This window comes from Wukongibacter baidiensis (assembly GCF_050888315.1).
Lineage (GTDB): Bacteria > Bacillota > Clostridia > Peptostreptococcales > Caminicellaceae > Wukongibacter > Wukongibacter baidiensis.
In genome coordinates, this window is record NZ_CP138202.1 from 2,768,224 (window position 1) to 2,883,566 (window position 115,343).

Here is a 115,343-nt window from a genome sequence, read left to right on the forward strand (position 1 = left end):
TCTCCCTTTTCTATTCCCATAGTAAAGTCCTTTATAGTTTCTTCTTTAGCATTTTTATATTTAAATTTCAATCCATCTATCTTAACATGCATTTACTTCCCCTCCTTATCTCCTATTTTTTGAAATAGGTACATTGAAATAACACTTATAATTATGATTATCAATGACGATATAGCAGCTTCGTGTATCATTTCATCATTAGCATACTCAAAGGATTTAGTTGCCAAGGTATTAAAGTTAAATGGTCTCAGAATCAGTGTAAGTGGTAATTCCTTTAGAATATCTACAAATACTAGAAGAAACGCCCCTAAAACCGCAGGTTTTATCATTTTAAAGTCCACTTTAAAGAATGTTTCCGTTACATTCATACCAAGGGTTCTTGAAGCTTCGAAAAACTTCTTTCCAACCTTCTCAAATCCTGATTCAATAGAGTTATATCCTATAGCTAGAAATCTTATTATATATGCAAATATAAGCATCACAACACTGGTGCTAAGAACCAGCTTACCGGAATCTGGATTGATCATTTTATAAAGCCAGTATAAGCTCTTGTCTATATTAATAAAAAATACTATAACCCCTATTGCTATAACTGCACCGGGAATCGAATATCCAACTACTGTGATTTTTGAATAAATCTTTGAAATTAAACTGTCATTTATTCTAGAGTTATTAGCAATTACTATTGCTATAACTACTATTAAGGCAGATGTCAGTAGTGCCGTAAAAAGCGAGTTAAAAATAAGTTCTAAGAATTTCATATCCAAAATTTTCTTATATGTCAGCAACGTCCAATGGCTCAATTGCAGTGTAGGAATTATGAAACCAAGGCAAAGAATTAGAAAACAGTAGCTTGATGCCAATACACCTTTAAATCCGTCTAATTTTATATGGGTAATTGGTCTTACCTTGGCATTTGTATAGCTGTATTTTTTTCTTCCCCTTAAAAGCTTCTCTAAAAATAATATTCCAAAGACCATAAACATTAAGATCGAAGAAAGCTTAACTGCTGAATCAATATCTCCCATAGAGAACCATGTTTTAAAGATAGCGGTACTAAAGGTTGGAATACCGAAATATTTAACTACACCATAGTCATTTAGTACCTCTAATATAACTAAGCTAACTCCACCAATAATTGCCGCCCTTGATATGGGTAGTACAACATGGAAAAATATTTCCATAGAGTTTCTTCCTAAAACCCTAGCGTTCTCTATCAGAGATGCAGATTGTTTTTCTAAGAATGATTTTGTTATGATATATACGTATGGAAATAGAAACATGGTAAATATGAATACTGAGCCCTTCATTGACATAACGTTAAAATACTTTTGATTCACACTTATATTTAAGGAGTTTCTCAAGAAAGTTTGTATAACTCCTGTATAATTCAATAGTCCATTATATGTATAGGCTGCTATATAAGGAGGTATAGCCAAAGGCAAAACTAAGCTCCATTTAAAAAATCTTCTAAATGGAAAATCATATACTGAGATAATCCAAGATAGGCTTGTTCCAATGAGAACCGTGAACACTCCTGTAAAACTTATCAAGGTTAGGGAATTAACAACATAATCCTTTAAAAGGTATTCCTTTATATGATTCCAGTTTTCATTGGGCTTATTGAAAACATTCACTAGAATATTTAAGTTTGGTAAGATAACCAAGCATATAAAGATAAAGCTTAAGACAGCCCATATATTAAAATTTCTTTTTAGATCTCTTCCCATAATCAATTTCGTACACTTCCTTTACATCCTTGTTAAATAGACCTTTATAGTCAAGTTCATATAAACAGCTATAGCAGCCCATAAAAATACGGGCTGCTTTAACTATGTGCTTTTTATATTACTTATTTCCAACCGATTTCGTTGAATATTTCTACTGCTTTAGTATTTAATTCACCTAGTTTAGAAAGGTTGATATTTTGAGGTTTGAATTCTCCCCAAGACTTTAATAACTCAGATGGCTCTACTGAAGGATTTACTGGATATTCGTAGTTAGCCTGTGCAAATTCATTTTGTGCTTTTTCGCTTGATAAGAATTCTATAAACTTAACTGCATTTTCTTTGTTCTTAGAATGCTTTGCTAGTCCAACTCCACTAACATTTACATGTGTTCCTGTGCTATCTTGATTTGGGAAGAAAACTCCAACGTTCTCTGCTACCTTTACTTCTTCAGGGTTAGAAGAGTTTAACATTTTTCCTACATAGTATGTATTCATTATTGCTAAATCTCCTTCGCCTGCAACAACAGCAGTAGCTTGAGCTCTATCATTTCCTTTTGGCTCTCTAGCCATGTTTGCTAGTACACCCTTTGCCCATTCCTTAGCTTTTTCTTCACCATCAATAGCTACTAATGATGCTAGTAATGATTGGTTGTATATGTTAGATGAAGATCTTACTAGAATCTTACCCTTCCACTTGTCACTTGTTAAATCTTCGTAAGTTGATAAGTCAGAAGGTTTTACTCTATCCTTAGAGTAAACTATAACTCTACCTCTTACTGTTAATCCAACCCACTGATTATCAATATCTCTTAGATTTTCTGGAACATTACTTAACACTGTTTCACTTTCTATTCCTTGTAATAACTCTTGTGACTTTGCTCTATGTAATCTTCCTGCATCGGCAGCAATTAATAAATCTGCTTCCGTATCTTGACCTTCTCTTGAAAGTCTTTCAATTAACTCATCAGCTTTTCCTTTAACAACATTTACTTCAATACCTGTTTCTTCAGTAAATAATTTGTATAGTTCTTCATCAGTATCGTAGTGTCTATCTGTATAAAGATTTACTACGCCTTTTTCTTTCTTTTCTTCAACTTTAGCCTCTTCCTTTGGAGCTGCTGCTTCTTCTTTCACCTCTGAAGCTTTTTCCTCAGCTACTGGAGCTTCCTTCTCTGTACCCGCACAACCTGCAAGGGCTAATAAGGAAATAATCAGCATAATGCTTAGTGAAATTAATGTAGATCTCTTTTTCATTCTTATATGTCCTCCTCTAATGATCTTCTTTCTCATTTTGTAAAAATGATAAATTGATAACAATAATCATTTTCTTTGTTTAGTATAATTGATAACTATTATCATGTCAATCCTAAAACTATAATAAATTTTTTTACAAAAAAAAATTAAAAACCCCCGCCGCATTATGCCTCCCCGGGGGGGTTTTTTGTATTATTTTTGGATTTCACTAATATTTTAATTTGTAACGTCAATAGAAAACCATTTCTCTGATAGTTTCTTTAGTGTTCCATCACTACGCATATCTTCAATAATCTTATTCACTTCTCTGAGAATGTCTTCATTTTCAACATTTTGTACAAATGGAAAGCTGTTCTCTATAACTTCTACAGGTTCTCCAGCTAACTTCAATTCAAGATTTAAGCTCTTTATAGCTTTCATAACCGCTAATCTATCATCAAATACAGCGTCAAGCTTTCCTAAGGCAAGATCTTTAAGTGCCTCAGTGTAATCATCATAGATTTTTATTTCTATTTCATTATTAAAGTCATAACTTCTCAAGGTATCTTCAAAGCTTGAACTCTGAAGTATCCCTACTTTTTTATCCTTCAAATCATTCAATTCTTTGATTGATGTATTATCATTTCTTACTGCCAACTGCGCTCCTTCGTAAACATAGGTATCAGCAAAGTAGTACTTCCCTATTCTCTTATCATTTAATGTTATTTGATTTGCAATTGTATCAATTTCGCCCTTATCTAACATAGAGAATAAATTTTTAAAATCTGCCTTAACGAATTCAATTTCTTTATCCAATCTTTTTGATATTTCTTTCCATACTTCTATATCAAAGCCAGTAAGTTCTCCATCTTCATCAATATAAGTATAGGGTGCATATTCTCCACTTGTTCCAACTACGATTTTATCATAGGATTTTTCTACTTTTTCTAACTTCATTCCCGCAAATGCTTCTAAAGTGAATAATGATATAAGCATAACCACAATAAAAATAACTGTTCTTTTCATAGTAACCCTCCTAATTTTTTAATTTTGTTTAGCAAAATAAACACTCTCAATATCGTTAATAAATTAACATTATTTTCATTTTAAAAAGTAGCTTTCTCAAAGTAATTTATCTTGTTATATTTTTGCAAGCTATAGAATATTTTTGCGAAAACGTTTATTTCACTGTATTCATCCCATAAAATTCGAATTCTGAATTTTCCATATTGTTGTAATTTTTTCGAAATAGGTTCGTTAATTTATTTACAAATAGATTATATATCTTTCTAAAATTTTTTCAATACCTTTTTAAAAAATTTTTCAAAAAAAAAACTAAAAACCGTCATAATAAAAATAACGGTTTTTAGTAATATATCCTATCGAATATCTATTTTTGTTGTAAGACTGCTTTAATCTCTATTTTCTCATTTCCATTTCTGATGATTCTCATTGTAATGGTATCTCCTACAGTTTTGTCCTTAATCATCTGGCTTACCTGCTCCATATTTAACATCTTTTTACCTTCAAATTCAATTATAACATCACCTTTTCTAATTCCTGCTTTATCAGCAGCACTATTTTCTACTACATCAGCAATGTATATTCCTATAGGTAATTCATATAATTCAGATGCATTCTCATCTATATCCTTGCCTAATATCCCTAGATATGGCCTTGATACAGATCCACTATCTACTAATTCATTAATTATTGGCTTAGCTGAATTAATTGGAATGGCAAACCCTATACCCTCAACCTTTGTGTCAGCAATCTTAACTGTATTTATTCCAATAACTTCACCCTTACTATTAACCAGGGCTCCTCCACTGTTTCCAGGATTTATAGCCGCATCCGTTTGAACAAGCTCAAGTTTCTTGTCTGGAAGTCTAAGTTCTCTATTTAATGCACTAATAACTCCTACGGTTACGGTATTATTATATCCCATCGGATTTCCAATAGCTATGGCTGTTTCTCCAACCCTTAAATCCTCAGAGTCCCCTAATCTCGCTGCTACAATTTCATTTGATATTTCTTCTGGTATATCTTTTTTGTCAATTTTTAATACTGCTAGATCAGTCTCTGGATCAATTCCAACTATAGAGGCAGGTACTTGTCTGTTATTATGCAGTGTCACTATAACCTCCTGCGCACCATTTATAACGTGTTCATTAGTTACAATCATAACCTCTTCATCATTCACTTCGAATATTACACCAGACCCTTCACCTTCCTGAAGATATTGATTATTATACCAATCTCTTACCTTAACCTTACTAGTTATAGCTACTATAGAAGGGCCTACTTCCTCGACTATATTAGTTATGGGTGAATCCGTGTTGCTATAGCTTACTTTCTCAGCTAAAGAAGTGTCTATTATTTCTGTCTGTCTTCCATTACTTGCAATTTGGTTATTGTCCGCATAGCCAGTTAAATATTTTTCACTAAAATTGTATCCAGCCCCTATGGCAAAGCCTCCCACCATAGAAAATATAATCCCATATATAAGAAGATTTACAAAGGATTTTTTCTTTTTCACAGGCTTACTCTTTACATCTATTATCTCAGGGCTATCTTTTAAGAACTCATTTTTATTATCAAACATTATCCAATACCTCCTTAAATGTTGAATTTCTATTATAGTTCAATAATAAACTATAAAATTTAAGAAAGTATGAATGGTTTGTAAACAAAATTCATCTTGGTGAGAAGTTTATTGTTTTGAAAGGGTAAAGGTAAATACCGTCCCTTCTTCCTCAATGCTTCTAACTTCAATATTTTCTCCGTGATTACTTATAATGGTCTTTACAATAGATAGTCCAAGACCCGAACCCCTTTTATCTTCCCCCCTCGATTTATCTACCTTTCGGAACCTATTCCAGATATGTCTCAGCTCTTCCTTTGGAATTATGGTTCCTGTATTCTTTACGGAAACATATACCTTGTTCTTCTTTGATCTCGTTTTTATCTCGATTTTTCCTTGATCTTCTACAAACTTTACAGCATTATCAATCAAATTGTATATTACTCTTGTTATCTGTCCCTTATCGGCATGCACTACGTCGTTACCTTCAAATAGCTTTAATTCTACATCGACATTCTTATCTATTAATCTAGTTTCAAATTTATCTATTTCATTAATGAGTAAATTGTTTATATTGAACTCTGTTTTAGTTAAGTTAATTTCTCCGCTTTCCATTTTTGACAGATCTAAGATATCATTTGTCATCTTCGTTAGACGTTCGCTTTCATTTAAAGCAATTCTTATATATTTATCCTGTTTTTCCTTTGGGATAGTGCCGTCTAAAATAGCTTGTAGAAATCCCTTTATTGACGTAAGAGGCGAACGAATATCATGGGATAGATTTGATATAAAGGTTCTTCGTAGTTCTTCTAGATTACTGAGATCCTCTGCCATATGGTTAAAGTTCTCAGCTAATTCTCCTAGTTCATCGGTTCTAGTAACATTCAGTTTTTTGTCAAAATTCCCCTTTGAAACAAATTTTACTGCATCATTTAGATTCTTTATATCCTTATTTAGATTTCTCGATAGGAAGAATACCCCTATAAACGCTACTAATATTGAAAATATAAGGGCAGCCATGGTTATTCTATAAACATCTGATATAGTTCTTTTTATTTCTGGAATAGGAACATGCATAAATAAAGCAATCTCTACTTTATTATCCACTATAATAGGGTATCCTATGGTAAGTACCGATTCTTCAAAGTGGTTTTTGAATCGGCCCTTTCTTTTTATTACATATCCATTAAATACATCTTCTATTTCTTCATAGTTTAATTTTTCACCTAACCAGGATGCATCATCTATTTCTGAGTCTATATAGATTTCTCCAAGTCTATTTACCCACCATATCCTTGCATTTAGATATCTGTCTAAGGCTTCCATTTCAAGTTTTAACCGCTCCTTATCAATGAATAAGGATCCTCTCTCATAAACCTTGACATATTGCTTCTGTATCTTTTCACATTGCTCAATAAGCACTTTTTCTTTTTGAGTCATAAAGTAGTCTTCAAAGGTGCTAGATAATATAGTAATTAGTGCAATAAAGCTTACCACAATAACTGCTATATAAATCGCAAGCATCTTGCCAAATAGTGATCTCAAATTAACGTCACCCCATTAATCTAATGTAAATTTATATCCTACACTCCACACCGTTTTTATTTCCCAAGGATCCTCTCCATCTAATTTTGCCCTAAGTCTTTTTATATGAACATCAACGGTTCTTGTTTCACCGACATAATCGTATCCCCAAACATTATCAAGTATCTGATCTCTAGTAAATACTTGATTTGGACTAGAAGCTAAAAAGTATAAGAGTTCTAACTCCTTTGGAGGTATTTCCAATCTTTTCCCATGATATGTTATTGAATAGTCATTTAAATCTACGGTTAGGTTAGGAATGACTAGTTGTTTACTTCCTGTGTTTTTAGATTTATATCTTCTAAGTACAGCCTTTACTCTAGCTAGTAATTCTTTAGAATCAAAGGGTTTAACAACATAGTCATCGGCACCCAGCTCTAAGCCTAAGACCTTATCAAAGGTTTCTCCCTTTGCTGTGAGCATTATAATTGGAGCTGAACTTTTCTTCCTAATCTCTGTACAAACTTCATATCCATCCATTTCCGGAAGCATAATATCAAGGATAACTAAATCCGGTGTAAAGGATGTAAATTCCTTTAATGCCTCTATACCACTATAGTATTCCTTTGTTTCATAACCTTCTCTATTGAGGTAAAGCGAGATTAACTCAGCAATATTTTCATCATCATCAACAACCATTATTCTTGTGTTTTTATTCACAGCAACTTCCTCCTTCTAAACCCAATATAAAGAGTTCTAAGTAAATCTTAATTTATTACATATCAAAATATCCGATATTTCTGGGGATTTTTGATGTGTATAAATTAAACTTTTGACTGGAATCTTTATAGTGTATCGGTAATATTTCTAGCTCCAAATTTTCTTTATCATTATAATATATTTAATTTGTCCAAATATCTATATTTATTTAATATATTTTCTTTGATTGCTACATTTTATATAAATTTTTTTAAATTTTTCAATAACCCTTGAAAATATCATGAAATGTGTTATAATTTTAAAAAGATGTATATTTATACATTTATATGCATATTAATTAATTTTATTAAATTTGTTCAGCGAGACAAGAATAAGAGGAGGTAAAAAGATGAATGGATATTTATTATTAGACGATGGTAGTTTATTTCATGGTAAGGTTATTAGTGAGACAAAAAATATTCTGGGTAATGTGATGTTAGATGATCAGGGTTCTATTTATCTAACATGCCATTCAAGTGGAAACCAAGGCTTGGTTATTAATGACTCCGATCAAGCTCAAGGTGATGTTGTCCTTTCCGATGTAGATTTCCAAAGCTTAAAATCTAGAATTGAAAACAATAATAAAATTCAAGGTAAGATTGTAACGGATTCTTTACCTATTGAATACCATGTATATGATTTAAAAACCTTTATTCCTTTAGGCCTGTAGAAATTAATTCAGATGGAGATCCTACTCCATCTGAATTAAAAAGTTCCCTTTATATTCTAAAATTCTTTCCATGTCAATTTTAATTTTTTATCTGGACATAGGCTAACACAAAGGCCACATCCTGTACATCTATACTCATCTACAATAACTTTAGTATCATTTTTTTCAATAGCTCCATATATACAACCTCTAATACATTTATTGCAATTAAAATCCAAACAGTCCTTATTTGCTTTAGCTATGTATGGCTCTAGCTTTATTTCCTCAAAGGATTTTAACGATGATAAAGCTGTTCCCCTTAATTCTTCTAGGCTATAATGTCCTCTTCTAGACATCCACTCCTCTAAATCCTTTAAAACATTATTTATATGCTCAAATCCATTTAAAATTATAGAAGTACACATCTGAATAGTAGTTGCACCTAACATAATATACTCAAGTATATGTCTATAATCTGATATTCCCCCTATCCCAGATACATGGATACCTATAGCCTGTGAAATAGTTGCTACTGCTCCTAATCCAATTGGTCTGATTGCTTCACCGGAGTAGCCTCCATAGGTTGGAAGTAAGGATTCTTTTTTCTCTATATCCACTCCAATTATTGATCTTACGGTATCAATACCACTAACTGCAGAAGCTCCAGCCATTTCAGCTGCATTAGCTAATTTAGCTAAGTTGGTTACATTTGACGATAGTTTAACCATTACTGGAATCTTGACATTATCAACAACGCTTTTTGTAAACCTATATAATGCTTTTGAGTCAGCACCTAAAACCTCGATGCCTTCGCCATGGGGTGAAGAGATCCCAAGTTCAATTGCATCGGCACCAAATTTTTCTACTCTTCTTGCTATATATGCCATTTCTGAAGGAGAATGGGCTAAGATATTGGCAATAACAATAGCTCCATGCTCTTTAGCATAGGCAATTTCATTTTCCCATTCCTCTAAGCTATATTCGCTATACAGTTCAATATTTTGCATACCAAGTGGACTTTTTACTAATCTAGGGCGAACATTGGATCTAACTTCATTTGCAATGGTTTTCGTAACTACTGCTCCTGCGCCTGCTTCTACAGCTTTTCTCATCATTTCTCCACTTGAGGTCAAGGGCCCAGCAGCAACTATAATTGGACTTTTTAATTTCAATCCCATAAATTCTACTGATAAATCCATATCCATCCCCCCTTAGTTAAAAATCTCTCTTATTCTATCCTCGTGTCCACAGGATTTTCTAACCTTAAGTTTAGGCTGCAAAAATATTCTTTGTTTAAACTCTTCCTCATCACCATTTTCTATGTTATCCACCAAAAGTCGTGCAGCAATCAGACCCATCTTATATACGGGTTGAGATATTGTTGTCAACTTAGGCTCTACTAAGGCAGACATTCTAATGTTATCGAATCCGACTATAGCTATATCATCGGGAATTTTAAGACCGGAGTCCTTAATGGCATCTATTGCACCTATTGCCATTAAATCGTTAGCAGCAAAAATTGCCTTGGGAGGTTTCTCTAATTGTAACAATTGTTTTGCAGCTAAATATCCTCCCTCAATTTCGTTGTCTCCTTCAACTATATAGTCTTCAGAAGTATTAATTTCTATTTCCTTCAATGCCCTTTCATATCCCATTAATTTTTCTCTGCTTTCCATACCCTTTAAAGGTCCTGAAATATGGGCAATCCTCTTATATCCTAAATCTATGAGATGCTGAGTTGCTTGATAAGCACCCTTTAAATAATCAGTATATACTATGTCTACATCTATGTTTTCCTTGCAGCTGCCTATCATTACAATGGAAGTATTTCGGTTTTTAATTTTATCAATGTCCTGTCTTTCTAAAAAGCTTGAAATAAGAATAAATCCATCTACCCTTTTTTCTAGAAGCATTTCAATATACTCTTTTTCCTTTTCCTCATCCTCTTCCGTATTACACAAAAGAAGGTTATAACCTTTTTGATGGGCTACATCTTCTATTCCTTTAGCTACCTGAGGGTAAAGAGGATTTAATATATTGGGAATCAATAAGGCTATTGTACTCGTTCTATTCAGAGCTAAGCTTCGTGCAATACCATTGGGTGTATAATTCATTTCTTCCATGACAGCTAGTACTTTTTCTTTAGTTTTAATAGATACTGCCTCTGGATGATTTAGTACTCTAGAAACAGTAGCAACAGATACTCCAGCTTGTTTTGCCACTTGTCGAATATTTGCCATGTCTACACCTCTCCCAAAGTAACCCTTTACATTTTTTTCTTATATTATATCATTAAAAAAGGGACATTCCGTCCCTCTCTTTGAATTTCTTTTTTCCTAAATCTAAACAAGAAAGTCAATGTACTCCGTAATTCCATCAAAGATTACTTCACTTTTAGCCGGTTTAGTAGTTGCAACTACATTCCCTTTTCTAATTACATATAGGCATTCTGATAATAATCGTATAGCATCCATCTCATCATCAGCATTCAATATTATCATATCAGCTGTTTTTCCTACCTCAATTCCGTAATCATCTTGAATGTTTAACGCCTTCGCTGAGTAGTTCGTTATCATATCATATAATTCATATATTTCATCATAGCCACTTAAGTGAGAATAGTGTAAGAGTAAATTTGCTGCTTGAAGCATACTTCCTTTGCCAAGTGGGTACCAAGGGTCCATTATTGAATCATGACCTATACATACATTTACACCACGCCTCAACATCTCATCTACCCTAGTGTGACCTCTCTTCCGTGGATAGCCATCAGTTCTATTTTGAAGTACAGAATTATCAAAGGGATTCGTTATCATATTGATATCCGCTCTCTTTAAAATTCCTATAAGCTTGAAAGCATAATCATTATTATAATTATGCATTGCTGTTGTGTGGCTGGCAGTAACCCTTCCATACATATCGTTATCAATAGTCAGCTTAGCCATGACCTCTACAAATCTAGATTGATCATCTCCAGTTTCATCACAATGAACATCTATTAAGCAGTTATACTTTTTCGCTAGTTCAAATACATATTCTATATCTCTTACGCCGTCCTCCCTAGTTAATTCATTATGTGGAATTCCACCAACTACATCTACGCCCATTTTTAATGCTTCTTCAATAAGCTTCTCACCATCCTTGAAGGCAAAAATGCCATCCTGAGGAAAAGCCACTATTTGTAAATCAACTAAATCCTTCATTTCTTCCCTTACTTCTAAAAGGGCTTCTACCCCTAATAGCCTCGGATCACATACATCTGCATGGGTTCTAATCTTAAGTGTTCCATTTGCAACTTCCCATTTTATAGCCTTTATAGCATTCCTTTTTATTATCTCTTTAGTGAGATTGGGCTTTCTTTCTCCCCATATTTGAATTCCTTCTAATAATGTCCCTGACATATTATATCTCGGATCACCTACACTCAATACCGCATCTAAATGGAGATGTGGGTCACAAAATGGAGGTGTAACTAGATTTCCCTTAGCATCTATTTCCTTCTCAACTTTAGCTTCTATACTTTTTTCAATGACAGCTATTTTTCCGTTCCTTATCCCTATATCCATCAATTCCGTTTGCTTTCTAAGCTTTGCTCTTCTAATAATCAAGTCCATCATAATTTTCCCCCTTATAAAATATATGTTTATCTATGGAATTTTTTATACAGCTATTTATTGATCATCCTATCGGCAAGAACATGGATTAATGCAGCTGTAATAATTGCATTTAAAGGCGCTATACTTAATATACCGGTTTCTGGGGAAAGCTTCGATACAGCTATTGCAACGATCCATGCTATGATGGCAGCCCAGTTTATTTCTTTAAAATCGTGTTCTTTAGGTGAAGCATACTGCCCTTTATTTTTAATAAAGAAATCACCTATTATTATCCCTCCGATTGGTGGTAGTGAAACACTTAAAAAGGTTAACCAACCAACGAAATTGTTATAAAGATATACTGCAAAAATTGTTCCTATAGCTCCTGCAAATATAGTCAGATGTTTTCTTTGAAGTCCTGTAATATTTGCTAATCCTAATCCCGCTGCATAAAGTGCATTATCATTTGTTGTCCAGATATTTAGAGCTAATAATGCAATCCCTGCGCCTAATAACCCTTGAACAGCTAAAACTTCTGCAATATCTGAAAGTCCTGTTGCAATGGCACCTATTGCTCCAAATATAAACATCAAACTGTTTCCAAAGGTAAAACCTATTATAGTTGCAGTAACACCTGTCTTTTTAGTCTTTGCAAATCTCACGAAATCAGGTGTCAAAGTACCTCCACTAATAAATGATCCTACCGCCAGGGCTACTCCTACTGCAACGGTTAGCCTTTCTGTTGGTTCTACAGCTAATAAAGGTTGCAATCCTCCATTATCAATGATTGCTTTTCCAACAGACATACATCCTAATAAAATAATGGCAGGAACTGCTATCATACTGATCTTTTCAATAGCTTTGATACCTATTACCACCGTCGCCGTCATTAAAGCTCCGCCGATTATAATTAAAATCGGCATTGGCATTCCAGTAAATTTATTAATGGGGTAGGCAAACATTGCCACACCAACACCAAACCAACCAATCTGTGTAAAGGCCAACATAAAGGATGGCAGCTTTGATCCTACTCTACCAAAGGCATATCTCGCTAATATATGGGTAGATAGATTTGTAGTGGAAGCTGCATAACCTAAGAAAGCACCGTATACACCTAAGATTAAGTTTCCGAACAAAACAACTATAATCAGGTCAGGCCATAATTTAAACCCCTGACCTAATGTTCCCCCAGTCCACATACTTGCAGCAAAGAAGGTAAACCCTAACATCACCATGGACATTGAAAAAAGTCCACGTCTTTCACTCTCCGGTACTGGTTCTAAGGCGTAATCATCGTGATTAGTCAAGCTTTGCTCTTTTGACATTTTCATTCTCCTTTCACATTTAATTATGTAACCATTTACATCCAAACGAAAAAAAATGTGGTTTATAATAACCAAGTTATAATCATATTATGCTACTTAACTACATTCTAGAACTTTTCGCTAAATGTAACCAGTTACATTTTCTTGTTACATTAATTCTACCCTTTTTCGTAAAAACCTTCTTTCCAAAGAAAAGTTTTTTAAATTTTTTGAATCTTTTATAAATAAATCTTAAATACCTTATTTTCACTATATTTCTTACACAAAAAAAGAAAGCCTCTATAAAAAAGACTTTCTCCAAACTTTTATTTAAGAATCCAATCTAATCTTTGTCCATTTTTTACTTCTAAATCTCATGAAAATTATAACACAGAAAACCATAAAAGAAATTATTTCTCCATACCATAATCCAATTACTCCCTGCTTTAGGGTTATGATGAACAGATATGATAGAGGAACAAATAATACCCATAACCTAAGTGCTGTTATAACCATAACACTTCTTGTATCTCCTGCTCCCCTAAGTGCACCGGACATTACAATCATAAAGTTTAAAAATGGCTGGTTAATACCCATAAAATACATTGTTGTCAATGAAAGTAGAATGATATCCATTTCCGTTGTAAACATACCTAACAGTCCCTTTGGGAAGATGAAGAAAATCAATCCCATAATTACTCCCCATAGGACGCCTAGTATGGCAGCAGTATATCCTGTATGTTCAGCTTTTTCAATGTCCTTTTCCCCTAGAGCTTTTCCTACCAAGGTAGCAGCCGCAATTGACAATCCAACGGCGGGCATAAAGGATATTGATTCAATATTAAGCAGTATACGGAATGCCGCTTCAGAATTTGTTTCCAATTGTGATATTATAACACCTACAACAACAAAGGAAGTTTGCATTAAGGCCTGCTCAACTCCACCTGGTAAGCTTATTTTTAGTAGTGGTCTCAATATGCTTTCAGTAATTCTCATATTCTTTATTTTTATTCGGACACGTGCTTTTCTAATAAATAATATATATGTATATAGAGCCATACCTATCATTCTAGAAATTGTCGTCGACCACGCTGCACCTGCAATTCCCATTTCCGGAAAAGGCCCCCATCCAGTAATCAATACATAGTTTCCAAATATATTTAGAATGTTGGCTATACCAGTGATTACCATAGGTGTAACTGTATCTCCAGATCCCCTTAGAATTGCTGCATAAGAGAAGGATAAAAACATAAAGATCATTCCAATTACAATGATATAAAAATACGTTAAAGCTAGATTAAACACTTCATCTGTCATATCATAGATTTGGAAAATCTGCTTTGCAAATATTGCTGCTAAAATGGTTATTATGATTCCTATAATTAAATTGATTGATACGGCTTGTCCTGCAATTATATTTAGCTTATCGTAGTCCTTTTCTCCATAGGACCTTGATATCATTGCAGTAGCACCAGTATTAAATGATGAAAATATGAAAATCAATGTAAAAATTATCTGATTTGCAAAACCTACAGCAGCTAAAGCCTCTGATCCTACAAAGCGGCTTATCATCACTGTGTCGGCTACGCCAAGTAATGTATTCAAACTCATTTCACCAATAGCTGGCAAGGCTATTGCAATAATAGAAAACAAAAGGACTCGATATTTACTAAAAAATTTCCTTAGCTTATTCATTTTTTATCACGTTCTTTCTCTAGTATATTTTTTATAACATCTAAATGATATTTCTAGGATTATTTGCTCTCCTTGTTAGTCAGTTTTCTCGTATCTTGCACCATTTTAGCAATAAGTTCATCGGATAGCTTATCAAGCTGTTCCTTTCTATAACAACAGGTATACCACATAAGGTATTCTACTGCTCTTTTACGTTCTGTGTTAGTAAAACCTCTTTTCTTATCTACTATTTCCTGTATATCTATATAAATCTCCCCCTTATCTATGGCCAAAGATTCATAGTCTGAGGTTATATTTCTATAGTATCTCCTGCGTTGCATAGAATACATATATCTTTTAAAATCTTTTTCATCTCTATCATTGATTCAGTTCCAGTACAATGCATGGGAAAGACCTTATCGATTCCCATGTCTTTTAAAGACTCAATGGTTTTATGTAGTTGGCTGGTAGAGGCTTCTTTCAAATGCATCCCACCAATTACTGCCCTTACTCTACTTTCATCGGTTAACTGCATAGCATGCTTTATACAATTTATAACTCCTGGATGGCTACATCCTAAAAGTATAACTATACCCTTTTCAGTTTTTACAACTAGCATCTGTTCATCTAAAAAAGTATCATCTTTTAATTCATCCTTCTCCTTAATCTTGAAGTGTTTAGGTATTTCTTCAAAATCAGTTATCCTAGGTATTTCACTTATAGCCATGATATTTTCTGTTAAATGTTTTAACTTAGGGTTAAAAACGATTCTTTCTTCTTTTATGTTTATATCATCTAATCCCCATGGTATACCTATATACTTTTCCTCATCGTTTATAACCTTATACTTCTCCTTCAACGCTCCTGGATGAATACATAAATTGGCACTAGAGTCATCAAAGTTAAAGCACTTCAAGCCTGTAGTGTGATCATAATGTCCATGACTTAAAACAATATAATCTACAGAATTTATATCATGCCCCATTTTCTTAGAATTATGAAGAAAAATGTCACTTTCACCTGTATCGAAAAGAATCTTTTTCTCATCTGTCTCAACTAATACAGATAATCCATGCTCTGTCAAAAGCTCTTCCTTTGAGGCATGATTGTTTGATAAGATATGGAAACGTAACATAAAATAATCCCCTCCCGATTCAAAAATTATATCATAAAAAATCGAATAACTGGACATATATATATTTAAACCCGAACAAAGTCTTAATATTTATTGCAGTCACAAAATACTCAATAACAAATTTATTATTTAAGGAGATGACCAACTATGAATAAAGATGATTTCCTATTCACAATAGTAGATACTGCCGATGGTTCTGCCGTATTTATTACTTCAAGATATACCTTTGAGAATGATGGTATAGTGAGTGAGAACTTTAATAAGGAAGAATTAGAGGTTTTGGAACCAGTATTGGAGAAGGCTGGTCTAAATGAACTTATGGAATCTTGCTACGAAATGTCAAGGTCTTCAGAGGAAACCATGGAAATATTATTAGAGCAAGGCTTAACTAAGGATAAAAATTTTGATAACCTTATAGAAACATTATATTCTTAGTTTCTATAAAGAAACTAGACGGCCATATGCAATTGCTTTAAGAATTATTTTAACTAACATACAAAATTAATAAAAACTCAAGGACATATTTAAAATACATCCTTGAGTTTTATCTATTTGAGGAAATTGCATAATTCTAATTTGGCACAATTGCATAATAAATATGGTATAGCTGTAGGGCTTTTAAGACTATATATAGTAGTAAGTTTTTTAAGACGGTAATTATGCAATTTGCTCATTTAACTAAATGTTTTTTACGTTCAGTACTCTCATCGAATTCAATACGGCTATTAATGCTACCCCAACATCGGCAAATACTGCTGCCCACATCGTTGCTATACCTATAGCACCGAGAATCATTACAATTCCCTTTACCCCTAATGCAAATACGATATTTTGCCATACTATTACCTTTGTTCTCTTTGCTATCTTTATTGCACTAACTAATTTAGCTGGTTCGTCAGTCATAAGCACAACATCTGCCGCTTCAATTGCTGCATCTGAACCAAGGGCACCCATGGCAACTCCTATATCCGCCCTCGCAAGAACCGGTGCATCATTAATACCGTCTCCAACAAATACAAGCTTTCCTTTTGATTTCTTTTCTTTATCTATCATTTCTACCTTTTCTACTTTATGGTGTGGTAAAAGCTCTGAGTATACTTTATCTAGACCAAGCTTTTCAGCCACCTTTTCTGCAACATGTTTATTATCACCAGTAAGCATTACAGTTTTATTAACTCCGATTGCCTTAAGCTCTCTTATAGCCTTTTCTGAGTCTTCCTTGATTTCATCGGAAATAACAATATACCCTGCATATTCTTTTCCTACTACTATATGAATTATTGTTCCAGTTGCCTCAACATTATCAAATTCTATATTTTCTTGTTTCATTAACTTATCGTTTCCTGCTAAAACTTCTTTTCCCTTTACTGTCGCCTTTATCCCATGGCCCGATACTTCATCATAAGACTTTATGTCATCCTTATTGATCTCTTTTCCATATTCCTTTAAGATTGAGGTAGCAATCGGATGGTTAGAATAGCTTTCAGCGTGGGCTGCAAACTCTAGTAGCTCTTCCTTTGATATATTTCCCTTTGTCTCAATCTTAGTTACTTTAAATACTCCCTTTGTCAATGTTCCAGTTTTGTCAAATACCACTGTATCTACATTATCAAGAGCCTCTAAGTAGTTACCACCCTTTACAAGTATTCCATTCTTTGATGCTCCACCAATACCTCCGAAGAATCCAAGTGGAATGGATATTACTAGTGCACATGGGCAAGATACTACCAAGAATATAAGAGCTCTATAGAACCACTCAGAGAATGTAGCACCATCTATAACTAATGGAGGAATAACAGCTAAAGCCAAAGCACTAAAAACTACAACAGGTGTATAATATCTTGCAAACTTTGTTATAAAGTTTTCAATTTTAGCCTTTTTACTGCTGGCATTTTGAACTAAGTCCAATATTTTAGACACAGTGGACTCACTAAAGTCCTTAGTAACTTTGATAGTTAGAAGTCCGTTCTTATTTATAAAACCACCTAGTACTTCACTTCCCACCATGACATCTCTTGGAAGAGACTCGCCTGTAAGTGCCGATGTATCTAGGGTAGATGATCCTTCGATAACTATTCCATCTAGAGGAACTTTTTCCCCAGGTTTTACTACTATTATATCTTCAATCTCTACTTCTTCTGGTGATACTTTCTTTAGATCATTTCCTACTTTTAAGTTTGCATAGTCTGGTCTTATATCCATAAGTTCTGCAATTGACGCTCTTGAACGATTAACTGCTAGACCTTGCACAAATTCTCCTACTTGATAAAATATCATAACCCCTGCGCCCTCAGGAAATTCTCCAATTGCAAAGGCACCAACGGTTGCTATAGCCATTAAGAAGTTTTCGTCAAATATCTGTCCCCTTAATATATTTCTTCCAGCTCTTAAGAGCACTTCTCCACCTACTAGAATATAACTGACAAAGAACAGAATGAACTCAACCATATCGGAGAACTTAAAGATTATACCAGTCGCAAATAATGCTGCTCCTATTCCTAATTTTATCAGTTCTTGCTTACTAGCACTGTGATCATGGCTGTGGTCATGACCATGTCCGTGGTCGTGACTATGGTCATGGTCATGTCCGTGATCATGGCTATGTCCACAACCCTGTCCATGATTATGTTGTCCACAGCACTGTCCACGGCTATGTTTTTTATCACTCACTTTGTTCTCTTCTATTACCTCTACACCTGGTTCAATTTTCTTTACAATTTTGATTGCTTCTTCCGTTATCTCTGCTAAATTTCTCTTATTCCCCTCTATAATCAACTTTCCTGATATAAGATCGATGGAAGCTTTCTTAACACCTTCTAGTTTCATAATTTTGCCTTCAATCTTTGGAGAACAGCCTGCACACACATGACCCTTTAAAATTAATACCTTTTTAGATACTTTATTATTTGATTTCTCCGTAACAACTACACCGGGTTCGTATTTATTTACTGCATCCTTCACATGCTTTATAAAAACGTCCTTCTTACTCATATCATCTATCTCAAATGATAGTGTTTTAGTAACGAAGTTTACAGCGACTGCTTTAATTCCGTCTAATTCTTTGGCCTTTCTTTCTATTTTATTAGTACAGTTTGCACAATTTAATCCTTCTAATAACAATTCGATCTTTGCACTACTTGACATATTCTATGCCCCCCTTAAAAAAGCTAAAATTAGCATCTGAGCAAAATAAGATTATCAGATGCTCTAAGATTTTCTACTTATGACTTATATGACTAAATCCTTGGTCAAAAATATTTTTAACATGTTCATCATCAAGTGAATAGTAAACCACTTTACCTTCTCTTCTGTGTTTTACAAGGGCTGCTGCTTTAAGCACCCTTAACTGATGTGATATTGCAGAATGTGACATTCCTAAGGTTGCAGCTATATCACACACGCACATTTCTTCTTGAAATAAAGAGTATATTATCTTTATCCTCGTTGTATCTCCAAATACTTTAAATAAATCAGCTAGATCATATAGCTTTTCTTCCATAGGCATGTTTGCTTTTACTCTATTGACAACATCTTCATGGATGATGTTACAATTACAAGCTTCTTTATTTGAACTATTGTTAGACATTTAATCACCTCTTTAAATTATTATACATGTTCATGTGAATTATTGTTCATATGTTCATCTATATAATAATATATACCTATCTTTAATGAAAATCAACATCTTTTTTGATAATTATATGAAAAATTTGGTTTAGTTTTAGCTTAACCTTAGGTTTAACTTTAAGCTTTAAGAAGTTCATGTTAATCTTCATCATTAAGTCCTCTTTAGGGTCACTTTAAAGTACTATAACATTGAATGTTGTAATTAAATTTTAAAACTGTTATAATTTTCTATAGCATGGAATTCAGGAGGTCTTTATGATAATAATTGGTTTGGGACGTAGAACTGTAAAAAATTATGGTCCGCAAAAGGAAAACTACTGTGATCACTGCCATAACATTTCAAATTGGGAATTACGTAAATACACTAGATGGTTCACCCTATTTTTTATTCCCGTCATTCCATATGGTTCAAAGAAAGTGCTTGTTTGCCCCATATGTGGTTCAGCCATAGAATTGGATAACAAAGCCTTTGAAGAAATGAAATCCCAAGGGGGACAAATGGATTCCCAAAGTAATACTACACCAAATTATGTTGGTAAAACTGAAACTCAAATAAACTTTTTAAAGCAAATGCAAGAGTTTAAAGATGAACAACAAAAGGCTGATAATTTGTAATAATACATAATAAAAACTCAGGGGCATCGAACCCCTTCGTTTTGGTCAGATTTTTCTTCGAAAAATGACTTCAATAAAAAAGACGACTCTATTTCTACACACTCAAGAGTCGCCTTTTCTTATTATAGAGAGTTCCAAGTAAATCTTAATTTATGCATATCAAAATATCCGATGTTTCTAAGGATTTTTGATATGTATAAATTAAAGTTTTGACTGGAATCTCTATATATAGAGATTTATTTCATCCAAATCTTAAATAATCCTTCATTTATTCCTAGATCAAACATATAATACAGTCCAAAAGCTGTGCTTATAAGACCTGCAACCCGAGTAAAGATCAAGTTAAATCTTTCGTTATTAGAACTTGCAGCAAAGGGAATTCCTATTAAGAAAGTACATATCATCATACCCATTACTGTTCCAATACCGAAAATAGTAATATATATACCTGCTTGTAAATAGTTCTTTACGGTACTCATGGTAAGTAAGATCATAGCAGCACTTCCCGATAAACCATGAACTAGCCCAATAAACATTGATTTTATATGGGTCATTTTATTATGTGAGTGTTTATGCTCTAGTTCTTTATCATGGGAATGATAATGGTTGTGAACATCTCCATTATGCTCGTGCTCATGACTATGAACATTCTTTCTCTCTGGAAACAGAAAACTTGTTATGCCAAGATAAACAAGTAGTATTCCAACTGCAAATTCTAGGGTCAAGGCTAGCTCGACAGGAATCTCCTTTTTCATAAAAATGAATATCATTCCAACGACAAATAATGTCAGAGTATGTCCTATGCCCCAAAATATTCCCACTACGCATGATGACCATAATTTCTTTGTCTTACTAACAATTGTAGATACTGCTATAACATGATCGGGCTCTAAAGAGTGCTTAATGCCCAAAGTAAAACCTATAATTAATGTCATCAACAAATTAATCTCCACTCAAAACACCTCTCTTTAAATCAAAGTTTGTTAAGGCTTACTCCTAACAAATTCGAGGAAGCAGTTCACCGGCAGGCATGTTTAATACCCTAGTACCTCCGATATCTGTTTTTAGGTAAACCCTTTCTCTACCATCATCTACTACTTCTCCAATGATTCTAGCATCCTTACCCATGGGGTCTTTCCTCATGCTTTCTAATACTCTATCGGCATCCTCTGATGCTACTATTAATACAACTTTACCTTCATTAGCTACATATAGAGGGTCTAGTCCCAATATCTCACACATACTCATAACTTCATCCTTAACCGGTATAGCCTCTTCATAGAGCATGATACTCTTTTTTCCTTGCTTAGAAAGTTCATTTAATGTAGTCGCCAAACCACCCCTTGTAGGGTCCCTTAATACTCTTACATTATTACTTATTTCCAATGCATTTTCAATAAGCTTGTTTAAAAGCCCACAGTCACTTTCAACTGAAACATCAAACTCTAGGTTCTTTCGTCCAGACATTATGCACACACCATGGTCTCCAAGGGTTCCACTTACTATTACCTTATCTCCATCCTTAAGATTTTCTCCACTCAAATATTTCTCGTCTTCAATTATACCTATACCCGTTGTATTAATGTAAATCTTGTCTGCACTTCCCTTTTCCACAACCTTTGTATCACCGGCTACTATCTTTACACCGGCTTCCTTAGCAGTTTCTGCAATTGACTTCACTATTTTCTCAAGATTTTCAATTTCAAAGCCTTCTTCTATTATAAAACCTACGGTTATATATAGGGGTTTTGCACCACTCATAGCTAAATCATTAACGGTTCCACAAACCGATAACTTTCCTATATCCCCACCTTCAAAGAAGATTGGTGTTATTACAAAGGAATCTGTGGTTACAGCAATTCTTCCCTTTGGCTCTGGTAAAACAGAAGAATCGTTTCCTTGAAGCAAAATGTCATTATTAAAATATTTGTAGAATATGTCATCTATCAATTTATGGGTAAGCTTACCACCACTTCCATGGGATAAGGTAATAATATCCATAGTTACACTCCTTCTTTGCTTTTTTATCTTTAAAAGTAACTTCGCCTATTGTTCTACTTCCTATCGCCGGGAGCTTTGATATTTCCTTTTCGTTCATGCAATCAGCCTGTTTTTCTTTATATTCTTGAAGGATAAAACAGGCTAATAAAAATCACTCAAATGAAATATCAAAACTCCCTAAGTTCTATAAAAATCGAAAATATGATTTACCAATGCTATATTTTATATTTATAATATGCCGCACAGGTTCCTTCTTCTGATACCATGCATGCTCCTATTGGGTTTAAAGGTGTACAAGTTTTGGAAAACAACTTACAATCAAGGGGATTCTTTTTCCCCTTAAGTATTTCTCCACACATACAACCCTTTTTAGGTTTATCCTCAAGCATTTTTATACTTAGTTTCTTCTCTACATCATAAAAATTAAACTCTTCCCTTAATCTTAAGCCAGTTCCATCTATTTTTCCTAAACCACGCCAATCACTACTAGTAACCTCAAATATTTCATCCATACTTGATAGGGCCTTTGTATTCCCTTCATATCTTACAAGTCTTTCATATACATTTTTAACTTCGTAGACGTTCTTCTCTATCATCTCTAAAAGATTATATAAAGCCAATACAATGTCTCCAGACTCAAAGCCAGCTACCACTGCTGGTATTTTGAACTCCTCGGCTAAAAATTCATAGGGTTTAGATCCGATAACTGTACTTACATGCCCCGGACAGATAAATCCATCAATTTGGATTTCATCATCTAAAACCAGCTGCCTCATTGTTGTGGGCATAGTTTTTATCGATTGAAGCACAGAATAATTCTCTATTCCCTCTTGGTGTGCAATCTTGACACTCAAAGCTATAGTTGGAGCAGTAGTCTCAAAACCTACACCAAGAAAAACTACTTGCTTATCAATATTTTCCTTCGCAATCTTCACCGCATCCAGTGGTGAGTACACCATTCTTATATCCCTTCCTAGGGCCTTTTCCTTCTGCAATGAACTCTTATTTCCTGGAACCTTCAGCATATCTCCAAAGGTTGTTATAATTACATCTTCTCTTTTAGATAATTCTATTACCGTATCTATATAGCTCTGTGATGTAACACATACGGGACATCCAGGACCTGAAATAAGCTTAATATTTGAAGGTAATAGGTCCCTTATCCCGCTTCTAAAGATAGACATGGTATGGGTTCCGCACACCTCCATAATCGTAACTTCTTTATCAGTAAGCCCATCTATTTTATTAAGCATCTCTTTAACTAATCCAGAATTTCTAAATTCCTTTACATATTTCATGTCGCTATCGCTCCTAATTATATTAAATTAACTATTTGCTAACTCTCTAAAAATCTCTAGGGTCTTTTCTGCTTCTTCCTTATCTAGCTTTTGCATTGCACAGCCTGCATGAAGAAGCACGTAGTCTCCGACCTTTAAGTCATGTATCAAATCTATATTCACCATCTTTTTAACTCCACCAAAATTCACTAAGGCTTCAGAATCTATAATCTCTATCACTTCAACTGGAACTGCTACACACATTAGTTGCTCCTCCTTTTAAATTGATTATTGGCAATCACTAATTGTCCTATTGCTATTCCTCCATCGTTACAAGGAATCTGACCGTGGGTATACACTGAGAACCCTTCACCTACAAGGCCTTCGTATATCCCCTTCAATATAATTTCATTTTGGAATACTCCACCGCTTAAAGCCACTGAATTTATATTGGTTTTACTGCGTATCAATTTACACATATCTATAGAAAAGGCAATAACGGTATTGTGGAAACGCCTTGATATAATACCCTTGCCAAGATTATTTTCAATGTCTTTTAAAAGGCTCTTAATGATTTCACCTGTATTTACTACATATTTTTCATCTAGATTTTCAATATGATAATTATATTTTCCTACCTCTTTCTTATCTGCAACAGCTTCTAAATAGATAGCTGCCTCACCTTCAAAGGTTATTCTTGTCTTTAGACCCAACAGCCCTGATACGGCATCAAAGAATCTTCCCATACTTGATGTTTCAGGACAATTAATGTTATGTTTTATCATGGACATTACATTTTTTATCTTTTTATTTTCTATATGATTGAGGATATCTTTATCTATACCTTCTTCATATACTTTATACAAAAAGCTTACAGCCATTCTCCATGGTTCCTTCACGGCTGCATCACCACCGGGCATTTTTACATAATCTAAATGCCCTACCCTTTCAAACTCTGTAAGATCACAAACTAGAAATTCGCCTCCCCAAATTTTACCGTCAGTCCCCAGTCCTGTACCGTCAAAGGCTAGTCCTATTACTTTTTCACTGAGCTCATTGTCTACCATACAACTTGCTATATGGGCGTGATGATGCTGTATAGGAAATTTTTCAGCGGTTTTTTGCTCGGCAAACTCCGTCGATAGAAAATCTGGATGCATATCATGGGCTATAAGTTTTGGCTCAACCTGATAAATAGTTTTAAAATGTTTAATATTTTCCTCGAAGTTTTCATAGGTTTCTATATTGTCTATGTCTCCCATATGCTGACTTAGAAATGCTGATTCTCTTTTTGATATGCAAAATGTATTTTTCAGACTTGATCCACAAGCTAAGGTATCTTCTATACCTGCTATCTTTACCGGAACAGGGGCATATCCCCTTGATCTTCTAATTAAACATTCCTTATCTAATACTACCTTTGCTACGGAATCATCAACTGGGATGTGGATTTCTCTATCATGAAGCAGGAAATTATCCACAATTCCCTTTAACTTTTCCACGGCCTCATCATTCTTATACACTATTGGTAGCCCACTTACATTTGCACTGGTCATAACTAATACATCTAGCTCATTATCAAATAATAGATAATGTAAGGGGGTATAGGGGAGCATAACTCCTAACTTATTATTGTTTGGAGCTATATTATCTGGTAAAGAAGAAACCTTTTTATCTAAAAGTAGTATTGGCTTTCTAATTCCCGTAAGAATGTCTTCTTCCATACCGCTTAAATAGCAAATTTTCTTTACAGTTTCTATATCCCTTATCATAAGAGCCAGGGGCTTTGCCGGCCTAGCCTTTCTGTTTCTCAGTGTCTCTATAGCCTTATGATTCATTCCATCACATACAAGATGAAATCCACCTAATCCTTTGATTCCTATAATCCTACCTTCTTTTATTAGCTTGATAGCTTCTACTATAGGCTCCTCCATATCAATTTCATTTCCACAGCTGTCGGTTAGCCATACCCTAGGCCCGCAATCACCACAGGCATTCGGCTGAGCGTGGAACCTTCTATTCATTGGATTTTCATATTCTTCGTTACATTCCCTACACATCTCAAAGTCCTTCATCGTTGTCATTGGCCTATCATAGGGCAGCTTCTTTATAATAGAAAACCTAGGTCCACAGTTTGTGCAATTTGTGAAGGGATATTTGTGTCTACGGTTATTCTTATCTTTAATATCTTCTTCACAGTCCCTACAGGTTGCCACATCGGGAGATATTAAGGTTATGGCATTTTGATTATCCTTACTCTTCTCTATGACAAAATCATCATAATGCTTTAGGTCCCTATCCTCCACGGTTATTCTTTCTATTTGAGAAAGGGGTGGTGCTTTATCTTCTAGCTCTTCTAAGAAGCTGCTTATAGATCTTTCTTCTCCTTCAATATCTATAAAAACACCTTCCGAAGTATTTTTAACCCACCCCTTTAGGTCATTTCTAATTGCAATGTTATATACAAAGGGTCTAAATCCTACTCCTTGAACTATTCCTTCTACTACTACATATTTTCTAGACAGCTTCCTCATCTTCATCTCCTCTACGTCTAATAAATCTATGATATACAAACATTAGTCCCAAACTTATTTCGAATAATAAAACTAGTGGTATTGAAACTGCTAAAAGTGTAAATGCATCGGGAGTTGGAGTTAAAATTGCTGTTACCACAACTATCATAAACAAGACATACTTTCTCTTTTTAGCCAATACTTTATAGTTGATTATTCCAAACTTAGAAAGTAATAGCATCACCATCGGCAGTTCAAAGATGGCGCCAATGGTAATAGTGAGCATGATAACAAAGGAAAAATATTTTCCTACGGAAAGCATAGGCTGCATGTGTTCGTTACCAAAGCTCATAAGATACTTTAATGTAGTTGGTAAAATGAACCTAAAGCAAAAATATATTCCGCCAAAGAACAAAGCTACGATAAAGGGCAGGCTTAAGAATAAAAGAACTTTCTCTCTCTTATATAAGCCAGGTGAGATAAATCGCAGGGTCTGAAAAAACATTACTGGAGAGGCTAACACCATTCCTCCAAAGGCAGCTACCTTTAGCTTAGTTAGAAAACCCTCTACAGGATTAATAAAAACTAGGTCTATATCTCCTCCCAGTGGCGATTTCAATAAAGCTGTAATTTCAGTTGATTTTATATATGCTAGCATTGAAAAGATTACTGTAAATATAATACATACTATTATTCTCTTTCTAAATTCATCTAAGTGTTCTAGTATATCCATTTCATGTAGTTCATTAGGCATTTATCTCACCCCTGTATTCCTTACTCTTCATCCTTCATCATTTCTTTTGTAGCCTTCTTGAACTCTTTAATAGAAGTTCCTATAGCTCTTCCCATTTCTGGAAGCTTCTTTGGTCCAAAGATTATAAGTGCTATAAAAAGAATAATTATTAATTCAGGTAATCCTAAACTTGGCATTATGAATTCCTCCTCTTTTCATCAATTTTTTCCTTTAAAAATTCTGCAAGTTCCCCTATACCTTTTCCAGTGGTACAGGATACTTCAAATATTTTTATATCCTCATTTAAGGATTTTACATCTTCATACAGTTCATCCATTGAAAAGTTTGTATAATCTATTAAATCCATCTTATTAACTATAAGTACTTCTGATCTTTGGAACATAGATGGATATTTTAAGGGTTTATCATTTCCCTCAGTTATACTTAAAACAGTTACTTTAATATCTTCACTCAAATCATAGGATGCAGGGCAAACTAGATTTCCTACATTCTCAATAACCAGAAAGTCTATATCCTCGATATCTATATGATCCATGGCTTCCTTTATCATTGGAGCATCAAGATGGCAGGCACCACCTGTATTTACCTGAAGAACATCTATACCGTGGCTTTCTATTCTGTCGGCATCCTTAGTAGTATAGAGATCGCCTTCTATTACTGCTAATTTAACTTTGTCCTTTAGGCTTTTAATGATCTGCTCCAGTACTGACGTCTTTCCAGCTCCTGGGGACCCTAACATATTAATTGTAAAAATCCCCTTTTCTTTAAAAGTCTCTCTATTCTGCTTAGCTATTTCATCGTTGGTTTTTAATATGTTCTTTTTGACTAATATTTGCTTCACTTTATTCACCCTCTATTTCATGTAGTAGTAGCTCATATCCCGTAACTATAGCATTGCTAAAGGTGCTACACTTGGGACATATCTTGTTTGTAAAAGTCACCTTAAAGGTGTTTTCACAATTATTACATTTAGCACTAGCTTCTACTCTATCTATAATAAGCTCTGCTTCTTCTGCCTCAGTGTCCTTTGTAAAGGCCTCAAATGCAAACCTTAAGGCCCCCTCCTCTACACAGGTAAACTCTCCAATTTTTAAGACTACCTTTTCTACTTTTTTTAGATTGTAGGTTATAATATTCTCCTTAACGATTTCAAAGATCTCACCCACTATAGAAACTTCATGCACTTAGCTCACCTATTTCTTTGTCGATTTCTTCTTCTACAACCTTGATTATCCTAGGTATTTGATCTTTCAGTGTACTAGATAAATCCATGTCATAATATATTTCTTCTGGTTCAATTCCTATAATAATCACGTTGGGATAGTATCCCATTAGGTTTGCAGATCTGATAATATCTAATACCTGAACATCATGTAATGAAGAATTGGCCTTGATATAGCTTCCTAATTCTTTGGGAGGGACTTTATAAATAGTCCCTGGTAGATGCCCTCCCTTTAAACTGTCAATTATTATTACTTTATCATTCTTTACGAACACATCTAATAAATCAAATATGGAGGTTCCTCCATCTATTAGTTCGATTTCATCCTCTATATTTTTCCTTAGTAGTTCATTAATCACATGGACTCCTATTCCGTCATCTCTCAAGAGCAGGTTTCCAATTCCTACTACAGCTATTTTTTTCATTAGAATGCGCCCTTCGGATTAGGTGTAGATACTACAAACTTTGCTTTTATGTTTTTCTCAGGATCTATTACATGTATAGAACAGCCTGTACAAGGGTCAAATGAATGAACTATTCTAAGTAGCTCAATTGGCTGGTTTACATCCTGTATTGTTACACCTATTAGTGCCTGCTCTAGGGCTCCCATTTGATTAAAGTCATCCCTTGGTGAAACATTCCAGCAAGTAGGTGTAAGTACTTGATAATTATTTAAATCCTTTTCACTGAAATTTAACCAATGGCCCAAGGCTCCTCTAGGAGCTTCTGTCAGCCCTACGCCTGTTCCTGATGACGGAAGGGCTAACTGTGTATAAGCACTTGTTGTTGACACTGAATTAATCCAATTGAACATTTCTGATGCTAACTTTTTAGTTTCAAGTCCCCTTGCCATATGTCTGTCCATAACGGAAATACCATTTGTGTATTCTTTATTCATGAACATTCTTGCTAGTGGTCCTACTTCGTATACATCTCCATCGTACCTTGGAGCCTTTAACCATGAGTAGGCACCACTTTTACCATAGTTAGGATTAGTTTTACCACTGCTTGGATGTCTATTTCCAGAATCATTGGTATACCATGAGTATTTTGCATACTCCTTTATCTTTGACATATTAATTGAGCCGTATGATCCACCCTTGTATATACCAGATTTAAATAAGGTATTTCCCTTCGTATCAATATCGAATACTCCATATGTAAGCAGATTGCCACAGCCCTGCCCAATATTATAGTAATCACTATATTTGTCAGCTATAAAGTTCAGGTCGTCCATGTATTCATTGTCTATAAATGACTTTACTTCACTTAAATAACTTTTAAAATTAGATATATCAGAACTTGTAGGTTTATTAGTAACTCCACCAGGAGCTATTGACATAACGTGAGGAATTTTCCCTGAAAAGATAGCCGTCATTTCATGGGCTTTTCTCCTTATTTCTAGTGCCTTTATGTAGTTATTTATTAGTCCACTATTTTCAGAACTACTTAATCTATAGTCAACATCATAGCCTGGTGTCCAAGGGCTTTGCTGAGGACCCTTAGCATAATCTAATAATGCTAGATGATAAAAGTGTAAAATGTGATCTGATAAATAATTTCCACCAAGAATAAGATTTCTTAGAAGCATAGCATTAAATGAAGGGGTATAGCCGAAAGAGTCTTCTATAGCCTTTACCGAAGCTACGCTATGACTCACAGGGCAAAGACCGCATATTCTCTGGGTTATATGTATTGCATCCCTAGGATCTCTCCCTACCAATATCTTCTCAAAACCCCTAAATAGGTTTCCTGTGCTATGGGCATCAATAACTTTATTACTACTATCTACTTCAACTTCGATTTTTAAGTGTCCTTCAAGTCTAGTAACTGGATCTATTTTAATTTTAGTTGCCATGTTTTACAACGCTCCTTCTTAATTTACTAAGTTTTATTCTTATCTGAGCAAATTGCATAATTACCGTCCTAAAAGACTTCCTACCATATATAGTCTTCGAAGCACCAGAGCTATACCATATTTATTATGCAACCCAGCCAAGTTAGAATTATACAATTTCCCCTCATCTATCGAATCATATTTACTTTACTTCTGTAAATTTATAAAAACGCTCTTTACCAAAGTCTTGATCTGCACATCCTATACACAAGTGCCCTGCTTCAATACACCAATTCACCTTATTATTCCACTTTCTAGTAGGGCAATTATTATTAGTCTCTGGGCCTTTACAACCTAGCTCTTTATAACAGCCTTTTATTTCAAGTTTTTTAACTTCGTCATCTCCCCTAAAGGGACATATCTTGTGTATTTCTTGATCATAAAATTCTTCTGGTCTTCCATAACTGTCGATCCTTGGCATTCCATAAAGTAGTAGATCAATAATAGTCTTTGTTATAGTATAAGGATGGACCGGACAACCCGGAAGATTGATTATCTCATTTTTTGTTTTGTCTCTTAATATATCTTTATCCAATCTCTTTACACCAGTAGGATTTGGTCCTACCTTTGGAATTCCGCCAAATGAAGCGCAAGTTCCTGCTGCTATAACATATTTAGCCTTTGGCCCTATCTCTTTTACTGCATCAAGCATTGTCCATGGCTTTCCATCTTTTTCGCCTAAAACACAATATATCCCACCGTTACCGGTAGGGACAGCTCCTTCAACTACTAAAATAAACTGTCCATTATACTGTGAAACCGTCTCATCCATAGCCGATATAGCCAAGTCACCGGCCGCTGTCATTAGATTATGATGGTATTTCATACTTATTTTGTTAATTAATAAATTATCAATCGTTGTCTCACGTACTGTGTTCATTAGCGATATAGAACAGCCTGAGCATCCAGACCCCTGAAGCCATATAACAGGTGGAGTTGATTCTGCTGCCATAACCACACTCTCTAATTTGTCTAATTCAAATTTACTTACTCCTAGTGCAGCAGCCGATGCTGTACACCATTTTAGGAAATCTCTTCTTGATATTTTCATTTTCCCTAACCCTCCCATGGTATATTTTTGTTTTTTTTTACACATCATATTACATTAAAGATGCAAGTATAATTATTTTTGTTGTATTTTACTTACTTTTAGGAGGTAATGACTATTCAAATCATTTACTTCAATGTTAGTCTTATTAATACTAATTGTGCTGAGTCTTGTAAAATCACTTTCTTCTGCATTCTTGATTTACACTATTGTATATAAACATTCTTTAGGACTTGCGGCTTAATCAAACTTATAGAATGATTCATTGCCAAATTCTCTAGTAGCGCATCCAATACACATATGTCCAGCTTCAATGCACCAATTAACTTCATTATTCCATTTTCGGTTTGGACAATCATTAGAAGTATTAGGACCAAAGCATCCCAAGCCATTATAACAACCTTCGACACCAAGTTCTTTTGCTTTAGATGTACCTCTTCGTGGACAGTTTGCATGTACCTTTTCCTTGTAAAATGCTACTGGTTTTCCTTCTTTGTCAGTCCTTGGCATACCGTATAGCAATAAATCTATTATAGTTTTTGTTAATGTATATGGATGAATTGGACACCCAGGAAGATTCACTACTTTACTTTGAAGTTTACGTCCCAGAAGGTCATAGAGTCTAACCACACCTGTTGGATTGCTCCCAGCCTTTGGAATACCGCCGTAGGAGGCACAGGTTCCTGCAGCTATAATATGTTTTGCTTTAGCTGCTAATTCCTGTACAGCATCAAGCATTGTCCATGGCTGCCCATTCTTTTCACCTATAATGCAATATGTACCATTGTTATCAGTAGGAATGCCGCCTTCAACTACTAATATAAATTGCCCATTATACTGGGAAGAAGTCTCATCTATAGCCGATATGGCTAAGTCCCCGGCTGCTGCCATTAGGTTAGAATGATATTTCATACTTACTTTATTAATTAATAAATCATCAATCGTTGTTTCACGTATGGAGTTCATTAGTGAAATAGAGCAACCTGAGCATCCAGATCCCTGAAGCCATATAACCGGTGGAGTTGATTCCGCTGCCATAACTACACTCTCTAATTTATCTAACTCAAATTTACTTACTCCTAGTGCAACAGCCGATGCTGTACACCATTTTAGGAAATCTCTTCTTGAAATCTTCATGCAGTCTTCACCTCAATAACGATTTTCATTCTCAGTTAATTATTTTATCCAAAATAGGATTAAATTTCAACTTGATAAATTTGACAATTATCTTGCTTATCTTTATAAAAAGTACTATAAACATCTTTAATCTTAACCATATATAGCCTCTTTTAGTTTAGCTTTTTTTAAATAACAAAATGATTTACTTTTGAAATGCCTAATTGCAAATTTTATTACAATATCAATCCTCCTTTATCCTGATACTATAATTTCTACAGTTATAGTATTCGTTACAAATATTGTATTTGGGGACCTAATAAAAATAATTATGATAAGCTCTATGATTTCTATTTCAAGTCTTACATTTATTCTCTATTCAAAAAAAACTTCTATGAGATATTATCTCTTAGAAGTCTTAAGGTTCATAACCTAACTCTTAATTATTGGGATTCATGATTTCATTTATTCTTCAGTATAAGGTATTTTTAGAATATCACTCATTCTATTTTACTCCTTAACTTATCGTATTTTTTATAATGTAAAATCAACTGCACTAACTGAATGTATAGTCATCGTGTCAAAAACAGGAACGTCTACGTCTTCTTGTTTTATAAGTAAAGGAATTTCTGTACATCCTAAAACAATTCCCTCAGCTCCACTCGATACCAACTTATTTATTATTTCTTTAAATTTCTCTCTTGAAGACTGTTTCAATACTCCAAGGCATAGTTCATTATAAATAACATTATTAATTATCTCTCTATCCTCTTCACTAGGAATAATCACTTCAAGATTATGTTTTTCTTGTAATCTTTTTTTGTAAAAATCGCCTTCCATTGAAAATTTAGTTCCCATTAATCCCACTTTTTCAATCCTTTTTTTGATAATTTTTTCAGCTGCGGCATCAGCTATATGGAGTACAGGTATCCCCACCACATTTTGAACTTCATCGGCTGTTTTATGCATTGTATTTGAGCAAATTACTATATAATCAGCTCCTGCCTTTTTTAATCTCTGAGCAGCCTCTATCATTTCCTGAGTTAGCTCTTCCCATTTATCTTCATATTGCAATCCTGCTATTTTATTAAAGTTCAAGGAATACATAATACATTTTGCTGAATGTAAACCACCTAATCTTTCCTTTACTGTTTCATTAATCACTCTATAGTATTCTAGTGAGGATTCCCAGCTCATTCCTCCAATAAGGCCTATTGTTTTCATTTTTTATCTCCCCCACGAAAAAATTTTATAAGTGTATACATATGACATTATTTTTTAATTTTGGCTTGATATGTGCGCTTGCAATGTTATACCTACTCAAGTAAACTCTAAGGATCCTTTTGGCTCATGCTATCAACCTATTTTTCTATTATAATGTGATAGAGAAAAAGGTTGATAAAAATCGCTCAAAAGGAAACCTCAGAGCCAACTTTCGTTCCGTAAGTTTTATGAGCGCACCCCAATGGTTTGGCTATATATTAGATTTTCAAATTTCCATCTAAGATAGTAATTGCAGCCCCTCCAACTCTCACTTTAGTGATGTCGTTCCCACTTTTTTCAAGGCTCACATAAGCATACCCAGGTCTATGTACTTCAATACCTGCTTCACCTATAAGGTCTATACTCTGATCAAAACTAATTAGATTATTAAAGACCATATAGGAAGCTATACAGCCATTCCCTGTGCCACATACTGGATCTTCATTTACTCCTACAAGTGGGGCAAAACATCTACTATGATAATCGTATTTTGAATCTAATGTCTCTATACAAAATGGCATTATACCTACTATGTTATTTTCCCTACTGAAATCTTCTATAAGCTTTAGATTAGGTTTTACCTTGCTAAGCTTTTCTATCTTTTTTATTCCAAATACAAGCCACCATATACCTGTTGAAACCTTCATTACAGGCAAATCTAATAAGTCTTCTTTATTTAATCCTATCAGTCTTGCTATTTCCGCTTTGTCGTTTTTCATCTCTTCAAGCTTTGGCAAGGCTTGTGTCATCATAAATACTTTCTCTTGATTAGTATCTATAAGTTCTACCGGTAGTACTCCTGCCTTTGTCTCTTGATAGAAAAGGTTTTTATTTGAATCTAGTTTTCCCTCTTCATACAGGGCTGAAAATGTTGCTATAGTAGCATGACCACATAGATCTACTTCAGAGTTTGGGGTAAAAAATTGAACTTTAAAATCTGCATCCTTTGAATTTGATACAAAGGCGGTTTCAGAAAGATTCATTTCGCGGGCAATTTTCTGCTTAAGTTCATCACTTAAATTGTTAGCATCGGTAACAACTCCAGCAGGATTTCCTCCAAAGGGTGCTTTCGTGAAGGCATCCACTTGCTTGATATTTATTTTCATTATTTTAGAACCTCCCTTAATACCTTTGCAATTCTAATAATTCCTTCTTCAATTCTTTCTTCCGTCATATTTGAATAATTAAGTCTTAATGTATTCTCATTTCCACCATTTGGGAAGAATGAACCACCCGGAACAAAGGCCACGTCATTATCTAGACATCGGTCTAATACTTCTCTCGAGTTAATCTGTGAAGGAAGCTCCACCCATATAAATAATCCGCCTTCTGGATGTGTATATTTTATGCCGTCTGGGAATTCATTTTTGATTGCTTCAATCATTAGGTTACATCGATTTTTATAAACTGCTTTAATTTTGTTTATGTGTGATTCCAAATCATACATTTCAATATATTTAGATACTTGCATTTGTGAAAAAGTATTTGTGTGTAAGTCAGTACCTTGCTTCAATAATGTGTACTTTTGAATTATCTTTTGTGGCGCACATACCCAACCAACCCTTAGACCAGGACTTAGAATCTTTGATACGGTGCTCATGTAAATTACTCTACCCTCTGTATCAAAGCTTTTTAATGAAGGAAGCTTTTCACCTATAAATCTCAACTCTCCATAGGGATTATCTTCAATTACAATTACATCATATTCATTGGCAAGCTCTATTAACCTCGTCCTTCTCTCTAGGCTCATGGTTCTTCCTGTTGGGTTTTGAAAGTCGGGAATAGTATATATAAGCTTAACGTTCTTATTAGTTTTAAGGGACTTCTCAAGCTCTTCCATATCCATTCCATCGTCATCCATTTTTATCTCTAGAAATTTCGGTGAATAGGTTTTAAATGCATTTATTGCTGCTAGATATGTTGGACTTTCACATATTATGGTATCTCCTTCGTCTATAAACACTTTTCCTGTAAGGTCAAGCCCTTGCTGTGAGCCTGAAGTGATGATTATGTCTTCCATTGTAGTGTCTATACCGATCTTAGCCATTTTCTGGGAAATCTGCATTCTTAATGGCTTATATCCCTCTGTTGTACTATACTGTAACGCCAACTTTCCATCTTCACCAAGGATAGATTGACATATCTCCTTCATCTCTTCTATAGGAAAAAGCTCGGGTGCTGGAAGCCCTCCAGCAAAGGAAATAACCTCAGGTCTCTCAGTAACTTTTAAAATCTCACGTATTTCCGAAGCCTTAATCTTATCTGCCCGTTTTGCAAATTTATACACCATATATATCTCCCCCCACTTAAAATTAACTTAACCTATATAGTTTAAAACTTAAGTTGCTCTAAAAAAGCCTTCTCCATATAGGCATTTAAATCAGCCTATACAATGGGCTTTTTATAATATTCAATATCTTTAATTAAATCCTTGGTTTCTTCAAGGGTTTCCTTTACTGCTTCCATAAGATATTTTATGCCTTCTTCAATCTGGTCCACACTTGGATAGGTATAGTTTAGTCTAATGTAGCTTTCTCCCTGGGTTCCATATGGATAAAATGCTTCGCCAGGTACATAAACAACACCCTTATTTGATGCTTTAGCAATCAGTTTTGTTTGTGTAATGTTTTTAGGTAATCTACACCAAATATAATAACCACCTTCCGGTTCGTTCCAGACAATATCTTGTACTTTATATCTTTCAAGCGCTTCTATCATTACGTTTCTTTTAAAGGCATATTCCTTTCCGATCAATTTAATATGTTTCTCATAAAGACCTTTCCTTATAAACCTATCAAGAATCCACTGGCTTGGTGTGTTGACATGAAGATCTGTTATCTGTTTTAGATATGCAAACTTACTGAGTACCTGCTGTGGGGCGACTATCCATCCCACACGCAGTCCTAAGCATAAAACCTTTGAAAAGGTGCTAAGGTACATTACATATCCATGTCGGTCCAATGCCTTTAGCGGTGGTATAGATATACCATCATATCTAATTTCTCCGTAGGGGTCATCTTCAAGTATAGGTATTTGATACTGATAGGCTAAATTCAATAATTCATATCGTCGTTCTAAGCTCATTGTAACCCCTGAAGGATTTTGAAAGGTCGGTAATGTATATATAAACTTTGGTTTGTGTCTTACTAGTAAAGGCTCCAATATATCTGTGCGTATTCCGTTTTCGTCAATTGGTACACCTATAACCCTAGCCCCTGCCGCTCGAAATAATTGAATAGCTCCAAAGAAAGTAGGTTCTTCTACAATGACGGTATCACCGGGACGAATAAATATCCTTGCAGCAAAGTCAAGACCTTGTTGAGATCCTGAAAGCACCATAACTTCCCTAGGAGATACTTCTATTTGCCTATTTCTAAGCAAACTACTTATACTCTCTCTTAATGGATAATATCCTTCAACAGGGCTTTGAAGTAGTAAATCCTTTCCATGGTTTTTGAATAGCTTAGATTGGATTCCTTCAATTTCTTTGATAGGATACAAGTCCGGAGCAGGAATACCACCTGCAAGTGAAATGATATCCTTATAGCTGGCCACTTCCATTATGTCACTAATTATATGTCCATTATTAATCGTAGTTGTTTCATTAAAAAGTTGATACCAGGGCATTGGATTTGCTTGTTTTTCATCAAAGGAGGATTTACTAAATATTTGAGGAAGAACCACAGTCCCTTTGCCTACATGGGAGCCAATTAGCCCATCGGCCTTAAGTTCTTGATATGCCTTAATAACTGTACTGCGATTTACACCAAGTACTTCTGCAAGCTTTCGTTCTGGAGGAAGGGAAAATCCCTCCACAATTGCATTTGAAAATATCATATCCCTTATTTGATTTTTTATCTGCAAATAAATAGGTGTCTTAACCTTTCGATTTATAGAGATGCGCATCTAATCACTCTTTCTAAGCTTTATTGATTATGAATCTATAGATTGGTACCATCCAACTTAATTATATCAAGATAATTTCCTGTATTAAACTACCAATTGGAACATTCTACAACCATCCAATTTTAGAAATACGCACGAAGACTTTTTCAAAAACTAGAAAAACCATAGGATAATATACGAAAATACATACCTATGGTAATCAATAATCTCTTTTATATTTCTCTAACATGAATTAGAAATTTCTTAATAAATCATATAGCTTTTTTAAATCATCATGGGGTAGATTAATAGATATTTTTAATAGTATATCAATAGCAGATTTAAGAATCTCTCTCCCTTCACTAGTTATGCTTATATACACGACACGCTGATCTGTAAGGCTTCTTTCCTTTGTGACATATCCTTTTTCCACCAGTTTGTTTAAAGCTCTTGAAATATTTGGACTCTCATCTATCATTAACCTTTTTATCTGACTAACTGTTAACTGACCCTTTTCTCCATGTGCTAGCGTGCCAAGAATATTCACTTGTGTATATGATAACTTCAGATGTCTGAGACTTCGAGCTACCTTCATACTCTGCTCTTGTCCGATACAAATGAGAAGCCCAATTATTTTGTGTTCTAGTTTCATATCCGAGTTGATAATTAAATTCTTATTTGCCATACTCGACCACACTTTCATCATTCAGTGTTATTAAAGGTTCTTAAACTATTTACTAAAGGTTTAATAATCTAATTTTAATAGCCTCTGTTAAAAAAATACTTCTGGCTCTTTTCTTTCTGCACGAGTAACTTCTAGTTTTTTCATCATATTTTTCAATGTTTTATTTGTATAACTAATAGCTTTCTTTGGACAGGTATTGATACAACCAGCACAGCCTATACACTTTTTGCTATCAAAGGATTTAGTATCAATATCTATGGCACCTACGGGGCAATGTCTTTCACATTTTTTACATCCAATACAATCATCATTTATCTTCAATACACTCATGGAATAAGGCATCTTAAGACTATATCCCGGTAGTGCTGATATAATTGCACACTTTGCCACAGTAACTGCATCGTCTTTGGACCAATTCATTTTCAATTTGGACTTAAAACTAAAATCCCTATTTATAACTACTTTTTCATAAATATCTTCACCAAACTTTAACTGAATTTCCTTATCCTTTGCATCGGGTCTTCCTGCTGCAATCTTAGGTTCAAGGCTACTCTGACCTATAAAAGCACCGCCTGCTACCATTTTGAACCCTCTAGATTCTACTTCTCTCTTCATAAATATAAGGCTCTTTCCATAATATCCATTTCCATACATGACTACTCCAACTAGAGGAGTATTATTTCCTTTAATAGCATTGAAAACTTCCTGTGGAACACCAAATAACTTTGTTCCAGTCATCATTCCAAGTATAACTAAATCATCGCTTTTGAAATTGTATTTCTTTCTTCTATTTTCTTGGACCAGCATATCATGTTCGATGATTTCTACATCTCCCATTCCTTCGGCAATATTACGTACCGTTCTTTTAGTAGTCCCTCCTGGACTAAAATAAATTAGATGTACTTTCATTGTAAATCCTCTCCCTCCTAAACTGATAGATATATGAGTTAATAACTTTGTCAATAAACTTTATATTATTTCAAAATCATATATATTCCTTGTAAATATATTCCCAGGAATATATTTGTGTAAAAAAATAGTTTTTCCCGTAACTCTTTACATAAAAATTATACATTCCGCGGATTATAATGTCAAGATGTTTTTTTGACATATCATAATTATAAAGTCATCCACAGTTTTATAAGGTTTATAATTTCCTATGTCCTATAAGAAAAAGCTTAAGGGAAAGTTAGTATATATCATTTCGCCTTAAACTTTTTATAGTTTAGCCCGGATTCTTCTACTTTTGTAGTACTAGGTCTAGTTTTTGTATGAATTTTTCAGTCTGCTCAATGGTTCCTGTACTAACTCTAAGCCAGTTATCCCAGCTCCACAGATATCCTGGTCTTACTATTACTCCTTGTTCTAATAATTTTTGGAATACTACTTTTGAATCCATATTTACATCAACGAAAATAAAGTTAGAGTTAGATTTTATGTATTCTAGATTGTTATCTTCAAAGTATTTCTCCATCATTTCCATGGACTCATAATTTAATTCCACAGTTCCTTCAATATGCTCTTCATCGTCTAGAGCTGCTATAGCTGCTACCTGTGCCAATCTATTTGCATTGAAAACTCCCTTAACCTTGGTCATTTCATTTGTAATTTTCTTTGATGTTAATGCATATCCGGTTCTAACACCTGCTAGACCAGCTACCTTTGAAAAAGTTCTAAGTATAATGGTATTTGGTCTTTCTTTTAGTATCTTCAAGCTCTCAGGATACTGTGGATTTTTTATTGCATATTCATAATATGCTTCATCAAGTACTACTACTATTTCCTCTGAGATATTTTCAAATAAATAGTTTACTTCTTCCGCTGTCATTATGTTTCCAGTTGGATTATTCGGGTTACAAACAAATATTAATTTTGTTTTATCATTTATTTTCTCAATAAATGTTTCAAAATCATGTTTATAGTTTTTAAGTGGAACTAGTATAGGGACACCGCCCATATGAGAAACACTTGTTGCATATAGTCCAAATGATGGAACTGCCATTATAGCTTCATCACCTTCGTTTATAAAGGTCTGAGCTATGAATTTAAGAATTTCTTCTCCACCATTTCCTACTACTATTTGATCTGGATCTAAATCGTATTTTTTTGCTAGCTTTTCTCTTAAAGAAACTGCTCCAGAATCCGGATAAATGTGTATATTTCCTGCTTCATTTTTTATAGCCTCTACTGCTTTTTTTGACGGCCCCAATGGGTTCTCATTGGATGCAAGCTTTACTATGTCTTCTAAACCTAATTCTTTCTTTACTTCTTCAATAGGCTTCCCTGGTACATAACGTTTTAAAGTGAGTACTTCATTCCTAAATAAGTTGTTATCCATGATGTTTTCCCCCTCCGCTATTATTTTTTCTAATTTGTAAGATCCCTTTCTCCACAGGAATAGTTCTTAACTATTCATTACATATCCAATTATACCAGATAATAGGTTAATAGTTTTTAAATATTCACAATTATTTAATTTTTATACTTTCTTAAGGTCTTCTATAACCATTTGCGGCTTAACATTCCCGTTCCATTCATTTATATCTAGGGAAAAGGCAACACTTACTGTTTCTGGTTCTCCTATCTTTCTATATCTTTCAGTTAGTGAGAAGCCAATTCCATCCATGTTAATATCGTCTCTTTTTCCGACAAATTTCAAGTGTTTACCATCGGTTCCACATCCCTTTGTCTTACTTGAATCAACATTTATATCATTTATTATGAATAATGGTCTCGGATTTCCCATTCCATAGGGCTCCAGCTTTGATATCTCATTGATAAGTTCGATGGTAAAATCATTTGGTGAAAGCTCTGACATTATATTTAGTTTCGGTATAAATATATCTGGATTTGTCTTTTTAATTCTTTTAGCTCTAAAGTTTAATCTATCCCTCAGTTCATCCAATTTGTCTTCTTCTATAGAGAAACCACATGCCATTTCATGTCCCCCAAATCCTATAAAAAGGTCTGTGCAAGTTTTCATTTCTTCATAGATGTTTATTCCAGAAATACTTCTTCCACTACCCTTTAGGTGTCCCTCTTCACTTCTTGTAACCACTAGGGCAGGCTTATAAAACATGTCTTTCATCTTGCCAGCCACTATACCTATAACACCTTCTGACATGTTGTCAGCTCTAAGAACTAAAAAGTCATCTTCTCTATATTTTCGTTCAACAAGTTCTTTACAAAACTTTTCTCCATTTTCTTGTACCATTCGTCTTTCTTTATTTAAGTTATATAGATACTGGGCCATTTTATTAGCCTTGTTCCTATCTTTACTTAGGAGAAGTTCTACACCATGTCTTGCCTCTTCAAGTCTTCCAGCGGCATTAAAACATGGTCCTATAACAAACCCAATCCTTCCTGCTGTTATCTCTTTATCCATAAGTCCAACAGCTTGTCTTAGACTTAATATTCCAAGACGTCTATTTGCATTAATACTTTTTAACCCATATTTTATGAGAGTTCTATTTTCATCTACTAAGGGCACAATATCGCAAATAGTCCCTAAAGTAACTAGATCAAGGAGTCTGGATAATGTTGATTTAGGAAGTCCTAGTGTTTTTTGGACAGCCTGTGCTAGCTTAAAAGCTACTCCACACCCACATAGTTCTTTAAAAGGATAATTATCTCCCTCCTGCTTTACATCTATAATAATACAGTTTGGTAATGCTTCTGGTGGATTATGATGGTCTGTAACTATAACTTCAAGTCCTAATTCATTGGCATATTCTATTTCCTTTACGGCACTAATCCCATTATCCACTGTGATAATGAGATCAGCCTTCATCTCTTCTTTCATATGTTTTATAGCATCTATATTAAGTCCATAGCCTTCAGTAAAACGGTTAGGTATGTAGTAATCTATGTTTTTTGTTATTCCTCCGAAAAACTCTAATAGTAAAGATGTAGATGTAACACCGTCTACATCATAGTCTCCAGCGATCACAATCTTGTTCTTTTTTGTTAGGTGATATATAATTCTACCCACTGCCTCGGTCATATTCTTGATAAGAAATGGGTCATAGGTCCTCTGAGGCTTATCGCTTAAAAATTCTTCTATATCTTCTTTATCAGTAATCCCCTTTGAAGAAAGTATAGTTTCAACAATGGATAGGCCTTCTTTTTTTTCACAAATCGTCTTCCAAACCTTTTCCATGAAAGTCCTCCAATCAAAATAGTATACAAACATTGTATCATATCATCTATTTTCAATGAACAATCTTAATTAAATAAACCTAAGGAGATATAAAATTTCCTTGGGCTTAGGCTGTTAACCTTGTTAACAAGATGACCCAAGGAAATATAAAATTTCCTTGGGTCTATTTTTTAATTTCTATTGGAATTGCTTACTTAAAAAGCTCTTTAAAAGATTTGGTATTTGATTTTGTATTTGTTGACCTACTTGTTGTTTTATCTGATTTCCAATCTGTGCTTGTATTTTTCCAGCTATTTGTCCATATATCTGCTGCTGAACTTGTTTAGTGATATGTTCTTGAATTTGTTTTTGTACTTGTTCTTGTGCCCTTCTTTGGGCAAAGTGCTGAAAATGTTGGGCACGACCCGGATATCTCATTGATCCCATAGGACGTTGTACTTGCCTTAATTGTCTTTGCATTTGTAATGGTCCCTGTAGTTCTCTTACTAAACGCATTGGCTCTTGCATTTGTTGTATAAATTTAAGTGGTCCCTGCATTTGTTGTATAAACCGTATAGGTCCTTCCATTTGTTTCATAAAACGCATTGCTTTTTTCAGATTCTCTAGCATCTCAGGGTTTTGCTCTCCAAGTAATTCCATAAGAATTTTTTGTAATGGGTCCTCTATATCTTCATCTTCATATTCCTCTTCTTCTGTTTGTGAATAGTTAGGTAAAACAGTTATCTCAGCAGTTTTAAAGTTCTCTTCATTATTTATTTCATCTAAATAATTATCATAGCTTTCATCTACCTCTTCTATCTCGTTCACTTCATCTATGTCAATTACTTCTGGTTCAGTTTCATCATTTTTTTTCACTAATTTTATAACTTTAGCTCTATCCATAATATATAGTTTCCTATTTCACCCCTTTATCAATCAATATACTACATACAATATACTACTCATTTCATCTTTAACGTCTATAAGCTTTAATAGTACTGTTTTGTATATTATCCCAATAAACAATCTGAGATCAATTACATTTTTTGTTGTTTTTTCACTATTATAGTATGATAAGAAGCGATAAACCGTGTGGAAACTAGTCTTATTTTTTCAAAATAATTTTAAAAGGACCTATATTATTTTTTTAATAATACAGGTCCTTATATATATACATATTAACATTCTAAAAATACAAATCAGTATTGTTTATCTACAGATTATCATCATTTTTTCGTTCCTTGATAATTCCTTTTTCCAAAAGAACTTTTTCAAAAGCATCTACAACCTTTTCATCGTAATGAATTCCACCAAGAATCTTTAACTCATTTAGTGCATCCGATGGAGATACGGCTTTTCTATAGGGTCTATCGGTAATCATGGCATCAAAGGTATCTGCAACGGCAATGATTTTTGCTTCTATAGATATTTCATATCCCATAAGACCGTAAGGATATCCTGAGCCATCTAACCTTTCATGGTGTTCTATTATAATCTTAGTTATTTTTTCATAATATGTATCTTTAACCATTTCGGCACCATCTATGGGATGCTTCTTTATTAATTCCATTTCTGCACTAGTTAATCTACCTGGTTTTTGCAATATTTCATCAGGAACATTAATTTTCCCAATATCATGAAAAAGCGATGCAAATGCAATGTTCTCAACACTTTCTTTAGATAATCCTAGTTTATTTCCTATTGCTACCGAATAATCCTTTACTCTATCTCCGTGATTGTGGGTATACAAATCCTTTTTTTGACTTTTTAAAGCAATTTCCTTTAGGTCCTCAATCCTTTTACTTAAACAATGGAATAGGGGCTGAGTAGTAACGTATAATAACTTTACATCACTATTCACCTTGAAGTATACTGTTTCTTTTAAATGGTGCACGTAGAAATAGTCTCCTTTTTTTAAAACTATATCAGCGCCATCCTTTTCATATAGTATTTCCCCGTCCAATATATAAACAAATTCCATTAATTCACTTATATCCCCTGGGGTCATGAACATGTTTTCCCCTGACTTTATTTCTTGAATCATAACCTCAGTTCCATCGCCTCTTGCAATCAAGCTAAGATCTGTTACACTCTTACTAGATCTCTCTATACATTCATTACCCCGTCCTATATATAGTCCTTGCTGCATCTTAATCCTCCTTGAAGTCACATAGGGAGATTCTTTCTCTAGATTTACAATATTATGATCAAGTTTACCATCCTGAAACATTTAAAGGATCTACTAATACTGTTCTATTACCTATTTGAACTTCTACATATTCACAAACAACAGTAGCCCCATATTTCTTTTTTGCTTCTTTTATAGTCTTTTTAGATATCTTGTCGGTTTCTTTAATTAATTTATTTATTATTTTATCAAGCTTAACATCATATTTAGAACTCTCTGGATCTAATTCATCTGCTTTTTCTACTGCTTCCTCAATCTTCTCCTCAATCTTCTGATTAGCTTCCTCTACAAGAGAGTAAACATCCTCAGCTGCAAATACTGTGGCACTAAACACCATCACCAATAACATTGATAAAACTACTACAGACAAAAACCTTTTCATACAATCTCCTCCTTGTTATATAAGATGTTTTAGTCAGCTGCATATCTATGCAACTGCTAAAAAACTATATTTCAAAGGACTCCTTTACCAAGTATATCCCCACATAAATATCTGGCAAATAAGTATCCTATGAAAGTCATTTCAAAACAAGTTCTCAATACGATTCTCGGTAAATCTGTAATAAAAAAGTCTTTAATAAAGATTCTCAAGGTAGACTTTGCTGAAATCCATAATGGAAATCGTACTTATACAAAACTTCAAGATGTTCATAATTTCCTATGTATTATAAAAAATTAATAAATAATTCTACAATAAATTCCAATTTCCTGCTTAAAATAATATTTTATTAAATTTTTTTGGATTTTTGATTCATATAGCCCAGATTCTTCGTTATAAATTAGGAAGTATGCAAATAGCTTTGGACTCTATTAATAATATAATATATAACATTTCTTTAAGTTTCGAAAAACAACGACAATAAACCACTATTTTTGTCATAGTATTTTAATTTTTTTAATTCAATTGGAAAGTTCACTTCTTAAAATGTTCTATGGATTTTTTTTAATCTTTTCTTATAAGTATACATTCTTTCATCGGCGGCCCTTACTAATTGATTATACTCGTTACTATCATCCGGAAATTTAGCAATTCCATAGCTAAATTCACAACTAATCCTATTACCTTCAAATGTAATTGGTCTACTTTTTAAGTACTGAGATAACTCTGTAAATTTATTCTTCAACCAACATATATCCCTATCTGAAAAAACAGCCACAAATTCATCTCCACCAAACCTAGCCAGTATAGTTTGAGATTCAATAAATTTACGTAAACTGCTAGAAAATGTTTTTATTAGCCTATCTCCTGCTAAGTGTCCGTAGGTATCATTTACAAATTTTAACCCGTTTAGATCAAATAACACTAAATAAAATTCCTTATTATCTTTACTCGCTTCTTTTATATATGCTTCAAATAATTCTTCGAAATAACTTCTATTATATATATTGGTTAATCTATCATATCTTGACAAATATATAGTTTCTTCATAGAGTCTATGTTTATTTATAACTATTGCAATCTGATTTCTTAAATATTCCATTACTTCTAAGTCCATTTCATCATATATACGATTACGACTACTGTCAACATTAACTAAACCGTAAAGTTTACCATCTATAATAATAGGTGAACTTATAGAAGATTGAACTTCAACCCTTTTGTCATTTTCCAAAATATCTGGAAATTTTTTATTTATCAGTTCTTGAATGTCATTAATAACAACTGCCCTATGAAAATTTCCTTTTGTCATGAACCAGAAAAAAGTTTCTCTTAGTTTGAGTCTAAATTCCTTAGCCTTTTCTTCATCAAAGCCTTTACATGCGGCAATCCGTAAATTCTCATCCTTATCTAAGAGCATTACACAGGAAAGTTCAACTTCTTCTATTACCTCTGATACCTTTTCCAATATTAGATTAAATAATTCATTTGTATTGTTAATACCTATAATAGCATGATTTATTTCTATGGAAGCTTCTTTGAGCTTTAATAGCCTCTGGATTCTTTTTTCAGCTATTTTCCTATCGGTGATATCAGTTGCAATACCTACTAAACCCATCGGTTCGTTTTGCAAATCCGTTATAACTGCCTTATTAAAAATAACATCATGCAACGTTTTATCCTTATGTCTAATCTTTGACTCATAGGTTTGTTTTCCTCTATTTACAATTAACTCGCTATCAAATTTATGATAAATATCAGCAAGTTCCTTTGGACATAAATCATAGACACTTCTTCCAATAACTTCTTGGTACTCTAGTCCTAAATATTCACAAAATGCAACATTGCAATGTCTGTATACACCATTTAAATCCTTACAAAATATTGGATTTGGAAGTGTATCTATAACACGTTGAAGGGCTTCAAGATTCTCTCTAATAGATGTCTCTGTTTCCTTCCATTCATTTATATCTTGAATAGTTCCGATTACTTTATTTGGTTCACCGCTCTCATCGTAAAGCACTTCACAGTTTGTTCGAACCCATTTTTCTTCTTTATTTGAATTCAATATTTTATATTCTATTTTTTCTATTCCTCCATATTTTAACGCTTCTTTTAAAGCATCTCTTACGACATTTTTATACTCATTACAAATAAAGTTATCTATGAAATGCTGTAAGTCAATATCCGTTACATCCTTACTGATTCCACATATTTGGCAAGTTTCATCGGCAAAATAGAAGTCATCCTTCGTACAATCCCATTCCCAAATGCCTGTATTAGCAATCCTTTGGGTAAGCTTTAGGCTAACTTCTTTTTCTCTTAAAAACTTCTTAGATTTACCTTGGGGCAAAACTTTATCAAACATGGTCATATTTTTTCTCCCCTAAAAATTTAATAATCTACAACAGTCCATTATATGGAATCAGACAAATTTCTTAGTGCTATTATATCATATTTATTTGTTCCAAAACGATCTCAGCTTTGTTTCTACCTGCTTAGAGTTGTAAACTTGAACAGAATGACTCCACTCTCTTGGAAAAATTCTTCTATAGGAATAGTAGGTAAAACGATCATCTATGAGCAAAATAGTACCTTTATCATTTTTTGTTCTTATCACTCGTCCTGCAGCCTGAAGAACTTTATTCATCCCAGGATAGGTATATGCATATTCATATCCATAGCTATTTTTATTATCGAAATAACCTTTTATTATATTATTTTCAAGGGAAATTTGAGGCAATCCTACTCCTATAATGATAGCTCCAGACAAACGATCCTCCGTAAAATCTATACCTTCAGAAAAAAGTCCTCCTAGCACAGCAAATCCCAACAGGCTTTTTGAAGGATTGGGTTTAAACTCATCAAGAAAGGCCTCTCGCTCCTGTTCAGTCATCAATGGGTTTTGCACTAAGGTCAAGATTTCTGGATTGTTTTCTTGAAATTCTTCATGAACTCTTTGTAAATATGCGTATGATGGAAAGAACACAAGATAGTTTCCAGGTTTCTCTTTAATTGCAGCTTCTACATACTTAACGATTTGGCTATAACTATTTTCCCTATCCCTTAAACGCGTAGAAATATTCTTGGTTATCAAAAGAGAAAATTGCTCTTTTGAAAATGGTGATGGCAATACCAGCATATGATCTTCATCCTCTCCACCTAAAATTTCTTTAAAATATTTAAGCGGAGCTAGTGTAGCTGAAAAAAATATGCCACTTTTCCCTCTCTTTATTGCTTTCTTTATCAATTCAGAAGGATCTAAGCAAAAGATCTTAATCTTTGTATCTTTATTTTCCTTTTCAATATATGTTATGTATCTTTCATCGTATAGCTCACCTATTTTTAGAAATGACAATGCATCGAAATACAGTTCAGATAATTTTTCATCTATTTCTTCTGTCCTGTTGGAGGCAAAGTAGAATTCGCATTGATTTATAAGATTTTCTAATAATTCATCTAGTATAATTGGATATTCCTTCTGAATATGACTTTTACCTTCATTACATAGCTTTTTCATGTCAATCATAAATGAGTTTAATTTATTAAGTGATTTTGCTATACCAGGACTCTTCTCCTTCATTGTTCTTTTTAATTCTAAAAATTGTCTTTTATAGAGCTGAGCTGAAAACATTGTTCTGGCTCTATCAACTAAATTGTGTGCCTCATCAACTAAAAAAACATAATCACCCTTCTGAGAAAAAAAACGCTTAAGATACACTCTAGGGTCAAAAACATAGTTATAATCACATATTATACAGTCCGACCACAATGATAAGTCTAAAGCAAACTCAAATGGACATACCTTATGCTTTTCTGAGTATTTTTCAATAGTTTGCCTTGTGAAATTTTCTTCATGGCAGATTATATCCATAAGTGCTTCATTGACTCTATCAAAATGGCCTGCAGCATAGGGGCATTCTTCTGGATCACACTTTCTCTCCTCTTGAAAACATATTTTATCCTTAGCCGTCAAAGTGATTGTTTTCATCTTTAGTCCCTTTTCCCTCATCTTTACAAAGGCCTCTTCAGCTACTGTCCGCGTAATAGTCTTTGCCGTTAGATAGAATATCTTAGATGTAAGTCCTTCTCCCATTGCCTTAATAGTCGGAAATAATGTTGATATGGTTTTTCCAATTCCCGTTGGCGCTTGTACATATAATTTTTTATCATCTTTTATAGTTTTATAGGTGGCAACGGCCAAATTCCTTTGACCTTTTCGATAGGAACTAAAGGGAAAATCTAGTTTTACTATGGATTTATTTCTCTCTATATCCCATTCCTTAGTTATGGCTATCCACTTAAAATATTCTTCTACTAACTTACTAAAAAATTGTTCTAATACATCTATTGAAAAGGTTCTTCTAAGCTTCTTCATCTCTTCAGTCTCTATATTATAATAGGTTAATTGTATGTCTATTTCTTCTAAGTCCTTTTCATGTCCATAAATATATCCGTAGCATTTAGCCTGTGCCCAATGTAATTCATTAAATTCCTCATCGATTTTTTCTAAGTCTATTACGACGGTCTTTATCTCATCGATGATCACTTTTTCGTTTTCAAAAAGGATTCCATCGGCTCTACCTTGTACAGTTAAAGTGTCTCCTTCATAGTCAACCGTATATTTTAATGTAACCTCTGATTCATATCCATCATCATAGGATTTTTGGATTTTTCTATGGGCCTTTGCTCCTTCTAAAGCTCTATCATAGCTTGTAAATCCTCCACTACTGATGTCTCCCTCACGTAAAATAAACTCAACTAGGTTACGAATAGATATCTTTTTTTCCCTTGCATTATTCATAGGTTTGCCTCTCGTATTGTATTTTGTTATCCATATTATAACAACAAGTCTCTAATGGTGTCCAATATAATAAGAACATAAAATCTAACATCAACTCAACACAGTCTATCTTTGGTAAAATTATAAAACACCTAAATGTTTAAAATTATCATCTAGGCGTCTCACAAACATATTTTCTATTTTTCAATAATATCTATTCGTCCCTCTGCTATATATCTTTTTAAAGTCCTCATCGATATATTTGTATCAAAGTATACCTCCATCATAGTAGCCCTACTATTTTTAAACAAATATTCTTTGACTACTCCATAATCTTCTATATCCTTTTCATAGCATATAAGACATAGTTCTTGATACTTTTCAATCTTAATAAAAAATCTTTGACATGCTTTGCATATCCCTCGTTCCATTTAAACCACCTGCCCCAAAATTGTCTTACTATAAAGAATACGAATCTAAGAGAAATTTTGGGGACTACAAAGAACAAAGTCTTTTATAAATATTCTGAAAGTTAGCTTTCACTATATGTCATAAAAACTCTAGGTCATCAAACCGTTTTATTTTCCTAGCGGCTATTTATCCTCAATCTCACTAATATTTTTTAACATGATTGAAATCGTTCCATCCATATTTGACATAAATTCTACCTTATCCTTCCTAGATAGAAATGATGCTGGTAGCTTAATTTCGATTCCATCACTGGTTACTAAACGCTGTTTTCTCATAACTTTTTTCTCTACATTTTCAGTTACAGAGAGGTTTTTTTCCTTTAATCCTCTTTTTTCTATCTCTTCGTTATATATCTGCTGCATTTCTGTATTTCCCTTAAAGACTTTATCCCCTACTTCTTCAATATTAATCGTCATAGAGTCTTCAAAGCTTTCAGCAATTGCATTCTTTATCTCAGCCATCTTTGTTACATCATCATTACAATATTTTTTTACTACTTTTTTAGATGCTTTATTTATAATATCTATCTTCTCTTTATCGGATAATGCTTCCGTTGATTCAAGTATATCCTTTGATAGATAGAACTGTTTTTCACCATCTATTTCATATTTCTTCTCCTTCAATAGTATTGAAAGATCATCCATATCTACAAGTATACACTCATCAATTTTTTGCGTAGCTAATGGAAGTGCTGTTTTTTGCTTAACTATCCTAACTTCCCTCCCATCTTCACTCTCATCTATGTAGTGTATATATGACTCTTTGTAGTTTAGTTTTAGGATACCAAGATATTTTGAGTTGTCTTTTTTAAATAGGGTACATATCAAATCTGCTGAAGGAATCTCAGGGTTTTTATTCATAAATTCGTAAATTGTAGAAGCAATATTTTTAGTTACTGGAATAAAATCCTCTTGACCATGCTTAAGCTTTAAACAATCTTTGTTAAACAGGTTTTCATCATCTGTGAAATATACCTTTTTTAGATCTATATCTTTAAATATTCTAAAAATATGCTTTTCTATATATTCATACATATCAGAATCCATTTCATAATTAAAATCTGATAAAACCGGTGATCCAACTGCTCCATCTAATATATGAACAATTAGCTTTTCTACTAGTATATTACTATCCATATTTTTTCCTCCTTAAAGAACAAGTGTCTTACATTCATAAATGCATTCTATATAAAAGCTTACTAGAATATATAGTATTTTTCAACTTGAATTTTTTGATAAATATAGGCTTCTCTGGTCGGTCTGGATTGAAATTTCTTAATAATCTATACACTTTCACAGGTTTAGGTTATAATGATATATGTATAGAACAAAGGTTTTTAGAGTTAATAACCTTAATGGAGGGTGATACTAATTAGCGATCAATTATCTATCTTTTCTATCATGGAAAAACCCAAGGAAGTTAAGGATAAGGAAATACCTGAAGGCTTTGATTTAAAACCTGGAGAGCTTTATTGTCCTTATTGTAGGCAAAAAGCTGTATTTATAAGGGATAAAAAAAATGGCGTACATAGATGCAGTTTTTGCGGTATTAGTAAAAATGATTATTGGGTTAAAAAAGTAAATAACATAAAAAAATAGTAAAACTTAAAAATTCCCATGTACAAAATAAAATATGTACATGGGAATTTAATTAAGCCCGGATTATTCATTAAAAGTTTGAAAGGGTGCAAGTAGTTTTGAATTCTAAGACTTTCATCAAGTTTGAAGGCATACCCAAACGGTACGTCGAGAATTTGATGGAGGGCTTAGAATCAAAAGGACGTAGCAGAATTTTGAATTTTTCATGGATAATCCGGGTTAAGTTATATTTTTATACAATATATAAGTTGATATAGATGGAACACTCACTTCGTTTCTAAAGACCTTGATTCCATGTGTTACTCCTTTATGGTTTGCTTCAAATTCATTAGCAATTACCTTCCACTCTCCCTTTAAAGGTAGACCTACTTTAACATCGTTTCTATTAGCATTATGAATAATTAATATATGATCATGGTCTTCTTCATATGGAGAATTTAAAAGATATGCAACACTATTTTCAGGAGAACCTAGAAATTGTATACTATTCCTTACATCCTCAGCTTTATCTAGAGTCATAACCCTCTGGCCTTTTCTAATAGCAATTAATCCCTTTATATATTCAAAGGTCTTATTATATTTATGCTTTCTACTCCAACATATCTTATTTATTTCGTCACCTGCATTATAACTATTATGGTTACCTTTTTTCGTCCTTAAAAATTCTGTTCCTCCTTGAATAAATGGTATACCCTGAGAAGTAAGTATAATAGACAGTGCTAATCTATTCATTCTTTCTCGTTCTTTATCTGTGGCTTCTGAGTTGCTTTTTTCAATTTTGTCAAATAGGGTTAAGTTGTCGTGTGAGCTTACATAATTTATAGTCTCTATAGGATGTTCGGCAAATCCGTACAATCCCATACCATATTGTATACTTCCAACAATACCTTTTTTAATCTCCCACTCTAGTCCCCATCTTCCATTCACAAATCCTGTATAGGTTCCATCATTGTCTCCCTTTAAAGAATTTCTGAAGTCGTCATTGAATACAGATATGTCCATTCCTCTTTGTTTTCCCTTTCTAAACTGCATATCGTAGGGAAGTGGTGTATCTCCTCCAGTCCATGGTTCTCCATAGACTAAAATTCTCGGATTAATTTTCTTGAGTTCCCTCAATACTTCCTTTATTGTCTCTATATCATGAAGAGCTATTAGATCGAATCGAAATCCATCTATTTTGTATTCTGTGGCCCAAAACTTTACTGAGTCAACTATAAATTTCCTCATCATAGATCTTTCAGATGCAGTTTCGTTTCCACACCCGGAACCATTTGTATATCTTCCATTTGTATCTGTTCGATAATAGTATTTAGGTTCCAATATTTCAAAGGGATTCTTCCTCATACTAAAGGTGTGATTATATACAACATCCATAATTACACTCAAACCATTTTCGTGTAATGCTTTTATCATCTCTTTAAATTCTTTAATTCTAATTGACCCATCATATGGATTTGTAGAATATGATCCTTCTGGTACATTATATAAGTATGGATCATATCCCCAATTGTACTGAACTTCATCTGTTTCATCTACACTGGCAAAATCGAAAACCGGTAATAGATGAATATGGGTAATCCCTAGATTCTTTAGGTGATCTAGTCCAGTTGATATTCCACATTTTGACTTAGACCCCTTCTCTGTAAATGCTAAGTATTTCCCTTTATTTTTCATGCCGGAATCCTCATCAATTGAAAAATCCTTTACATGCATTTCATAAATGACGGCCTCGCTCGCCTTAATGATTATAGGCTTTTGATGACTTTCCCATCCTTTAGGATTAGTTGTGCTCAAATCTACAACCATTCCCTTTACTCCATTTGCAGTCGCAGCCTTTGTATAGGGGTCCGGTGTTTCGACTTCCATTCCATCTACTATTACGATGTAGTTGTAATATTTATTTTTGTAATCCCCTTCTAGTTTTAGCTCCCATACGCCTTTATCGCCCTTAATCATAGGAAATATTTTCCCACAACTGTCTTTATAATCATCATAAATTACAACCTTTATATCTTCTCTAGTAGGTGCCCATACTTTAAATACTGTATATTCCTTGTTGTAATTTGCTCCTAAATCTTGGCCATTATAGAAAAGTTCCTTCCATTCATTCAAATCATTACCCAATTCTTACTGCACTCCTTAAAAGCTTAACAAAATTATTTTTTCCTTAGATCAGGAAATAAACTCATATCCCATATTTCTGAAGTATATTCATGTATTGTTCTATCACTGGAAAATATTCCTGAGCAGCCAATATTAACAATAGACATCTCAGCCCATTTCGATTTGTTCCTATATAGTCTATCTATTTTTTCGTGTGCCTTCACATAGGAATCAAAGTCCTTTAGGACAAAGTATTCATCATTATGTTTAAGAAGTGAATCATATATGATTAAAAATTCTTCATACCTTACGGGAAAAAATTCATTTAACAACTGATCAAGTACTGTCTTAAGCCTTATATCTTTATTATATAAATCTATGGAATTATATGTTCCACTACTATATAATTCAAATATTTCTCTTTCTTTTAGGCCAAAGATTACTATATTTTCATCACCAACAGCATTTTTTATTTCAACATTGGCACCGTCAAGGGTTGCTACAGTAACTGCTCCATTCATCATAAATTTCATATTACCAGTCCCTGACGCCTCTTTTGTTGTAGTTGATAATTGCTCACTTACGTTTGCTGCTGGTATTATATATTCCGCCAAAGCTACTCCATAGTTTTCCATGAATACAACCTTCAATTTATCTTTGATTCTCTTATCATTATTTACTTTGTCAGCTAAACTATTAATTAGTTTTATTGTCTGTTTGGCTATATAGTATCCAGGTGCAGCCTTTCCTGCAAATATAAATGTCCTTGGAACTATATCGAGATCTGGATTTTCAATAAGTTTATTATATAAATACATAATATGTAAAACATTTAATTTTTGTCTTTTATATTCATGGATTCGTTTTGCTTGAATACTAAATATTGAATTAGGGTCTACATTTATCATACTTTTTTCCCTAATCATATTTGTAAGCTTATACTTATTATTTTGTTTTATTTTATATATGTCCTCTCTAAATGAAACATCCTCTCTAAGCTTCAGTAATCGTCTTAATCTTGTTGGGTTTTTTATCCATGTTTCTCCAATAGATTCGCTAATTAGATTCGCCAATTCAGGATTACATTTTAGAAGCCATCTTCTATGGGTAATTCCATTGGTCTTATTATTAAACTTCTTTGGATATATACTATAAAAGTCTCTAAACTCTTGTTTTTTTAATATCTCAGTGTGTAGTTTCGCTACCCCATTTACACTATGGCTTCCTACTATTGCTAAGTGAGCCATCTTTATTTGTCCATTTGCAATGATTGCCATCCGCTCTATACTTTTAAGCTCCCCAGTATATTTTGTATCCCATAATCCTTTACAAAATCTTTCATTTATTTCATTTATTATCATAAATATACGTGGAAGTAGGGCTTTAAACATATCTATATTCCATTTTTCTGATGCTTCTGCCATAATAGTGTGGTTTGTATAGGATATTGTACCAGTAGTTATCCTCCATGCCTTATCCCATCCAAGGCATTCTTCATCCATCAATATTCTCATCAGTTCCGGTATTGCAAGTGCAGGATGGGTATCATTAATATGAATTGCAACATATTCATCCAAGTCTTCTATTGATTTCCCAAGCTTTTTAAATGTTCTAATTATACTTTGTATTCCGGCAGAAACTAGAAAATACTCTTGCTTAAGTCTTAATATCCTACCTTCATCAAAGGAATCATTGGGATATAAAACTTGAGAAATAGATTCAATGGAGTGTTTTTTTTCAAATGCCTTTAAGTACTCTCCTCTGCTAAATGTGCTGTAATCAAATTCTTGCTTTTGAAGCTCTGCACTCCATAATCTTAAGGTATTTACAGTATTATTTTTATATCCAACTATAGGTGTATCATATGGAACTGCAAGTATCGACTCATAGTTTTCATGGATAAATTTTAGGCTGTCATTTTCCTTTAATACCCTTATTTCTCCACCAAATTTTACTTCTACAGCTTTACTACTTCTCCTAATTTCCCACAAAATCTCATTTTGGAGCCACTTATCTGGAAATTCTACCTGATATCCATCGATTATTTTCTGTTCAAAAAGACCGTATTTATACCTTATTCCACATCCATGCCCGGGTATATCGATAGAAGCCATTGAATCTAGAAAGCAAGCTGCTAGTCTTCCCAGTCCTCCATTTCCCAGACCTGGATCCTTTTCGACTTCTTCAATTTTACCTAGGTCTATGCCTAGCTCTCTCAGTCCCTCTTCACAAATTTCCTTTATTCCTAGGTTTATGAGATTGCTTATGAGCAGTTTACCTATTAGGAATTCCATAGAAAAATAGTAAACTTGTTTTTCCTTGTCCTTTACATATTTTTTATTTGTTTCCACCCAGTTTTCGTATATATAGTCTCTTATTAAACTAGCTAAGGCATAATACTTATCCCAGTCAGAAGCTTCTTCAATCCTATTTGCCCTTTCAGATTCTAACTTCTTTATAAAATCCGTTTTAAACTTCTCCTTGGTTAGCTTCATAAAATCAACCCCCTTCTTAGTAAAGCATCATGAGTCTAATTTCTCATATAACACTTTATAAATCTCAGCTGATTTTCTCCAACTGTAATCACCCTTCATAGCATTAGATACTATTCCATTCCATCGCTCTTTATCTTTATAAAAACTAAGTGCCCTTTTGATTGTATATAGCATTTCATGGGCATTATAATTAGCGAAGCTAAATCCATTGCCCTCACCTGTATATTTATTATAGGATGTAACGGTATCCTTTAAGCCTCCAGTTTCCCTTACAATGGGAATGGCTCCATATCTAAGGGCAATTAGTTGACTTAGTCCACAAGGTTCAAATTTAGAAGGCATAACAAACATGTCAGATGCTGCGTAAATTTTATGGGCTAGGGATTCGTCAAATAGAATTTGAGTTGAAACTTTTCCTGGATATCTATCTTGATATTCCTTTAGTTTAGATTCAAAATAGGGTTCTCCAGTCCCTAGAACGACCATTTGTATATCTTCCTCAAGCAATTCATCTAGTATATGTAATACTAAGTCTAGTCCCTTCATGTGGGCCAACCTAGTAACCATTCCTATTAAGGGGACATCTTTTCGCTCAGGAAGATTTAAAATCCTTTGAAGCCCAACTTTATTTTCTAATTTTTTTTGCAAAGAATCGCTATTGTACTCTAGAAAAATGTGTTTATCCTTGTCAGGATTATATAAATCATAATCTATCCCATTTACAATTCCATACAAATCACTTTTTCTGGTTCTTATGAGTCCATCGAGATTTTCCCCAAAATATTTATATTGTATTTCATCTGCGTAGGTCTGGCTAACGGTAGTAACTATATCGGAGTATTTTATTCCACCTTTTAGAAAGCTAATCCCACCAAAGAATTCAAGAGCATCTGAATGAAAATATTCCATATCAAGGTCTAATAACTCTCCTAATATTTCTCTTGGGAATACTCCTTGATATTTTAAATTATGTATAGTAAAGATAGTTTTTATCTTAGAATACTGAGACTTATTTCTATATTGTCCCTTCAACAACGGACTTATCATTCCCGTATGCCAATCATTACAATGTATAATATCTGGTTTAAAGTCTAGATTGGCTATCATCTCTAGGACAGCTCGACAAAAGAAAGAATATCTTTCTCCATCATCATAATGTGCATTATATCCACAATCTCTTTTGAAATAATACTCGTTATCTATGAAATAAAATGGTATCCCATCATATTCTAGATATTCTATACCGCAGTACTGATTTCTCCAGCCAATCTTAACTTCAAAGCTTTTTAAAAAGGTCATTTTTTTCCTAAATCTCTCCGGAATTTGTGAATATTTAGGAAGCACTACCCTAACATCTGTTCCTAAGTGCCTTAGTTCCTTTGGTAAAGAAAATGCTACATCCGCAAGTCCCCCACTCTTTATAAATGGAACTGTTTCAAAGGTAGCATATAGTATTTTTCGCATTTTTATCCCTCCAAGGTTCTATAATTTCATATTTTTCTTTACTACAAAGGGGCTCTTTTTATCTCCACTAAGAACCTTACCCTTGGTTATGTGAACATATTTATCGAGTATTACATCCTTTAGATAGGCGCCTGATTCAATAGTACTTTTACGCATAATTATACTGTCTTTAATAACAGCACCCTTCTCAACTTTTACGCCCCTCCCAATAACACTATTTTCAACGATACCTTCGATAATGCATCCATTTGCTACAAGGGAGTTTGTAACCCTTGCTCCATGTGCATACTTTGTTGGAGGTTCATTTTTAACCTTTGTATAAATTAAACCATTCTCATGAAATAGTTCTCTTGAAACCTCTATATCTAGCAATTCCATATTGGTTTTGTAGTAGTTCTGTATAGAATTAACACAGGACAAATATCCATCGAAGGGATAGGCATTTACATTTAATTTACTGATACTTTGAAGTATTGCTTGCTTTAAATATTGACTACTCCCAGTGGCTATGCTATCGTTAATTATCTCTAATAGCAATTCCTTCTTCATGATATATGTTTCCATAGACATATTGTAGAATCTTGTGCTTCCAGTATTCCTTCCTAGGTTTAAAACCCTATCATTTTCATCTAAGTTTAGGGTATCGCAATTTAAAAACTTTTGATAATTATTTTCCATCTTCTTATACATAATCGTAATGTCTGCTCCAGTTTCCTTGTGATACTTAAAAACATCAGCATAATTGACATTGCATACCATATAACTCCTTGCTAAGAGAACATAATCCTGTTTACTATGCTCTATGTAGTCCATATGATTCTTAAAGTTTTCTATATCACCATTACGAAAGCTTAAATTGTGCAAATTTATTACTGGATTGAGTACAAATAATCCATCTATTTTTCTATCTAAATCCCAGTCCTTACCTGTTTCTATATGATCCATCAAAGAACGGCTTTTCCCCTGTGTAAATATTGCTACATTGTGTATACCTGCATTAACCATATTAGACAAGGTAAAGTCTATGACTCTATTTCTTCCCGCAATAGGTATTGTAGCAATCGGTCTATTGTAGGTAAGTTCCTTTATTGCCTCTTCACTCTCACTAAGATTAATTATTCCCATAAGATCCTTCATATTTTATCCCCCTTTGTGATTTTAACGGTTTCTTTCTTCATTCATTTATCACAACTATTTCTTCTTCATTCCCACTTAATATTTCACTTTCCTGTTCTACTACTACCTCACTCATAACTATGGCCTTATTTACTAATACATTGTCTTCGATCCTCGCATTAGGCATGACTATAGAGTCAATTACCTTCGAATTCTTCCCCACATAAACTCCGGGAAATAATACAGAATTTTCAACTTCACCGTGTACAATACATCCCTCATTTAGTAGGGAGGATTTAACACTACCAGTATTACTGATATAATGTGGTGGACTATTTGGATCATTTGAATATATCTTCCAATTACGGTCATATAGGTTTAGCTCATTACTTTCCTTTAATAGGTCCATATTAGCTTCCCACAGACTTTCAACGGTTCCTACATCCTTCCAATAGCCGTCAAATACATATGCATATATATTTAATCCGTTATCCACCATCTTTGGAATGATATTTTTTCCAAAGTCATTGCTAGAATTCTCATCCTCTTCATCCTCAATTAGATATTGTTTAAGCGCCTTCCAATTAAATATGTAGACCCCCATTGAAGCCAGATTACTCTTTGGATTTTCAGGCTTTTCATCAAATTCATATATTCTTTCATCTTCATCTATATTCATTATTCCAAACCTATGGGCCTCATCAAAGGGAACTTCTATGACTGCAATTGTAGCATCGGCTGATTTTTCTTTATGGCGTTCAAGTAATAAGGAGTAATCCATTTTATAAATGTGGTCACCGGACAAGATCAAAACATACTCGGCATCATACTTATCTATAAAATCCATATTTTCATATATTGCATTTGCAGTACCCTTATACCATCTACCACCCTTTGGTCCAACGTAGGGTTGTAAAATTGTAACTCCTCCATCCTTTCTATCCAAATCCCATGCACTCCCGATTCCTATATGAGAGTTTAATACTTGCGGTTGATACTGAGTTAAAACTCCCACAGTATCAATATCTGAATTTGAGCAATTACTTAAGGTAAAATCTATTATTCTGTATTTTCCTCCAAAAGGTACAGCGGGTTTTGCTAATTTTCTAGTTAATTTTTTTAACCTTGATCCTTGCCCTCCTGCTAATAGCATAGCAACGATCTCTTTTTTGTGATTTCTCATAGGTTGATCCCCCTTTAGATGTTTGTTTATAGTTTTTTGAATAAAATAATCTAACCCCATAAGGATTAGATATTACTTTTCCTCTTTTTGATAAATAATACTCCTAGTGGCGGAATTTGAATGTCAATAGAATAAGGCCTACCATGCCAATTAACTTTATCTGATTTTATAGATTCCCTATTTTTGATTCCAGCTCCGCCAAATTCTTCTAAATCACTATTGAAAACCTCTTCATATTCACCTGGATAGGGAACTCCTATTTTGTAATTATCTCGAGGCACAGGTGTAAAATTACATATACTTATTATAAAATCTTCTTTCTCTTTTCCCATTCTCATAAATGCAATTACACTTTCTTCATGATTGTTATGATCTATCCACGAAAAACCACTATGGTCATTGTCAAGTTGATATAGTGATTTTTCTTCCCTATAAAATCTATTCAATTCTTTAATGAAATTTTGCATCTTCTTATGCATATCAAAGTCTAACATCATCCATTCCAAACTTTTTTTGTAATCCCATTCTATGAACTGCCCAAATTCACCGCCCATGAATAAAAGCTTTTTACCAGGATGTGCAATCATATATGAATAGAAAGTTCTCAAATTAGCAAATTTCTCCCAATAATTTCCTGGCATTTTATCTATTAGGGATTTTTTCCCATGGACTACCTCATCGTGAGATAGTGGTAATATATAGTTTTCTGAAAATGCATATGTAAATGAAAATGTTATTAAATCATGGTGCCACTTCCTGTAAATATGGTCCATTTCCATATACCTTAACATGTCATTCATCCATCCCATATTCCACTTAAAATTGAACCCTAGGCCATCTAGATAAGTAGGAGTGGTTACAAGAGGCCATGCAGTTGCTTCTTCTGCTATCATAAGTACATTAGGGAAATTACTAAATACTACTTCATTCAATTTTTTTAAAAATTCTATTGCTTCAATATTCTCTCTTCCTCCAAACTTGTTTGGCTGCCAATAGTTATCCTTTCTTCCATAGTCTAAATAGAGCATATAGGATACTGCGTCTACTCTTAATCCATCTATATGACAGATATCAAGCCAAAATATAGCATTAGATATTAAAAAGCTCACTACCTCATTCTTTCCATAATCAAATACTGCCGTCCCCCATTCATGATTTTCTGCCATTTCTGGAGAATCGTATTCATAAAGGGGAGCTCCATCAAATTTATATAGTCCATGGCTATCCTTACAAAAGTGACCTGGCACCCAATCTAAAATTACACCTATTTGATTTTGATGGCATCTATCTACAAAATGCATAAAATCATGTGGAGTACCATATCTACTTGTAACAGAGTAGTATCCCGTTGTTTGATAGCCCCATGATCCATCAAAGGGATGTTCGGTAATGGGTAATATCTCTATATGGGTATATCCCATTTCAACAATATATCCGATAACTTCATCTGCAATTTCCCTATAATTGTAGAAGTCTCCATTCTCTTTCCTTTTCCAGGACCCCAAATGTAATTCATATATATTAATTGGTCCTTCGTATATAGATTTCTTTTCTTGCATCCATTCATCATCGTTCCACTTATATTCATCTAGTGAAAACACTCTAGAAGCAGTATTCGGTCTAACTTCTGAATAATATGCGTATGGGTCCGCTTTTAAAAGGATATCGCCATCTTCAGTATGAATCTCATATTTATATAGCTCCTCCTTTGCTAAATCAGAAATGAATATATTCCATATTCCCGAATCACTTACTTTTTTCATAGGATAGTCTATACCAATCCAACTATTAAAATCACCGACAATATTTACTTGCTTTGCATTAGGTGCCCATAAGGTAAAGCTCACACCCTTTAAACCCTTATGCTCTATTAAGTGTGCACCTAAAAAATTATAGCTTTTACAGTGGTTTCCTTGATGAAATATATGTATATCAAAAGAGCTCACTGACAAATAGTCAATGATTTTTTCCTTCATGATTTAAGCGCCTCCTTTTATCTTAATGTTTTAGAATCTTAATTCATTTCTCTGTTCTCATATTTTTAAAGAATTTGCCATATATTAAGTTTCATCCTATTTCTAAAATTTTTCACTTCTCTATATATATGCAAAAAAACGAAAATATTCCAACTTTTTTTGTTGATTTTTATACAAAATTTATTTTCCTAATAAAGTCTTCCTTATCAGCCTAGAAATTTGCTCAAATATATAGAATAAGACAATTCTTACGTTATTTAAATAACATAAAAATTGTCTTTTAAGTTTTCGTTTATATTTTTTTCAAAAAATAAAAAAATCAGAAGAATTTTTTCTTCTGATTTTAATTACAAACTGGCAACGACTTACTCTCCCAGGCGGCTGCCCGCCAAGTACCATCAGCGCTGAAGAGCTTAACTTCTGTGTTCGATATGGGAACAGGTGTATCCTCTTCGCTATTGTCACCAGATTTTTCGCTTTTAAGCGAATAAATATCATTAATTTAATTTTAAGTTAGAGATAATAAAAGATTTTATTCTCTCAAAACTGAACAATGGAAAGTATGGTCAAGTCCTCGACCTATTAGTACCTATCAGCTAAAGACATTACTGCCCTTACACCTTAGGCCTATCAACCAGATAGTCTTTCTGGGGTCTTAATCCATAAATGGATGGGAAATCTTATCTTAAGGTGGGCTTCGCGCTTAGATGCCTTCAGCGCTTATCCCTTCCGTACATAGCTACTCAGCGGTGCTCCTGGCGGAACAACTGATGCACCAGAGGTACGTCCATCCCGGTCCTCTCGTACTAAGGACAGCTCCTCTCAAATTTCCTGCGCCCACAGCGGATAGGGACCGAACTGTCTCACGACGTTCTGAACCCAGCTCGCGTGCCTCTTTAATGGGCGAACAGCCCAACCCTTGGGACCTACTACAGCCCCAGGATGAGACGAGCCGACATCGAGGTGCCAAACCTCCCCGTCGATGTGGACTCTTGGGGGAGATAAGCCTGTTATCCCCGGGGTAGCTTTTATCCGTTGAGCGATGGCCCTTCCACTCGGAACCACCGGATCACTAAGCCCGACTTTCGTCCTTGCTCGACCTGTATGTCTCGCAATCAAGCTCCCTTCTGCCTTTGCACTCTTCGCGCGATTTCCAACCGCGCTGAGGGAACCTTTGGGCGCCTCCGTTACTTTTTGGGAGGCGACCGCCCCAGTCAAACTGCCCACCTGACAGTGTCCCAAGACCGGATCACGGTCTCTGGTTAGAACTTCAGTATTACAAGAGTGGTATCCCAACAACGACTCCGCACAAACTGGCGTCCATGCTTCTAAGTCTCCCACCTATCCTGTACATGCAATACCAAAATCCAGTGCCAAGCTACAGTAAAGCTCCACGGGGTCTTTCCGTCCTGCTGCGGGTAACCGGCATCTTTACCGGTACTACAATTTCACCGAGCCTACTGTTGAGACAGTGCCCAAATCGTTACGCCTTTCGTGCGGGTCGGAACTTACCCGACAAGGAATTTCGCTACCTTAGGACCGTTATAGTTACGGCCGCCGTTTACTGGGGCTTCGGTTCACAGCTTCGCATACGCTAACCACTTCCCTTAACCTTCCAGCACCGGGCAGGCGTCAGCCCCTATACATCATCTTTCGATTTAGCAGAGACCTGTGTTTTTGCTAAACAGTCGCTTGGGCCTATTCTCTGCGGCCACCTCGGGCTATTCACCCTAACGTGGCACCCCTTCTCCCTAAGTTACGGGGTCATTTTGCCGAGTTCCTTAACAGTAGTTATCTCGCTCGCCTTAGGATTCTCTCCTCACCTACCTGTGTCGGTTTACGGTACGGGCACCTTTTATCTCGGTAGAAGCTTTTCTTGTCAGTGTGGAATCAGCAAGTTCGCTACTTATTTTTCGCTCCTCATCACCTTTCAGGATTGCAAAGACGGATTTGCCTATCTCTGCTCCCTACGGGCTTGAACCCACTCAACCAACCGTGGGCTTTGCCTATCCTCCTGCGTCCCTCCATTCCTCAAACGATAAAGTGGTGGTACAGGAATCTTCACCTGTTGTCCATCGCCTACGACTTTCGTCCTCGGCTTAGGTCCCGACTTACCCTGAGCGGACGAGCCTTCCTCAGGAAACCTTAGGTTTTCGGCGGGTAGGATTCTCACCTACCTCTCGCTACTTATGCCAACATTCTCTCTTGTATAAAGTCCACTGCTCCTTACGGTACAGCTTCAGCCGATATACAATGCTCCCCTACCCCTGCCATACGGCAAGCCATAGCTTCGGTAACAGATTTGAGCCCCGGTAATTTTCGGCGCAGAGCCACTCGACTAGTGAGCTATTACGCACTCTTTAAATGAGTGGCTGCTTCTAAGCCAACATCCTAGTTGTCTAAGCAGCTCCACATCCTTTCCCACTTAATCTGTATTTAGGGACCTTAGCTGATGGTCTGGGCTGTTTCCCTCTCGACTACGAATCTTATCACCCGCAGTCTGACTCCCAGATAAAAGAATACGGCATTCGGAGTTTGATAGGCTTCGGTAGGCGGTGAAGCCCCCTAGGCCATTCAGTGCTCTACCTCCGTTTCTCTAAATCTGAGGCTAGCCCTAAAGCTATTTCGGGGAGAACCAGCTATCTCCGAGTTCGATTGGAATTTCTCCGCTATCCACAGGTCATCCGATAGCTTTTCAACGCTAAACGGTTCGGACCTCCACGAAATTTTACTTTCGCTTCATCCTGCCCATGGATAGGTCACCCGGTTTCGGGTCTACGGCATGCAACTAAATTCGCCCAGTTAAGACTCGCTTTCGCTGCGGCTCCAGACCAAAGGTCCTTAACCTTGCTGCATACCGTAACTCGTTGGCCCGTTCTACAAAAAGTACATGGTCGTTCATATAAAGAACTTCCACTGCTTGTAGACATAGGGTTTCAGGTTCTATTTCACTCCCCTCCCGGGGTTCTTTTCACCTTTCCCTCACGGTACTATCCTCTATCGGTCACCAGGTAGTATTTAGCCTTGGGAGGTGGTCCTCCCAGCTTCCCACAAGGTTTCACGTGCCTCGTGGTACTCTGGAGTAGTGCCAAGGATCTTCTTCTTTCACCTACAGGACTTTCACCTTCTGCGGTGGGCCTTTCCAGACCTCTTCGGTTAGAATACCTTCCTCTTTATGGCTCTATCCACAACCCCTAAAGCCGTAGCTCTAGGTTTGGGCTCTTCCCCTTTCGCTCGCCGCTACTGAGGGAATCGATTTTTCTTTCTCTTCCTCAGGGTACTTAGATGTTTCAGTTCCCCTGGTTGCCTCCAACTGCCTATGTATTCAGCAGAAGGTATCTAAGGTTTACTTAGATGGGTTTCCCCATTCGGAAATTCCCGGATCAAAGCTTGCTTGCAGCTACCCGAGACTTATCGCAGCTTACCACGTCCTTCGTCGGCTCCTGGTGCCAAGGCATTCACCCTATGCCCTTAATAACTTGACCATTATATTAGTCAATAAAACCTTTTTACAAAAGTTAAATTAACTCAGTGAAATTGCTTTTATAGCAATTCTGTTTCTCTCCATTGTTCAGTTTTCAAAGAACAAAATTATGTTTGAGTGCTTTAACTTAATAGCATTCAAACATTCATGGTGGAGACGAGGAGATTTGAACTCCTGACCCCCTGCTTGCAAGGCAGGTGCTCTCCCAACTGAGCTACGCCCCCATAATTTTGTTGTATATTTAAATTGAATGTCCTTAGACATTCAAAACTAAACAGTGTAAGGTTTTCTCCTTAGAAAGGAGGTGATCCAGCCGCACCTTCCGATACGGCTACCTTGTTACGACTTCACCCCAGTCATTGATTTCACCTTCGGCAGCTTCCTCTTAAAAAGTTAGATAGCTGACTTCGGGTGCCCCCAACTCCCATGGTGTGACGGGCGGTGTGTACAAGACCCGGGAACGCATTCACCGCGACATTCTGATCCGCGATTACTAGTAACTCCAACTTCATGTGGGCGAGTTGCAGCCCACAATCCGAACTGGGACTGGCTTTTTGGGATTCGCTCCAGATTACTCATTCGCTTCCCGTTGTACCAGCCATTGTAGCACGTGTGTAGCCCAGAACATAAGGGGCATGATGATTTGACGTCATCCCCACCTTCCTCCGGTTTGTCACCGGCAGTCTCTCTAGAGTGCCCAGCTTAACCTGCTGGCAACTAAAGACAAGGGTTGCGCTCGTTGCGGGACTTAACCCAACATCTCACGACACGAGCTGACGACAACCATGCACCACCTGTCTCCTCTGTCCCCGAAGGGAAAGGTACGATTAAGTACCGGTCACAGGGATGTCAAGTCCTGGTAAGGTTCTTCGCGTTGCTTCGAATTAAACCACATGCTCCGCTACTTGTGCGGGTCCCCGTCAATTCCTTTGAGTTTCAGTCTTGCGACCGTACTCCCCAGGCGGAGTGCTTAATGCGTTAACTCCGGCACCGAGGGTGTGAACCCCCGACACCTAGCACTCATCGTTTACGGCGTGGACTACCAGGGTATCTAATCCTGTTCGCTCCCCACGCTTTCGTGCCTCAGCGTCAGTTGCAGTCCAGAGAGTCGCCTTCGCCACTGGTGTTCCTCCTAATATCTACGCATTTCACCGCTACACTAGGAATTCCACTCTCCTCTCCTGCACTCAAGCCATACAGTTCCAAAGGCTTACTACGGTTGAGCCGTAGCCTTTCACCTCTGGCTTATTTGGCCGCCTACGCACCCTTTACGCCCAGTGATTCCGGATAACGCTTGCCCCCTACGTATTACCGCGGCTGCTGGCACGTAGTTAGCCGGGGCTTCCTCCTAAGGTACCGTCATTATTCTTCCCTTAGGACAGAGTTTTACGACCCGAAAGCCTTCTTCACTCACGCGGCGTTGCTGCATCAGGCTTTCGCCCATTGTGCAATATTCCCCACTGCTGCCTCCCGTAGGAGTCTGGACCGTGTCTCAGTTCCAGTGTGGCCGATCACCCTCTCAGGTCGGCTACTGATCGTCGCCTTGGTAGGCCTTTACCCCACCAACTAGCTAATCAGACGCGGGTCCATCTTGTACCACCTGAGTTTTGACTAATGCGCCATGCGACGCTATAGTTTTATGAGGTATTAATCACCGTTTCCAGTGGCTATCCCTCTGTACAAGGCAGGTTACCCACGCGTTACTCACCCGTCCGCCGCTTTCCAGTTAATCCTTCATCCGAAGAATCAGTCATAACCTTCTCGCTCGACTTGCATGTGTTAAGCACGCCGCCAGCGTTCATCCTGAGCCAGGATCAAACTCTTAAAAAAAATCTGGCGTTTATTACTTCTTTAGCTTGAATTATATCAAACTAAGGTTTAATTCCTTACACTGTTTAGTTTTCAATGTCCAAAGTTTTTTCTGTCGTTTTAGCGACAAGAACCATTATAGCAAATCTTTTTTATCTTGTCAACACTTTTTTCGACATTTTTTTCGCCGCTGTTTCCAGCGACTCCATTACCATCTTATAAATGAAACTTAAATAGTAATTTCATGGTGCCCAGAGGCGGAATCGAACCACCGACACGGGGATTTTCAGTCCCCTGCTCTACCGACTGAGCTATCTGGGCATGTTAGTTTTTTTTAAGATATTACCTTGGTGGGCTTAAGTGGACTTGAACCACCGACCTCACGCTTATCAGGCGTGCGCTCTAACCAGCTGAGCTATAAGCCCATAATAATGGTCGGGGTGGCAGGATTTGAACCCGCGACCCTCTGGTCCCAAACCAGATGCGCTACCAAACTGCGCTACACCCCGAATTAAGATATAGATTGTATTGTATGGTGGGCCTTCAGGGATTCGAACCCCGGACCTGCCGGTTATGAGCCGGACGCTCTGACCAACTGAGCTAAAGGCCCTTATTTTGGCGGAGAAGGTGGGATTCGAACCCACGGCCCCTTGCGGAGTCACTGGTTTTCAAGACCAGCTCCTTAAACCACTCGGACACCTCTCCGTAATCAATCATCAAAATAGTACTTACCTTTTATTTATCTTAACAGATAATTAAAACTGGTGACCCATCCGCGACTCGAACGCGGGACACCCTGATTAAAAGTCAGGTGCTCTACCGACTGAGCTAATGGGTCATATATGGCGTGCCCACAGGGATTCGAACCCCGGACACACGGCTTAGAAGGCCGTTGCTCTATCCAGCTGAGCTATGGGCACACATACATTGGAGCGGGTGAAGGGGATCGAACCCTCGCAACCGGCTTGGAAGGCCGGGGCTCTACCACTGAGCTACACCCGCATAGATATTAAATTGGAGCGGTAGAAGGGATTTGAACCCTCGACCCTCGCCTTGGCAAGGCGATGCTCTACCACTGAGCCACTACCGCATATTGGTGCGGGTAGAGGGACTTGAACCCCCACGTACAAGACACTAGATCCTAAGTCTAGCGCGTCTGCCAATTCCGCCATACCCGCATATTAAAGTTTTTTTCAAAATGGTGGAGGGAACTGGATTCGAACCAGTGTAGACTCAGTCAACGGATTTACAGTCCGCCCCCTTTAGCCACTCGGGCATCCCTCCATATTTGTGATGGAGCTGGTGATGGGACTCGAACCCGCAACCTGCTGATTACAAGTCAGCTGCTCTGCCAATTGAGCTACACCAGCATAAATGGCGATCCAGAAGGGACTCGAACCCTCGACCTCTAGCGTGACAGGCTAGCGTTCTAGCCAACTGAACTACTGGACCATAAAGTTGTGTTTCAAAACGCCGTAAGCGTGTTTTGCAAATTATTAATGGTGGGCGCAACAGGACTTGAACCTGTGACCCCCTGCTTGTAAGGCAGGTGCTCTCCCAGCTGAGCTATGCGCCCAAATCAGCTTCTAATAACTAGAAGCTAAAATTGGTGACCCCTAGGGGACTCGAACCCCTGTTACCGCCGTGAAAGGGCGGTGTCTTAACCGCTTGACCAAGGGGCCAAAATGGTTGCGGGGACAGGACTTGAACCTGCGACCTCCGGGTTATGAGCCCGACGAGCTACCAACTGCTCCACCCCGCGTCGATAATTATATATATTTTTTTATGGTGCCGGGGACCGGAATCGAACCGGTACGGTCTTTAAGGACCGCAGGATTTTAAGTCCTGTGCGTCTGCCAGTTCCGCCACCCCGGCACTTATTGGCTCCAGAGGTGAGATTCGAACTCACAGCCTACCGGTTAACAGCCGGTTGCTCCACCATTGAGCTACTCTGGAATGTTTCGCTGTTTTTTTCAGCGACAAGATATATATTATCATATTTGCTTCATCATGTCAACTGTTTTTTTGAAATAAATTCTTTTTCCTATTTATTTCAAACCCGTAACGGCTGACTACTTGTATTATTTTACTACCTGTTTTTCTATTTGTCAAGACGGAAAAATAATGTAATTAAAAAAAATTTAGTCTAAAAGTATAGATATAGATATATAGTTGAAGAATTTAATCTCCTAGGGTATTTAAATATAAAAAGAGGATGACTTCTCATCCTCTTTTTAATAACTATCTGAATTAGTCTTATGTCATATATGTATATAGTCTATATATTAAATCCACCGTTCTATAACCATCAATATTATTAAGCAAACTATACATATCCCGATCCATAGTATTGAATTTTTCAACCTAAGCCCTCCTCATATATATTTATATGCGGGGTTAATATGGTGATATGCATAGAACAAAGATAATAATTGGAGTGTATGTAGTAATTTATATAATTTTGAATCTATCTGTTTGTTCCTTTAACAAGGTTGCCATATTGTTTAATTCTTCTATACTTGCTCCAACTTCTTCTAGGGAACCTACTTGCTCCTGAAGAACAGCATTAATTTGCTGTGCTCCACTAACATTGCTAGATGTATTTTTAGAAATATCATTCATTGTACTTTTCATAACTGAAGTTATTCCTCTTTGCTTTTTAGATAGGTTTAAGATTCTTTCTATCTCTTCAGTCATATTTTCTATTGATGTAAATATATTTTTAAACTGCTTATTTACTTCCATACCTTTTTGTACTGTGGTGTCAACAAGTGACTGTCCTTCCTTCATAGTAGAGTCTGCTTTTCCTACCTTATCTTGAATTTCATCAATCAGCAATCTAATCTTATTCGTCGATTCCTTACTGCTCTCTGCCAGTTTTCTAACTTCCTCTGCAACTACTGCAAATCCCTTTCCATGTTCTCCAGCCCTAGCTGCTTCTATGGCTGCATTCAAAGCAAGAAGATTAGTCTGTTCTGCTATAGCTGTAATAAAGTGTACTATTTCTCCGATTTCTTCCGATGAAATTTTCAGCTCTCCTATAATTCTATTAGTGTTCTCAGAAGAAGTTTTCACCTTATTTATATATGTCACTGCTTCATTTATATTCTCTCCACCAAGTCTAGCAGACTCTAATACATTTTTACTATTATTGAAGGCATTTTCTGATTCATTGGATATGATTTGTGCACTATCATTCATCTCATCAATACCATTTACAGACTCATCTACAGAACTGGCATTGCTCTGGAGCCCACAGGATATTTCATTTATCTCTTTTGCTATATTCTCTATCCCTTGGTTAGTTTGCTCCATTATAAGTGCAATTTCATTAGATGATCGTGATAAAATACTTGAATTTTTTGAGACCTCTGATACTAAATCTTTTATCTTCATAACGAACCAGTTTACATCATTCCCTAGATCGCCTATTTCATCCTTTGTTTTAGTATCAATATTTTGAGTTAAATCTATTTTATTATCTTCGTTAGATAAAATTTTATTCAACGTCTTAGTTATATATGTCATTGGTCTTGTTATACCCTTTGTCATAAGATATGCAATTATAAAGGCCAAAATAAAAGCTCCTGCTAATATAATGATGATATTAGTAATATAGCGCTTGCTATCTTCCATAGCCCTATTGTAAAAATTATCCGCTAACTCGTTTGCATCTTCAACCAGTATATTCATACAACTATTTATAAGTCCAACCTGATATGTTCCAGTACCCTTTTCTACAAGTACTGCTTCGATTTGATTACCTTCCTTAGCGAGCTTAACAATTTCATCCCTAATTGGCTTCCATTCCTTATATGCATTATATGCCTTTTCTACAACTTCAGGGTCCCCAGTAAAGTTGTTTTGAATTATTTCAAATTTCTTATGTACTATTTCATCATATTTCTCAATTTTTTTCACATGATGATGAATCTGCAGTTTCTCTACAGTGCTAACACTTTTCATCTCATTCATAATCTTTAATATATTTATATCTGCTTCATTCACAGCCTTTGTGACTGTAAAAGGCTGTTCATACATATCAATGGTCAAGTTTTGTAGCTGATTCATACCATTAATTGCATATAAACTAACTAAGCATGTAATGAGTATTATGGTTGCAAAGCTTACAGTCATCTTTTTCGATATTTTCAAGTTCTTCAGCATATATGCCCTTCCTTTCATCTATGGTCTAGTCACTAAAAAATCTCCTGGGGTGTCTCAAAGATGGTTTTGTGAGACAGCCCCATCAACATTATATTATTCTTCAAAAGTTTCTATAATCCTTCATATATAAGTATATAAATATATATATATTTATATATATTTATATATCCAAGGTTAGCCCTTATTGCTCTATTACTACATCATACTCTCTCATCCAGATATCTAATTGAATCAGATAAGCTATCAACTGTGGTCCTGTCATTAATTGCCCAAACCAAGGTTTTTTAAAGGCTTTTCCCCCTGTATTTACAATATTCATCACTTCTTTTATGTCAATCAATTGTAAAATCGGAGACGTTTTATCTTCTAGAATTTGTCTCATTCTCATTTGAACTTCTTTAGTATATTGTGGATGATGGGTTTTAGGGTAAGGGCTCTTTTTCCTATAAATAACATCATCAGGTAAGATTCCTTTTAATGCTCTTCTTAATAATCCTTTCTCTCTCCCATCACATAATTTAAAGTTCCTAGGTATGTTATAGGCATATTCAACAATCCTATAATCAGCATAGGGTACTCTTACCTCAAGGCTATTTGACATACTCATACGATCTTTTCTATTTAACAATGTTACCATGAACCACTTGATATTTAAATAGAACAATTCTCTCATTCTTTCATCGGCCATTGATTCACCCTTAAGCTTTGGAACTCTGCTAAGTGTATCATGATATTTTGACTCCACGTATTCTTCTAGGGGTAGATTCTTTAAGTCCTTTGTTAATATGCTCTTCCTCTCATTTATATACCTTGACCAAGGAAATGTATTTGTTTCTATATCCTCTTCCCTTGTGTACCATGGATATCCTCCAAATATTTCATCGGCGCATTCACCAGAAAGAGCCACTGTAGCTTTTTTTCTTACTTCTTTACAAAATAGATAAAGTGAAGAGTCGATATCTGCCATTCCCGGTAAATCCCTAGCTTGAACTGCTCTTTTCAGAGAATCTGCAAGATCAATATTATTTATAGTAATATTCTGGTGGTTACTTCCTATATAATCGACTACTCTTTCAACCCAGTATTCATCAGAATCTGGCTGAAATTCATTAGCTATAAAATACTTGTCATTATCTTCATAGTTAATTGAAAAAGTATTTAGGTTTTCTTTCCCCTGCCTCTTAAAGGCTTCTGCCGCTACTACCGATATTGCGCTTGAATCCAATCCACCCGATAGAAAAGTACAAACAGGAACATCTGATACTAGCTGCCTTTCGATTGCATCAACTACAAGCTCCCTCACATGCTCTGTCGTAGTATCTAAATCCTCTAGATGTGGTTTGGCTTCTAGCTCCCAATACTTCCTCTTTTCTAGTCCCCTGTAATCATATACTATCCTATGGGCTGGAGGTATTTCTTTAATTTCTTTAAATACACCGCTTCCTAATGATCTCGCTGGCCCTAGTCCAAATATTTCTAGAAGTCCTATTTGGTCAACTATTGGTTTTACCTGGGGATGTTTTAATATTGTCTTTATTTCTGAGGCAAATATTAATGAGTCCTCCTTCTGAACATAAAATAAAGGCTTCACCCCAAGGGGATCTCGAGCTAAAAAGGCTTTTCTATTTCTTTCATCCCATATACAGAAAGCAAATATTCCGTTTATTTTATTTAAGCATTTTTCCCCCCAGGCTATATAAGACATTAAAAGAACTTCGGTATCTGAATATGATCTAAATTTATATCCTTTTTCCTGTAGTTCATTTCTAACTTCATCTGTATTGTACAATTCTCCATTATAAACTATAGTATATTCCCTATCTTCTATCTTTCTTGTCATTGGTTGCATACCACCCTCAGGATCAACTATAGTAAGTCTTCTATGACCCAATAAGGCATTTTTTGCTTTATATATACCCGAGCTATCGGGTCCCCTATTACTTAGGCTATTTGTCATATTCTCAATAATATTTATCCTATCACTTATATCCCTTTTATTATTTATCCATCCAGTTATACCACACATAAGTTCAACCCCTCTTTTTTTGATATTGATTATCATTAACAATTTTGTTTCTAATATATTCCTAAAACTTGTCCAATGTTACATCAAGTTAGGGGTTATCAACCTGAGGTATATCATAGTTTCTCTACATATCTTTCTGACGGTCTTCTTAAATATGTTAATCTTTGTAAAGAATTGTATATATTGTGGTAAATATAGTAGTTAATTCTACTCACCAAACTATATATTGTAGTTTTTGTATATGTAGTTCTTTAGAACTACTGTTTTATCTTCTTTTTTTCTGTATAATATTAGTAAGATAAAAACTATGTATCTAGAGTTCATATAAAGATAAACAAGTTTCAAGTTTAATAAATTTCAAATAAAAAAATGCGGGTGATACTTATGAAGGAATGTTTGAGGTGTAATAAAATGATCCCTGATAATACTATAAGGGATTATTGTGAGGTCTGTTATGAAGTTTATGAGAAAATTTTTGATAAGATCAGGGAGTATCTAAGAGAAAATCCTTTAGCTACTGCCTTTGAAGTCGCAGAATATACTGGAGTTGATCATCAAATAATAAAAAAATTTGTTAAAGAAGGTCGGCTTATTGAAATTGAAGCTGAGTCTGTAAATATTGAGTGCAAGCGATGTGGTGCATTGATTTTATCTAAATACCATGAATATTGTCCAAAATGTGAAAAAACTTTATTTAAAGAGTTCAACGGTCTTAAGGGACACTTTGTCCAGTTAGAAAATGCAAAAATGCATCATAAAAAACTTTCTAGAAAATAATTTCAATTACCTTACCGCAATTTCCACAGGCTCTATCTTTTAAGTTTTCTATATTTACTTCAAAGTCTCTTGATACTATTAATGCATTACAACTTGGGCAATATGTATTATTATCAATTCCATTTATGTTACCTATATATACATAATTCAAATATTTTTTCGCTATCTGATGAAGGTTAATAATAGTCTCAACTCCAGTTGGGGCTATTTTCATTTTATATCTCGGATAATATCTTGATAAATGCAGGGGTATGTTTTTGTCTATAGAAGCAATCCACTTACATAGTTCTGTTATTTCCTCTCTATCTGTGTTTAGTCCTTCGATTAATAGAGTTGTTATCTCCACATGGCAATACTCCTTAGCCGCCTGGATAGTTTCTAAAACTGGACTTTGCACCCCCTTACATATATCATTGTAAAATCCATTTGAAAATGCTTTTAAATCGATATTCATCGCATCTATAAATTGAGTTAATTTCAATAGAGGCTCTCTGTTTATATATCCATTTGATACAATTACATTCTTTTTTCCTTGTTCCCTTACACGTTTACTAGTCTCTAATATGAACTCGTACCATATGGATGGTTCATTATAGGTATAGGCCACTCCAATATTTTCTTTTTGTTCCTCTGAAATTTCTGCTATCCTCTCATGTGTAGTTTGAATATATTCAGGCATTTCATGAGCGATACTATAATTCTGGCAAAAACTGCACTTCAAATTGCATCCAAAGCTTCCTATGGAAAGTATCTTTTTTCCTGGATGAAAATGATACAATGGCTTTTTTTCTATTGGATCTAAACCACTAGCTGTTATTTTGCCATAATTTAATGTCACTAGCTTTCCACCTAAATTTTTTCTAACTCTACATTTCCCCACCTTACCTTCGTATATCTCACATCCATGGGGACAGAGGAAACACTTCACTCTTCCATTACTATGCTTTTCATAAAACTGAGCTTCTTTAATAAATTTATCCACCATAAATTTTTCCTCCAACAGGTTCTCATTCCTATGCTAATAACATACAACTTTCAACAATGTCTTTGTATACTACATTAACTAGATTTCCACAATTTTATCTGAATTACTTTGTTAGTATTTATACTTATATATAGTATGTCTTTATATTGGGATATACTATATTTATTATATTTTGCTTTTTTCTATTTAAATTATCTTGCTTGTCCACATATTCAGCTAAAAAAATAAACTAGCCTCTGGATAACTTTGTGGATAAATAATAACCTCTATAACCTCGTTGTATACTTCATTTCACTAAAACCGTTCATTTTTTGTCCACAAGTTATCCACAGTTCCATTAGTAATTCACAGCCCTACACCATAGTCACTATTTATGTCTTATTACCTCAAATCGTTGAATATTATAACCTTCATTAGCTGCTATTCCTGCTTTTCCAAGGGCTATTCTTACTTGTTCTTCTACCGTATCTACTCCTTCTAGATTTGGTAACAGTAGTCCTCTACGTTCATTTAGACTAACAATGATTCCATATTTATTTACATCCAAATCGTCAAATGATTTAATTGGTTCTGGACTCATTAATACATCTACTGAATAAGTTAAATACTCAAGCTCTTCCTCTTCAACGGGAAAGAATCTAGGATCTTCGGTTCCAGCCTTTATTGCGTTTTCAATTATTTCTCTAGCTATATTCTCCGTTGTAGCTTTTATCGTGCCAATACAACCCCTGAGTGTACCATCTTTCTTTAGTGAAACAAAGACGCCTTTTTTATCATTAATTAGCTCCTCAGATATTTCTTTTGGGGTATTAATCACATTGCCACTCTTTATATAGTGCTCTAGGCTTTCTCTTGCCAGTTTAACGTATTCATCTTCTCCTCTTCTTATTTCTGCTATTTTATCTTTTCGCGTCTTATACAGTTTATCTAATAGTTGTCTATCCCTATCTCTATTCTGCATTTCAAGCTTCGCAACTCCATATCCAACACCAAATGGCCCTTCATATGAAATAACCTCTGAGGATATTTTATACCCATCACAAGATCCTAGCATTATGTCTATGGACCTCATCCCACATTCTCCTGCTTCTTCACATAGGCTTCTATCTATATCTATTATCTTTTCTACCTCTAAGTTTTCTATTAAGTTTATGATTAGATTATCATACTCCGGTCCTGCAGAATTATATCCATAGGGTCCATCCTCTTTAAGCTTATGGGATAGGTCTCCACTTGCTATTACAACTACATTTTCTTCTCCTTCTTCAACTGCTTCTTGAATAGATTTCCCAAAACTATATAAATCTTCATTTGGAAGTAATCCATATGTAATGTGGATAAGTCTATAGTGTATATACTCTTTATCCACAAAGTATAGTGGCACCATGGTTCCATGATCGAGCTCAGTTGATATATTATATTCTTTTGCAAATTCATCGTCTACCATTGCACATGGTATATCCATCTTATTTGCATACTTAATTATTCTATTAGCTAACTCTAGATCATTGTCCTTTACTATTTTGACCTGCTCGGCTCCAAAGCCAGCCATGTTTCCTTCAAGCTGGCTTTTAATAGATATAGCTATAGCATCACTAAAAACGGGTCCATGGGGTGTGATAAGTATTATAGTCTTTGGCATTTTTTCTTTAATGTTCCTTGCTACTTCCTCCATCCCATCAATAGTACTTTGAATCTCCTTTTCCTTACCTTTCCCTATCTCCCTCAGAATAATTGGAGGGTGTGGCATCAAATATCCAGCTAAAATTTTTCCCATAAGAAACCTCCTTGATCTTTTATCTTTAGTTGGTTACTATCTAAACATTTAGTTTATGAAAATATTTTAATATTCCTACATAGATGCTCCAAGCAATTTTTTCTTGATAGTTTGGATCTTGAAGCAACCTTTCTTCCTTGGCATTTGATAAAAATCCACACTCTATAATTACAGTAGGTACCTTTACATTTTTTAGTATGTAAACATCCTTTTTTGCTTTTGCCTTTCTAGTATTTCCATTATCTAATACCCTTATGAGTTCTTCTTGAGCAAGCTCGGCTATCAGCTTACTTCTTTCACACCTGGGATTATAGAAGGATTGGGCCCCATAATATTTAGTTTCTTGAAAGCTATTAGAATGTATACTTATAACCATGTCTGCATTACTCTCATCAAAAAGCCTTTTTCTATTTCTGAGGTCTTCATTCTTTTTCTTTCTAACAGTCCCACCATCAGTATACAGTCCTACATCTTCATCCCTTGTCATTAATACTAGGCTTCCACTTTCTTCTAGATATTTTCTTAGCCTAAGAGCAATTTCCAGATTTACTTTGCTCTCATGTACTCCTGTGGATTTGCCAACCATGCCTCCATCTATTCCACCATGGCCAGGGTCAATGATTATTACCTTTCTTAGGGTAGGAAGGGATGCTGCCTTAGATGCTTTATTGTATTTGTCTATACAGAATAGTCCAGTTATAAATGCTGATATTAATATTATAATCCATATTATTCTTTTTTTCTTTACTACAATAATACTCATATACTGTCCCCTTTCCTTCTGTAGAGAGTTCTTAGTGAAACTTAGTTTATACATATCAAAATATCCAATGCTTCTGAGGATTTTTGATGTGTATAAATTAAAGTTTTCATTGGAACCTCTATGTAGTCATGCTAGCTTAAATGTAAAATAAATTTTGCTAAAATAATGAACGCTTCTGCATTCTTTTAGCGAAATTTATTAATCCTTAAAATAGCATTACTCTATCTGTTAGGCTTCTATATATATATGTAAGAAGGCAAGGTTTAATACTTTTTTCAAAAACATAAAAAACACCGTATGTACAATGTAATGTACATACGATGTTTTGTAAGCGTAAAAAGAAATACTATCTCTTTGAGAATTGAGGCGCTCTTCTTGCAGCCTTTAAACCGTACTTCTTTCTTTCCTTCATTCTTGGGTCTCTTGTTAAGAATCCTGCTTTTTTAAGTACTGGTCTATGCTCAGCATCAGCCTTAAGTAATGCTCTAGATATACCATGTCTTAAAGCTCCTGCCTGTCCAGTGAATCCACCACCGTGAACTCTAGCAAGTACATCAAACTTACCTTCTGTCTCTGTCATAGCAAGAGGTCTTGTTACTTCTCGCTTTAGAGTTTCATAATCAAAATAATTATCTAAATCTCTTCCGTTTATAATTACTTTACCACTACCAGGTACTAATCTTACTCTAGCTATGGATTTTTTTCTTCTACCTGTACCGTAATATTGTACTTTAGCCATTAATCTTCCCTCCTCTTGCAATCACTATATATCAAGAACTTCTGGTTGTTGAGCTTGATGCTTATGCTCTGAACCTCTGTATACCTTAAGCTTTGTTAACATCTTTCTTCCTAGTGAGTTCTTAGGAAGCATTCCCTTTACAGCGTGGAAAACAACCTTTTCTGGCTTAGTGTTGATCATATCTCTGTATGTTCTTTCTTTAAGTCCACCAGGATATCCAGTGTGCCATCTATACATTTTTTGATCTAACTTCTTACCAGTTAATACTACCTTTTCTGCATTTACGATTACTACGAAATCACCTGTATCAACATGTGGTGTATAAGTAGGCTTATGCTTTCCTCTTAATATAGTTGCAACTTGTGTTGAAAGTCTACCTAAAGTCTTTCCTTCAGCATCGATTACATACCATTTTCTTTCCACTTCATGTGGCTTAGCTACGTATGACTTCATCGATTTCCCTCCTATCTTACAAATCCGAATATTGAGTATATCTACTTTTATCTTAAAAATCCGGGGCTAGTGGATTTTTTAAAGACTATTTTAAACCATCTTATATTTTAATACATGGAGCCGTGTGTGTCAAGGAATATTTAGTCCAAATTATTTAAGTCTAATAATAAACTTCAGCTAAATATAATCCTTGTGCTGGTGCCTTATGTCTAGCATTTTTTCTATCCTTTGATTTTATTATATAATCAAGGTTTTCCATCTTTACTTTCCCTGATGATACATCTAATAATGACCCTGTAATTATTCTAACCATATTGTATAGAAAACCATTCCCTTTGTATTCAAGAATAACAAATTCATTCTTCTGGTACACATCTATATTATAAATTGTTCTAATTGTATTCTTCACATTGCTGCCAGATGACATAAAACCTTTGAAGTCATGTTCTCCAATAAAATACTTACTTGCTTCTATTATCCTATTTATATTTACATCCTTACTAACAAAGTATGAGTAATTTGCATATAGAGGATTTCTTATTACTTCATTATATATTTTATATATATATTTTTTCCCCTTTGCTGAATATCTTGCATGAAAATCCATGTCCATTTCTTCTACTTCTTTTATTACAATATCTGAAGGTAGTGCATTGTTTAGGACAAAGGCAAACTTATTAATAGGTATTGATAGGTCTGCTGTAAAGCTTGCAATTTGACCCAACGCATGGACTCCTGCATCAGTTCTACCTGAACCGTGAATCTGTATTTCCTGCTTTGTGATTGCTCTCAATTTTTTCTCAATCTCACCTTGTACAGTTCTAGCATTACTTTGCCTTTGCCAGCCACTGTAGTTTGTTCCATCATAGGCTATTGTTAGTTTGATATTTTTCATATAGATTCTTTTGACCTTTCTTATAGGGTTTACATAGTAGAACTTAACGCCCTATATGCTTAGTTAAATCTAATTATCACTATACACGCAACAAATACTATCATCGCTGCTGTAGCAATATAATCTCGCCTATAGAACTTCAACTGCTTCATCCTTGTCCTGTTTTCTCCACCTCTATAGCATCTAGCCTCCATGGCCATGGCTAGGTCATCTGCCCTCCTAAAGGCACCAATAAACAAGGGAACTAATAGTGGGATCAAGCTCTTTGCTCTTTTCACAAGGTTTCCACTTTCAAAGTCTGCTCCACGTGCCATTTGAGCCTTCATGATTTTGTCGGTTTCCTCCAATAAGGTAGGAATAAACCTTAATGCTATGGTCATCATCATGGCTAACTCATGGGCAGGTACACCAATCCTCTTAAAGGGGTTCAGAACTCGTTCTATACCATCTGTAAGCTCTATCGGTGATGTGCTAAGGGTAAGAAGCGATGTTCCTATAATTAGGAATACAAGTCTAAGGGCCATGAATACAGCCATTTCAATTCCTTCTCTAGTTATTGTTAGGGGTCCTAAATTATATAGTGGCTCTCCTTGAGTCATGAAAATATTGATTCCAAATGTAAGAAATATAATTATAAGTATGGGTCTTAGTCCTCTAAGAATATATTTTAAGGGAACCTTAGATAAAAGAATTATTAAGGTTAGAAATCCAGTGACTACTATATAGGTCTGAATATTTTTTACTATAAAAAGAGCAATAATATACGCAAAGGATGCTAGAATTTTGAATCTAGGATCCAGTTTATGAATAGTTGAGTCTATTGGGTAGTATTGTCCTAATGTTATATCTCTAAGCATTTTTCTTGCTCCTTACCAGTTTAAGTATTTCATTCTTGGCCTCTTCAACGGTTAGTATATCTTCTCTGATACTAATACCTTGCTCTTTTAGCTTTCTAACCAAATAAGTTATTTGAGGAATACCTAGTCCCATTTTCTCAAGACTATCTGCCTCATTAAATACTTCTCGTGGTGTCCCTATTAAGGCTATTTTTCCCTTATCCATAACTATTATTTTATCTACTAATCTAGCAATGTCTTCCATACTATGTGAAACTAATATGACAGTTATTTTATATTTTGTATGCAGTGCCTTAATTTGAGCTAAAATTTCATCCCTTCCTCTTGGATCTAATCCAGCAGTCGGCTCATCCAATATAAGCACCTCTGGCTTCATAGCTAATACTCCTGCTATGGCTATTCTTCTTCGCTGCCCTCCACTCAGTTCGAAAGGTGATCTATCCTTAACCTTATCATATTCTAATCCTACGATACCTAAGGCTTCCTTTACCCTGTTTTTTATCTCAGACTCAGACAGCCCAAGATTAGTTGGTCCAAAGGCAACTTCCTTATATATGGTTTCTTCAAATAGCTGATATTCTGGGTACTGAAAAACTAATCCTACTTTCTTTCGTATCTCACTAAGTTTTACATTTTTACTCGTAATATCTAAGTCGTTAATAAATATTTTTCCATTAGTTGGCTTTAATAGTCCATTTAAGTGCTGTATTAGTGTAGACTTTCCTGAACCTGTATGGCCAATTAAACCTACGAATTCTCCTTCTTTAATAGAAAAGCTTATTTCAGAAAGAGCCTTTGATTCAAATGGACTACCTGCGCTATAAATATGTACGAGATTCTCTACAGTAATTGACATAATTCCATCACCATCTCATCTACAGTTAAAATATCTTCTGAAAGCTTAATTCCTTCTTTATTAAGTGCATGGGATAAAAGAGTAACTTGTGGTACGTCTAATCCCAATTCCTTTAATTCTTCTACCTTTGAAAACACTTGTTTTGGATTCCCACTAAGTGCTACTTTACCATCTTCCATTACAATTACTCTATCAGCGTTTACTGCTTCATCCATAAAATGAGTAATATGTATTATAGTTATACCTTCCTTGTTTAATTTCATTATTGCATCCATTACTTCTTTTCTCCCCGATGGATCCAGCATTGCTGTGGGTTCATCAAATATGATACATCTTGGCTTCATTGCTAATACCCCTGCAATTGCAACTCTTTGCTTCTGACCTCCAGACAATAGATGAGGAGGCTTTCTTCTCAACGCATAAATACCTACGGCCTTTAGAGATTCATCTACTCTATCTCTTATCTCACTTGACACAATGCCTAGGTTTTCAGGACCAAATGCCACATCTTCCTCTACTATTGTTGCCACTATCTGATTGTCTGGGTTTTGAAATACCATACCAGCACATTGTCTAATATCCCATAACTGTTCTACATCTGATGTATCCATATTATTTACGTATACCTTTCCCCCACTGGGTAAAAGTATTGCATTAATCAGCTTAGCAAGAGTAGATTTTCCGGATCCATTGTGCCCTAATACCGCAACAAATTCTCCATCTTTTATATCTAGAGATAGGTTATTTACTGCTGTCACCTTCTCATCCTCATTGCTTGTATATTCAAATATTAATTCCTTAGTTTCAACCATATTTGACATTCTATTACCTCTCATGTGTTGTTTTTACCTTTCTATTATAAACTTCCTTAGCACTAAAATCAAAATTTTTTATGAACAAATATTGGCTAATGATTGGTGACGTATAACTGCTGTAGTACTTCTATAAAATCTAAGTCTAACTTTGCTGAAATTTTAGGCTACAGTATTCATAGTTGTAGTATGCCCATAAGATACACATTAAATATGAGTGTTTTACGGGTAACTATAGATAACATGTATATAAACAATACCTTATGCTCTAAGATACAGTCAAAATTGTAATACTTCTTCTAAAAACCTCCGTCTCAAATATGCAAAAAACTGCCATAATATATTGTATATATCATAGCAGTTAATTACTCATGGTAATTACATCTTAAAGCTTATATATTTCCCCTTTTATAACTCATAATACATCTCAAACTCAATGGGATGCGGCATTTTATTTACCGAATAATACTCTCTTTTTATTCTTTCTATATGATTCTTAATGATGTTTTCAGTAAAAACTCCTCCAACAAGTAAAAATTCATAGTCATTTTCAAGGGCAATCGCTGCATCTATAAGACTAGTCGGGAGACTCTCAATTTTTTTCTGTTCTTCCTCTGTTAATTTATATAAATTAATATCATATGGACCATAGTTATTAGGGTCTATCCTATTAATAATTCCATCGAATGCGGCCATCATAATTGTGGAATACGCAAGATAAGGATTGCATGTACCGTCGGGACTACGGAGCTCAAATCTTTTTTCGTCAGCAGAAATAGTATATCCCGGTATTCTTATTACTGCACTTCTATTAGCTGTAGCATAACAAACACTAACTGGAGCTTCATAGCCAGGAACTAGCCTCTTATATGAGTTGGTCGAAGGATTTGTGATAGCAGTTATAGCCTTAGAATGAGTCAATATACCACCAATTGCATACTTGGCAATATTAGAAAGTCCTGAATAACCATCTTTATCGTACATAATATATTCATCTTCATTCTTCAATTGGATGTGAACATGAAGTCCATTCCCACATTCATCTACAAAGGGCTTAGGCATAAATGTCACTGATTTATTTGACTTTTTGGCACAATTATTAAGAAGATTCTTCATCTTCATTGTTCGATCGCCCATCTCTTTTATTCCTGCAAAATTAACTTCTATCTCAACTTGCCCAGGGCCTCCATTTTCTGAATGATGATATTTAATTGGAATACCTATTTTTTCTGCCTCAAGGCATACTTCTGTTCTAAATTCATAGCTACTATCAAAGGGAGAGTCAAGGTGATATCCACCATGATGAGAAACTTTCATCCCTATGTTTTGTTTTGAAGCATCTCCCATATTCCAGTTAGCTTGATTCGAGTCAAGTTTTACCTCCATATGAGAATTAGTATTTTTATAAGATACGTGATCAAGGACATAGAACTCAAACTCTGGACCTAAAAGGCAAGTATCAGCTATTTTGTTATCCTTCATAAATATTTCTGCCTTTTCTGCAATATATCTCGGATCATCCTCAAATCTAACAAGATCATCTCCAACTATTCTATAAATATCGGCAATAACCACAATAGTCTTATAAATCCGATAACTATCAACATAGGCTGTTGTAACATCTGGTATCATTACCATATCGGATTTTTCTACAGTTAAAAAGCCATAACTTGAACCATCAAAGCCAATCCCCTTAGTGACTATATCTTCTGATAGCTTGCTACTGGTTATAGATAGTCTATGCCATCTCCCCTTCATATCAACTAGCTTTAGATCTATAACCTCTATTCCCTCAGTTTCACAATAGTCAATCATATCTCTTATATCTTTAAACATTATATTTCCTCCTTAAGAATCAAATTTCCACTATCAGTGATATTTCAACAGAAGCATTTCCCGGAAGGGAACTTACACCAATTGCGGCTCTTGAATGCTTTCCTTTATCACCAAAAATTTTTTCTATAAGTTCGCTAGCTCCATTTATAACTTGGGAATGTTGTTCAAACTCCTCATTTGCATTTACATATCCAGTCATAGAAACTATTTTTTTTACATTGCTAAGACTACCGGCGGCCTCTTTAATTACGCTAAGTAGTCTTATCCCACACAACTCTGCAGCTTTGTACCCTTCTTCTATCGATATGTCCCGTCCGACTTTCCCTGCAAAAACTAATTCTTTACCATTTTTAGGAGTTTGTCCAGAGATAAATATATAATTATCACTTACCACATATGGAATATATATTGCTGCCGGTTTAGGGCAAGGCTGAAGTTCTATTCCTAATGCTTTTATTCTATTCTCTATATCCATTTCTAGCCTCCGTCTTATTTAAAGTTTTTAATAACATAACTAGAAAGTCTATCAATATTAGAGGTATGTATTTCTAGTTTATGGCTTTTCAATGCCGTAGGATATTTAAGACCACTTCCCGTTACAATACAAACTATTGTTTCGTTTCCAGTTACAACTCTTTGTTCCTTTAGTTTCCTTATTGCAGCAACTGTAACTGCTGAAGCAGGCTGTACAAAAACCCCTTCTTCTGCTAATAATTTTTGTCCTTGAATGATTTCATCGTCATTCACACTAACAAAATGCTCCCTATCTAAAGAGTTAAGTACACAGTTTCCACTAGGTGGAAAAGGATTTTCTATAGCATGGGCTATAGTTGCTGGATTTTCTACTCTTGAGATTTCTGTTTCTCCATTCTTAGCTGCCGTTACAATAGGAGAACAACCCGTAGATTGTGCGCAAACAATATTGGGAACTTTTTCAATATATCTACAGTTTTTAAGTTCCTTGAAGCCTTTCAAAATTCCCCTTAGATTTCCGCCAGCACTAGTGGGCACAATTACATAGTCAGGCATATTAAAGCCAAGCTGCTCGGCTATTTCGAAGGCAATCGTTTTAGACCCTTCTACTCTAAAAGGAACATCGGAATTTATAAAGTAGATATCATTTTCTCTTCCTATTTCAAGACTTTTAAAATAAAGTTCTCCATAATCTCCCCTTACCCTTATAAGATTTGGGTTATAAATTGCTATAGGTGCTAACTTTTCTTGGGCAATATCATCTTTTACAAATATGAAAGTTTCAAGATTTGCTCTCCTGCCATATGCAGCAACAGAGGGCGCCATGTTTCCCGTAGATACCGTTCCAATTTTTCTATAACCTAGTTCTTTCGCATGCATAATACCTACAAGCGTTCCCCTATCCTTAAAAGACCACGTGGGATTTTGACTTTCGTTTTTTAGATAAATCTTAGAAACTCCAAGCTTTTTCTGTAGAACAATGGACTGAGTTAATGGGGTAAATCCCTCCCCTAGGGAAATATTGTCATCTGTTTTTTCAAAGGGAAAAAACTCCCTATATCTTGCTAACATACTTTGCCTCATATTATCGTTTTTAATAATCTTAGCATCAGTTACTTCAGCTAATTGTAACGGTTCATTACATTTTTTACATCTATAATACAACCCATTACTAGGATATTTTTCATTGCATTTTGTACATATTAATCTCATGATTTTCCCTCCAACATATGGCCCTGGATTATCCAGAATTAGTTAGAAAATACTAAGGCTTAATTCTTCACTAAGTTCTTCTAATAGTTTTTTTCCAGCTAAACTATTACCATTTTTATCGAGCCCTGGAGAATAGATACCTATTCCAAATTGTCTTGGAGCCACTGCCATTATTCCTCCGCCCACCCCACTTTTTGCAGGCATTCCAACTTTGATTGCAAAATTACCAGAACCATCATACATTCCACAGGTGGTAAGTATTGCATTGGCAAACATTGCGTGTTTAGTTTCTACTATCTGTTCGCCAGAAATATTCTGTCCTTTATTTGCAAGTATAAAAGCGATATTTGCCAACTCTTTACAAGTAACTTTTAAAGATGACATTTTAAAATGCATGTCTACTACATCTTCTACATTGCCTTTAATAATTTTGTGAGTAAGAAGTAAATATGCCATGGCTCTATTCTTATTCCCTGTCATTTTTTCTGATTCATATACTGTTTCATTTACTTCAATAAGTTCATTGCCCATTAATTTTTTTGCTAGGGTCAATGCCCTATGAAACTTTTCTTCATATGTTTCTCCCTTTATCATATGATAAACGGCAATCGCCCCCATATTAACCATAGGATTAATGTGCTTTCTAAGGATCTGACTCTCAGTATAGTCAATAGCATCAAATGGTTTTCCTGTAGATTCTAGTCCTATATTTTCCATTAGATATTCTATTCCATTATCTTGTAGTGCCAATAGAAGGGATATTGTCTTTGATATACTTTGTATAGTAAAGGATTTATTGTACTCCCCCGAAAAGCCTTCGTCGCCATTATTATCAATTATATATATACCTAGATCATTAATATTTGCCTTCAATAGTTCAGGAATGTAACTGGCAAGTTCTCCATCAGAAGTATATTTTCTTGTTTTATATACTAAATCATCTAATAGTCTTTTCATTGTCTCTACCTCATTATTAATTTGTTATAATATCACGAAAAGATAACATAACTATAAAAATCACATTATCTTTTCATAATAAATTATTTTATTATCCTATTACAGTTTGTATTGCAGAGATCACACTACTCCCACCTAATATAACTGTAATCAAACTGATTATAACACCTATAACTGTTACTGCAGGTCCATTTACATAGTCACCAAGTATCTTTTTGCTACAAGTTGCATATACAAGATAAATAACTACAACCGGCAGAATTATACCATTAAGTGCCTGCGCTAAAACGATAATTGTAAGTGGATTAAATCCTGTTGCAGATACTAATATACCTGAAACAAGTATTCCAATATTAACAGCCATAAACCTCTTATCTTTCTTACTGTACTCCCAACCAAACAACCCTGCTAAAACGAATGATGCACCTAGAGGAGTACATATTGCAGAAGATAATCCTGCTGCAACTAACGCTACACTAAGAAAAATTTTAGCAGAAGAACCAAGTAGTGGTTCAAGTTGCATAGACATATCTGCTGCCGATTTGACTTCAAACCCATGCATAACCGTTGCTGCTGTAATTAATATCGCCGATGTTATAATTCCACCTACAGTAATAGAAAGGTATATATCCCATTTAGATAATTCTATCTTGTCTGGGCTGTCCCAAGTGTTCTTAGCTGATACGGCGTGTATAAAAAAATTATACGGTACTATCGTTGTACCTATAAGAGCTATACAAAGCATTAGTCCACCCTCTGGAACTTTAGGAACTACACCAGTAAGAATGGCTCCGAGATCTGGTTTTACTATTATCATAGTAATAACAAATATTGCCGCCATAAGTGCTACTAAACCTGCTAATAGTTTCTCAAGCCATTTAATCGTACCTCTAGTAATAATAAATAAAATTAGAACTCCCATGGCAGGCCCTAAAATTCTACTAGGCAGTCCAGTTATTGTAGTTAGTCCTATGGCAGTACCTGTAAGGTCTCCACCCATATAAGCAACACAACCAAGGGTAATTGATGTACCAACTAATATCATACTGGCAGTCTTTAAAAATGGATTATCAAATTGCTTCTTAATCGCTTCACTAAGACCTTCTTGTGTAACAATGCCAAGTCTTGCTGCCATCTCTTGCAAAACAATTGTAGCTATAATTGCAAAGATAATTGTCCAAAGTAATGCATAACCATAACTCGCCCCTGTTCTCGTGGCAGTGGTTACTGTGCCTGGTCCAATAAATGATCCTGTAATCATAGCTCCTGGACCTATCGCCTTTAATTTATCTTTCCATGTATACTTCACTTTACTATTCATGATATTCCTCCTCATTACCCGTAATAATCGTTAACCTCAACAGCTTTCCATTATAAATCTAAATATCCCATAATTACTCGTTATTGTATCTACGCCTAGCATTTTTTCGACATCATTTCTTATCTCCATCGCTCTGAAATTTGTACAAGATATAAAACATAAGTCAGCATTATTTATTATGTAATCTTTATTATCCTGTATAAACTTCTTTATTGCACTTGGTTCAACTTTGCTAATTTCAGTATCATCACTTAGTCCAAGTCCATTGTAATATACAATATTAACACCAAAGTTATTAAGTGTCCTTACCATAAATTTATTAACTGGATCTGGGTAAGGAGTTATCATTGCTATTTTCTTTGCTCTCCTTTCTCTAATTTCTTTTAAAACTCCTCCAAATGCTGATATTGATCTACAGCCAAGTTGCATTGATAATAAAGCTTCTAAGCTCTTCAAACCATCTATTCCATACACAGCAGAAGCTGATGTACATCCAAAAATAGCCGCCTCGTAGTTTGCAATATTTTTTAGAAACTTAATTCCATTAGGAAGTTCTGTATCTACCATCCTTTTTTCTGCTTCTTCCCCTACTTCATCAAGCCATATTCTATGGGTATGTAAGATATAATTTTTAGGCAAATTCCTTTGTAAGTCTGTTTCTAGGGTAATGTCTGTATGAGGAATAATTAGTGCAATTCTCTTTTTTTCCACAGCCGCCCTCCCCTGATAATCGTCTCCAGTTGACAGTTATATTTGCTGTCAACTGGAAGTTTTTTTTGAAAGATTTTGAAAAATTGCTCATTACTATTTTGAATAAATACAATTTCATTTATGTGTTTGAAAAAAATTGTCCTTACGATTTTCATTAAAGTTTTTTATAAGTTGAATCTTTTCTTAGTTACACCTTGTAAAAAATATAAAGTCATCCAAACAGCTGTATGGGACGAAACATTAGCTTTATCATCTAAGGGATATACTTCTACATAGTCAAATGCGCCTGCTCCAGCCTTTCCACATTCATATAGCATCATAGCTAGCTCAAATGATGTAAGCCCGCAAGGATCTGGTGGCCCTCCTGGATTATTTGCAATATCGAGTATATCTGAACATACAGTTACATATATGGCATTAGTTCCATCAGATGCGATTTCAATTGCTTTTTTAATGGACTCCATGTATCCATTGAGCTTTATTTCCATACCAGTTATTACAGTTGCTCCGTATTGTTTTGCTGATTTTAGTCCAGAGGGATTATTTCTAGGACCTCTTATTCCAACGTGAACAATTTTTGTAGCGTCTATTGCTTCTTCCTCATAAAGTCTATAAAAAGGTGAGCACCTTGCGTACTTTTCATCACCAAAGGAAGCCATGTTATCCATATGTGCATCAAAGTGAATAATCCCTATATTGCCACCATGTTTTTTAGCAAAATCTCTAATAAGGGGATAAGAAATAGAATGATCACCACCAAAAACTACAGGAATTTTATTATTTTCAATAATATCAGAAAACTTATCCTCAATTCCTCTATATGTAACGTCATAGTTGCCACTTTGGACTATTGTATCTCCATAATCCCCTCCAGAAAAATGGTCAAAAATGTCCACATCAAAATCTGGTAAATAACCGCCATATCGTACTGAAGCATTTCTAATAGTTTTTGTTCCAAGCTCGCAATCTGTAAAAGATCCCCACGTACAGATACCTTCCCAAGGAACGCCCATAAATATTATGTCATGTTCTTTAATATCCTCTTTTGACTTTATTTTAGGAAGCCCTAGAAATGTAGGGGTACCACTAAAAACCTCCGGGATTTCTCTCCCTGGAATATAACATACTGGTTTATTGATCATAATTCTATCCTCCATCACTATATTATCGTTTAATTAACGATAATATCATTATAATCGTTTTATTTTTATTAGTCAATACGTCAAATTAATATTTTCTATTTATTCAGTCAATTTTGTATATTTATTGTCATTATTGTCCTGATAATATAAAACCCCTAATCTAAAATTGAAAACTCTCCTAGAAGAAACTTCAATTTTGATTAGGGACTGCTTCCATAGAAAAAATATACTACATTCAATACACCTATGTTTTTATTGCTATTATATAAAAGTTTTTACAATACCTTGTATTTTTACTATTATTGTTATACACTATATACTGTTAAATCAAAATAAACAAAATTAGGTGAATTTAATGAAAAAAAATGTTAAGGTAATTCAATCAATACAGAGAGCCATAGATATCATTAATTGTTTTGATTACAACAACTCTAGATTAACATTAAATCAAATCAGCCAAAGACTTTCTCTAAATATAAACACCACAAGAGGAATTGTAAATACGCTAGTATTAAATGGATACATAGAACATTTCCCTGAAGATAATGTATATGCGCTTGGATTAATTTACATTTCTAAAGCTGAATTTCTATATAAAAACAATATTGATAATTTAAAAAATATTGCTAGGGTATACTTAGAAAAGTTGACTAAAACCTATGGGGTAGGAAGTAGACTTCAATTAATTTCTAATAATAATATATTTACTATCGACTCTGTTAATCCAGATAATTCTCATTATGTTTTAATAACAACTCTTGATACTATTTTTCCTATGAATGCCACCTCAAGTGGAAAGCTACTTTTAAAGTATGGGAATATATATGATATAGAAAATATTGATTTTCAGCAATTTACCGAGAATACTATTATGGATGTTGAGCAATTGAAAAGTGAGTTAAAGAAAATAGACAATACTGGATATTCAACTGAATTTGAAGAGGTTGGTATGGGTATCAGTAGTATTGCTACACCTATTCTAAAGGATGAAAGGACTCTATTTGCTACGATTAGTATCGTTGCTACGACACCTATCATAGAAAATATTTTACACGATGTAAGCAAAGATATGATAGAATTTTCTAATATCATTTCAAAAAAGCTTAGTAGTAGTTTATCTTGTTAAGATGACCTTTCTATTTTATATTGCAATGATAAATATCAAAAACTATAAAAACCATGATTAGTCAGCTATTGATTAATCATGGTTTTATTTAGTGAGCAATTATTTTAATGGACTTCTTTAGCATTAAAGCCATTCTTCCTAAACTGATATAAATAAAAAAGGATTAAGCTATGCTTAATCCCCTAATTTAGAGTTCACTATAATAATTCTAGAATAGCCATTGGTGCAGCGTCACCTCTACGAGGGCCTAGCTTAAGAATTCTAGTATATCCACCATTTCTTTCTTGGAACTTCGGTGCAACCTCATCAAATAGGTTCTTTACAACAGTTTCATCTAACATGTATGCAAGTACCTGACGTCTTGCATGAAGGTCGCCTCTTTTAGCAAGTGTTATCATCTTCTCTGCTATTTTACGAGTTTCTTTAGCTCTAGTCTCTGTAGTTTGTATACGTCCATTTTTAAATAGACTTGTAACTAGGTTTCTTAGCATCAAGTTTCTATGATCAGTAGGACGTCTTAATTTACGATAACCAGCCATAACTTTCCCTCCTTTACCCTAGCCTATTCATCACTTGGCTTTAAACCAAGAGTTAAATCTGCTAATTTATGCTTAACTTCTTCGAGTGACTTTTTACCAAGGTTTCTAACCTTCATCATATCTTCTTCAGATCTTTGTGTTAACTCCTCAACTGTATTGATACCCGCACGCTTTAAACAGTTGTATGAACGAACAGAAAGGTCTAATTCCTCTATCGTCATCTCTAATACTTTTTCTTTTTTATCTTCTTCTTTTTCAACCATAATTTCAACATCATCAATATGGTCAGTTAATGTTATGAATAAATTTAAATGTTCATTCATAATTTTAGCGCCTAACGAAGCGGCTTCATCAGGTTTAATGCTTCCGTCTGTCCAAACCTCTAATGTCAACCTATCATAATCAGTTACCTGTCCAACTCTTGTATTTTCAACAGTATAGTTAACTTTGCTTACCGGAGTATATATTGAATCAACCGGTATAACTCCTATTGGCATACCATCTTCTTTATTATTCTCTGCAGCAACATAACCTCTGCCCTTAGATAATCCTAATTCCATATTTAACTCTGTACCATCTTCAAGAGTGGCTATATGAAGGTCAGAATTTAATATCTCTACATCGGCATCAGCTTTTATATCACCTGCAGTAATTCGACCTGGACCCTGAGCATTAATTCTAACTACCTTAACTTCTTCATCAGAATGTATTTTTGCAGCTAGACCTTTTAAGTTTAAGATGATTTCTATAACATCTTCCTTTACACCAGGTATAGTTGAGAACTCGTGTAGTACTCCGTCTACCTTAATCCATTTTATAGCTGTACCCGGCAGCGATGATAATAGAATTCTTCTTAAGCTATTACCTAATGTTGTTCCATAGCCTCTCTCTAAAGGCTCTACCACAAACTTACCATACGTGAAGTCATCATTTAAATCAACACATTCAATCTTCGGCTTTTCTATCTCAATCACGATTTTCACCCCTCTTAATCTAGTATTATTATGAGGGTAACTGATTCTAATATATTAATTAAAACTCTCTATATTATCTAGAATATAACTCGACAATTAGATGTTCTTCTATAGGTAACTCTATGTCTTCTCTTGAAGGCATAGCTACAACTTTACCTTGTAGTTTTTCCACATCAGCGTCTAACCACTTAGGTACTGTTACAGCCTTTTCCTTTAATTCTTTTATCTTAGGTGAATTTTTACTCTTCTCTTTTACATCAACAATATCTCCTGGCTTTACAAGCATTGAAGGGATATTTGCCTTGTGATTATTTAATGTAAAGTGTCCATGTCTTACTAATTGTCTTGCTTCTTTTCTTGAAGCCGCAAAACCAAGTCTGTACACAACATTATCTAATCTTCTTTCAAGTAAACTTAAGAAGTTATCACCTGTAATTCCTTGTTGCTTTTCAGCTATTGAGTAATAGTTTCTGAATTGATTCTCTAATAATCCATAATATCTTTTTACTTTTTGCTTTTCTCTTAATTGAAGCCCATAGTTTGAAACCTTTGTTCTTCTATCACCATGCTGACCTGGTGCTTTTGCTCTTCTAGTAACAGCACATTTGTCAGTATAGCATCTCTCACCCTTAAGATATAATTTCATTCCTTCTCTACGACAAAGTCTACAAGATGGTCCCGTATATCTAGCCATTTTCCTTACGCACCTCCTACTCTATTGTTATACTCTTCTACGTTTTGGTGGTCTACAACCATTATGCGGTATTGGAGTAACGTCTTTAATTGCGTTTATTTCTAATCCTGCTGCTTGAAGAGATCTAATAGCTGCTTCTCTTCCTGCGCCTGGTCCTTTTACATATACTTCTACAGTCTTTAATCCATGTTCCATAGCCGCCTTTGCAGCAACTTCTCCTGCCATTTGAGCAGCAAATGGAGTAGACTTTCTTGAACCTTTAAAACCACAGTTTCCTGCTGATGACCAAGATATTGCATTTCCAGCCACATCAGTAATAGTTATAATTGTATTATTGAATGTAGATTGGATATGCGCTTGACCACGCTCTATGTTTTTACGCTCACGTCTTTTTCTACGTACTTTACGCACTTTCTTAGCTGCCATTACCTAACCTCCTTCTACTTCTTCTTCTTACGAGATACTGATCTCTTAGGTCCCTTACGTGTTCTAGCATTAGTCTTTGAACTCTGACCTCTTACTGGAAGACCTTTTCTATGACGGATACCTCTATAACATCCAATTTCTTTTAATCTCTTGATATTTAAAGAAACTTCTCTTCTTAAATCACCTTCAACTGTGTAGTCGTTGTCAATAATTTGTCTTAAATTACTAACTTCTTCCTCAGTTAAGTCTTTAATTCTAGTATTAAAATCAATACCAGCCTTAGTTAAAATTTCTTGGGAAGTTTTTCTTCCTATCCCGAAGATATAAGTTAAGCCTATTTCAGCTCTCTTGTCTCTAGGTAAGTCGATACCTGCTATCCTCGCCATTCACTGTACACCTCCTAGGTAAATATTCCATTAGTATGTGTTTATTATTTTGCTCAGGATGATTTTCTATTTAATAATAATATTTTCTTTGATATGCAGCCGCTAATATTTCTCTCAAGAGAATATTATACTAAAGCTAACTAAAAAAAGCTACAAGTAATTTGAAATTTAACCTTGTTTTTGCTTATGCTTAGGATTTTCACAAATTACCATTACTTTTCCTTTTCTTTTTATAATTTTGCATTTTTCGCAAATAGGTTTAACTGATGCTCTTACTTTCATAATTTCCCTCCTTCATCACTTGCCACGCCAAGTAATCCTACCTCTTGTCAAATCATATGGAGATAGTTCTAAGGTAACCTTATCACCAGGTAATATTCTAATAAAATTCATTCTAAGTTTTCCAGATATATGAGCTAAAACTTCGTGATCGTTTTCAAGCTTCACCTTAAACATTGCATTCGGCAGTGCCTCTACTACAGTTCCCTTAACTTCAATAGCTTCTTTTTTTGCCATTAGGAATCATACCTCCTATATTTGGGTCTTATGAAGCCCCAATTTCTCAATCTCTCGTCTAAGCATTAGATTGCTAATCTTCTTATGTGTATCATATCTTTTTACAATTTCTTCGCTGATTATATTGAATTTGGACAGGTGTTTAATTTTCTTCTTCTTTGCTTTTTCCATTTTACGTAAATCTCCGTCAGCTATCAAAACATACAGCTCATCAATTATATCTATGACAATAAAAACCCTATCCTTATCTCTTCCTGCCTTAGACTTAACAAATTGTCCAATAGCAACTTCCCTAGTACTTTGCAAAATATACACCTCTTTTAATCTTCGACTATGGTTTTGTTAATATTAAAGGTTCGTCTTCAGTGATTATCAAAGTATGTTCATAATGGGCAGATAATTTTCCATCCACGGTTACAACAGTCCAATTGTCAAGAAGTGTTTTTACTTTATAGGTTCCCATGTTAACCATTGGTTCAATAGCTAAAGCCATCCCAGTGCGGAGTCTTGGACCCTTACCCGCTGGTCCGAAATTCGGTATCTGAGGATCTTCATGCATATTTGCCCCAATACCATGGCCTACATAATCCCTAACAATTGAAAAACCGTTATCTTCTACATACTTTTGTATAGCATGGGATACATCCGATAAACGAAATCCTTCTTTGCAAAACTTTAAGCCTTCGAAAAAGCTATCTCGTGTAACCTCAATAAGATTTTTCGCATCATCTGAGATTTCACCAACTGGATAAGTTTTAGCTGCATCACCGTAATAACCATCATAGATGGATCCAATATCTATACTAATAATATCGCCATCTTTTAGTTTTTTTAATCCAGGAATTCCATGTACAACTTCTTCATTAACAGAAGCGCAAATACTGGCAGGGAAGCCACCGTATCCTTTGAAAGCAGGTATTCCTCCAAGGCTTCTTATTGTATCTTCAGCTATTTGATCAAGTTCCTTTGTAGTAATACCGGGTTTTATATGTTTTTTTAGTTCTTCATGGGTTTTTCCTACTATATTGCCTGCTATTTTCATTTTTTCAATTTCAGTTTGCGATTTCAAGATAATCATTACTTTTCGCTCCCTAGAGCCAACACTATATCCTCAAAAACATCATTAATGTGCTTTTGCCCATCAATATTATTTAGAAGTCCTTTATCAGAGTAGTATTCAGTAAGTGGTGCAGTTTCATTAAGATATACTTCAATTCTCTTAGAAACAGTTTCTTCTTTATCATCGTTTCTTTGATAAAGCTCTCCACCACATGCATCACATTTACCTTCTACCTTACTCTTATTAAACTCTACATGATACGCTAAACCACAATCTTTACATATCCTTCTTCCTACTGCTCTTCCGATAAGGATATTTTTATCAACTTCAATGTTTATTACTCTATCTAGAGATGTATTCATATTATCTAATACAGTATCAAGGCACTGGGCTTGGTTGACTGTTCTAGGAAATCCGTCTAATAGAAATCCGTTTTTACAGTCTTCCTCTTTTAATCTATCTTCAACAATAGCTACAACTAGTTCATCGGGAACTAGTAAACCTTTGTCTATATACTCTTTAGCTTTTCTTCCAAGCTCTGTACCTTCTTTAATATTCTTTCTGAAAATATCACCAGTAGATATATGAGGTACATTATACTTTTCGATTATCTTAGCCGCCTGTGTTCCTTTACCTGCCCCAGGTGGTCCTAATAGTATCAATCTCATTTTACCAACTCCCGGTTAAAGCTAATTTATGCAATGGGGAATTAATCCCCCATGCATCAAAGAGTCATAGATCTATTAGTCTATACTCTGTATATCTCTATTTCAAGAACCCTTGATAATGTCTCATTACCATTTGAGCTTCAATTTGTTTCATAGTTTCTAATGCAACACCTATTGCTATAAGTAGTGCCGTTCCACCAAAGCTAATCTGTAGATTAGTAAAGTTTAGAACTAATGTTGGCAGTACTGCTATACCTGCTAAGAATATTGCACCAGCTAAAGTTAATCTTGATAATGTTTTTTGTAAATATTCTGAAGTTGGTTTACCAGGTCTAATACCAGGTATGAACCCACCGTTTTGCTTCATATTGCTAGCAACTTCTATTGGGTTGAATGTAACCGCTGTATAGAAATATGCAAAGAATATTATTAGTAAAGCATACAAAATATTATATATCCATACTCCAGGATTTCCTGTTGGAGATAAATATCTTGTTACAAAGTCAGCAAATCCGCCCTTAACGAAATAAGTAATAGTAAGTGGGAATTGTAAAAGTGACATCGCAAATATTACTGGAATAACACCCGATTGATTCACTTTTAATGGTATGTGAGTACTGTGTCCTCCATACATTTTTCTTCCAACAACTCTTTTTGCATATTGAACAGGTATTTTTCTTGTACCCTGTTGTATAGCAATAACTCCTGCTACAATTACAATAGCAACTATGCAGAATATTATTAATGAAATTATACTAGCCTCACCATTTCTTATCTTTACGAAAGTTTGGTAAGCGCCTACAGGCAATCTAGATACAATTCCTGCAAAGATAATAAGAGATATACCGTTACCTATTCCTTTTTCAGTGATTTGCTCACCTAACCACATTAAGAATGCAGTACCTGCAGTTAATGTCATAATTACTACAAATACTGACCAGAAATCTGTAGATTGTAAAGCAGGTCTAAACAAACCAAGGCTCATTCCAACCGCTTGAATAATCGCTAACACTACCGTTCCATATCTAGTGAATTGTGCTATCTTCTTTCTTCCTTCTTCACCTTCTTTTGCTAAAGCCTCAAGGCTTGGGATAGCAATAGTAAGTAATTGCATGATAATTGAAGAAGTAATGTATGGTGAAATGCTCAGCGCAAATATTGTAAAATTCTTAAATGCTCCACCTGACATAAAGTTAAAAAAGTCAAGTAGTCCACCTCCACCGGCGAACATACTTTGTAATACCTCTCTGTTAATTCCAGGAACAGGTATATTGGCTCCTAATCTAAATATAGCAAACATCATTAGTGTATATAAGATTTTTTGTCTTAAATCTGGTATTTTCCAAGCATTCTTTAGGGTAGATAACACCTTAGATCACCTCTGCCTTTCCTCCAGCAGCCTCTATCTTTTCTATGGCAGACTGACTGAATTTATGAGCTTTTATTGTTAGCTTCTTTTCAAGTTGTCCGTCTCCAAGTATCTTTAGCCCATCATTTATTTTCTTAATCATTCCTGCTTCTTTTAGTAACTCAGGAGTTATAGTAGTTCCTTCTTCAAATCTGTTTAGATCTTCGATGTTTACAATTGTCCACTCTTTCTTGAATGGATAGTTTGAGAAACCTCTTTTTGGAATTCTTCTATATAAAGGCATCTGGCCACCTTCAAAACCTGGTCTAACTCCACCACCTGAACGAGAATTTTGTCCATCCTGTCCACGACCTGCAGTCTTACCTTGTCCAGTAGCAGTACCTCTACCTAATCTTTTTCTGTTCTTTACTGCACCTTTATTAGGTCTTAACTCATGAAGCTTCATAAGTACACCTCCTTTGCTATATTTCTTCTACCTCCACTAAGTGGCTTACTTTATGAATCATACCTCTCATCTGAGGATTATCTTGCTTTTCTACCGTTTGTCTGATCTTTCTAAGTCCAAGTGCTTCAATAGTCTTTCTGTGTTGAGGCTTTGAACCTATTGTACTTTTTACAAGTGTTATTTTAAGTTTGTTAGCCAAGGTGTTCACCCCCCTAACCTAATATTTCTTCAACAGTTTTACCACGAAGCTTAGCAACTTGTTCAACTGTTTTTAGGTTCATTAGTCCACTTATAGTGGCGTTTACCATGTTTCTTGAGTTGTTAGTTCCAATAGACTTAGCTCTAACGTCCTTAACTCCAGCAAGCTCTAGTACGGCACGAACAGGTCCACCTGCTATAACTCCTGTACCTTCTCTAGCTGGCATTAATAATACTTTTCCAGCACCATAGTGCCCTCTAATTTGATGAGGTAATGTAGTTCCTACTCTTGGAACATGTATTAGATTTCTCTTTGCATTCTCAATTGCTTTTTTAATAGCATTTGGTACTTCTTGTGCTTTTCCTGTTCCAATGCCCACGTAACCATTTTCATCTCCAACTACTACAAGCGCACTAAATCTAAAGTTTCTACCGCCCTTTACAACCTTAACAACACGGTTGATAGAAACAACTTTTTCCTTTAGATCTAGTTTGCTAGCATCTATTAATTGACGGCGCATTTATTTCCCTCCTTCTGCTAAAATTCTAGTCCCGCTTCTCTAGCTCCTTCAGCTAGTTCTTTAACTCTTCCGTGGTAAAGGTATCCACCTCTATCGAAAACTACGGTTTGAATTCCCTTTTCCTTAGCTCTCTGTCCAACTAAATTACCAACAAGCTTAGCAGCTTCTTTGTTTCCACCATTTGATGTTTTATCTTTTACTTCAAGACTAGAAGCAGCAGCAAGAGTAATACCATTAGTATCATCAATTATCTGAGCGTATATGTTACTTGCGCTTCTAAATACGTTTAATCTTGGACAATCAGGAGTTCCGAATACTTTTTTACGTACTCTACCATGTCTTATTTTTCTTCTAGAGTTACTACTTGGTTTAGTAATCACCTCATGTCACTCCTTTCCTATTATTTTCCTGTTTTACCTTCTTTACGTCTTACATATTCGCCTTCGTATCTAATACCTTTACCTTTGTATGGCTCAGGCTTTCTTAAGTCTCTTATCTTAGCAGCATAGTTTCCAACTGCCTGCTTATTTATTCCTTTTACGATGATTTCAGTTTGAGATGGTGTCTCTACAACGATACCCTCTGGATCTTCCATATCTACTGGATGTGAAAATCCAAGTTGTAGGTTAAGAACCTTACCTTTTTTCTGTGCACGGTATCCTACACCAATTATTTGAAGTTTCTTTTCATATCCCTTTGTAACACCTTCTAACATGTTAGCTATTAAAGCTCTACTAAGTCCGTGTAGTGCTCTATGATTCTTTTTATCAGAAGGTCTTTCTACTGTGATAACATTGTCATTTATATTAACCTTTATATCAGGATTTATTTGCTCACTTAACTCCCCTTTAGGACCCTTTACAGTTACAAGATTGTTATCAACAACTTTAACTTCAACTCCTGCTGGGATTGTGATTGGCTGTTTACCTATCCTAGACAATTTTCGCACCTCCTATACCGTTTATTTCTTATTACCATACGTAACAGATTACTTCTCCACCAACACCAAATTTACGTGCTTGCTTATCAGTGATAACACCCTTTGATGTTGATACTATAGCTATACCAAGTCCACCAAGTACCTTAGGGATTTCGTCCCTCTTAGCGTAAACTTTTAAACCTGGCTTTGAAATTTTCTTAAGTCCTGTTATTACTCTTTCCTTGCTTGGTCCGTACTTCATTTGAACTCTTATTATTCCTTGCTTTCCGTCTTCTATAACATCAAATCCCTTGATGAAACCTTCTTCTAATAATATACCAGCTATGGCCTTTTTAAGGTTTGAAGCAGGTACGTCTAACGAATCATGTTTCACAAGGTTTGCATTTCTTATACGTGTAAGCATATCAGCAATAGGATCTGTCATTGTCATAATAAATTACCTCCTTTCCCTGTTTACCAACTTGCTTTTCTAACTCCAGGAATTTGTCCTTTATAAGCTAGTTCTCTAAAGCAAATACGGCATATTCCAAATTTTCTAAGGTACGCATGTGGTCTTCCACATATTCTACATCTATTGTATTCTCTTGTGGAGTACTTTTGTTTTCTCTGTTGTTTAACTTTAAGAGCTTTTTTTGCCACTACTTTCCCTCCTTACTGTTTGCTAAATGGCATACCCATTAGCTTTAATAATTCACGTGCTTCTTCATCAGTTTTTGAAGTAGTTACAAACACTATGTCCATACCTCTAATTTTCTCAACGTTATCGTAGTTAATTTCTGGGAATATTAGTTGCTCTTTTACTCCTAATGAATAGTTTCCTCTACCATCAAATGAGTTCGGGTTAATTCCTCTAAAGTCTCTAACCCTTGGTAGTGCGATGTTGATTATTCTATCTAAAAATTCGTACATTCTTTCTCCTCTAAGTGTTACCTTAGCACCTACAGGCATTCCTTCACGAACTTTAAAGTTTGCAACGGACTTTCTTGCTCTAGTAACTACTGGCTTTTGACCAGCTATAGTTTCTAGTTCTTTAACTGCTAATTCCAAAGCTTTACGATTGTCTTTACAATCACCTAAACCCATGTTTAAAACTATCTTCTCAAGTTTTGGAACTTGCATTATGCTATTATATTGGAATTTTTCCATTAACGCTTTCTTAACTTCATTATTGTATTTTTCCTTTAATCTAGCCACAAATTTTACCTCCCTTCGACTCTAGAAGATTAGTCTAAAACTTCACCTGATTTTACAGATACTCTTACTTTTTTACCGTCTTCTAATTTTTTATATCTAATTCTTGTACCGCTCTTAGCTTTTGAATCATATATCATAACCTTAGATGCGTGAATTGGAGCCTCCATTTCAATTATTCCTGCTTGTTGCATTTGAGGAGTAGGCTTTTGGTGTTTTTTCACCATATTCACACCTTCAACTATTACTCTTTCTTTAGCTGGGATTACTTGAAGAATTTTTCCAGTCTTCCCTTTATCTTTACCGCTAATTACTACTACAGTATCTCCTTTTTTTACGTGCATTCATTCCACCTCCTAGACCTATAGTACTTCAGGAGCTAACGATACTATCTTCATAAACTTATTGTCTCTAAGCTCTCTAGCTACCGGTCCAAATATACGAGTTCCAACAGGAGTTTTGTCCTCCTTGATAACTACAGCTGCATTTTCGTCAAACTTTACATAACTACCATCTTTTCTTCTAAGACCTTGCTTAGTTCTAACTACAACGGCTCTAATAACTTCACCCTTTTTAACAACTCCGCCTGGCGTTGCATTTTTAACTGAACAAACTATTACGTCACCTATGTTAGCATATCTCCTACCTGAACCGCCTAGGACGCGGATACATAACAGTTCTTTAGCACCTGAGTTATCAGCTACCTTCAAACGTGATTCTTGTTGAATCATTTATATACCTCCCTCCATTGCCTACTTGGCACGCTCGATAATTTCAGCAACTCTCCATCTCTTATCTTTACTGAGTGGTTTAGTTTCCATTATTCTTACCTTATCGCCAATTTTGCACTCATTATTTTCATCATGGGCTTTAAACTTCTTAGTTCTTTTAACTGCTTTTCCGTATAGAGGATGACGAACAAATTCTTCAACAGCTACAACAGCAGTTTTATTCATCTTATCGCTTACGATACGACCAATTCTTACTTTCCTTCTACCTCTTTCCACGATATTACCTCCCTTCAAATATCTATAGTTTGATATCCTTAAGTTCTCTTTCTCTCAAAATAGTTTTCACACGGGCAATATCCTTTTTAACGTTTCTTATTCTCACAGGATTTTCTAATTGTCCAGTTGCTAATTGAAACCTTAAATTGAATAGCTCAGCCTTAAAATCATTAAGCTTTTGCGATAACTCTTGTGAAGTCATATCACGAAGTTTATTAGCTTTCACCTGCTTCACCATCCTTTTCTACCATTTCCTGGCGTGTCACAAACTTACATTTAATCGGAAGCTTCATCGCTGCCAATCTCATTGCCTCTCTAGCTAGCTCTTCATCTACGCCAGATAATTCAAACATAACTCTACCAGGCTTTACTACTGCCACCCAATATTCTGGTGAACCTTTACCGGCACCCATACGAGTCTCAGCTGGCTTTTGTGTTACCGGCTTGTGTGGGAAGATTTTTATCCAAACCTTTCCACCTCTTTTAATACGTCTGTTAATTGCAATCCTTGCCGCTTCTATTTGATTAGAAGTAATCCATGTTGGCTCAAGAGCCACTAGACCAAATTCACCATACGTAACGGTATTACCTCTATTAGCTTTACCCTTCATTCTGCCTCTATGAACTCTACGACGTTTCACTCTTTTAGGCATTAACATGGCGTGTTCCTCCTTTCCCTACGTTACCTCTACTTCTTTTCTCTATTATCTCTAGATCTGTTGTTTCTTGATCTGTTATCTCTAGATCTATTATCTCTTGGCTTTGGCTTTCTTCTAGGTCTTCTCTCATTCTTAGGCTCTTCAACCTTTTGTCCTGGAAGAATTTCTCCTTTATAGATCCATACCTTTATTCCTAACTTACCATAAGTAGTATCAGCTTCAGCCATACCGTAGTCGATATCTGCTCTTAAAGTTGATAAAGGTACATTTCCTTCACTATAGCTTTCAGTTCTTGCCATTTCAGCACCATTTAATCTTCCCGCTACAGCAATCTTGATTCCTTGTGCACCAGACTTCATTGCTCTTCCCATAGCTTGTTTCATAGCTCTTCTGAATGCGATTCTTCTCTCTAGAGCAAATGCAACATTCTCAGATACTAATTGAGCATCTATTTCTGGCTTTCTTACTTCTGTAATATCTATATGAATAGCCTTTTCAGACATTTTTCTAAGTTCCTTCTTTAAGGCTTCAATACTTTCTCCACCTCTACCTACTACCATTCCTGGCTTAGATGTAAGGATATTTATATTAACTCTGTTAGCTGTTCTCTTTATAAGAACTCTTGAAATTCCAGAAGTATATAATTTATTCTTAATATGCTTTCTTATCTTGTAGTCTTCTATTAAAAGATCTGAATAATCTTTCTTGTTAGCATACCACTTTGAATCCCAATCTCTGATTATTCCGACTCTTAATCCGTGTGGACTTACTTTTTGACCCATGCATTTTCCCTCCTTCTATTCCTTTTCTTTTAAAACAACTCCTATATGACTAGTTCTTCTTAAGATAGGATTAGCTCTTCCCATTGAACCGGCTTTCCATCTCTTCATAGTAGGACCTTGGTTAGCATATACTTCAGATATATATAAACTTTCTCCGTCCATTCCATGATTGTTTTCGGCATTTGCCATTGCAGATTCAATTACTTTCTTTAATATTCCAGCACCTTTTCTAGGAGTGAACTTTAATATAGCTATAGCTTCATTAGCGTTTTTTCCTCTTACTAAATCAGCAATCGGCTTTATTTTTCTAGGAGAAATCCTAATATATTTAGCAATCGCTTTAGCTTCCACGGTATTACCTCCTCCCGTTACTTTTCTTTAACTATCTAACCTTACTTGATTTTTCGCCTGCGTGGCCTCTGAATGTTCTTGTAGGAGCAAATTCTCCTAATTTATGTCCGATCATGTCCTCAGTAACATATACTGGAACGTGTTTTCTACCATCATGAACAGCTATTGTATGTCCAATCATTTGTGGGAATATTGTTGATGCTCTTGACCAAGTTTTGATTACTTTCTTGTCACCTTTGTCATTCATCTCTTCTATTCTCTTTAGAAGTTTGGCATCGACAAATGGTCCCTTTTTTAATGATCTACCCATGTTTTGAAATCCTCCTTTCATGCGCATAGCAATAAGGTGCATAGGCCCAGATAAATTCTAAAGACCTCTGAGCCCTTATTTTTTCTTTCTTCTATTAACGATATATTTATCTGATTTCTTGTTTTTCTTTCTTGTCTTGTATCCAATTGTTGGCTTACCCCAAGGAGTAACTGGACTAGGTCTACCTATTGAAGTTCTACCTTCACCACCACCGTGTGGATGGTCATTAGGATTCATTACAGAACCTCTAACTGTAGGTCTGATACCCATATGTCTCTTTCTTCCAGCCTTACCTATAGTAATATTTTCATGTTCTAGGTTTCCAACCTGACCAATTGTTGCTTTACACTCAACTCTTATAAGTCTAACCTCACTGGATGGTAGTCTTACGTGAGCATATTTGCCTTCCTTAGCCATAAGCTGTGCAGATGTTCCAGCAGATCTAACTAATTGTGCACCTTTTCCAGGCTTTAGTTCGATGTTGTGGATCATTGTACCAACTGGCATGTCCATAAGTCTCATCGCGTTACCAACTTTAATATCTGAATCTGGTCCAGAAATAATAGTAGTTCCAACTGTTAACTTATTTGGTGCAAGTATATATCTCTTTTCACCATCTGCATAAGTTAATAGTGCTATATTAGCAGATCTATTTGGATCGTATTCTATCGCTGTAACCTTAGCTGGTATTCCGTCTTTATCTCTCTTAAAATCGATAATTCTATACTTAATTTTATAACCGCCGCCTCTATGGCGTACAGTTATTCTCCCCTGGTTGTTTCTTCCTGAATGCTTCTTCAGAGCAACAACAAGTGACTTTTCTGGTTCTTGCTTAGTAATCTCTTCGAAAGAAGAAACCGTCATTTGTCTTACACCAGGAGAAGTAGGTCTAAAACTTTTTACAGCCATTTTTTTCCCTCCTTCTACCGTTTGAAAATCTATCTACATACCTTCAAAGAATTCGATAGGCTTACTGTCTGCAGCTAATTTAACAATAGCTTTTTTCCAGTCTTTTCTTCTACCTACGTGTTTACCCATTCTTTTTTCTTTACCTTTAACATTCATAGTGCTTACTTTGTCAACCTTAACACCGAATAATTGCTCAACTGCCTTCTTAACTTCAGCCTTGTTAGCAGTTTTAAGAACTTCAAAAGTATATTTGCTTTCCGCCATATCTTCCATACTTTTTTCAGTAATTATCGGTTTAATCACGATATCGTAAGGTGTTCTCATTATGCGTACACCTCCTCAAGCTTTTGAACTGCTTCCTTCGTTACAACAAATGTATCATACTTTAATATGTCATAAACGTTTATGTTATTCACTATTGAAGTAGTAACTCCAGGAATATTATTTGCTGATTTTGTAACATTGTCGTTCTTGTCACCTAAAACAATAAGAGCTTTTTTAGCTGTATTTATGTTTTTAAGTATACTTACCATATCTTTTGTCTTAGGAGCATCCATTGTTAATTCTTCAAGTACAATGATTTCTCCGTTTTGAACTTTCGAACTAAGAGCTGACTTTATAGCAAGTCTCTTAACCTTCTTAGGTAGCTTATAGCTGTAATCTCTTGGCTTTGGTGCAAATACCACACCACCACCAACAAAGTTTGGCGCTCTTAAACTCCCTTGACGAGCTCTACCAGTTCCTTTTTGTCTATAAGGCTTTCTGCCTCCACCTCTTACTTCTGCTCTAGTCTTTGCAGATTGTGTACCTTGTCTTTGATTAGCAAGATAATTCTTAACAGCCTCGTATAATACGTGCTGATTTACTTCTATGCCAAACACGCCATCGTTTAGCTCTATTTCTCCCACGCGTTGACCGGAAACATTTAATACATCAACTTTAGGCACTTTACATCCTCCTTTCCCTAGTTAGAGTCTATTTAACGCCCTTTACGGCCTCTTTTATTGTAATAATTCCGTTTCTTGGTCCTGGTACTGCACCTTTTACTAAAAGAACATTTCTTTCACTGTCTACTTTTACTACTTCAAGGTTTTGTACCGTTACTGTTTCATTTCCCATTCTACCAGCCATTTTTTGACCTTTGAATACTCTTCCTGGGAATGACGCTGCACCAATCGAACCAGGTCCTCTATGATATTTAGAACCGTGAGTTTCTGGACCTCTACTTTGATTATGTCTCTTTATTGGACCTTGAGTTCCTTTACCCTTTGAAGTTCCTTGAATATCAATTTTTTGTCCTTCACTGAAGATGTCAGCCTTAATTTCTTGTCCTAAGCTATAAGCACTTGCATCACTCACAACGAATTCTTGAACAATTTTTTTAGGTGCTACACCTGATTTTTCATAGTGCCCTTTAGCCGGCTTATTCACTCTCTTGCTCTTCTTGTCTTCAAAACCAACTTGGATCGCAACGTAACCATCATTCTCCATAGTTTTGATTTGAGTTACATAGTTCGGGCCAGCTTCAACTACTGTTACAGGTATTACATTACCTTCTTCAGTAAAGATTTGAGTCATACCTATTTTTCTTCCAATTAACCCTTTCATTGTTACACCTCCTATTAATCTTACAGCGGATTACACATTTGCAATCATACTAAGAAAGGCAGGCTTATGCTTCTATATAAACCTATTATCTTAGCTTCACTCTTAAAGTTTGATTTCTATATCTACCCCAGCTGGTAAGTCTAATCTCATAAGAGAATCAACTGTCTTTGGAGTAGGACTTAGAATATCGATAAGTCTTTTGTGTGTTCTCATTTCAAACTGTTCTCTAGAGTCCTTATACTTATGAACGGCTCTAAGAATTGTTATAATCTGCTTTTCTGTTGGTAACGGCACAGGACCAGAAACCTCAGCACCTGTTTTCTTAGCTGTTTCAACTATTTTAACAGCAGATTGATCTAACACCTTGTGATCATAAGACTTTAATCTTATTCTAATCTTTTGGTTTGCTTTATTAGCCATCTTTTTTCCCTCCTTCTCATCGCACGTAATGAATTTGTACGTACGACTGGAACAATGTACACTCTCCCGGGTGTTCACATTTTAAAAATAAAAATAAAGGAGATGTAAGTTCCTCGTCGCCCGATTCAAGAACGGACACTTCTCAGCAGAAATTCACCCAGCTATTTAGCTGCAACCTTCTGCCTCATCGCAGTCCACACATACTTTGATATTATATACTAATTCTTTTCTTTTTTCAAGCCCTAAATGAATTATTCAGAATTTTAAATTTTATTTCTTCAAATAGTTCAAAATTCTATAGTTCCAAGTTACAATTTCCAAGCTCCAAGTTTTTAAATTATTTTTTTCTTAAAACTTGCAAATTGTAACTTGGAACCATTTAAAGCATGCAAACCTAGAAGATTGTATCTTCTAGGTTTGACTTATTTATTATGGAAAGATTATTCTATAATCTTAGCAACAGCACCTGCTCCTACTGTTCTACCACCTTCACGGATAGCGAATCTTAAACCTTCTTCGATTGCGATTGGTGTAATTAATTCGATTTCCATTTCGATGTTATCTCCAGGCATACACATTTCTGTTCCTTCTGGTAATGTGATTGCTCCTGTAACGTCTGTTGTTCTGAAGTAGAACTGTGGTCTATAGTTATTGAAGAATGGTGTATGTCTTCCACCCTCTTCTTTTTTAAGTACGTATACTTGTGCTTTGTACTTTGTATGTGGCTTGATTGATCCTGGCTTACATAATACTTGACCTCTTTCAATCTCTGTTCTTTGTACACCTCTAAGAAGTGCTCCGATGTTATCTCCAGCTCTTCCTTCGTCTAGAAGCTTTCTGAACATCTCTACTCCTGTGATTACTACTGTTCTTGTTTCTTCTGTCATTCCTACGATTTCTATGTTGTCTTGTACTCTTACGATTCCTCTTTCGATTCTTCCTGTAGCAACTGTTCCTCTTCCTGTGATTGAGAATACGTCCTCTACTGGCATTAGGAATGGCTTGTCAGTATCTCTCTCTGGCTCTGGAATGTAGCTGTCTACTGCTTCGAATAATTCAAGAATCTTGTCTCCCCACTCACTATCTGGATCTTCTAATGCTTTAAGTGCAGATCCTCTTACTATCGGAGTGTCATCTCCTGGGAATTCGTATTCGTCAAGAAGTTCTCTTACTTCCATTTCTACTAGCTCTAATAATTCTTCGTCGTCTACCATGTCACACTTGTTAAGGAATACTATGATGTATGGTACACCAACCTGTCTTGATAATAGGATATGCTCTCTTGTTTGAGGCATTGGACCATCTGCTGCAGAACAAACTAGGATCGCTCCATCCATTTGTGCTGCTCCTGTGATCATGTTCTTAACGTAATCGGCATGACCTGGGCAGTCTACGTGTGCGTAGTGTCTGTTTGGTGTTTCGTACTCAACGTGTGCTGTTGAGATTGTAATTCCTCTTTCTCTCTCTTCTGGTGCCTTATCTATGTTGTCAAACGCTACTGCTTCACCTAATTGGTATCTGTGGTGTAATGTCTTTGTGATTGCTGCTGTTAATGTTGTCTTACCGTGGTCAACGTGACCTATTGTTCCTATGTTTACGTGGGGCTTATTTCTTTCAAATTTAGCTTTTGCCATCTTTCTTTTCCTCCTTAAAACACATATAATTTAATATTTTATATTTAAAACATTAATATACATTTAATTTGTTTTTAATTATTTCTTACCTTCAATGATCTTCTCAGCTATACTGTTAGGTACTTGCTCATAGTGGCTAAACTGCATTGTGTAGTTACCACGACCTTGAGACTTAGAACGAAGATCAGTTGCATATCCGAACATTTCTGAAAGTGGTACATGGGCTCTTATTACTTGAGCTCCCGCTCTTGCTTCCATACCCTCTAGCTTACCTCTTCTAGAGTTAAGGTCTCCCATTACGTCTCCTAAATATTCTTCCGGTACAACTACTTCAACCTTCATGTATGGCTCAAGAAGTGCTGGATTTCCTTTCTTCATAGCATCCTTAAACGCCATAGAACCAGCGATCTTAAATGCCATTTCAGATGAGTCAACCTCATGGTAAGAACCATCATAAACTTCAACCTTTACATCCACTACTTCATAGCCTGCTAATATACCATTCTCCATAGCACCTTGAACACCATTGTCTACCGCTGGAATGTATTCTTTAGGAATAGATCCACCAACAGTTTTGTTTATAAACTCGTATCCAGCACCAGGTTCCTGAGGAGTAACTCTCATCTTAACATGACCGTATTGACCTCTACCACCAGATTGTCTTGAGAACTTCGCATCAATGTCAGTCGCAGTAGTAATAGTTTCTCTATATGCAACCTGCGGCTTACCTATATTAGCTTCAACCTTAAACTCTCTAAGTAGTCTGTCAACGATGATTTCAAGGTGAAGTTCACCCATACCAGCAATGATAACCTGACCAGTATCTTCATCGGTATAAGTTTTAAATGTTGGATCCTCTTCAGCAAGCTTTGATAAAGCAATACCCATTTTTTCTTGACCTGCTCTAGTTTTAGGCTCTATAGCAACTCTAATAACTGGCTCTGGGAATTCCATAGATTCAAGTATAATTTGATTATCCTCGTCACATAAAGTGTCCCCAGTTGTAGTGAATTTCAAACCAACTGCAGATGCAATGTCACCTGCATAAACTTTTTTAATTTCTTCTCTTTTATTAGCATGCATTTCAAGAATACGTCCAATTCTTTCTTTTTTACCCTTTGTAGAGTTGTAAACGTATGAACCTGCATCTAATGTTCCAGAGTAAACTCTGAAGAAAGCAAGCTTTCCAACATAAGGGTCAGTCATGATTTTGAAAGCTAGTGCTGAGAAAGGTTCACTATCATCAGCTTTTCTTTCAGCTTCTTCTTCTGTATCAACTAAAGTACCCTTTATAGCTGGAATATCTAGTGGTGATGGCATATACGCGATTACTGCATCAAGCAATAGCTGTACACCTTTATTTTTATAAGCTGAACCACAAAGAACTGGAACGATTGTATTTTCGATAGTTCCTTTTCTAATACCCGTCTTCAATTCTTCTTCTGTAAGTTCTTCACCTTCTAGATACTTCATCATTAATTCTTCATCGTTTTCTGCTACTGCTTCAACTAATGCCATTCTATATTCTTCAGCTTGATCAGCCAATTCAGCTGGAATTTCTGTTATTTCGATTTCTTGACCTAAATCATCTTTGTAGATTCTTGCTTTCATATCCACAAGATCTACTATACCAATAAAGTCATTTTCTGCACCTATTGGTAATTGAATCGGTACTGCATTTGCTTTTAATCTATCCTTCATCATGTCAACTGCTCTAAAGAAGTCAGCACCTGTTATATCCATCTTGTTTACAAGCGCCATTCTAGGTACACCATACTTATCTGCCTGTCTCCAAACAGTTTCTGATTGTGGTTCAACACCACCCTTTGCACAGAATACAGCTACAGAACTATCTAAAACTCTAAGAGATCTTTCAACCTCAACAGTAAAGTCCACGTGGCCCGGTGTATCTATAATATTTACTCTATGATTTGCCCATTGTGCAGTAGTTGCAGCCGAAGTTATTGTTATACCTCTTTCCTGCTCCTGCTCCATCCAGTCCATAGTAGCAGCACCTTCATGAACTTCACCAATCTTATGAGTTCTTCCAGTGTAGAATAATATTCTTTCTGTAGTTGTTGTCTTTCCGGCATCGATGTGGGCCATGATACCGATATTTCTAGTTTTTTCTAAAGGAAAGGCTCTTGACACCTTGTTTCCTCCTTTCTATCAAAACACTATAGGAATTAAAACACCGAAATAATAATAACATATATATTTTAAGTCTATGTTAAATTCTATTTTTATTTTTTTTATTTTTATTTTACCATCTGTAATGAGCAAACGCCTTGTTAGCTTCTGCCATTTTGTGAGTATCTTCTTTCTTCTTAACAGACGCACCTGTGTTGTTAGCAGCATCCATTATTTCCTTAGATAGTCTATCAACCATTGTTCTCTCGCCTCTTTTACGAGTATATCCAACTAACCATCTAAGACCTAATGTTTGTCTTCTTGCAGGTCTAACTTCGATCGGTACTTGGTAGTTAGCACCACCAACACGTCTAGCTTTAACCTCTAATACAGGCATAATGTTATTCATAGCCTCTTCAAATACTTCAAGTGGCTCTTTACCTGTTTTTTCTTTTATTACCTCAAATGCATCGTATACGATTCTTTGAGCTGTACCTTTTTTACCATCTAACATTACACTGTTGATTAACTTAGTTACCACTTTGCTTCCGTATAACGGATCTGGCAACACTTCTCTCTTTGGAACATTACCTTTTCTTGGCACTTTTCTTCCCTCCCAAAAAATTTTTCATTCATCGGTACTCGACAAACAGATTGCCGACTGTGCGCTATTTGCATTAATTATATAAAACCCCTCCTACAAAGAGGAGGAGGATATTTTTATTATAACCGGCATAGCTTTGTTTTATTTTTTCTTAGGTCTCTTAGTACCGTACTTAGATCTAGATTGCATTCTATTTTCTGTTCCTGCAGTATCAAGAGTACCTCTTACTATGTGATATCTAACACCCGGTAAATCTTTTACTCTACCACCTCTTATAAGTACAACACTATGCTCTTGTAAGTTGTGTCCTATACCAGGTATATAAGCTGTAACCTCAATACCATTAGTAAGTCTAACTCTGGCAACCTTTCTAAGGGCTGAGTTTGGCTTCTTAGGTGTCACAGTTTTAACAGCAGTACACACACCTCTTTTTTGTGGTGCACTCGTTTTTGTAGGCATTCTTTTTAATGAGTTAAAACCTCTTTGTAAAGCAGGAGCTGTTGATTTTTTCTGAGATTGCTTTCTGCTTTTACGTACCAATTGGTTTATAGTTGGCATCCCTACACCTCCTTCCAATTTCTTTTTTGAGTTAACTTGTAACCCAGTTTATTTTATTATAACTGCTGTTGCAGCACCGACGTCAATTCCACATGCATCTCCAAGCTTCTTCATGGATTCAACATAAACAATCTGAACATTTTTTTCCTTGGCAGAATCAACAATGTTCCTTACGACATGTTGCTCACAGTCTTTAGCAACAAATAGAGTCGCAACTCTTCCATCATTGACAGCCCTTGCAGATTGTTTAACTCCTACCTTAAGCTTGTTTTGCTTTCTTAATTCCATTAAGTGCATATAGCATCCTCCTTTTTTTACACTTAAAGATTTACATAATTATATACATTTAATTCCAAGATAAATTTTTCGGAAAACAGTCCTCTCAACTTGATTTCCCGAAAAATTTATTCTACTTGAAATTTGTTTATTCTTATGCAAATCTGCTTATAATCCTTAAGTAGTATAAAAGTCAACTATACATAAATTGCACACTATAACATTTTAGCACCAAACCCTGCCTATGTCAACAAAATTATAATGTTATATTTTCTTCAATAGGTTCTTCTGGACTACCGTCTAAAATGGCTATATTCCTATATTTTTTCATTCCCGTACCTGCTGGAATGAGCTTACCAATAATTACATTTTCTTTTAATCCCTTTAGCTTATCTTCTTTTCCTTTTATTGCTGCTTCCGTTAGAACACGTGTAGTCTCTTGGAAGGATGCAGCAGATAAGAAGGATTCAGTAGCAAGAGAAGCCTTTGTTATACCTAGAAGAACTCTCTTTGATGTAGCAGGCTCTCCACCATCAATCTCAACTTCTTCATTTTTCTTCTTGAAGTCATGTATGCTAACAAGTCCACCAGGTAACATATCTGTATCACCTGAGTCTTCAACCTTTACCCTTGATAACATCTGCTTCACTATTATCTCAATATGCTTGTCGTTGATATCAACACCTTGCATCCTATATACTCTTTGTACTTCCTTCGTGATGTATTTTTCAACACCTTGAGCTCCTTTAATCCTTAATATATCATGTGGATTAACAGAACCTGCAGTTATTCCATCACCAGCATCAACATATTGGCCTTCTTTAACTTTTATCCTTGAACCATAGGCTATTTGATATGTCTTTGCTTCTCCATCATCTGATGTAACAGTAACTTCACGTTTCTTAGTCGTATCCTTTATAGACACTACACCACTTGTCTCAGAAATAATAGCAAGACCTTTAGGTTTTCTAGCCTCAAATAATTCTTCAACCCTCGGTAGACCTTGAGTAATATCTCCTCCAGCAACTCCACCAGTATGGAATGTTCTCATTGTAAGCTGAGTTCCTGGCTCACCTATAGATTGTGCTGCGATTATTCCAACAGCCTCTCCAACATTTACAAGTTTACCAGTTCCAAGGTTTTTACCATAGCATTTTGCACATACACCATGATCCGACTTGCAATTTAATACTGTTCTTATTCTTAGCTTTTCAATACCACTATTTACTATTGTCTCAGCGTTGTCTTCCGTGATCATTTCTTCAGCTTTACTAATTATTTCTTTACTCTTTGGATGAACTACATCCTTCAATGGGTATCTACCAACGATTCTGTCATAAAAAGGCTCTATTACCTCTTTTCCATCGGTGAATGCATGTACTTCTATGCCTTCATCAGTTTCACAATCTATTTCATTTATTATTACATCCTGACTTACATCAACTAGTCTTCTAGTCAAGTATCCTGAATCGGCAGTTCTAAGTGCAGTATCTGCTAAACCTTTTCTAGCCCCCGTAGTAGATATGAAATACTCAAGTATTGATAACCCTTCACGGAAGTTGGATGTAATAGGTATTTCAACAGTATGACCAGTAGCATTTGCCATAAGACCACGCATACCTGCAAGCTGTCTAATCTGGTTTTTACTACCTCTTGCTCCAGAGTGAGCCATTATGAAAACATTATTTAAGTCTCCTAGGTTTTCCATTAGGGCATCTGTAACTTTGCCTGTGGTTTCCTGCCAAGTTTTAATTACGCTTTCATATCTCTCCTCGTCGGATATTAATCCTCTTCTATAAGCTTTTTTATACTTATCTACCTTTTCTTCAGCTTCTGATATAAGTGCTTCCTTTGCTGCAGGTATTTTCATATCAGATACACTTATAGTGATTGCTCCACGGGTTGAGAACTTAAATCCTAAGGATTTAATATGATCAAGCATCATGGCAGTTCTTGTATTACCATGAACTCTAAAGCATTTGTCAATTATTTTACCAAGGAATTTTTTATCAACTAAAGTATCTATCTCTAAATCGTAGGAATCATTGCTTCTATCAACAAACCCTAAATCCTGAGGAATGTTTTCATTAAATATAAACCTTCCTACGGTACTCTCTACTAGTTTTCCTGGATCATCTATTCCTCTTCTCATTCTTACCTTTACTGTAGAATGAAGTCCAACAACCTTATTTTCATATGCCATATACATTTCTTCAAAGTTTCTAAATACCATACCGTCCCCAGGCTCTCCACCTACTTTTATTGTTAGGTAATAACTACCTAAAACCATATCCTGAGTAGGAGTAGTAATCGGTGAGCCATCCTTAGGTGCTAGTATATTATTTACAGAAAGCATAAGGAATCTAGCTTCTGCTTGGGCTTCAACAGTAAGTGGAACGTGTACGGCCATCTGGTCACCATCGAAATCGGCATTGTAAGCAGTACAAACAAGTGGGTGAAGCTTTATAGCCTTACCTTCAACTAGAATAGGCTCAAATGCTTGAATTCCTAGTCTATGAAGAGTTGGAGCACGGTTTAAAAGTACTGGATGCTCTTTGATAACTTCTTCTAAAACGCCCCATACCTCTGGCTTAATTCTTTCCACCATTCTTTTTGCACTCTTTATATTATGAACGTAGCCGTCACCAACTAGTTTTTTCATAACAAAAGGCTTGAACAGCTCTAGTGCCATTTTCTTAGGAAGTCCACATTGATAGAACTTAAGCTCAGGTCCTACAACAATAACTGAACGTCCAGAGTAGTCAACACGCTTACCTAGTAGGTTTTGACGGAATCTACCCTGCTTACCCTTTAACATATCTGAAAGAGACTTAAGAGGCCTGTTTCCTGGCCCAGTTACTGGTCTTCCTCTTCTACCATTATCTATTAGTGCATCGACAGCTTCTTGAAGCATTCTTTTTTCATTTCTTACAATGATATCTGGTGCTCCAAGTTCCAGAAGTCTATTTAGTCTATTATTTCTATTGATTACTCTTCTGTATAAG

At 35.2% G+C, this 115,343-nt stretch carries 112 protein-coding genes, 19 tRNA genes and 3 rRNA genes (2 of these 134 only partly in view); 6 read left to right on the forward strand and 128 right to left on the reverse strand.

The genetic code is table 11. The features are described from left to right. The 7 genes from R9X47_RS12500 to R9X47_RS12530 form a co-directional block, all read right to left on the reverse strand. Positions 1-92, reverse strand: the 5' end (the start) of a protein-coding gene (locus R9X47_RS12500) for an ABC transporter ATP-binding protein (RefSeq protein ID WP_432667215.1). The gene continues 586 nt to the left of window position 1, outside the view; 92 of the gene's 678 nt are visible here — the first part of the coding sequence; the start codon lies at positions 90-92; its stop codon lies off the left edge, out of view. Then, complete coding sequence (locus tag R9X47_RS12505; RefSeq protein WP_432667629.1) at positions 93-1,730, reverse strand: ABC transporter permease; 1,638 nt, start codon at positions 1,728-1,730, stop codon at positions 93-95. A 122-nt stretch (positions 1,731-1,852) separates the two neighbouring features. Further along, the gene (locus tag R9X47_RS12510; protein ID WP_432667216.1) at positions 1,853-2,983 is read right to left on the reverse strand and encodes a Fe(3+) ABC transporter substrate-binding protein; all 1,131 of its coding nucleotides are present in this window, start codon (positions 2,981-2,983) and stop codon (positions 1,853-1,855) included. Between the two features lie 216 nt (positions 2,984-3,199). Next, positions 3,200-3,988: a transporter substrate-binding domain-containing protein gene (locus tag R9X47_RS12515; protein WP_432667217.1), complete on the reverse strand. Its 789-nt coding sequence runs from the start codon at positions 3,986-3,988 to the stop codon at positions 3,200-3,202. Positions 3,989-4,352: 364 nt separating this feature from the next. Next, positions 4,353-5,567 (reverse strand): S1C family serine protease, encoded by a 1,215-nt coding sequence (locus R9X47_RS12520; protein WP_432667218.1) that lies wholly within the window; start codon positions 5,565-5,567, stop codon positions 4,353-4,355. A gap of 108 nt (positions 5,568-5,675) precedes the next feature. Continuing rightward, the gene (locus R9X47_RS12525; RefSeq protein ID WP_432667219.1) at positions 5,676-7,091 is read right to left on the reverse strand and encodes a HAMP domain-containing sensor histidine kinase; all 1,416 of its coding nucleotides are present in this window, start codon (positions 7,089-7,091) and stop codon (positions 5,676-5,678) included. Between the two features lie 15 nt (positions 7,092-7,106). Further along, the gene (locus tag R9X47_RS12530; RefSeq protein ID WP_432667220.1) at positions 7,107-7,790 is read right to left on the reverse strand and encodes a response regulator; all 684 of its coding nucleotides are present in this window, start codon (positions 7,788-7,790) and stop codon (positions 7,107-7,109) included. A gap of 388 nt (positions 7,791-8,178) precedes the next feature. On the opposite strand from R9X47_RS12530, the gene R9X47_RS12535 reads away from it, so the two are divergent. Then, entirely contained in the window at positions 8,179-8,499 is a 321-nt protein-coding gene (locus tag R9X47_RS12535) for a hypothetical protein (RefSeq protein WP_432667221.1), read from the forward strand. 56 nt (positions 8,500-8,555) lie between these two features. Here R9X47_RS12535 and R9X47_RS12540 read toward each other — a convergent pair whose 3' ends face one another. From R9X47_RS12540 to R9X47_RS12570, 7 genes are all read right to left on the reverse strand, one after another. Then, positions 8,556-9,677, reverse strand: a complete 1,122-nt coding sequence (locus R9X47_RS12540) for a tRNA-dihydrouridine synthase (RefSeq protein WP_432667222.1) — start codon at positions 9,675-9,677, stop codon at positions 8,556-8,558. 12 nt (positions 9,678-9,689) lie between these two features. Further along, positions 9,690-10,718 (reverse strand): LacI family DNA-binding transcriptional regulator, encoded by a 1,029-nt coding sequence (locus tag R9X47_RS12545; protein WP_432667223.1) that lies wholly within the window; start codon positions 10,716-10,718, stop codon positions 9,690-9,692. Positions 10,719-10,820: 102 nt separating this feature from the next. Further along, a complete protein-coding gene (gene codA, locus R9X47_RS12550; protein WP_432667630.1) occupies positions 10,821-12,086 on the reverse strand; it encodes a cytosine deaminase in 1,266 nt (421 codons plus the stop codon). A gap of 59 nt (positions 12,087-12,145) precedes the next feature. Beyond that, entirely contained in the window at positions 12,146-13,399 is a 1,254-nt protein-coding gene (gene codB / locus R9X47_RS12555) for a cytosine permease (protein ID WP_432667225.1), read from the reverse strand. 309 nt (positions 13,400-13,708) lie between these two features. Next, positions 13,709-15,073 carry an MATE family efflux transporter gene (locus R9X47_RS12560; protein ID WP_432667226.1) on the reverse strand — a complete coding sequence of 455 codons (1,365 nt, stop codon included), beginning with the start codon at positions 15,071-15,073 and terminating at the stop codon, positions 13,709-13,711. A 59-nt stretch (positions 15,074-15,132) separates the two neighbouring features. Then, positions 15,133-15,393 (reverse strand): hypothetical protein, encoded by a 261-nt coding sequence (locus R9X47_RS12565; RefSeq protein ID WP_432667227.1) that lies wholly within the window; start codon positions 15,391-15,393, stop codon positions 15,133-15,135. Then, positions 15,363-16,187, reverse strand: a complete 825-nt coding sequence (locus R9X47_RS12570) for an MBL fold metallo-hydrolase (RefSeq protein WP_432667228.1) — start codon at positions 16,185-16,187, stop codon at positions 15,363-15,365. The genes R9X47_RS12565 and R9X47_RS12570 overlap by 31 nt, the downstream gene beginning before the upstream one ends. Before the next feature lie 147 nt (positions 16,188-16,334). Here R9X47_RS12570 and R9X47_RS12575 point away from each other — a divergent pair, with 147 nt between their 5' ends. Next, complete coding sequence (locus R9X47_RS12575) at positions 16,335-16,622, forward strand: hypothetical protein (RefSeq protein ID WP_432667229.1); 288 nt, start codon at positions 16,335-16,337, stop codon at positions 16,620-16,622. 243 nt (positions 16,623-16,865) lie between these two features. Here the strand turns inward: R9X47_RS12575 and R9X47_RS12580 are convergent, their stop codons facing one another. Next, positions 16,866-19,331 (reverse strand): heavy metal translocating P-type ATPase, encoded by a 2,466-nt coding sequence (locus R9X47_RS12580; RefSeq protein ID WP_432667230.1) that lies wholly within the window; start codon positions 19,329-19,331, stop codon positions 16,866-16,868. Between the two features lie 73 nt (positions 19,332-19,404). Continuing rightward, positions 19,405-19,773, reverse strand: coding sequence for an ArsR/SmtB family transcription factor (locus R9X47_RS12585; RefSeq protein WP_432667231.1), 369 nt, complete (start codon positions 19,771-19,773; stop codon positions 19,405-19,407). Between the two features lie 296 nt (positions 19,774-20,069). Between R9X47_RS12585 and R9X47_RS12590 the strand changes: the two genes are divergently transcribed. Continuing rightward, the gene (locus R9X47_RS12590; RefSeq protein ID WP_432667232.1) at positions 20,070-20,429 is read left to right on the forward strand and encodes a zinc ribbon domain-containing protein; all 360 of its coding nucleotides are present in this window, start codon (positions 20,070-20,072) and stop codon (positions 20,427-20,429) included. Positions 20,430-20,665: 236 nt separating this feature from the next. Here the strand turns inward: R9X47_RS12590 and R9X47_RS12595 are convergent, their stop codons facing one another. The 28 genes from R9X47_RS12595 to R9X47_RS12730 all read right to left on the reverse strand — a co-directional run bounded on the left by R9X47_RS12595 (position 20,666) and on the right by R9X47_RS12730 (position 51,185). Beyond that, on the reverse strand, positions 20,666-21,382 hold the full coding sequence (locus R9X47_RS12595) for a sulfite exporter TauE/SafE family protein (RefSeq protein WP_432667233.1): 717 nt from the start codon (positions 21,380-21,382) through the stop codon (positions 20,666-20,668). Between the two features lie 43 nt (positions 21,383-21,425). Beyond that, positions 21,426-22,430: a hydrogenase expression/formation protein HypE gene (hypE, locus tag R9X47_RS12600; RefSeq protein ID WP_432667234.1), complete on the reverse strand. Its 1,005-nt coding sequence runs from the start codon at positions 22,428-22,430 to the stop codon at positions 21,426-21,428. 215 nt (positions 22,431-22,645) lie between these two features. Continuing rightward, a complete protein-coding gene (hypD, locus tag R9X47_RS12605; protein ID WP_432667235.1) occupies positions 22,646-23,728 on the reverse strand; it encodes a hydrogenase formation protein HypD in 1,083 nt (360 codons plus the stop codon). 27 nt (positions 23,729-23,755) lie between these two features. Beyond that, entirely contained in the window at positions 23,756-23,971 is a 216-nt protein-coding gene (locus R9X47_RS12610) for a HypC/HybG/HupF family hydrogenase formation chaperone (protein ID WP_432667236.1), read from the reverse strand. Beyond that, positions 23,971-26,241 (reverse strand): carbamoyltransferase HypF, encoded by a 2,271-nt coding sequence (hypF, locus tag R9X47_RS12615; protein WP_432667237.1) that lies wholly within the window; start codon positions 26,239-26,241, stop codon positions 23,971-23,973. Before hypF ends, R9X47_RS12610 begins: the two co-directional genes overlap by 1 nt. Then, positions 26,225-26,974 carry a twin-arginine translocase subunit TatC gene (tatC, locus tag R9X47_RS12620; protein WP_432667238.1) on the reverse strand — a complete coding sequence of 250 codons (750 nt, stop codon included), beginning with the start codon at positions 26,972-26,974 and terminating at the stop codon, positions 26,225-26,227. Before tatC ends, hypF begins: the two co-directional genes overlap by 17 nt. A gap of 20 nt (positions 26,975-26,994) precedes the next feature. Beyond that, complete coding sequence (tatA, locus tag R9X47_RS12625) at positions 26,995-27,150, reverse strand: twin-arginine translocase TatA/TatE family subunit (protein WP_432667239.1); 156 nt, start codon at positions 27,148-27,150, stop codon at positions 26,995-26,997. Beyond that, entirely contained in the window at positions 27,150-27,815 is a 666-nt protein-coding gene (gene hypB / locus R9X47_RS12630) for a hydrogenase nickel incorporation protein HypB (RefSeq protein ID WP_432667240.1), read from the reverse strand. Before hypB ends, tatA begins: the two co-directional genes overlap by 1 nt. A gap of 1 nt (position 27,816) precedes the next feature. Further along, positions 27,817-28,158, reverse strand: a complete 342-nt coding sequence (hypA, locus tag R9X47_RS12635; RefSeq protein ID WP_432667241.1) for a hydrogenase maturation nickel metallochaperone HypA — start codon at positions 28,156-28,158, stop codon at positions 27,817-27,819. Continuing rightward, on the reverse strand, positions 28,151-28,621 hold the full coding sequence (locus tag R9X47_RS12640; protein ID WP_432667242.1) for a hydrogenase maturation protease: 471 nt from the start codon (positions 28,619-28,621) through the stop codon (positions 28,151-28,153). The genes hypA and R9X47_RS12640 overlap by 8 nt, the downstream gene beginning before the upstream one ends. Beyond that, the gene (locus tag R9X47_RS12645; protein WP_432667243.1) at positions 28,621-30,054 is read right to left on the reverse strand and encodes a nickel-dependent hydrogenase large subunit; all 1,434 of its coding nucleotides are present in this window, start codon (positions 30,052-30,054) and stop codon (positions 28,621-28,623) included. The genes R9X47_RS12640 and R9X47_RS12645 overlap by 1 nt, the downstream gene beginning before the upstream one ends. A 181-nt stretch (positions 30,055-30,235) precedes the next feature. Further along, entirely contained in the window at positions 30,236-31,144 is a 909-nt protein-coding gene (locus R9X47_RS12650; protein ID WP_432667244.1) for a hydrogenase small subunit, read from the reverse strand. Between the two features lie 237 nt (positions 31,145-31,381). Then, positions 31,382-32,278, reverse strand: a complete 897-nt coding sequence (locus R9X47_RS12655) for a hydrogenase small subunit (RefSeq protein ID WP_432667245.1) — start codon at positions 32,276-32,278, stop codon at positions 31,382-31,384. Between the two features lie 513 nt (positions 32,279-32,791). Further along, positions 32,792-33,481, reverse strand: coding sequence for an aspartate/glutamate racemase family protein (locus R9X47_RS12660; protein WP_432667246.1), 690 nt, complete (start codon positions 33,479-33,481; stop codon positions 32,792-32,794). Between the two features lie 257 nt (positions 33,482-33,738). Beyond that, positions 33,739-34,626 (reverse strand): PhzF family phenazine biosynthesis protein, encoded by an 888-nt coding sequence (locus R9X47_RS12665; RefSeq protein WP_432667247.1) that lies wholly within the window; start codon positions 34,624-34,626, stop codon positions 33,739-33,741. Further along, positions 34,626-35,810: a PLP-dependent aminotransferase family protein gene (locus R9X47_RS12670; RefSeq protein ID WP_432667248.1), complete on the reverse strand. Its 1,185-nt coding sequence runs from the start codon at positions 35,808-35,810 to the stop codon at positions 34,626-34,628. Before R9X47_RS12670 ends, R9X47_RS12665 begins: the two co-directional genes overlap by 1 nt. A 95-nt stretch (positions 35,811-35,905) precedes the next feature. Next, positions 35,906-37,426: a PLP-dependent aminotransferase family protein gene (locus R9X47_RS12675; RefSeq protein ID WP_432667249.1), complete on the reverse strand. Its 1,521-nt coding sequence runs from the start codon at positions 37,424-37,426 to the stop codon at positions 35,906-35,908. A 232-nt stretch (positions 37,427-37,658) separates the two neighbouring features. Continuing rightward, positions 37,659-38,090 carry a MarR family winged helix-turn-helix transcriptional regulator gene (locus tag R9X47_RS12680; RefSeq protein WP_432667250.1) on the reverse strand — a complete coding sequence of 144 codons (432 nt, stop codon included), beginning with the start codon at positions 38,088-38,090 and terminating at the stop codon, positions 37,659-37,661. A gap of 87 nt (positions 38,091-38,177) precedes the next feature. Beyond that, positions 38,178-38,999, reverse strand: coding sequence for an EFR1 family ferrodoxin (locus R9X47_RS12685; RefSeq protein WP_432667251.1), 822 nt, complete (start codon positions 38,997-38,999; stop codon positions 38,178-38,180). 331 nt (positions 39,000-39,330) lie between these two features. Further along, a complete protein-coding gene (hisC, locus tag R9X47_RS12690; protein WP_432667252.1) occupies positions 39,331-40,428 on the reverse strand; it encodes a histidinol-phosphate transaminase in 1,098 nt (365 codons plus the stop codon). Positions 40,429-40,569: 141 nt separating this feature from the next. Beyond that, positions 40,570-42,249 carry a single-stranded-DNA-specific exonuclease RecJ gene (gene recJ, locus R9X47_RS12695; RefSeq protein WP_432667253.1) on the reverse strand — a complete coding sequence of 560 codons (1,680 nt, stop codon included), beginning with the start codon at positions 42,247-42,249 and terminating at the stop codon, positions 40,570-40,572. A 177-nt stretch (positions 42,250-42,426) separates the two neighbouring features. Continuing rightward, positions 42,427-43,131 carry a hypothetical protein gene (locus R9X47_RS12700; RefSeq protein ID WP_432667254.1) on the reverse strand — a complete coding sequence of 235 codons (705 nt, stop codon included), beginning with the start codon at positions 43,129-43,131 and terminating at the stop codon, positions 42,427-42,429. A 310-nt stretch (positions 43,132-43,441) separates the two neighbouring features. Then, positions 43,442-44,377, reverse strand: a complete 936-nt coding sequence (locus R9X47_RS12705; RefSeq protein WP_432667255.1) for an HD-GYP domain-containing protein — start codon at positions 44,375-44,377, stop codon at positions 43,442-43,444. A gap of 64 nt (positions 44,378-44,441) precedes the next feature. Continuing rightward, complete coding sequence (locus tag R9X47_RS12710; protein ID WP_432667256.1) at positions 44,442-44,798, reverse strand: hypothetical protein; 357 nt, start codon at positions 44,796-44,798, stop codon at positions 44,442-44,444. A gap of 538 nt (positions 44,799-45,336) precedes the next feature. After that, on the reverse strand, positions 45,337-47,169 hold the full coding sequence (locus R9X47_RS12715) for a diguanylate cyclase domain-containing protein (protein ID WP_432667257.1): 1,833 nt from the start codon (positions 47,167-47,169) through the stop codon (positions 45,337-45,339). A gap of 84 nt (positions 47,170-47,253) precedes the next feature. Continuing rightward, positions 47,254-49,599, reverse strand: coding sequence for an ATP-dependent DNA helicase (locus R9X47_RS12720; RefSeq protein WP_432667258.1), 2,346 nt, complete (start codon positions 49,597-49,599; stop codon positions 47,254-47,256). Positions 49,600-49,775: 176 nt separating this feature from the next. Beyond that, a complete protein-coding gene (locus tag R9X47_RS12725; protein WP_432667259.1) occupies positions 49,776-50,009 on the reverse strand; it encodes a hypothetical protein in 234 nt (77 codons plus the stop codon). 162 nt (positions 50,010-50,171) lie between these two features. Beyond that, positions 50,172-51,185 carry a nucleoid-associated protein gene (locus R9X47_RS12730; protein ID WP_432667260.1) on the reverse strand — a complete coding sequence of 338 codons (1,014 nt, stop codon included), beginning with the start codon at positions 51,183-51,185 and terminating at the stop codon, positions 50,172-50,174. A gap of 225 nt (positions 51,186-51,410) precedes the next feature. Here R9X47_RS12730 and R9X47_RS12735 point away from each other — a divergent pair, with 225 nt between their 5' ends. Beyond that, complete coding sequence (locus R9X47_RS12735) at positions 51,411-51,647, forward strand: hypothetical protein (protein ID WP_432667261.1); 237 nt, start codon at positions 51,411-51,413, stop codon at positions 51,645-51,647. 219 nt (positions 51,648-51,866) lie between these two features. Here R9X47_RS12735 and pulA read toward each other — a convergent pair whose 3' ends face one another. The 30 genes from pulA to asnB form a co-directional block, all read right to left on the reverse strand. Beyond that, the gene (pulA, locus tag R9X47_RS12740; protein WP_432667262.1) at positions 51,867-53,771 is read right to left on the reverse strand and encodes a type I pullulanase; all 1,905 of its coding nucleotides are present in this window, start codon (positions 53,769-53,771) and stop codon (positions 51,867-51,869) included. Between the two features lie 32 nt (positions 53,772-53,803). Further along, a complete protein-coding gene (locus tag R9X47_RS12745; RefSeq protein ID WP_432667263.1) occupies positions 53,804-56,245 on the reverse strand; it encodes a glycogen/starch/alpha-glucan phosphorylase in 2,442 nt (813 codons plus the stop codon). 27 nt (positions 56,246-56,272) lie between these two features. Then, positions 56,273-57,709: a glycogen synthase GlgA gene (glgA, locus tag R9X47_RS12750; RefSeq protein ID WP_432667264.1), complete on the reverse strand. Its 1,437-nt coding sequence runs from the start codon at positions 57,707-57,709 to the stop codon at positions 56,273-56,275. An 18-nt stretch (positions 57,710-57,727) separates the two neighbouring features. After that, on the reverse strand, positions 57,728-58,846 hold the full coding sequence (gene glgD / locus R9X47_RS12755) for a glucose-1-phosphate adenylyltransferase subunit GlgD (RefSeq protein ID WP_432667265.1): 1,119 nt from the start codon (positions 58,844-58,846) through the stop codon (positions 57,728-57,730). A 37-nt stretch (positions 58,847-58,883) separates the two neighbouring features. Next, on the reverse strand, positions 58,884-60,008 hold the full coding sequence (locus R9X47_RS12760; RefSeq protein ID WP_432667266.1) for a glucose-1-phosphate adenylyltransferase: 1,125 nt from the start codon (positions 60,006-60,008) through the stop codon (positions 58,884-58,886). A 65-nt stretch (positions 60,009-60,073) separates the two neighbouring features. After that, the gene (gene glgB / locus R9X47_RS12765; RefSeq protein WP_432667267.1) at positions 60,074-61,984 is read right to left on the reverse strand and encodes a 1,4-alpha-glucan branching protein GlgB; all 1,911 of its coding nucleotides are present in this window, start codon (positions 61,982-61,984) and stop codon (positions 60,074-60,076) included. A gap of 352 nt (positions 61,985-62,336) precedes the next feature. Then, positions 62,337-62,453: ribosomal RNA gene (gene rrf / locus R9X47_RS12770) — 5S ribosomal RNA — on the reverse strand. A gap of 93 nt (positions 62,454-62,546) precedes the next feature. Further along, positions 62,547-65,469, reverse strand: a 23S ribosomal RNA gene (locus R9X47_RS12775). A gap of 147 nt (positions 65,470-65,616) precedes the next feature. Next, a tRNA-Ala gene (locus R9X47_RS12780) sits at positions 65,617-65,692 on the reverse strand. A gap of 73 nt (positions 65,693-65,765) precedes the next feature. Further along, positions 65,766-67,298: ribosomal RNA gene (locus R9X47_RS12785) — 16S ribosomal RNA — on the reverse strand. The 16S, 23S and 5S rRNA genes sit together here with 19 tRNA genes alongside, the layout of an rRNA operon. 224 nt (positions 67,299-67,522) lie before the next feature. Then, positions 67,523-67,598: transfer RNA gene (locus R9X47_RS12790), tRNA-Phe, on the reverse strand. A gap of 27 nt (positions 67,599-67,625) precedes the next feature. Then, a tRNA-Ile gene (locus R9X47_RS12795) sits at positions 67,626-67,702 on the reverse strand. Positions 67,703-67,709: 7 nt separating this feature from the next. Further along, positions 67,710-67,786 (reverse strand) — tRNA-Pro (locus R9X47_RS12800). Positions 67,787-67,810: 24 nt separating this feature from the next. Beyond that, positions 67,811-67,887 (reverse strand) — tRNA-Ile (locus tag R9X47_RS12805). 6 nt (positions 67,888-67,893) lie between these two features. Then, positions 67,894-67,982 (reverse strand) — tRNA-Ser (locus R9X47_RS12810). 57 nt (positions 67,983-68,039) lie between these two features. Next, positions 68,040-68,115 (reverse strand) — tRNA-Lys (locus R9X47_RS12815). A 5-nt stretch (positions 68,116-68,120) separates the two neighbouring features. Then, positions 68,121-68,197, reverse strand: a tRNA-Arg gene (locus R9X47_RS12820). 8 nt (positions 68,198-68,205) lie between these two features. Next, positions 68,206-68,279: transfer RNA gene (locus tag R9X47_RS12825), tRNA-Gly, on the reverse strand. A 13-nt stretch (positions 68,280-68,292) separates the two neighbouring features. Further along, positions 68,293-68,367 (reverse strand) — tRNA-Gly (locus tag R9X47_RS12830). Positions 68,368-68,371: 4 nt separating this feature from the next. Then, positions 68,372-68,455 (reverse strand) — tRNA-Leu (locus R9X47_RS12835). 21 nt (positions 68,456-68,476) lie between these two features. Further along, a tRNA-Tyr gene (locus R9X47_RS12840) sits at positions 68,477-68,561 on the reverse strand. Between the two features lie 10 nt (positions 68,562-68,571). Beyond that, positions 68,572-68,647, reverse strand: a tRNA-Thr gene (locus tag R9X47_RS12845). A gap of 5 nt (positions 68,648-68,652) precedes the next feature. Beyond that, positions 68,653-68,729: transfer RNA gene (locus R9X47_RS12850), tRNA-Asp, on the reverse strand. A 48-nt stretch (positions 68,730-68,777) separates the two neighbouring features. Then, positions 68,778-68,853: transfer RNA gene (locus tag R9X47_RS12855), tRNA-Val, on the reverse strand. A gap of 31 nt (positions 68,854-68,884) precedes the next feature. Continuing rightward, positions 68,885-68,959, reverse strand: a tRNA-Glu gene (locus tag R9X47_RS12860). Between the two features lie 4 nt (positions 68,960-68,963). Next, positions 68,964-69,039, reverse strand: a tRNA-Met gene (locus R9X47_RS12865). Between the two features lie 24 nt (positions 69,040-69,063). Beyond that, positions 69,064-69,152: transfer RNA gene (locus R9X47_RS12870), tRNA-Leu, on the reverse strand. A 6-nt stretch (positions 69,153-69,158) separates the two neighbouring features. Next, positions 69,159-69,233: transfer RNA gene (locus R9X47_RS12875), tRNA-Asn, on the reverse strand. A 495-nt stretch (positions 69,234-69,728) separates the two neighbouring features. Then, positions 69,729-71,444, reverse strand: a complete 1,716-nt coding sequence (locus tag R9X47_RS12880) for a methyl-accepting chemotaxis protein (protein WP_432667268.1) — start codon at positions 71,442-71,444, stop codon at positions 69,729-69,731. A gap of 181 nt (positions 71,445-71,625) precedes the next feature. Next, positions 71,626-73,470, reverse strand: a complete 1,845-nt coding sequence (asnB, locus tag R9X47_RS12885; RefSeq protein ID WP_432667269.1) for an asparagine synthase (glutamine-hydrolyzing) — start codon at positions 73,468-73,470, stop codon at positions 71,626-71,628. Positions 73,471-73,854: 384 nt separating this feature from the next. Between asnB and R9X47_RS12890 the strand changes: the two genes are divergently transcribed. Continuing rightward, complete coding sequence (locus tag R9X47_RS12890) at positions 73,855-74,247, forward strand: hypothetical protein (protein WP_432667270.1); 393 nt, start codon at positions 73,855-73,857, stop codon at positions 74,245-74,247. Here R9X47_RS12890 and amrS read toward each other — a convergent pair. From amrS to R9X47_RS12970, 16 genes are all read right to left on the reverse strand, one after another. Then, on the reverse strand, positions 74,237-75,232 hold the full coding sequence (gene amrS / locus R9X47_RS12895) for an AmmeMemoRadiSam system radical SAM enzyme (protein WP_432667271.1): 996 nt from the start codon (positions 75,230-75,232) through the stop codon (positions 74,237-74,239). The genes R9X47_RS12890 and amrS overlap by 11 nt on opposite strands. A gap of 367 nt (positions 75,233-75,599) precedes the next feature. Next, positions 75,600-77,009 (reverse strand): AmmeMemoRadiSam system protein A, encoded by a 1,410-nt coding sequence (gene amrA, locus R9X47_RS12900; RefSeq protein WP_432667272.1) that lies wholly within the window; start codon positions 77,007-77,009, stop codon positions 75,600-75,602. Between the two features lie 40 nt (positions 77,010-77,049). Beyond that, entirely contained in the window at positions 77,050-77,772 is a 723-nt protein-coding gene (gene cwlD / locus R9X47_RS12905) for an N-acetylmuramoyl-L-alanine amidase CwlD (protein WP_432667273.1), read from the reverse strand. 346 nt (positions 77,773-78,118) lie between these two features. Beyond that, positions 78,119-78,511, reverse strand: coding sequence for a 30S ribosomal protein S9 (gene rpsI / locus R9X47_RS12910; RefSeq protein WP_432667274.1), 393 nt, complete (start codon positions 78,509-78,511; stop codon positions 78,119-78,121). Positions 78,512-78,535: 24 nt separating this feature from the next. Then, positions 78,536-78,964, reverse strand: a complete 429-nt coding sequence (gene rplM / locus R9X47_RS12915) for a 50S ribosomal protein L13 (RefSeq protein ID WP_432667275.1) — start codon at positions 78,962-78,964, stop codon at positions 78,536-78,538. A 160-nt stretch (positions 78,965-79,124) separates the two neighbouring features. After that, positions 79,125-79,859 (reverse strand): tRNA pseudouridine(38-40) synthase TruA, encoded by a 735-nt coding sequence (truA, locus tag R9X47_RS12920; RefSeq protein ID WP_432667276.1) that lies wholly within the window; start codon positions 79,857-79,859, stop codon positions 79,125-79,127. Positions 79,860-79,918: 59 nt separating this feature from the next. After that, complete coding sequence (locus tag R9X47_RS12925; RefSeq protein ID WP_432667277.1) at positions 79,919-80,716, reverse strand: energy-coupling factor transporter transmembrane component T family protein; 798 nt, start codon at positions 80,714-80,716, stop codon at positions 79,919-79,921. Then, positions 80,709-81,572 (reverse strand): energy-coupling factor transporter ATPase, encoded by an 864-nt coding sequence (locus R9X47_RS12930; RefSeq protein ID WP_432667278.1) that lies wholly within the window; start codon positions 81,570-81,572, stop codon positions 80,709-80,711. The genes R9X47_RS12925 and R9X47_RS12930 overlap by 8 nt, the downstream gene beginning before the upstream one ends. Then, positions 81,557-82,408, reverse strand: coding sequence for an energy-coupling factor transporter ATPase (locus tag R9X47_RS12935; RefSeq protein ID WP_432667279.1), 852 nt, complete (start codon positions 82,406-82,408; stop codon positions 81,557-81,559). The genes R9X47_RS12930 and R9X47_RS12935 overlap by 16 nt, the downstream gene beginning before the upstream one ends. A 384-nt stretch (positions 82,409-82,792) precedes the next feature. Then, positions 82,793-84,220 (reverse strand): type I glutamate--ammonia ligase, encoded by a 1,428-nt coding sequence (gene glnA / locus R9X47_RS12940; RefSeq protein ID WP_432667280.1) that lies wholly within the window; start codon positions 84,218-84,220, stop codon positions 82,793-82,795. Positions 84,221-84,239: 19 nt separating this feature from the next. Beyond that, on the reverse strand, positions 84,240-84,695 hold the full coding sequence (locus tag R9X47_RS12945) for a RidA family protein (RefSeq protein ID WP_432667281.1): 456 nt from the start codon (positions 84,693-84,695) through the stop codon (positions 84,240-84,242). 14 nt (positions 84,696-84,709) lie between these two features. After that, positions 84,710-85,906, reverse strand: a complete 1,197-nt coding sequence (gene thrC, locus R9X47_RS12950; RefSeq protein ID WP_432667282.1) for a threonine synthase — start codon at positions 85,904-85,906, stop codon at positions 84,710-84,712. A 42-nt stretch (positions 85,907-85,948) separates the two neighbouring features. Continuing rightward, entirely contained in the window at positions 85,949-86,863 is a 915-nt protein-coding gene (gene glsA, locus R9X47_RS12955; protein ID WP_432667283.1) for a glutaminase A, read from the reverse strand. 91 nt (positions 86,864-86,954) lie between these two features. Beyond that, complete coding sequence (locus R9X47_RS12960) at positions 86,955-88,184, reverse strand: Nramp family divalent metal transporter (protein WP_432667284.1); 1,230 nt, start codon at positions 88,182-88,184, stop codon at positions 86,955-86,957. 36 nt (positions 88,185-88,220) lie between these two features. Beyond that, positions 88,221-88,895: a maleate cis-trans isomerase family protein gene (locus tag R9X47_RS12965; protein WP_432667285.1), complete on the reverse strand. Its 675-nt coding sequence runs from the start codon at positions 88,893-88,895 to the stop codon at positions 88,221-88,223. A 164-nt stretch (positions 88,896-89,059) separates the two neighbouring features. Further along, a complete protein-coding gene (locus R9X47_RS12970) occupies positions 89,060-90,037 on the reverse strand; it encodes an agmatinase family protein (protein WP_432667286.1) in 978 nt (325 codons plus the stop codon). Positions 90,038-90,392: 355 nt separating this feature from the next. On the opposite strand from R9X47_RS12970, the gene R9X47_RS12975 reads away from it, so the two are divergent. Further along, entirely contained in the window at positions 90,393-91,163 is a 771-nt protein-coding gene (locus R9X47_RS12975; RefSeq protein ID WP_432667287.1) for an IclR family transcriptional regulator, read from the forward strand. A gap of 197 nt (positions 91,164-91,360) precedes the next feature. Here the strand turns inward: R9X47_RS12975 and rplQ are convergent, their stop codons facing one another. From rplQ to rpoC, 38 genes are all read right to left on the reverse strand, one after another. Next, positions 91,361-91,702 carry a 50S ribosomal protein L17 gene (rplQ, locus tag R9X47_RS12980; protein WP_432404432.1) on the reverse strand — a complete coding sequence of 114 codons (342 nt, stop codon included), beginning with the start codon at positions 91,700-91,702 and terminating at the stop codon, positions 91,361-91,363. Between the two features lie 23 nt (positions 91,703-91,725). After that, the gene (locus R9X47_RS12985) at positions 91,726-92,676 is read right to left on the reverse strand and encodes a DNA-directed RNA polymerase subunit alpha (protein WP_432667288.1); all 951 of its coding nucleotides are present in this window, start codon (positions 92,674-92,676) and stop codon (positions 91,726-91,728) included. A gap of 73 nt (positions 92,677-92,749) precedes the next feature. Then, positions 92,750-93,370 carry a 30S ribosomal protein S4 gene (gene rpsD, locus R9X47_RS12990; RefSeq protein WP_432667289.1) on the reverse strand — a complete coding sequence of 207 codons (621 nt, stop codon included), beginning with the start codon at positions 93,368-93,370 and terminating at the stop codon, positions 92,750-92,752. Positions 93,371-93,397: 27 nt separating this feature from the next. Further along, positions 93,398-93,796 (reverse strand): 30S ribosomal protein S11, encoded by a 399-nt coding sequence (gene rpsK, locus R9X47_RS12995; RefSeq protein WP_432404440.1) that lies wholly within the window; start codon positions 93,794-93,796, stop codon positions 93,398-93,400. Positions 93,797-93,810: 14 nt separating this feature from the next. Then, complete coding sequence (gene rpsM / locus R9X47_RS13000) at positions 93,811-94,182, reverse strand: 30S ribosomal protein S13 (protein ID WP_432667290.1); 372 nt, start codon at positions 94,180-94,182, stop codon at positions 93,811-93,813. A 168-nt stretch (positions 94,183-94,350) separates the two neighbouring features. Then, positions 94,351-94,464: a 50S ribosomal protein L36 gene (rpmJ, locus tag R9X47_RS13005; RefSeq protein WP_029267374.1), complete on the reverse strand. Its 114-nt coding sequence runs from the start codon at positions 94,462-94,464 to the stop codon at positions 94,351-94,353. Between the two features lie 15 nt (positions 94,465-94,479). Further along, positions 94,480-94,698 (reverse strand): translation initiation factor IF-1, encoded by a 219-nt coding sequence (gene infA, locus R9X47_RS13010; protein ID WP_432404446.1) that lies wholly within the window; start codon positions 94,696-94,698, stop codon positions 94,480-94,482. A 15-nt stretch (positions 94,699-94,713) separates the two neighbouring features. Beyond that, complete coding sequence (locus R9X47_RS13015; RefSeq protein ID WP_432667291.1) at positions 94,714-95,004, reverse strand: RNA-binding protein; 291 nt, start codon at positions 95,002-95,004, stop codon at positions 94,714-94,716. 25 nt (positions 95,005-95,029) lie between these two features. Continuing rightward, positions 95,030-95,776 (reverse strand): type I methionyl aminopeptidase, encoded by a 747-nt coding sequence (map, locus tag R9X47_RS13020; protein ID WP_432667292.1) that lies wholly within the window; start codon positions 95,774-95,776, stop codon positions 95,030-95,032. After that, positions 95,776-96,426 (reverse strand): adenylate kinase, encoded by a 651-nt coding sequence (locus R9X47_RS13025; RefSeq protein WP_432667293.1) that lies wholly within the window; start codon positions 96,424-96,426, stop codon positions 95,776-95,778. Before R9X47_RS13025 ends, map begins: the two co-directional genes overlap by 1 nt. A gap of 97 nt (positions 96,427-96,523) precedes the next feature. Then, positions 96,524-97,795: a preprotein translocase subunit SecY gene (gene secY, locus R9X47_RS13030; protein ID WP_432667294.1), complete on the reverse strand. Its 1,272-nt coding sequence runs from the start codon at positions 97,793-97,795 to the stop codon at positions 96,524-96,526. A 1-nt stretch (position 97,796) separates the two neighbouring features. Then, positions 97,797-98,240, reverse strand: a complete 444-nt coding sequence (gene rplO / locus R9X47_RS13035) for a 50S ribosomal protein L15 (protein WP_432667295.1) — start codon at positions 98,238-98,240, stop codon at positions 97,797-97,799. A 16-nt stretch (positions 98,241-98,256) separates the two neighbouring features. Then, a complete protein-coding gene (rpmD, locus tag R9X47_RS13040) occupies positions 98,257-98,439 on the reverse strand; it encodes a 50S ribosomal protein L30 (protein WP_432667296.1) in 183 nt (60 codons plus the stop codon). A 13-nt stretch (positions 98,440-98,452) separates the two neighbouring features. Beyond that, a complete protein-coding gene (gene rpsE / locus R9X47_RS13045; RefSeq protein WP_432667297.1) occupies positions 98,453-98,959 on the reverse strand; it encodes a 30S ribosomal protein S5 in 507 nt (168 codons plus the stop codon). A 17-nt stretch (positions 98,960-98,976) separates the two neighbouring features. Continuing rightward, a complete protein-coding gene (gene rplR, locus R9X47_RS13050; RefSeq protein ID WP_432667298.1) occupies positions 98,977-99,339 on the reverse strand; it encodes a 50S ribosomal protein L18 in 363 nt (120 codons plus the stop codon). 20 nt (positions 99,340-99,359) lie between these two features. Then, entirely contained in the window at positions 99,360-99,899 is a 540-nt protein-coding gene (rplF, locus tag R9X47_RS13055; RefSeq protein WP_432667299.1) for a 50S ribosomal protein L6, read from the reverse strand. A gap of 31 nt (positions 99,900-99,930) precedes the next feature. Continuing rightward, on the reverse strand, positions 99,931-100,329 hold the full coding sequence (rpsH, locus tag R9X47_RS13060; protein WP_432667300.1) for a 30S ribosomal protein S8: 399 nt from the start codon (positions 100,327-100,329) through the stop codon (positions 99,931-99,933). A gap of 23 nt (positions 100,330-100,352) precedes the next feature. Continuing rightward, positions 100,353-100,538, reverse strand: a complete 186-nt coding sequence (locus R9X47_RS13065; protein ID WP_432404473.1) for a type Z 30S ribosomal protein S14 — start codon at positions 100,536-100,538, stop codon at positions 100,353-100,355. Between the two features lie 12 nt (positions 100,539-100,550). Then, positions 100,551-101,093: a 50S ribosomal protein L5 gene (rplE, locus tag R9X47_RS13070; protein ID WP_432667301.1), complete on the reverse strand. Its 543-nt coding sequence runs from the start codon at positions 101,091-101,093 to the stop codon at positions 100,551-100,553. A gap of 29 nt (positions 101,094-101,122) precedes the next feature. Beyond that, on the reverse strand, positions 101,123-101,434 hold the full coding sequence (gene rplX / locus R9X47_RS13075; RefSeq protein WP_432667302.1) for a 50S ribosomal protein L24: 312 nt from the start codon (positions 101,432-101,434) through the stop codon (positions 101,123-101,125). Positions 101,435-101,452: 18 nt separating this feature from the next. Beyond that, positions 101,453-101,821 (reverse strand): 50S ribosomal protein L14, encoded by a 369-nt coding sequence (gene rplN / locus R9X47_RS13080; protein WP_432667303.1) that lies wholly within the window; start codon positions 101,819-101,821, stop codon positions 101,453-101,455. Between the two features lie 21 nt (positions 101,822-101,842). Continuing rightward, positions 101,843-102,097, reverse strand: a complete 255-nt coding sequence (gene rpsQ, locus R9X47_RS13085; RefSeq protein WP_432667304.1) for a 30S ribosomal protein S17 — start codon at positions 102,095-102,097, stop codon at positions 101,843-101,845. A 22-nt stretch (positions 102,098-102,119) separates the two neighbouring features. Beyond that, complete coding sequence (rpmC, locus tag R9X47_RS13090) at positions 102,120-102,335, reverse strand: 50S ribosomal protein L29 (RefSeq protein WP_432667305.1); 216 nt, start codon at positions 102,333-102,335, stop codon at positions 102,120-102,122. Further along, positions 102,313-102,756 (reverse strand): 50S ribosomal protein L16, encoded by a 444-nt coding sequence (gene rplP / locus R9X47_RS13095; RefSeq protein WP_432667306.1) that lies wholly within the window; start codon positions 102,754-102,756, stop codon positions 102,313-102,315. The genes rpmC and rplP overlap by 23 nt, the downstream gene beginning before the upstream one ends. Before the next feature lie 29 nt (positions 102,757-102,785). Further along, positions 102,786-103,538, reverse strand: coding sequence for a 30S ribosomal protein S3 (gene rpsC, locus R9X47_RS13100; RefSeq protein WP_432667307.1), 753 nt, complete (start codon positions 103,536-103,538; stop codon positions 102,786-102,788). 15 nt (positions 103,539-103,553) lie between these two features. After that, positions 103,554-103,889 (reverse strand): 50S ribosomal protein L22, encoded by a 336-nt coding sequence (gene rplV / locus R9X47_RS13105; RefSeq protein WP_432667309.1) that lies wholly within the window; start codon positions 103,887-103,889, stop codon positions 103,554-103,556. A gap of 31 nt (positions 103,890-103,920) precedes the next feature. Next, complete coding sequence (gene rpsS / locus R9X47_RS13110; RefSeq protein WP_432667310.1) at positions 103,921-104,199, reverse strand: 30S ribosomal protein S19; 279 nt, start codon at positions 104,197-104,199, stop codon at positions 103,921-103,923. Positions 104,200-104,274: 75 nt separating this feature from the next. Further along, positions 104,275-105,108 carry a 50S ribosomal protein L2 gene (rplB, locus tag R9X47_RS13115; protein ID WP_432667311.1) on the reverse strand — a complete coding sequence of 278 codons (834 nt, stop codon included), beginning with the start codon at positions 105,106-105,108 and terminating at the stop codon, positions 104,275-104,277. Between the two features lie 33 nt (positions 105,109-105,141). After that, complete coding sequence (gene rplW / locus R9X47_RS13120; RefSeq protein WP_432667312.1) at positions 105,142-105,432, reverse strand: 50S ribosomal protein L23; 291 nt, start codon at positions 105,430-105,432, stop codon at positions 105,142-105,144. Continuing rightward, a complete protein-coding gene (gene rplD / locus R9X47_RS13125; RefSeq protein WP_432667313.1) occupies positions 105,432-106,055 on the reverse strand; it encodes a 50S ribosomal protein L4 in 624 nt (207 codons plus the stop codon). Before rplD ends, rplW begins: the two co-directional genes overlap by 1 nt. 28 nt (positions 106,056-106,083) lie before the next feature. Continuing rightward, on the reverse strand, positions 106,084-106,716 hold the full coding sequence (gene rplC, locus R9X47_RS13130) for a 50S ribosomal protein L3 (protein ID WP_432667314.1): 633 nt from the start codon (positions 106,714-106,716) through the stop codon (positions 106,084-106,086). Positions 106,717-106,818: 102 nt separating this feature from the next. Beyond that, positions 106,819-107,136: a 30S ribosomal protein S10 gene (gene rpsJ, locus R9X47_RS13135; RefSeq protein ID WP_073152043.1), complete on the reverse strand. Its 318-nt coding sequence runs from the start codon at positions 107,134-107,136 to the stop codon at positions 106,819-106,821. 440 nt (positions 107,137-107,576) lie between these two features. Next, positions 107,577-108,770 carry an elongation factor Tu gene (gene tuf / locus R9X47_RS13140; RefSeq protein WP_432667315.1) on the reverse strand — a complete coding sequence of 398 codons (1,194 nt, stop codon included), beginning with the start codon at positions 108,768-108,770 and terminating at the stop codon, positions 107,577-107,579. 78 nt (positions 108,771-108,848) lie between these two features. Next, on the reverse strand, positions 108,849-110,921 hold the full coding sequence (fusA, locus tag R9X47_RS13145; protein WP_432667316.1) for an elongation factor G: 2,073 nt from the start codon (positions 110,919-110,921) through the stop codon (positions 108,849-108,851). Positions 110,922-111,033: 112 nt separating this feature from the next. Then, a complete protein-coding gene (rpsG, locus tag R9X47_RS13150) occupies positions 111,034-111,504 on the reverse strand; it encodes a 30S ribosomal protein S7 (RefSeq protein ID WP_432667317.1) in 471 nt (156 codons plus the stop codon). Between the two features lie 141 nt (positions 111,505-111,645). Further along, a complete protein-coding gene (gene rpsL, locus R9X47_RS13155; protein ID WP_432667318.1) occupies positions 111,646-112,062 on the reverse strand; it encodes a 30S ribosomal protein S12 in 417 nt (138 codons plus the stop codon). Positions 112,063-112,110: 48 nt separating this feature from the next. After that, positions 112,111-112,359, reverse strand: a complete 249-nt coding sequence (locus tag R9X47_RS13160) for a ribosomal L7Ae/L30e/S12e/Gadd45 family protein (RefSeq protein ID WP_432667319.1) — start codon at positions 112,357-112,359, stop codon at positions 112,111-112,113. Positions 112,360-112,594: 235 nt separating this feature from the next. Next, positions 112,595-115,343, reverse strand: partial view of a DNA-directed RNA polymerase subunit beta' gene (gene rpoC / locus R9X47_RS13165; protein ID WP_432667320.1) — the 3' portion only. 767 nt of this gene lie beyond the right edge of the window; the window shows 2,749 of its 3,516 coding nt (coding positions 768-3,516); its start codon lies off the right edge, out of view; it ends in the stop codon at positions 112,595-112,597.

Coding starts and splice junctions, on each gene's coding strand:
- R9X47_RS12505 (WP_432667629.1), bottom strand. CDS start 1,730: ATGGGAAGAGATCTAAAAAGAAATTTTAATATATGGGCTGTCTTAAGC.
- R9X47_RS12510 (WP_432667216.1), bottom strand. CDS start 2,983: ATGAAAAAGAGATCTACATTAATTTCACTAAGCATTATGCTGATTATT.
- R9X47_RS12515 (WP_432667217.1), bottom strand. CDS start 3,988: ATGAAAAGAACAGTTATTTTTATTGTGGTTATGCTTATATCATTATTC.
- R9X47_RS12520 (WP_432667218.1), bottom strand. CDS start 5,567: ATGTTTGATAATAAAAATGAGTTCTTAAAAGATAGCCCTGAGATAATA.
- R9X47_RS12535 (WP_432667221.1), top strand. CDS start 8,179: ATGAATGGATATTTATTATTAGACGATGGTAGTTTATTTCATGGTAAG.
- R9X47_RS12540 (WP_432667222.1), bottom strand. CDS start 9,677: ATGGATTTATCAGTAGAATTTATGGGATTGAAATTAAAAAGTCCAATT.
- R9X47_RS12545 (WP_432667223.1), bottom strand. CDS start 10,718: ATGGCAAATATTCGACAAGTGGCAAAACAAGCTGGAGTATCTGTTGCT.
- codB (WP_432667225.1), bottom strand. CDS start 13,399: ATGTCAAAAGAGCAAAGCTTGACTAATCACGATGATTACGCCTTAGAA.
- R9X47_RS12560 (WP_432667226.1), bottom strand. CDS start 15,073: ATGAATAAGCTAAGGAAATTTTTTAGTAAATATCGAGTCCTTTTGTTT.
- R9X47_RS12565 (WP_432667227.1), bottom strand. CDS start 15,393: ATGCAACGCAGGAGATACTATAGAAATATAACCTCAGACTATGAATCT.
- R9X47_RS12570 (WP_432667228.1), bottom strand. CDS start 16,187: ATGTTACGTTTCCATATCTTATCAAACAATCATGCCTCAAAGGAAGAG.
- R9X47_RS12575 (WP_432667229.1), top strand. CDS start 16,335: ATGAATAAAGATGATTTCCTATTCACAATAGTAGATACTGCCGATGGT.
- R9X47_RS12580 (WP_432667230.1), bottom strand. CDS start 19,331: ATGTCAAGTAGTGCAAAGATCGAATTGTTATTAGAAGGATTAAATTGT.
- R9X47_RS12585 (WP_432667231.1), bottom strand. CDS start 19,773: ATGTCTAACAATAGTTCAAATAAAGAAGCTTGTAATTGTAACATCATC.
- R9X47_RS12590 (WP_432667232.1), top strand. CDS start 20,070: ATGATAATAATTGGTTTGGGACGTAGAACTGTAAAAAATTATGGTCCG.
- hypE (WP_432667234.1), bottom strand. CDS start 22,430: ATGGATATTATTACCTTATCCCATGGAAGTGGTGGTAAGCTTACCCAT.
- hypD (WP_432667235.1), bottom strand. CDS start 23,728: ATGAAATATGTAAAGGAATTTAGAAATTCTGGATTAGTTAAAGAGATG.
- R9X47_RS12610 (WP_432667236.1), bottom strand. CDS start 23,971: ATGTGTGTAGCAGTTCCAGTTGAAGTGATAGAGATTATAGATTCTGAA.
- hypF (WP_432667237.1), bottom strand. CDS start 26,241: ATGAGGAAGCTGTCTAGAAAATATGTAGTAGTAGAAGGAATAGTTCAA.
- tatC (WP_432667238.1), bottom strand. CDS start 26,974: ATGCCTAATGAACTACATGAAATGGATATACTAGAACACTTAGATGAA.
- tatA (WP_432667239.1), bottom strand. CDS start 27,150: ATGCCAAGTTTAGGATTACCTGAATTAATAATTATTCTTTTTATAGCA.
- R9X47_RS12640 (WP_432667242.1), bottom strand. CDS start 28,621: ATGAAAAAAATAGCTGTAGTAGGAATTGGAAACCTGCTCTTGAGAGAT.
- R9X47_RS12645 (WP_432667243.1), bottom strand. CDS start 30,054: ATGGCAACTAAAATTAAAATAGATCCAGTTACTAGACTTGAAGGACAC.
- R9X47_RS12650 (WP_432667244.1), bottom strand. CDS start 31,144: ATGAAAATATCAAGAAGAGATTTCCTAAAATGGTGTACAGCATCGGCT.
- R9X47_RS12655 (WP_432667245.1), bottom strand. CDS start 32,278: ATGAAGATTTCAAGAAGAGATTTCCTAAAATGGTGTACAGCATCGGCT.
- R9X47_RS12660 (WP_432667246.1), bottom strand. CDS start 33,481: ATGAAAACAATAGGCCTTATTGGAGGAATGAGCTGGGAATCCTCACTA.
- R9X47_RS12665 (WP_432667247.1), bottom strand. CDS start 34,626: ATGAAAATAAATATCAAGCAAGTGGATGCCTTCACGAAAGCACCCTTT.
- R9X47_RS12670 (WP_432667248.1), bottom strand. CDS start 35,810: ATGGTGTATAAATTTGCAAAACGGGCAGATAAGATTAAGGCTTCGGAA.
- R9X47_RS12675 (WP_432667249.1), bottom strand. CDS start 37,426: ATGCGCATCTCTATAAATCGAAAGGTTAAGACACCTATTTATTTGCAG.
- R9X47_RS12680 (WP_432667250.1), bottom strand. CDS start 38,090: ATGGCAAATAAGAATTTAATTATCAACTCGGATATGAAACTAGAACAC.
- R9X47_RS12685 (WP_432667251.1), bottom strand. CDS start 38,999: ATGAAAGTACATCTAATTTATTTTAGTCCAGGAGGGACTACTAAAAGA.
- hisC (WP_432667252.1), bottom strand. CDS start 40,428: ATGGATAACAACTTATTTAGGAATGAAGTACTCACTTTAAAACGTTAT.
- recJ (WP_432667253.1), bottom strand. CDS start 42,249: ATGGAAAAGGTTTGGAAGACGATTTGTGAAAAAAAAGAAGGCCTATCC.
- R9X47_RS12700 (WP_432667254.1), bottom strand. CDS start 43,131: ATGGATAGAGCTAAAGTTATAAAATTAGTGAAAAAAAATGATGAAACT.
- R9X47_RS12705 (WP_432667255.1), bottom strand. CDS start 44,377: ATGCAGCAAGGACTATATATAGGACGGGGTAATGAATGTATAGAGAGA.
- R9X47_RS12710 (WP_432667256.1), bottom strand. CDS start 44,798: ATGAAAAGGTTTTTGTCTGTAGTAGTTTTATCAATGTTATTGGTGATG.
- R9X47_RS12715 (WP_432667257.1), bottom strand. CDS start 47,169: ATGACCATGTTTGATAAAGTTTTGCCCCAAGGTAAATCTAAGAAGTTT.
- R9X47_RS12720 (WP_432667258.1), bottom strand. CDS start 49,599: ATGAATAATGCAAGGGAAAAAAAGATATCTATTCGTAACCTAGTTGAG.
- R9X47_RS12725 (WP_432667259.1), bottom strand. CDS start 50,009: ATGGAACGAGGGATATGCAAAGCATGTCAAAGATTTTTTATTAAGATT.
- R9X47_RS12730 (WP_432667260.1), bottom strand. CDS start 51,185: ATGGATAGTAATATACTAGTAGAAAAGCTAATTGTTCATATATTAGAT.
- R9X47_RS12745 (WP_432667263.1), bottom strand. CDS start 56,245: ATGAAGCTAACCAAGGAGAAGTTTAAAACGGATTTTATAAAGAAGTTA.
- glgA (WP_432667264.1), bottom strand. CDS start 57,709: ATGCGAAAAATACTATATGCTACCTTTGAAACAGTTCCATTTATAAAG.
- glgD (WP_432667265.1), bottom strand. CDS start 58,846: ATGAAGGATCTTATGGGAATAATTAATCTTAGTGAGAGTGAAGAGGCA.
- R9X47_RS12760 (WP_432667266.1), bottom strand. CDS start 60,008: ATGAGAAATCACAAAAAAGAGATCGTTGCTATGCTATTAGCAGGAGGG.
- glgB (WP_432667267.1), bottom strand. CDS start 61,984: ATGAAGGAAAAAATCATTGACTATTTGTCAGTGAGCTCTTTTGATATA.
- R9X47_RS12880 (WP_432667268.1), bottom strand. CDS start 71,444: ATGCTGAAGAACTTGAAAATATCGAAAAAGATGACTGTAAGCTTTGCA.
- asnB (WP_432667269.1), bottom strand. CDS start 73,470: ATGTGTGGTATAACTGGATGGATAAATAATAAAAGGGATATAAGTGAT.
- R9X47_RS12890 (WP_432667270.1), top strand. CDS start 73,855: ATGAAGGAATGTTTGAGGTGTAATAAAATGATCCCTGATAATACTATA.
- amrS (WP_432667271.1), bottom strand. CDS start 75,232: ATGGTGGATAAATTTATTAAAGAAGCTCAGTTTTATGAAAAGCATAGT.
- amrA (WP_432667272.1), bottom strand. CDS start 77,009: ATGGGAAAAATTTTAGCTGGATATTTGATGCCACACCCTCCAATTATT.
- cwlD (WP_432667273.1), bottom strand. CDS start 77,772: ATGAGTATTATTGTAGTAAAGAAAAAAAGAATAATATGGATTATAATA.
- rpsI (WP_432667274.1), bottom strand. CDS start 78,511: ATGGCTAAAGTACAATATTACGGTACAGGTAGAAGAAAAAAATCCATA.
- rplM (WP_432667275.1), bottom strand. CDS start 78,964: ATGAAGTCATACGTAGCTAAGCCACATGAAGTGGAAAGAAAATGGTAT.
- truA (WP_432667276.1), bottom strand. CDS start 79,859: ATGAAAAATATCAAACTAACAATAGCCTATGATGGAACAAACTACAGT.
- R9X47_RS12925 (WP_432667277.1), bottom strand. CDS start 80,716: ATGCTTAGAGATATAACATTAGGACAATACTACCCAATAGACTCAACT.
- R9X47_RS12930 (WP_432667278.1), bottom strand. CDS start 81,572: ATGTCAATTACTGTAGAGAATCTCGTACATATTTATAGCGCAGGTAGT.
- R9X47_RS12935 (WP_432667279.1), bottom strand. CDS start 82,408: ATGAGAGGTAATAGAATGTCAAATATGGTTGAAACTAAGGAATTAATA.
- glnA (WP_432667280.1), bottom strand. CDS start 84,220: ATGTTTAAAGATATAAGAGATATGATTGACTATTGTGAAACTGAGGGA.
- R9X47_RS12945 (WP_432667281.1), bottom strand. CDS start 84,695: ATGGATATAGAGAATAGAATAAAAGCATTAGGAATAGAACTTCAGCCT.
- thrC (WP_432667282.1), bottom strand. CDS start 85,906: ATGAGATTAATATGTACAAAATGCAATGAAAAATATCCTAGTAATGGG.
- glsA (WP_432667283.1), bottom strand. CDS start 86,863: ATGAAAAGACTATTAGATGATTTAGTATATAAAACAAGAAAATATACT.
- R9X47_RS12960 (WP_432667284.1), bottom strand. CDS start 88,184: ATGAATAGTAAAGTGAAGTATACATGGAAAGATAAATTAAAGGCGATA.
- R9X47_RS12970 (WP_432667286.1), bottom strand. CDS start 90,037: ATGATCAATAAACCAGTATGTTATATTCCAGGGAGAGAAATCCCGGAG.
- R9X47_RS12975 (WP_432667287.1), top strand. CDS start 90,393: ATGAAAAAAAATGTTAAGGTAATTCAATCAATACAGAGAGCCATAGAT.
- rplQ (WP_432404432.1), bottom strand. CDS start 91,702: ATGGCTGGTTATCGTAAATTAAGACGTCCTACTGATCATAGAAACTTG.
- rpsD (WP_432667289.1), bottom strand. CDS start 93,370: ATGGCTAGATATACGGGACCATCTTGTAGACTTTGTCGTAGAGAAGGA.
- rpsK (WP_432404440.1), bottom strand. CDS start 93,796: ATGGCAGCTAAGAAAGTGCGTAAAGTACGTAGAAAAAGACGTGAGCGT.
- rpsM (WP_432667290.1), bottom strand. CDS start 94,182: ATGGCGAGGATAGCAGGTATCGACTTACCTAGAGACAAGAGAGCTGAA.
- rpmJ (WP_029267374.1), bottom strand. CDS start 94,464: ATGAAAGTAAGAGCATCAGTTAAACCTATTTGCGAAAAATGCAAAATT.
- infA (WP_432404446.1), bottom strand. CDS start 94,698: ATGGCAAAAAAAGAAGCTATTGAAGTTAAGGGAACTGTAGTAGAGGCA.
- map (WP_432667292.1), bottom strand. CDS start 95,776: ATGATTATCTTGAAATCGCAAACTGAAATTGAAAAAATGAAAATAGCA.
- R9X47_RS13025 (WP_432667293.1), bottom strand. CDS start 96,426: ATGAGATTGATACTATTAGGACCACCTGGGGCAGGTAAAGGAACACAG.
- rplO (WP_432667295.1), bottom strand. CDS start 98,240: ATGAAGCTTCATGAGTTAAGACCTAATAAAGGTGCAGTAAAGAACAGA.
- rpsE (WP_432667297.1), bottom strand. CDS start 98,959: ATGCGCCGTCAATTAATAGATGCTAGCAAACTAGATCTAAAGGAAAAA.
- rpsH (WP_432667300.1), bottom strand. CDS start 100,329: ATGACAATGACAGATCCTATTGCTGATATGCTTACACGTATAAGAAAT.
- rplX (WP_432667302.1), bottom strand. CDS start 101,434: ATGCACGTAAAAAAAGGAGATACTGTAGTAGTAATTAGCGGTAAAGAT.
- rplN (WP_432667303.1), bottom strand. CDS start 101,821: ATGATTCAACAAGAATCACGTTTGAAGGTAGCTGATAACTCAGGTGCT.
- rpmC (WP_432667305.1), bottom strand. CDS start 102,335: ATGGTGAAGCAGGTGAAAGCTAATAAACTTCGTGATATGACTTCACAA.
- rplP (WP_432667306.1), bottom strand. CDS start 102,756: ATGTTAATGCCTAAAAGAGTGAAACGTCGTAGAGTTCATAGAGGCAGA.
- rpsC (WP_432667307.1), bottom strand. CDS start 103,538: ATGGGTCAAAAAGTAAGTCCACACGGATTAAGAGTCGGAATAATCAGA.
- rpsS (WP_432667310.1), bottom strand. CDS start 104,199: ATGGGTAGATCATTAAAAAAGGGACCATTTGTCGATGCCAAACTTCTA.
- rplB (WP_432667311.1), bottom strand. CDS start 105,108: ATGGCTGTAAAAAGTTTTAGACCTACTTCTCCTGGTGTAAGACAAATG.
- rplW (WP_432667312.1), bottom strand. CDS start 105,432: ATGAGAACACCTTACGATATCGTGATTAAACCGATAATTACTGAAAAA.
- rplC (WP_432667314.1), bottom strand. CDS start 106,716: ATGAAAGGGTTAATTGGAAGAAAAATAGGTATGACTCAAATCTTTACT.
- rpsJ (WP_073152043.1), bottom strand. CDS start 107,136: ATGGCTAATAAAGCAAACCAAAAGATTAGAATAAGATTAAAGTCTTAT.
- tuf (WP_432667315.1), bottom strand. CDS start 108,770: ATGGCAAAAGCTAAATTTGAAAGAAATAAGCCCCACGTAAACATAGGA.
- rpsL (WP_432667318.1), bottom strand. CDS start 112,062: ATGCCAACTATAAACCAATTGGTACGTAAAAGCAGAAAGCAATCTCAG.
- R9X47_RS13160 (WP_432667319.1), bottom strand. CDS start 112,359: ATGCACTTAATGGAATTAAGAAAGCAAAACAAGCTTAAGGTAGGAGTT.